This window comes from Campylobacter sp. MIT 99-7217, assembly GCF_006864365.1.
GTDB lineage: Bacteria > Campylobacterota > Campylobacteria > Campylobacterales > Campylobacteraceae > Campylobacter_D.
Map to the genome: position 1 here is coordinate 226,547 of NZ_QHLJ01000001.1, position 115,343 is coordinate 341,889.

Below are 115,343 nucleotides of genomic sequence, written 5' to 3' on the forward strand. Positions count from 1 at the left end.
GCATTTTTTCAGTGAAAATAAAAGCCTTATTTTAAACGATATTTTAAAAGGTAGAGGGCAATTTGCTAGTGAGTGGTTTTTAGTGATTTTAAGGCTTAAGAATTTAGAAAATATAAAATGGATTTTAAAGCCTATTAACGAGGTAATTAATTTTTATGATGGCGAAGTTATTTTTACTCAAAATGGAAATTTAAAAATAGGCAGAGTAACTATGCAAAGAAAGGGCGGAGATAATGGTAGGAAAAGTGCTACCATGTTACAATTTAAAATTAATCCTTGCGAGTTATTTAAGGATTAAAATTTAACTTAAATGTTTTTTATTAAGATAAAAAGTAAGGTAAAAATGAAATTTAAGCTTAAAATCAAAGAAAATAAATGAAAACACATTTTTCTAAACTAGGTTTTGTTTTAGCTGTGGCTGGTGGGGCTGTGGGGCTTGGCAATGCATGGAAATTCCCTACGCTTACCGCACAAAATGGAGGCTTTGCTTTCGTGCTTTTGTATTTGTTTTTTACCCTAAGCATAGGGCTTAGCATATTTTTAGCTGAACTTGCTATGGGAAGATTAAGCAGAAGTGATCTAGCTAGTGCCTATGAAAGCCTTGCGATAAGGGGCAAAAAGCAGTGGAAATTTGCAGGCATTTTTATGCTAGGAGGCATTTTCGTGCTTTCTTTTTATCTTATGATCATGGGCTGGGTGCTAAAATACACGATTTTTAGCCTTTTTTATTTGCCAAAAAGCCTCGAAGAAGCAGGGACAAATTTTAACCTGCTCATCAGCCAAGAGCTTAGCCTTTCCGTGTTTTTTTATCTCATTTCTTTTTTTCTCACGCTTTTTGTGGTTTCAAAGGGCATTATCAAGGGCATTGAAAGGCTAAATCTCATCATCATGCCAAGCCTTTTTCTCATGCTTTTATCAATGCTTATTTTTTGTCTTTTCTTTGAAAAGGGCTTTGGCGAAGCTTTTTCTTATCTTTTTAGTCCAAATTTGGCTCATTTTAAGCTTACTTCTGTGCTAGAAGCTTTGGGGCTTAGTCTTTTTACGCTTTGTCTTGGCATCGGTTGTATCGTTACTTACTCGGCTGCTCTTGATAAAAAGACAAATTTCATCAAAAGCTCGCTTTTTGTGGTTTTTATCAATATCATCATTTCTTTGATGATGGGACTTATCGTTTTTACCTTTATCTTTGAATTTGACGCAAACCCTGCCACACAAGGTGCCGGGCTTGTCTTTGTCGCACTTACTAGCCTTTTTACTCATTTTGGAATTTTTGGGAATTTTTTGGCAAGCTATTTTTTCTTAGCACTTTTTTTTGCAGGCATAACCTCGGCTGTATCGATGATAGAACCACTTGTTTTTTATTTTATAAATCATCTTAAAATTTCACGCAAAAAAGCTCTTTTTTATCTAGGAAGCCTTGTTTTGGTGCTCGGAATGCTTTGTATCTTATCTTTAAATGCCGATTTTGCCAGGTCTTTAAGCTTCTTTCATCTTAGCTTTTTTGAACTGCTTGATAAGCTTGCTTCAAATATCTTACTTCCCTTAGGAGCTCTTGCAAGTGCCATTTTTGTGGGCTTTTTTGTAAAAAAACAAAGCCTTTACAAGCTTTTTTCTAAATTTATGAGTAAAAGAATTTTTGAGCTTTGGTATTTTTGTTTGAGATTTATAGCACCTTTGATGATTGTGGTGGTTATGTTTTATTTATTTGCTTAAATGAGTTTTTTAAAATCGGTATTTTTTAAAAAAATAATGTATTTTTTACTCAGTATTAAAAAAAAACTAGATACAATGTATTTTTGAAAAGGATGCGATATGGCTAAAAAATTTATCGATGTTATGGATACGAGCTTTAGGGACGGCTTTCAGTCTGTTTATGGGGCTAGGGTTTTGATGCAAGATTTTTTCCCAGCTGTTGAGGCTGCTAAGGAAGCTGGTATCACGCATTTTGAATTTGGCGGTGGGGCGAGGTTTCAAAGCCTTTATTTTTATCTTAATGAAGACGCTTTTTTGATGATGGATAAATTCCGTGAGCTTGTGGGCAAAGAAGCAAATCTTCAAACCCTAGCAAGAGGCGTAAATACCGTCATGCTAGATACGGGAAGTAGGGAGCTTATCGATCTTCATGCAAAGCTTTTTGCTAAGCATGGCACAACGACGATTCGAAATTTTGACGCACTCAATGATGTAAATAATCTTAAATTTAGTGGCGAATGTATCACAAAACACGGCTTAAAGCATGAAGTAACCATTACTTTAATGGACTTGCCGCAAGGCTGTAGTGGTGCTCATGATGTAGCCTTTTACGAAAAGAGCTTGAAAGAGATTTTAGCTGCTGAAATACCTTTTTCTAGCATTTGTTTTAAAGACGCCAGCGGGACTTCAAATCCAAATAAAATTTATGAAACCATAAAAATGGCAAGAAAACTTCTGCCTCAAAGCACGCACATCAGGCTTCATACTCATGAAACAGCAGGTGTTAGTGTAGCTTGCTATTTGGCTGCCTTGGAAGCTGGCGTTGATGGTATCGATCTTGCTGCAAGTCCTGTAAGTGGGGGTACTTCTCAGCCTGATATTTTAACCATGCTTCATGCAGTGAAAGGCAAAAATTACGATCTAGGCGGACTTGATCCTGAAAAAATCCTCATTTATGAAGAGGTCTTAAATGAGTGCTTGAAAGATTATTTTTTGCCACCTGAAGCAACGCAGGTAAGCCCATTAATACCTTTCTCGCCAATGCCAGGCGGTGCATTAACTGCTAATACCCAAATGATGAGAGATAACAATATCTTAGATAAATTCCCACAAGTCATCAAAGCTATGCGTGAAGTCGTGGAAAAAGGAGGCTTTGGCACTTCTGTAACTCCGGTTTCGCAGTTTTATTTTCAACAAGCCTTTAACAATGTTATGTTTGGCAAATGGAAAAAAATCGCCGAAGGATATGGAAAAATGGTCTTAGGCTATTTTGGAAAAACTCCTGTTAAGCCTGATGAAGAAGTGATAAAACTTGCAAGCAAGCAACTCAATCTTGAGCCTACAAGTGAATTAGCCATCGATCTAGCCGATAAAGATGAGAAAAAATCTCTTGAATTTACCAAAAAACTCCTTGAGCAAGAGGGTATAGAAACGAGCGAGGAGAATATTTTTATCGCTGCTGCTTGCAAAGAAAAGGGCATAGCCTTTTTAAAAGGCGAGGCTAAGGTAAATGTAAGAAAGCTAAGCACCATGCCAAAACCAAATGCTAACTTGGCTGATGAAAACAAATTTACCGTTTCAGTTAATGGCAACAAATACCATGTAGAAGTTGCCGCCGGCTTTGATAAAAGCGTGAATATCAAAAGCGTGAGCAAGGTAAATGCTGATGAGAGCCAAACAGCTCCTGCAAGTGATGAGAGTGCTGATGGGATCAAGGCTAGCATTTCAGGCAGTGTTTTTAAGATCAAGGTTAAAGAAGGAGAAAGTGTTAAGGCAGGGCAGGTTGTTTTCGTGCTTGAGGCTATGAAAATGGAGATTGAAGTGAGTGCGCCAAAAGATGGCACGATCAAGACACTTTGCGTAAAAACAGGCGACAGCGTGAGCGAAGGTCAAAATTTAGCTATTTATTAAGGAAAGAAAATGAAAGATATTGAAAAATTAGGCTTAGAAAATATCAAAGAAATTTTTTATAATCTAAGCTATGAAGAGCTTTTTAAGCATGAAGTGCAGAACAAAGAAGGCGAGCTAGCTAGCAATGATACTTTTTGCGTAGATACAGGCATTTTTACAGGAAGAAGCCCTAAGGATAAATACTTTGTGCAAAGAGATCCTTCTCAAAAGTTTATTTCATGGGGCAAGATAAATCACCCTATCAACGAAGAGCTTTTTAACAAGCTCTTAGCCAAGGCGAAAAAACAGCTTAGTAATAGTGAAATTTATATCCAAGATGCTTTTTGTGGATCGTCTTTAAAAAGTAGAAAGGCTGTGCGTTTTGTAACGCAGGTTGCTTGGCAGGCACATTTTGTTAAAAATATGTTCATTCGTCCAAAAAAAGAAGAGCTTGAAAGCTTTACACCTGATTTTGTAGTATATAATGCTTGTAAATGCGTGAATGAAGATTACAAAAAAGACGGCTTAAATTCCGAAGTTTTCGTGATCTTTGATGTGGAAAATAATATAGGCGTTATAGGTGGAACTTGGTATGGCGGAGAGATGAAAAAGGGCATTTTTTCGATGATGAATTATTGGTTAGCTCTTGAAAACAAATTCCCTATGCACTGCTCGGCAAATGTCGGCGAAAAAGGCGATACGGCTTTGTTTTTCGGTCTTAGTGGCACGGGAAAAACCACGCTTTCAACTGATCCAAAAAGAAAGCTTATCGGCGATGATGAGCATGGCTGGGACGATGATGGTGTGTTTAATTTTGAGGGCGGTTGCTATGCAAAGGTTATTAATCTCAGTGCTGAAAATGAGCCTGAAATTTACGCAGCCATTAAACGCAACGCACTTTTAGAAAATGTCGTTTTAAGAGCTGATAAAAGTGTGGATTATAAAGATGCTAGTAAGACTGAAAATACACGCGTTTCTTATCCTATCGAGCATATTGTAAATCACGAGCCAAGTCTAAAAGCAGGACACCCAAAAAATATCATCTTTTTAACAGCTGATGCTTTTGGCGTTTTGCCTCCTGTAAGCAAGCTTAGTAAAGAACAAGCGATGTATTATTTTTTAAGCGGTTATACGGCTAAGGTCGCAGGAACTGAAAGGGGCATAACAGAGCCTCAAGCTACTTTTTCAGCGTGCTTTGGTGAGCCTTTTATGCCACTTCACCCTACCGTTTATGCAAGACTTTTGGGCGAGAAAATCGACAAACATCAAGCAAGCGTTTATCTAGTCAATACCGGCTGGAGCGGTGGTGCTTACGGCGTGGGTAAAAGAATGAGCATAAAAGCAACTAGAACTTGCATTAATGCTATACTTGATGGGAGCATTAAAGAATGCGAATTTGAAAATTTTGAGATTTTTAATCTAGCCATTCCTAAGGCTTTAAGTGGGGTTGAAACCTCGCTTTTAAATCCTATCAACACTTGGCAAAGTAAGGAAGAATATCTCAAAACAAGGGACAAGCTCGCAAAAATGTTTGTTGAAAATTTCAAACGCTACGAAGATGTGAAAGAGGGTGTTGAATACTCTAAATTTGGTCCTATGTTTTAAGGTTTTTCATGAAAAATGAAATGTGGTCGGGTCGTTTTGACGAAGCAAGTAATGAGCTTTTAAAGGAATTTAACGCAAGCTTGGGCTTTGATAAAACGCTTTTTAAAGAAGACATTGAGGGTTCATTAGCTCATAGTGCCATGCTTTTTGCTTGCAAAATCATCACTGAAGAGGAATTTAAAGCCATACAAAGGGGTTTAGAGCAGGTAAAAGCTGAGATTGAAAGGGGCGAATTTGTTTTTGATATCGCTGATGAGGATATTCATATGGCGGTGGAAAAAAGGCTTAGCCAGATCATAGGTGCTGAGATAGGTGGCAGGCTTCACACGGCAAGGAGCAGGAACGATCAGGTGGCGACTGATTTTAAACTTTTTGTAAGAAAACAAAACCTAAATTTGCAAAATTTGCTTAAGGAGCTTATCAAGACCTTACTTATTCATGCTAAGGCTCATAAAACGACCATTATGCCAAGTTTTACTCATCTTCAGCACGCTCAGCCCATAAGCTTTTCTTTTTATATCCTAACTTATGCTTTTATGTTTGAAAGGGATATCAAAAGGCTTAGAGCAAGCTTTGAAAGGGCTGATTTTAGTCCGCTTGGAAGCTGTGCTTGTGCTGGAACGAGCTATGATACAAACAGGGCTTTAAGTGCGAAAGAACTTGGCTTTAAAAATGTCTGCGCAAATGCCATGGACGGCGTGAGTGATAGAGACTTTGCTCTTGATATGCTTTATGATATTGCCGTGATTTTTACGCACACTTCAAGGCTTTGTGAGGAACTTATACTTTTTTCAAGCACAGAGTTTAAATTTATCCAGCTAAGTGATAGTTTCTCAACAGGCAGTTCCATCATGCCACAAAAGAAAAATCCCGATGTAGCCGAGCTTATAAGAGGAAAAACCGGGCGCGTTTATGGGAATTTAATCGCACTTTTTACCACGATGAAAGCTTTGCCACTAGCCTATAATAAGGACATGCAAGAAGATAAAGAAGGGCTTTTTGATAGCGTAAAAACGGCAAATGAAAGCCTCATCATCTTAAATGCTATGTTAAAAGAACTTAAGATCAATGCCAAAAATATGCTTCAATCTTGTAAAAAAGGGCATTTACTTGCGACTGATTTGGCGGATTTTTTGGTGCGTGAAAAAAATATCCCTTTTAGAAAGGCTCATTTTATCGTGGGCGAACTTGTCGCAAGGGCTGAAAAAGAGGGCATTGATATATGCGAGATCAAGGATTTAAGTGCTTATAATCCTATCTTTGATGAAAGTGCGATGAAATTTTTAGACTTTACGCATTCTTTAAATTTAAAGCAAAGCGAGGGTTCAAGCTCGGTTAAAAGCGTAGAAAAGCAAATCGCACTTTTAGAAAAATTCTTAGAAGATAACTAGAACTCAAAGAAAAGGATTGATATGGATTATTTTATATTAGCGTTTAGAAAATATTTGGTGCAGTTTTTGAGTAACTTTATCCCAAGCAGAAAATTAGCAAGAAAATTTAGGCAAAAATTTTTAAGAACTGAGTATCATATTTTTCTTGATCAAGTGGATAGTTTTATCCCAAAGGCTGTACTTGAAAATATGAACAAATACGATAATAAATACTTTTATAATGAAAATTTAGCTCATGGGGGGGGGGGGATTGCTCTCATAAGGGATATTTTGATTTTGATGAGAGTGCCAAAAAAGCTAACTCCCCTCGTAATCCTTGGGCTTTTATAAGAGTAAAAAACGAAGCCATTACTTTAAAATCATCTTTAGAAAGCATTTTACCTGCCATTCAAAGAGGGATTATCACTTATAATGATTGCAGTGATGAGAGTGAAGAGCTTATCCTAGACTTTGTCAAAAAGTATCCAAGCTTTAAAGCTTACAAATACCCTTATGAAGTTCAAATTCAAAATCCACAAAATGAAGAAAATAAATTAAGCAAGTATTATAATTTTGCCTTAGATAAAATCCCTAAAAATGAATGGCTTATTAAAATCGATGTCGATCATGTTTATGATGCGAAAAGACTTTTTAAAAGCTTTTATCTCGCGCAAAAAACCTATGATGTGGTTTTTGTGTCAAGGATAAATGTTTTGGTAAAGGGTAACAAAGTTTTCATAGGAACTCTTCCTAGGGAAGAGGGTGGATTTTATATCCATGGTGTTGATCATTGGCTTGTTTATAATAGAAATTTAAATTTTATAGATTGGTTTCCGCCAAACTCAGAGCTTTATTATGAGATCTTAAAGAGTCCAAAGCTTTGTAGGCGCTTTTATACTGAGCTTAATAACTATCATTTTGCCTATCTTAAGGACTATAGAAGAGCTTATATAGATGAAGTGATTAAAGATGGTTTTTCTCTTGATAAGGTAAAGAAAATAAGCCCACCCGTAGGCACAAAGATAAATTTAGAAATGCTTGATGAGGAAAAAATCCTAGAAATTTATGATAGTTTCAATTTCAAAGGCACAACTAAGCCTTAAACCAAGTAAAATAAAGTAAAAATAAAGCAAAAAATGATATAATTAAACCGCAGATTATTTTGGAAAGTCTTAAGTAGGGATACGCAAGCCGAACTGACTTTCAAGAAAGAGGAGAAAATGAAAAAAATTCTGTTTTTAACTTTTGCTTTGGTGGGTGTAGCTCTTGCTGCTCCTGAGGGTGCTCCTGTAGAGGTTGAGTCTATAAATGTTTGGATTAAGGCATTTTCTGTCTTAGCAGCAGGACTTGGTCTTGGTGTGGCAGCTCTTGGTGGTGCTATTGGTATGGGACATACAGCTGCAGCAACTATAGCTGGAACAGCTAGAAATCCGGGTCTTGGCGGTAAGCTTATGACAACGATGTTCATTGCTTTGGCGATGATTGAAGCACAAGTTATTTATGCCCTTGTTATCGCTTTGATCGCTCTTTATGCAAATCCTTTCATCGTTTTTGCGTAATTGATGATATAAATGAAGCCCTTTTAGGGCTTTTGTGCGGTTATGGTGGAATTGGTAGACACGCCATCTTGAGGGGGTGGTGCGCCTTGCGTGTGCGAGTTCAAATCTCGCTAACCGCACCATTTTTATTTATTTTTGCTTCTTTTTTGCATTATTATCCTGCTTTAAAGTAAATTTTTAGACTTATTTTGTTTTTTTAAATTTATATACTAAACTAAGAAAATTTTAAAAAATCATTTCTTTAAAACTTGTTTAAGTTTGAGTAAATTTGCAATGAGAAATTCCTTTTTTGCGAGTTTTGATTGGGTTTTAAGCTCGTATTCACTTTGGGTAAAAAGTGTAAAAATTTCTTTGTATTGCTTGAGATTTAAAGAAAAGGCTTGATTTTGCAAACTTTTGCCAACTTGAGGCGGTGGAGCATAGCCTAAAAGTTCTTTAAGATCAACTTTGCCATAAATTTTCGCATAAAGAAAGATCTTAAAAAGGCGATAAAAGCTTGATCCTAAAGAATTTAACAAGGCTATTTCGTTAAAATTATCTAAAATTTTTTCTAAGTCTTCTTTTAGATCTTTGCCTGATAAAAGCTTTTCAAAAAACTCATCAAAGCCCATTATGCTTAAAGAAAAACAATATTTTTCTATGCTTGCTTGATCGATTTTTAAACCTTGAAATTTGTTCAGCTCACTTGCTGCAAGGTATAAATTTTCATCAAAGGTGCTAAAAAGCGTGTATAAGGCTGTATCGCTTACTTCGATATCAAGTTGTGAGGCTTTGATCCGTAAAAGTTCAGTGGCTTCTCTTGAGTTTGAAATTTTAAAAAATCTCGCAAAATTATTTTCAAAAATTTTCTCAAGCTCATTTTGTTTTGAACCCTCATCATAAAGTTCTAAAAGTAAAAAATTATCCTTATGATTTTTACATAGCTCAACCAAGGCTTTAAGCTCTTTTGTGCTTGGTTTTTTAAAAAGCCTTAGTTCAAGAAGTTTTTTCTCGCTAAACAAAGAAGAACTACTAAGATAATCACTAGCCCTTTTAAAATCATACTCTTCAAAATAAACCTTCAAGCTCTCATCAGCCCCATATCTTTTTTTGATGATTTGTGCGAAAAGTTCGGTTTGAAAATTATCCGCTCCATAAAGTGCGAAAAAATTTGGAAAATAACTTCCTTTGAGTAAATTTTGCAAATCCTTTTTATACATTAGCTAGGCTCTTTTTCGTCTAAATTTTTTATAATTTTACCAAAAATTTTTGCCATGATTATATCCACATCAGTGATTTGCACCAAAACATTTTGCAATAAATTTGTCTCATGATCATAAAGTATGATTTCAGCACCCTTTATCTCATCATCAAGTTTAGCGATATTGATATTTGTGTTTTCGCTGATATAGGCTCTAAAAGTTTTGCCGATATTTAGTTTTGCCCAGCGTGCAAATTTCCTATCCATAAAGTCCCAAGCCACTTTATCAGCTTCTCTTTCTAAAACGCTTAGGCTTTCGCAAGTGCTTTGTATATTTAAAAGTAAGTATTCAAATTTCTTTTGATCATTGCTACATTTTGCCTTTAAAAGTCTGTGTAAAATGAGATCAGAATACCTGCGAATAGGGCTTGTAAAGTGGGTATATCTTTCAAATCCTAGCCCAAAATGTCCTTGATTAATGCTTGAGTACTCAGCCTTTTTTTGAGCTTTTATGATGAGTTTATCTACTTCAGATCGTATGCCAAGCTCTTGTGCTAGGGCTTGAATGTCTCTTATAAGCTCGGTAAGTTTTGGCTTATCTTTTACATCAATACCAAGGCTTGAAAGCTCATCTAAGAGTTTGGAGATCTTTTTTTGATCAGCACTAAGATGATTTCTAAAAATGCCCACCTCATTGATAAGCCTTGCTGCTGCTTTATTTGCTAAAAGCATACAATCTTCTATTAAATTATGTGCATCAGTATCGCCCTCATAATGCGTTGTAAGTAGGCGGTTTTGTTCATCAAGACTCATTCTTAATTCTTCAGTTTTAAACTCAAAGGCATTTTTGAGCCTTTTTTTTCTAAGCTCACGCGTGATATGAAAAAGAGGGTAAAGATAGGAAAGATCCTTTAAATCAGGCTTTTGGATTAAAATTGCATCAACTTCATCATAATTAAATCTTCTTTTAGAATTGATCAAGGCTTCAAAAAGTTCTTCTTTTATGACCTCTAAATTTTCATCTAAGCTGATTTTAACGCAATACGCCAGCCTATCGACATTTGGCTTTAAAGAGCAGATATTTTCGCTCAAAGCTCTTGGAAGCATAGGGATAGCCTTGTGAGGAAAATAAATAGAAAAGCCCCTAGCTCTAGCCTCCTTATCAATAGCCCCATAAGCAAAGACATATTCGCTTACATCAGCTATGGCTACATAAATAGCTCTTGATTTTTCATCATAAAAGATCGCATCATCAAAATCTTTTGCGTCTATGGGATCTATGGTGCAAAAGCTTAAATGCCTTAAATCAAGCCTGTTTTCATACATGCTTGCATCGACAAAGTCTCCATTTGCAAGGGATTCTTTAATGCAAGAATCATTAAATTCGCTATTTTTATTAAACAAGGCAAGAGAAATTTTTTCATCAATAAAATCATCATCAATATGTCCTAAAACCTCTATGATTTCAAGATCTTGGTTGCGTATTTTTAGGATAGTTCCAAGTGGTAAGGCTTTTAGGGATTTTTGCGAGGCTTTCAGGGCTTGACTTAAGCCTGTTTTTATGTTCATTCCAAGCACAGCCTCGCCGTATTTTTTTGTGATGACAAGAGAAGTTTCATTAGCTCTTTGTAAAATTAAAATAACCTTAGCACTTGCTCTTTTTTTCTTGAGGGGCAAAAGCTTACAAACAACTATATCTGCATAGTTTGCACCTTTTAAATCCTTGCTTTCTATACGCAAGTCTTTTGTGAAAGATTCATCAAAGCACCTTAAAAAGCCTGTTCCCTTGCTTGAAATATCAAGTTGTCCAAATACAAAGCCATTATTAAGATAAAATTTATTTTTATGTTCCGTGATAATGTTGTTTGCGTGCAGTTCTCTTAAAACTTGCTTGAGTTCATTAGTGATTTTTGAGCTTGAAACTCCATAACTCAAGCTTTTTAAAAATTCTTTCATTGTAAAAACTTTAGTATTCTATTTTGCAAGCATAATTTTACACAAAATAATGTAAAAAAGTTTTAAAATTTTCGTTATAATCTTTGAATTATTTTTAAATTTAAAAGTGGGTATTTGTTGAAAAGATACATGAAAAGTTGGTTTTTTTGGGTTCTTTTGCTGGGCATTGTTGCTGGCATTGCTTTAAGTTTTTTTATACCCACTCAAAAAATCAATCTTGAAGTGCAAAATTCTTTTATACCTGAAAAAAACACAACTTTAGAGCAAAATCATACTCAAACTACTATAAAAAAGGGCTTGTTTGCTGATTATGAAGAAGGACAAATTCAAACACATACAGAAGAAATTGTTGAAAACAATACTTCAATCAAAGAGCTTAATATAAGCAAAATCATAGAATTTAATCTCAGCAAAGATCAAATCTTTGATCATCAAAGTTTGTATTTTAAAGCTCCAAATTATTTTCAATTTGACCTTAAAGACTATAAAAAAACAGAGCAAAACTCAAGTAAAAAAGATGAAAATTTAAGCACACCGACAAATTTGGATTTAAACACGACAAAAAAGCCTCTTGTAAAAACAAAGCACAAGGGGGCAAAGCTTGCTATTATCATCGATGATATGGCAAGTGCTACTCAGGTAAGAAATTTAAAAAACACCAAGCTTAAGCTCATTCCTTCTTTTTTTCCAAGGGATAAAAACCACCCACTAACGCCTCAGTATGCAAAGGAATTTAAGTTTTTTATGGTGCATTTACCTCTTGCTGCGTTTAATTTTAAAAATGAAGAAACCCAAACTCTAAGCCCACAAGATACACAAGAGCGTATTGATGAAAAGATAGCAGAAATTTACAAGGATTTTGAAAATTTAAAATTTATAAACAATCACACAGGAAGCCTTTTTACAAGTGATGAAGAGGCTATGAGAAAGCTTTTTAGAGCCTTTGAAAGATATGGATTTGTTTTTGTTGATTCTGTTACCATAGGAAAGAGTAAAGGAGAAAAGATCTCTAAAGAATTTGGACAAATTCCTATCAAAAGAGACATTTTTCTTGATAATCAAGATAGCGTCGCATATATCAAAAAACAACTTCAAAAAGCCGTTCATCTTGCGCAAAAAAAAGGCTTTGCTATTGCCATAGGACACCCAAGAAAAAACACCTTTAAAGCCCTTGTTGAAAGTAAGGATTTGCTTGAAAGTGTCGAGCTTGTGTATTTGAATGAAATTTATAAAGAACAATGATTTTATCTTCTTTGCCTAAGGAATTTCTTGAGCTTTCAAAGCCTGTGAAAAAGCTTTTTTATAAAGGAAATTTAAGCCTGCTTGAGCAACCAAAAGTAGCGATTATTGGCTCAAGAAAAATGAGTGTTTATACTAAAAATTTGGTCTTAGAGCTTAGCTTTTTACTTAAAGAAATTGGGGTTTGTGTGGTGAGTGGTGGAGCTATTGGGGTTGATATTTGTGCTGCAAAGGGAGCTTTTCCAAGTACCATAGCCATTTTTGCTAATGGTCTTGATCAAATTTATCCAAAAAGCAATGAACACTTGATCAAGCAAATTTACGAACATGCCTTAGCATTGAGCGAAAACGAGCCTAAGTATTTGCCTCAAAGATATGATTTTTTACTTCGAAATAGACTTATCATCGCTTTAAGTAAAGCTGTTGTCGTGGCTCAAGCTGATCTTCAAAGTGGTTCTTTACAAAGTGCAAATTTAGCCTTAAAGCTTAACAAACCTTTGTTTGTTTTGCCTCAAAGACTTGATGAAAGCAAGGGGACAAATTTGCTTTTAGCACAAAATAAAGCAAGGCTCATTCATGATCTAAAAGATTTTGCTCTTTGCTTTGGAGAGTTGAAAAAAAGAGAAGAAGATGATGAGGTGCTTGAGTTTTGTAAAAAAGGCGTAAGCTTAGATGAGGCTTTGGATAAATTTGGAGAGCGAGTTTATGAGTATGAGCTTTTAGGAAAGATAGAAATAAATGGCGTTTTTATCAGGGTGCTTGTATGAATGCCTTAGGTCTTGATGTGGGTTTAAAACGCATAGGCGTAGCACTTTGCATAAATGAAAGCATAGTCATGCCCTTAGAAGCTGTGCTTAGAAAAAACAGAAAACAAGCAGCTAGCGAGCTTAAAGCCTTGCTTAAAGAGCATGAAATTTCAAAGCTTATCGTAGGGCTTCCAAAGGGTGGTTCAAGCGAGGAGGAAATGAGCAAACGCATAAGGCATTTTATCAGCTTGCTTGATTTTGAAAAAGAGCTTGTTTTTGTTGATGAGAGCTTTACAAGCAAGGAAGCCTCCAAGCTTCAAAGAGCAAATTCAAGAAAAAAAGATGGCAAACTAGATAGTCTTGCAGCTTTCTTAATGCTAAAGGATTATTTTGGCATTATTTGATCTTAAGGTGTATTTGAAACAAATTTATCCTGATGAGCATGAAAGCGTGCTTGCAAGTTTTGAAAAGCCAAAGGACATTTGTATTTTTTTAAATACCTTAAAAACAGATGATAAATGCCTTGAATACGAGCTTTCAAAAGAGCATATTCCCTTCGAAAGACTTGATGAATTTACCTATAGGATAAAAGGCGAGTACAAATCAAAGCTAAGTTTTTCAAAAGCCTTTTTAGAGCATTTGTTTTATATACAAAATTATTCTTCTTATTTGTGTGCTAAAGCTCTTAATGCAAAGCCTTATGAAAGCGTGCTTGATATGTGTGCAGCTCCTGGTGGAAAAAGCATAAATTTAGCTAATTTCATGCAAAATAAAGGCTATTTAGCCTGTGTTGAGGCAAGTAAAGATCGTTTTTTTACCCTACAAAAAATACTTAAAAACTATGGCGTTTTAAATTTTAAGTGCTTTTTAAAAGATGCTAAGCTTATAGGCAAGCTTTGTCCCTTGAAATTTGATAAAATTTTACTTGATGCACCCTGTTCAACCTTTGCAAAAATGGGACTTTATGTTCAAAAAAGCCAAAAAGAGCTTAAAATGCTCAGTATTTTACAAAAAAAGCTTTTGCACTCAGCACTAAAAGCCTTAAAGGTTAATGGCGAGCTTGTGTATAGCACTTGCACCTTTTTAAAAGAAGAAAATGAAGAAGTGATCAAAAATGCTTTGAAAAGTGAGTTTAAACTTAAGCTTTTAGAACTTAACTTAGAGGGCGTTAATGCTAAAAATGCCTTTGCTGATGAATTTGATGAGCTCAAAAAAGCAAAAAGAATTTTACCTGATACTTTTTGTGACGGCTTTTTTGTAGCAAAACTAAAAAAACTTTCATAATTTTCTTAAGAGCTTTCAAGTACTATTTTATCTTTATTTCTTATAATAACAAGAAAAATTATCATAAATATTAAGGATATTTTCAGTATTTTTAAAGCTTTATAAAAATATAATTTTAAGATTATGATATTAGTTATTTTAACTAAATATAATCATAAATTTATGCTACAAGAAAGGAAAATAGATGAAAAAACAAAGACTTCTCATGTGTTCTGCTTTGCTTTTATCAAATTTAGCCTTAGCTCAAGAAGCACATAAGTTGGAAAATGTTGTCATTTCAGCAACAGGTTTTGAGCAAAATGCAGATAGCAACCTGCGAAATGTTATCGTTATAGATAAGGATAGGCTTCAAAATAAGGGTTATACCTCTTTAAGCGATGCACTTTCAAGGGTGGCTGGGATTAGTTTTGTGGATTTTGGACTCGGTAAAAATATAGACCTAAGAGGGCAGGGCGATAAGGCAAATGTTGCTGTGAAGGTCATGGTCGATGGCAAGCCTATCAATGTGCTTGATAATTCTCATGGTGTAACCCCGCTTGATTATGTAAATTTAGAAAATGTTGAACGCATAGAGATCATTCCCGGTGGTGGTGCTGTGCTTTATGGAAACGGCACACGGGGGGGGGGCAATCAATATCATTACAAAGTCCTCTAAACAATCAAACGCTTCTTTAGCTCTTAAAGGCAACACTTACGGAGGTGGTGCTTTGGGAGGCGATATACTTGCAGATATATCCCATCAATTTAATGATATCTTTTCTCTAAGTTTAAATTTTGACGGCTTTAACCGCGATGGTTATAGAGATGAGGATAATCAAAAAGGCTTTTATGGTGCTTCTAAATTTAGATTTGACCTTAATGATGATAGTGATTTAACTTTCGGGTTTAATTATTTTCAAAGCTTAAACTACACTACAGGCTATCTTACAAGGCAGCAGTTTAGGGATAATCCTAGACAAAAAGGATCAGATATAGCAAAGACTAAGATCACACGCCCAGAAGTAAGCCTTGCTTATAATAAAAATTTTAATGATAGTTTTGAATTTGCTACAGAAGTTTATTATCAAAAACAAAAAATTGAATATATCAAAAATATCTTAGCCACAGCAGGAACGACTAATGGGACAGATCAAACAGGTAGTGGTTTTGAGGATAGTTTAACAGGTTTTAAACTTAAGGGCAAATATAATTATATGGACGATTCTTACTTGGTGCTTGGTTATGATTTTGGTTACCATGAAGCAAAAAGAAATAGTAAGGTTTCTTATAGTGTCCCTAGAGTAATCCCTTATCATAGAATGACAACAAATATGGATATGAAAAAGCAAAGTCATTCTGTTTATGCACTAGATTCTCAAAAGATCAATGATGTATTTTATATCAGTGCAGGAGGGCGTTATGAATATGCTAATTATAAAACCGATAGAACCTACAGAAATGAAATGGCTATGGCTTTTCCAAGACCTGGATATCCAAAAGATGAGTTATTTCCTTTTAACACAGGCTCAAAAAATACGAGTAATTTTGCATTAGAGCTTACTCCAACAGCAAGGTATTCAGATACAGGCACAGTTTATATCAAATATGAAAGAGGCTTTATCTCTCCAACCCCAGCTCAGTTTGTAAATCGTGGCAATACAGGTGCTAATGCACAAAACTATCAAAAAATTTGTAATGGAGATCCTTACTGCGTGGCTGATTTGGATAGTGAAATTTATGATACTTATGAAGCTGGAATGAGTGATTATTTGTTTGGTTTTTATGGCATTGATTTGGCGGTATTTTATACTCAAACTAAGGACGAAATCGCTTATTTGGGCGATCCGCACAGTGATAGCGGGGCTTGGTGGAAGTATTATAATATAGATAAAACTCGTCGTGTAGGCGTTGATCTTAGTTTGCGTCAAGACATACTTGATGATTTAAGTTTTTATCAAAATTTTAATTTTGTGGATGCTAAAATCACAGGTGGCGTAAATGATGGCAAAATCCTTCCTTTAGTGTCTAAATTTAAGTTTGTTGCTGGGGTGAATTATGAAGTATTTGAGGGCTTTAATACCTTTGCTGATTTTACTTATTTTTCAAGAAGCAAAGATCAAGGCGAGCCTGTAAATCAAAATGCAACAGGTAAATTTGTCAATAGCACTTGGATAAAAGAATACTACCTTACTGATTTGGGTATAAACTATACTTATAAAGATCTTAAGATTATAGGGGGTATTAAAAATCTTTTTGATAAAAAATACTATACTTATAGAGATAAATCAGCCAACTCAGGTCTAGGCGCTTACACTCCGGGTGATGGCAGAAACTACTATGTGGAGTTTAAATACAAATTTTAAAACTCACTGACTTCTAAACTGAAATTTATACTTTTAAACAAGCCTTCAGGGGCTTGTTTTGATATAAATTTAAGATATTTAGAAATTTAAAAATTTAAGCCCAAATTTAAGCATTTAATTTCAAAGCCTAAGAACTTCAAATTTAAAATTTGAGTTTAATTTAAAGCTTTTATAGGCGTTTAGTTTTCTTGTGTTTTGACAATACCCTGATTTTCTAGCCAAAAGCCCCACTTAAATAAGCCTTTGTTTTTTCTTCTTTTGGATCTTCAAAAAAGCTTTTGCTTTCGCCAAATTCCACAAGCTCGCCAAGATGAAAAAAGGCTGTGTAATCAGCCACCCTTTTTCCTTGCTGCATATTATGCGTTACCATAAGCATAGAAAGGTTATGACTAAGCTCTTTGATCAGTTCTTCAATCACAGCACTTGATATAGGATCAAGAGCTGAGGTTGGCTCATCTAAGAGCAAGAGTTTAGGCTTTATAGCTAAAGCTCTTGCTATACAAAGCCTTTGTTGTTGTCCTCCTGAAAGAGCTAGGGCATTTTGCTTGAGCTTGTCCTTAACCTCCTCAAAAAGTCCCACCTTTTGCAAGCAATCCACAACCAAGGCTTCTTCTTCGTCCTTATGCTTTATCATGCCGTGAAGCTTTGGAGCATAGGAGATATTTTCATAAATGCTTTTTACAAAGACATTAGGTTGTTGAAAAACCATGCCTACATCTTTGCGAAGTTCGACAGGATCAACAAGCTTAACATCTTTTCCAGCAACTTCTACTATGCCACTTATCTTAGCGATCTTATCATTCATACGGTTAAAACACCTTAAAAATGTGGATTTTCCACACCCTGAAGCACCTATTAAGGCAGTGATTTTGTTTTTTGCAATTTGCATATTTATATCAAAAAGGGCTTGTTTTTTGCCATAAAATAAATTTAAATTGACAACTTTTGCTACCATTGTTGTTTTCCTTGAAAATATTTTCTTAAAAAAATAGCGACTAAATTTAGCACGCTTAAAAGGGCTAAAAGCACTAAAATACCAGCTGCTGCTCTTTCTAAAAAGGCTCTTTCTGGCATAGAAGCCCAGTTATAAATCAAAGCTGGTAAAACCGTGGTTGGCTCGCTTATATTTGAGGCTATATCAGGGATAAAGGCTATCATGCCTATTAGCATCAAAGGAGCGGTCTCTCCAATAGCTTGAGCTAGAGCTAGGATAGAACCTGTCATGATCATAGGCATAGCCAAAGGCAAAACTATGCCTTTTACCATTTGCCATTTTGTAAAGCCAAGTGCTAAGGCTGCATTTTTCATATGCACATCAACGCTTTTTAAGGCTGCCTTTGTGGCTACGATGATGATAGGAAGGCTCATCAAAGCTAGGGTCAGTCCTCCAACAAGAGCTGATGAGCGAGGCATGCCAAAGAAATTTATAAACAAAGCAAGCCCTAAAAGCCCAAAGATAATGCTAGGAATGCCGGCTAAATTATTGATACACACTTCTATAGTGTGGGTGAGTAAATTTTGCCTTGCAAATTCTTCCAAATAAATAGCAGCAGCCACTCCTATAGGAACAGCCACAAGCATACAAATAAACATGCAAAGTAAAGTACCAACCACAGAGGCTAAAACCCCAGCTTTTTCAGGGGCTGTTTTGGAATCGCCTAAAAGAAAGAAATTAGCATTAAAACGCTCTTTAATTTTATTTTCTTGAATAAGCGTATCAATGATGGCTACTTCTTCATCACTTAAGCGGTTAAATTTTTCTTTTGTGTATTGATCGACTTCAGCATTTGCTAAAAGCCAAGTAGGCTCTTTAATGCCCTCAGCTCTTAATAATCTTCTTTCAGCCCTTGAAAGTAGGTTAATAACGCTTTGGTTGGTATCTTTACCTACAAAAATATAGGTTTGTTTAAAGGCTGGAAAACCAAGATAAAAAATACTAGCCATAAATACTAGTAAAAAAGCGAGATTGATATAAAGTCCCATTTTACAAAAAAGGCGGAATTTTTTCGAGGATTTTTTTCTTTCTTTTAAATTTTTCATAAACTTTTAACCTTGTGAAATCTGTTGATAAGATAAACGCTAAACATATTGATGATAAGCGTGATGATGAAAAGAAAAAGCCCCAAAGAAAAAGCACTAAGTGCTAAGGAGCTATCAAAGGCTTGATCGCCTTGCAAGGCTTGGACTATATGAACGGTTACTGTGGTCATATCTTCTAAAAAATTAAAGCTTAAATTTGGTCTTAAAGAAGCAGCCATAACAACTATCATGGTCTCGCCTAAGGCTCTTGAAAGTCCTAATAAACAAGCTGCTATAATGCCTGGCATTGCCTCAGGCAAGATCACTGCAAAGATCACTTCTTTTTTTGTCATGCCCAAGGCATAAGCGCCGTTTATCCTTTTTTCACTTACTGCTTCTATGCAGTCTTGCGACAAAGAAGCTACGATAGGAACTATCATTATACCCATGATAAAGCCAGCTCCTAGGGCACTTTGATAACTTGCTTCTAAGCCAAGAGCCTTGAAGCTATAAACGATAAGTGGGGCTATAACTATGACAGCAAAAAAGCCAAAAACAACGGTTGGAATGCCAGCTATTATTTCAAGTATAGGCTTAAGATAGTTTTTAGACTTTTTGCTTGCATACACGCCTAAATAAATAGCACACATTATGCCAAGCGGCAAGGCTGTTAGCATAGCAATGAGCGAGATATAAAAAGTACCCCAAAAAAGAGAAGCTGCTCCAAAAACTCCATGCCCTGTAGTGCCATCAAGGCTCACAAAGGCTGCATCAGCTGCCCACTGGCTTGAAAATAAAAAGGTAAAAAGGCTTTCTTTTTGAAAGAATTTCAAGGCCTCAACTAAGATCGTAAGCATGATAGCAAAGCTTACTATCACGCTTACAAAGGCACAAAAAAAAAGACTAAATTTAATAAGCTTTTCTTTTATCAAAATATTTTTCCTGCTTTCACTAAATTTTCATCAAGTTTATTTGCTTTTTGAATGTGTTCTTGAGTAGTCTTTAAAAGAGTTTTATCAAGAGGGACTAAACCTATTCTTTCAAGCTCACCACCACTTGCAGCCAAATCATCGCTCATGTAAAGTTTGGCAAATTTAAGGGCATCTTGGTTTTTGGTATTGACATAGATATAAAGACTTCTTGAAAGCTCATATTTTAAGCTTGAAATATTTGCTTCGCTTGCTTCTATGTTATCGATCTTTGCAGCATTGATTTTATCTTTATTGCTTGCTAAAAAGCCATATCCAAAAAGTCCAAAGGCTTCTTTATCGGCTACTAATTTTGAAACGATCAAATTATCATTTTCCCCACTTGGTATATAGGCTGCATCTTGGCGAATGGTTTTGTATTTGCCAGCTTGTTCGCCATATTCTTTAAATTTACTTGAAACCTTGCTTAAAACCAGCTCTTCTATGCTATCTCTTGTGCCTGAGCTTGAGGGTGGTCCATAAATTACGATTTTGCGATTTGGCAAGTTTTTATCTATATCACTCCATTTTTTATAAGGGTTTTCTACGAGCTTGCCATTTTGTGGGATTTGCTTTGCTAAGGCTAGGAAAAGTTGTTCAAGGCTGATACTTAAGGGAGCATTAGTTTTATTTTGTGCTAAAACTATGCCATCATAACCTATCATTACGCCTACTATGTCTTTAACGCCGTTTTTTTGACACACTTCAAATTCGCTTGATTTTATCGTTCTTGAAGCATTTGAAATATCTGTTTTGCCCTCGCAAAAAACCTTAAAACCTCCTCCCGTGCCTATGCTTTCAACAACAGGGGTTCTGCTTTTATAAATGGCTGCGTATTCTTCTGCTACAAAGCTAGTGAAAGGATAAACCGTTGATGAACCAGCTATTTTTAAATCAGCAGCACTTAAAAGAGCTGAAGATAAAACCGAAGCCAAGATAATCTTTTTCATTTTTTCTCCTTTTGAAAAGATAGCATAAGTTTAGGATATTTTGGAAACTTTTTGGAAACATTATGAACTTTAGCAAAAAAAGTGTGTAAAAAATAAACGAAAATTAAATATCTACGCTCAAAAAGTATCATTTTCATCTCATAAACCTAGCTTACATAAAAGTTGGTGCGTCATTTGAAAAGAGGATTAAATCCCCATTTTTAGTATGTTGTGCTAAAATATCAACTAAGGTTTCTTTATTTTCTACAATGATTTTTTCTATATGTAAATACTTTTTAAATACAGCAAGATTTACACTTGCTGTGATGATAGCAAGATCAAAACATTCATTTATAAGCTCGCAAAGCTTGATATTTTGCTCTTCATTTACTTCTATGATACCAGGACTTACTAAAACTCTTCTTCCCTTGTATGTTTTGCAAAGTTTGTAACTTTCGCTCATGCCGTTAAAATTGCCATTAAAGCCATCATCAATGATGAGTTTTGGCTCTTTGGAAATGATTTGCAAGCGGTGTTCAACAGGCTTTATTTTTTGAGTGTAGTTTTGTAGCTTTTCAAGGCTTATGCCCAAAAAATTTGCCACAAGGATACAAGCACAAAGATTTTGCGCGTTAAAACTGCCAAGTAAATTAGCCTTAAATTCAAATTCTTGCTCATGAATTTGTAGCTTAAAGCTAAGTCCTTCAAGGCTTGAATGAACGCTTTTTAAAGCCTTATCATAGATGAGAATTTGCTCCGTTTCGTTCATTTTAGTGCTAGAATGCAAAAAAGCTTTTTTCAAACGATTTGTTTGCAAGGCTTCAAGCTTGGTTTGGCGGATCGCTTCCTTGCTTTTAAAATACTCCAAATGCGCCTCGCCGATTTCGCCAACTATGCAAAGCTGAGGGTTTAAAAGCTCTGTGATTTCTAAGATATCGCCTTTTTGTCTTGCTCCTGCTTCAGCTATGTAAATTTGAGTGCTTTCATCTAAATTTTCATTGATATCAGCTGTTATGCCAAGGAGGGTATTTACTGATCTTGGGGTTTTATGCACCTTAAAATCCTCTTTTAAAAGCTCATAAAGGAAGTTTTTAATGCTGGTTTTTCCAAAGCTAGCTGTGATTAAGATAATGGTAAGATCTTTTAAATTACTAAGTTTTTTCCTAGCCTTTTTGATATAAAAAATATTAGCAAGAATGCTATAAATTTTAAGAAAAATCAGTGAAAAAATAAGAGGCAAGGGCGAAAAAAGGCTGATAAAAATAGTAAGCAAATAAAATTTCAAATCATCATTAAGTAAAAGAGCAATAGAAATTAAGAAATAGGGCGGAATGGCTATAAATTTGCATGCAGAAAAAACAAGGCTAAAAAAAAGCAAAAAAGCGAAAAAGACCTTAACTTTTGTTGTAAAAACAAGCTTTTTATCAAGCCTTTTATGCCAAAAAAAGAGCATAGGAGCTTGAATCAAAAACAAAAAGCCAAGGTAAAAATAAGAGGGCAAAAACAAAAGCGCTAAAAAGGGCAAAAGTAAAAAATACACATGCCACAAGGGCTTGGAAAAATGAAAAAATACTCTATTTAGCTTATAAGAATACCACTGCAAGGCTGTGATGAGATAAAAGCCAAGGCAAAAATTAATGAGAAAAATATAAATAAATTGTAAAAAAAAGCTAAGTGTCAAAGTAACAATCATCTAAATCCTCGTCGTAAGTTCATCAATAAAATCAATATTTTCTTTATTTAGGAAAAAAAAGTGATCTCCTTTTAGTGCGTAAAAACTACTATTTTTAATCAAAGAGTGGATTTTTTCCCCACTTTTTAAAGGCGTAGCCTTATCATCAATGCCCCAAAAAATAAGGGTTTTTATCTTAAGCCTTGCAAAATAAGAGCAAAAATCCTCACCCACAACGCTTTTAAAGGTTTCATACATTAATGGACTTAAATTTATGGCGTCTTTACTTGCAAAAAATTTATAAAAACGAGAAAAACCAAGACCTTTTAAAAGCTTAAAAAGCTTGATTTTAAGCCTGATAGAAAGCCTTTTTTGCCAAAGTATGCCAGCTGAAGAAAGCAAGATAATGGCTTTAGGGCTTTTTTCTTGCTCTAAAGCTAGGATGGTGCAAATTTTTCCTCCAAAAGAATGCCCCATCAAAAGCTCAGGGCTAAAATCTTTTTCTTTTAAAAAAGAGCTTAAAATTTGAGCATAATCAAGGCTATTTAAGACAAGTGGGGCATTTGAGCCTCCAAAGCCACAAAGATCGATATAAAGGTGTTTGTATTCTTTAAAGCTATCCTTAAAAGCAGTTTTCATTAGCTCTTTATTTGCTCCCCAACCATGCAAGATGAGCAAAATGGGCTTTTTGTCTAAATTTAGCAGTTCATAACTAAGAGTGAAATTTTCGTTTTTATAGTTGATACTTGTTTGTGCCATTTGATCACTTTTGATTTTTTTGATAGATGGATTCTAAAAGTTTCATTGCATCATAAAGCTTTTCGTATTCTTTTACGCTTAACATGACAGCTTCAAATTTGTTATTTTTTAAGATCACGACCTTTTTATCCTTGGTGCTGACTTGATTAAGTATGGTGCTAAAATTTCTGACAAGCTCAGTAGCAGTAAAAATTTCATCTTGGCTAAAAGAGAGCATTTTTCCTTCTTAAATACATAAAATTATATGTAAAATTTAGCGTATTTTTTCTTAAAAAATTATAATTTTCCTTTCTGTCCGTTGATAGAGTGTAAAAAGGCGTAATCAATATTGACCTTTTTTTCTTTCTTTAAGTCCTGAGCCAGTCTTTCTACAACCAAAGAAAAGTCATCAAATAAATAATTTGCCAAGGAGCCCGGATTTGGGTTAATTTCATTGATATAAACCTCATTATCCAAAACAAAAAAATCACATCTTATCAAAGCACCTTTAAAAAGGGGATTATAAATTTTTTTGAAAGCATCTTTGAGTTTTTCTTTTAAACTCTCATCAAGCACAGCTTCTTTGGCTTCGCTATTTCCTGAAAAGCTGAGGTATTTTTGTTCAAAGTCCAAAAGCTCTTTTTTCTTCGGCTCTTCTATGATAGAAAAGCAAAACTCATCTTTAAACATACAACCTGCAAGATTGTATTCTTTTATGTCCTTGATAAAATCTTCAACAACAATCTCATCATCAAATTCAAAGCCCACATCAAGAGCGTAAGAAAGCTCCTCTTTATTTTTTACAACACTAATGCCTATACTAGAGCCAAGTCTAGCTGGCTTAAGGATACATGGAAAAGCAAGGTCTTGCTCCAAGCTTTTTTTATCATACTTTTTTAAAAGCTTATAAGCTAAGGTTTTTACGCCTACTTTTTGTGCGTAAAGTTTGGTAAGCTCTTTGTTATAGCTTAGCACACTTGCTTCAAGTCTTGGTCCTATGTAAGAAAGCTCGAAAAACTCAAGCAAGGCTGCTATTTTACCATCTTCTCCGTCCTTGCCATGTATGAGGTTGATGATGATATCAGCCTCAAGCTTTTTTTCTCCAAATAAGCCTTTTTCAAAAAAGCCTCCCTTAGCTAGAAAAAGTTTTTTTTCTTTTAAAAAGGCTTTTGAGCTAAAAGTCTTTGCATTCATTTTATCATTATCAATGAGATAAAAATTTCTATCTTTATCACAAAAAATAAAAAGCATATTTGATCTTAAAACCTTTTTTAACACAATGGCACTAACTATACTGATCTCATGTTCATAAGAATTTGCACCAAAAAGTATCGCATAAGTCATATATTTTCCTTAAGAGAGTTTTTTAAGAGCTTCTTTGATAAGATCGCTTGTGTTTTCATGAGTGCAGTCTTTTAAAACTTGCAAGATCTTATCTTGTTTAAAGCCGAGTGTAAGTAGGGCTTGCATGGCTTTAGACTTGTTTTCATCGATATTTTCTAAGTTAATCTTCTTATCACTAAGTTCAACAAGAATCCTTTTAGCAACTTTCACGCCAATACCAGCAACCTTTTTAAAAGCACTTTCATCGCCCAAATTTAAAGCTTTATAAAAAGAATTAACATCAAGAGTAGAGCAAACAGCCATGGCTGTACTTGCCCCTATGCCATTAACTTTTAGAAGTAGCTCAAACATTTGTTGCTCGTTTTTTTCCAAAAAGCCGTAAAGTTTTTGTGAGTCTTCTTTGATGATTTGAGTCGTAAAAAGTTCTATTTTTGCACCTTTTTCTATCTTTGTGCTACAAAATAAAGAAACAAACACCCCATAACTAAGCCCAGAGCTTGTTTTAATGATGACAAAGGTAGGTTCTTTTTGAGTAACTATCCCCTCAATAGCATAAATCACTGAATGTCCTTTTCATCAAATTCGTTTGATTTTTGAAGTTTGATCTCATCATCTTCATTTTTTACAAGAGAAAAACATTTGATTTGTTCATCTTTTTGTGTGGAGTAAGAAAGCTCACTTTTGGGATAGGCTAGCTTAAATTTAACCTCATTTAAATCACTCCAAACCCCGTCTTTGTTGATAATCTTTGCATTAAGTATCTCAAGTCCTATGCCTTGCAGTTTATCATGAATTTCTTGCTTTTTGTTTTGCAAGTTTTGATTTTCATCTTGAAGGCTTTTTAGCTCATCTTGATAGCTTTGAAATTTCTTGATCATTTGAGTGTAGTTTGGAGGTATGGTTTGATTTTGTTCTTGCATGCGTTGTATTTTTTTGTTTAAGATCTCTATACCCTCGCTACTTGAGTTGATAACCTGTTCTAAAGAATTGATTAAAGCAGGTATAGCTTTTTGTCTTTGGGCTATTTCTTCTAGTTGTTTTTCTGACTCATCATCTTGAACTATGCTTTGGGCAAGAAATTTATTATTATTGCCAGAACAACGATCAATGACGACAAGCTGGGTAAATTCAGTTGTATTGTTGCTATTAAGATCGTTGATATAAGCTTTTTCAGCCTTGATATTTCCACCAAGGGCTTTTTTTGTCCTTAAAATCTTAACTTGAACCTGTCCATTTTCTAAAATATCAAAATCCGCCTCTTCGCCTTCTAAATATCCTCTGTGAGTGCTTATGTGAGAATTTTTTGCATAAATTTTACTTTTAGTGTGCGTGCTTCCTATGAGTTTTAAATTTGTAGCTTTTAAAGTTGTGTTTTGTGCTACGCTTCCGTTAATGTTGAGATTTTCACACTCTATCAAAACCCCTGAATTTACAGCTTCTTCCATGCTTGAAGTATTAATGATATTAATAGTTACATTTTTATCTAGGCCCGCGTAAATAAAGCCATTGCTTTTAAAATTAACAGAGCTAAAATCAAGCGTATTAGCAATATCAAATTTATGATTTTCCTCAAGTACAAAGCCCTTTTTTTTGGCAAAATACTCTATCTTTTCTTCACTTTCTTTAGCCTCTAAATTTTCTGTGCAGGAGTATTCTATCTTGTGATTTTCTAAAGTGGCTTCGTTTGTGATAAAATTTAGATTAAGCCCTCTGCCGTTTTGAGCAAGTTTTTCTTTGATCAAGGTTAAAACAAGCTCGTTTTCATCAACACCCACGATAGAAATTTGATTGATTGGAGTGCCTGTTTTTTCAGCCATTGTGTGCTTATAAGTAAGATAAAGTTTTTCATTTTCAGGAGGTGTTGGCAAAACACCTTTAGCTACGATGATACTTACTTGCTCTTCTTTTGCACCTTGTTCTTTTAAGGACTTCACGAGACTTAGCACTTGTTGTTTAAAATCAAACACGCGAACACCGATAAATAAGGATTTTTTGAGCATTTTTTTATAAATATTTTGTAAAATATCCATACCCAAATACTCATCAATGACCAAATTTTTTACCTGCAAAAGTGCTTTAAGCTCCGTGTGGTCTTCATTAACGACAAGTTCGATATGCTTGCTGTTTTTGGCGTAATTGTTATTTTTTTTATAAATTTGAATTTTATATTCTTGTTTGATTTTTAAGTTAGGGTTCAAGAAAAAAGCGTTATCTTCAAAGATATTGAGTTCTTTTTCGCTGATTTTTTTCCACTCTACATCATCATTTGTATAAGATGTAGAAAATCCAAGTATCATGAAATCAAGGTTTTTAGCCTCTATAGCATGATTTGTAGCTACTTTTTTTAGCTCTTCATAGGGATTTTCAGTAAGAGTAGTGATCTTAATATCGCTCATTCAACTTCTTTTAAAAAATATTTTGATTATAGTAGCTTAAGCTTGCTATTAAAAAGCTTAAATTAAGGCAACAAATTTCATTTTTCGCAAATTTAGCTTTATGCTTTATGAAAAAAATTAAGTATTTTTTTGATAAAATCTCAACTTTTAATCACAATTCAAGAAAAAATATGGCTCTAAATTTTAAAAACCTCGTTTTCAAAAATTTTCTCATCAATGCCTTGGGGATTTTATTTTCCCGAATTTTAGGGCTTGTTAGGGATTTGCTGATCGCCTTTTTTTTAGGAGCCGGACTTTATAGTGATATTTTTTTTGTTGCTTTAAAAATGCCTGCTTTTTTCCGCCGTATATTTGCTGAGGGAGCATTTACTCAAAGCTTTTTGCCAAATTTCACCAAGGCTAAAAAAAAGGGTGCATTTTGCGTGAGTGTGCTTTGGCAATTTAGCCTTGCAGTGCTTTTGCTTTGCCTTTTAGTAAGCTTTTTTTCAAGCTTTTTTACTAAAATTTTTGCACTTGGCTTTAATGCTGAGACTATAGCCCTTGCAGCACCTTTGGTGGCTATAAATTTTTGGTATTTATTTTTTATCTTTTTGGTTACCTTTCTTGCCTCGCTTTTAAATTATAAACAAAAATTTTTCATTTCTTCTTTCTCGGCAGCTTTGTTTAACCTAGCTATCATCATTGCAGCCTTTTTTGTCAAACAAGATGAGCCTTTAAAAACGCTTTATTATTTTTCTTATGCCACCGTTTTAAGCGGTCTTGCTCAGCTCATTTGGCATCTTTTAGCCCTTAAAAATAACCAAACCATCAAAGCCATGTACCTTAGCATAAAGCTTAAACGCACCAAAACAAGGCTTGAGGGCTTTTATACGAATTTTTTTCACGGCGTTTTAGGCTCTTCAGCCACGCAAATTTCAACCCTGCTTGATACAGCCATTGCGAGTTTTTTGCTCAGTGGTAGCATTTCTTATCTTTATTATGCAAACCGCGTATTTCAGCTACCACTAGCCCTTTTTGCCATAGCTTTAACTCAGGTGAGCTTTCCTAAAATTCTAAGACATTTGAAAAGTGGGCAAGAAAATTTAGCCCTAAATTTTTTACAAAAAGCATTTGCAAGCTTAAGCATGCTTTTGATCGCTTCAAGCATAGTTGGAGCTGTTTTTGCAAAAGAAATTTGCGAACTTTTGTTTGAAAGAGGAAATTTCAATGCCCAGGATACCAAGATAACAGCCTTTGTGTTGATCGCTTATCTTGTGGGACTTTTGCCTTTTGGCTTGCAAAAGCTTTTTTCTTTGTGGCTTTATGCTAAATTTAAGCAAAAAATCGCCGCCATAATCGCCTTTAAAGCCTTGCTTATCAATCTTGTTTTTGCTATATTTTTCGTTTTTATCATCAAAGATGAGGAGCTAAAAGTGCTTGCTGTGGCATTTTCAAGCTCTTTAAGTGGCTTTTATTTATTTTTTGCTAATATTAAAGAATTTGGTTTTAAAAACTTTTTTGCTTTGATTTCTTTGAAATTTAGCCTTTTGGCTTGTTTATTTTTGGCATTTTTTGGCTTTGTTTTGTTTGAGTTTAAGGGCAAGATTGTTAGCTTTTTGATATGGATATATCAGTGTTTGAAAGGATTTTTATGAATTTATTTGATAGCGTTTTGAAAGAAAAAGTAAAGCTTGATAAAAAAAATGTTAATATTTATCTTTGCGGTCCAACCGTCTATGATGACGCACATTTAGGGCATGCAAGAAGTAGCATTTGCTTTGATTTGCTTCGCAGAACGCTTTTAGCTTTGGGCTTTGAGGTAAAATTTGCAAGAAATTACACAGATATTGATGATAAGCTTCTTAAAAAAATGAGCCAAACAGGGCAAAGTTTGGAGCAAATCGCTGAGTTTTATATTGATTCTTATGAGGCGGATATGAGGGCTTTAAATGTGCTTGAGCCAAATTTTAAGCCAAGGGCAACGCATTTTATCAAAGAAATGATAGAGCTTATTTTAGAGCTTGAAAAGGGCGGTTTTACCTATGTTTTAAAAGATGGAATATATCTTGATACCTCAAAAGATGAGGGGTATTTTAGCCTTTCAAAAAGAAGCTTGGGAGAGAATTTAAGCCGTTTAGAATTTAATGAAGGTAGAAAAAATGAAAGTGATTTTGTGCTTTGGAAATTTGATGAAAATTTTTATGAAGCACCTTTTGGCAAGGGAAGACCGGGCTGGCATACTGAGTGCGTGGCGATGATAGAAACGCTTTTTAAAGATGGGCTTGATATACATTGCGGGGGCATTGATCTGCTCTTTCCACATCATGAAAATGAAGCTTCTCAGCATCGTTGTGCTTGTGATAAAAATTTAGCCTCTATTTGGCTTCATAATGGCTTTGTGCGAATCGAGGGCGAAAAGATGAGCAAAAGCCTAAATAATAGCTTTTTTGTCAAAGACGCTTTGAGGGATTTTTGCGGGGAGGCTTTGAGATTTTATCTTTTAAATTCGCATTATAGGGCACATTTTAATTTTTCCTTGCAGGATTTAAAGGCTGCTTCTAAAAGGCTTGATAAGCTTTATAGGCTTAAAAAAAGGCTAAATTTACAAAGCTTTAAAGATTTTGATGAGGGCTTGCAAAATGAGTTTAAAACTAAGCTTGCCCAAAGCTTGCTTGAGGCTTTGAGCGATGATTTAAATATCTCAGTGGCTTTAAGCTTGGTTGATGAGTTCGTGGCTCATGCAAATTTAGCTCTTGATGAAAACAAAGCACAGATCAAAGAGCTTGAAGAAAGCCTAAAAGAGCTTGCTTTGATACTTGGTTTTGGTTTTTTAGATCCTCATGAGTATTTTAATTTTGGCATTGATGAGGCTTTTAAAAAAGAAATTGAAGAGCAAATCAAGCTTAGAGACGAGGCAAAAAAGGCGAAAAATTATGCTTTAGCTGATGAAATAAGAGCAAATTTAGCAAAGAAAAATATCATCTTAATGGACACAGCCGAAGGCGTTTTGTGGGAGAAAAATAATGAGTAAAACAAAAACAATGAGTTTAAAAGAAGTTTTGATTCGTTTTGCACCCTTTTATAAAGAATATAAATTTTATTTTGCTATCTCCATCGTAGGAATGCTTCTAGCAGCAGCTGGAACGGCACTTTCTGCATGGATGATAGAGCCTATCTTAGATAAAATTTTTGTTGCAAAAGACATAACCTTGCTTTATTATACGCCTTTTTTGGTGGTGATCGTGTATGTTGTAAAAAGTAGTGGGATTTATTTGCAAAGTTATTATATTTCTTTCATTGGAACGGATATTTTAAGAAAATTAAGAGAAGAGGTTTTAAGAAATATCATCTATCTTGATATGAAATTTTTTCAAAGATACAGAAGCGGAGAGCTTATAAGTCGTTGCACAAATGATATTGGGGCTTTACAAAGTATAGTTTCAAGCATTATCCCTGAGTTTTTTAGAGAGCTTATTTATGCTGTGGGGCTTTTAGGCGTCGTGATTTATCAAAGTCCAAAGCTTGCTTTTTTTGCCCTTATTGTGATACCAGCAGCTGCCTATCCTTTGGTTTTGTTTGCTAAAAAGCTTAAAAAACTAGGCGTAAAAACTCAGGAAAAAAATTCAGACCTTACCTCAAGGCTCAATGAAATTTTTTCAAATATAGAGTTGATCAAATCAAATAATTCTCAAGAAATGGAAATGAACAAATTTAAAAAAGAAAATCAAGAATTTTGTAATTTTTCTTTAAAGAATGCAAGAATAGATGCACTTATCAGTCCTTTAATGGAAATAATGGGCTCTTTTGGTGTTGTGATTGTCATCATTGTAGGTGGAAAAGAAGTTATTGACGGAAGTATGAGTACAGGTGCATTTTTTAGCTTTTTAACAGCCTTGTTTTTGATTTATAGACCTATTAAAAAGCTTTCATCTTTGTATGGGAGATTGCAAGGTGCAATCGCAGCAAGTGAGAGAACTTTTTATCTTTTAGATCTAAGATCAGAGCTTAAAGGTGGGGATAAAAAACTTGAAAACATAGAAAAAATAGCTTTCAAAGATGTTTGCTTTGCTTATGATGAGCAAAGGCAGACTTTAAAAAATGTTAATTTTGAATTTAAAAGAGGAGAGATTTTAGCTCTTGCAGGACCAAGTGGAGGCGGAAAAAGCTCTATTATAGCCTTGCTGATGTATTTTTTTGACAAGAAATCTGGGCAAATTTTATTCAATGATGATGATATAAGCACTTATAATACAAATTCTTTGCGTCAAAAAATTGCTCTTGTAACTCAAAATATTTATCTTTTTAATGATACCATAGCAAATAATATAGCTTATAGTGAAGAATTTAGTGAAGAAAGGGTAATAAAAGCCTTAAAAGATGCAAATGCTTATGAGTTTGTTGAGCAAATGGGTGGAATGAATGCTATGATCTTAGAACATGGCAAAAACTTAAGCGGTGGTCAAAAGCAACGCATAGCTATAGCAAGAGCACTTTATAAAAATCCTGATTTGCTTATCTTTGATGAGGCGACTTCAGCCCTTGATAATGAAAGTGAAAAAGCCATAGTTAAAATCATGGAAAATTTAAAAAAAGATAAGCTCGTTTTGGTGATTGCTCACCGTTTAAGTACGATTGAAAATGCTGATTGTATTGTTATGATTGATAAGGGAGAGATTATAGGTATGGGTAGCGATAAGCACCTACTTCAAACTTGTGAGCTTTATAAGAAATTTAAGCAAAAAAGTATGGAAAAAAATGAAGAATAAAGCTAATTTTACTTTTTTTAGCTAAAATTGTATAAAAATTAAGGATTAAAATGAATTATCAACTCATCAAGCCACTGCTTTTCAAGCTTGATCCTGAATTTGCTCATAGTTTAGCTGAGTATTTTTTAAAAACCCTAGATTTTACTTTTCCGTCCGCCTTGTCTTTGTTTGCTCAAGATTGCATTATCAATGATGAGAGATTGGAACAAGAGCTTTTGGGGCTTAAATTTAGCAATCCAGTAGGCATTGCAGGCGGTTTTGATAAAAATGCTACCATGATTCGTCCTTTGGCTACGCTTGGTTTTGGTTTTTTGGAATTTGGAACTTTCACTCCAAAAGCTCAAGCTGGTAATGATAAGCCTCGCTTGTTTCGCCTAGTTAAGCAAGAAAGCTTGCAAAATGCTATGGGTTTTAACAACGCCGGCTCTGCTAGGATAGCTCAAAATTTAAGCAGGCTTTATCCTTTTGTGCTTCCACTTGGTGCAAATATAGGCAAAAACAAAACTACGCCAAATGAAGAGGCTTTGAAGGATTATTTTATCTTGCTGAAAGAATTTGATAAGCTGTGTGATTATTTTATCATCAACATTTCTTCGCCAAATACTAAGAATTTAAGAGCCTTGCAAAATGATGAGTTTTTAAAAGAGCTTTTAAGCGAAGCAAAAAGGCTTACTTCTAAGCCTATCTTGATAAAAATCGCTCCTGATATGAGCGTAAAAGACGCACTTAAACTTTGTGAAAATGCTATTTTACATAAGGCTTCAGGCTTTATCATAGCAAATACAAGCACGGATTATTCTTTACTTGATAATAACCGCACCTTTGGAGGCATAAGTGGCAAGCTTATACAAGAAAAAAGCAGGACTTTTTTTAAGGCTTTAGCAAAAGAACTTTTTGGTAAAACCTTGCTCATTTCAAGTGGGGGCATTGATAGTGCTAAGGAAGCTTATGAACGCATTAAAGATGGGGCAAGCTTAGTTCAAATTTATACAGGTTTTATTTTTAAAGGTCCATCACTTGCAAAAGATATCAACGAGGGACTTTTAGAGTTTATGCAAAAAGATAAGATAAAAGATATTAGCGAATTAATAGGAGTAAATATAAAATGATAGCTTATGAAAAAAAGGTTTTAAAAAATAAATTTGAGGTCTATGCCTTTCCTGTAAATAAGGGTAGCGAGGTAATAAGCGTTGATATTTTTTACAAGGTTGGTTCAAGAAATGAAGTAATGGGAAAAAGCGGTATAGCTCACATGCTAGAGCATTTAAATTTCAAAAGTACAAAGAATTTAAAAGCAGGCGAATTTGATGAGATCGTAAAGGGCTTTGGCGGGGTGGATAATGCCAGCACTGGTTTTGACTACACTCATTATTTTATCAAATGCTCTAAATCAAGCCTAGATAAAGCCTTGTGGCTTTTTGCTGAGCTTATGTCTAATTTAAACTTAAAAGATGAGGAGTTTCAGCCTGAACGCCAAGTAGTGCTTGAAGAAAGGCGTTGGCGAACTGATAATAATCCCCTAGGATATTTATATTTTAGACTTTTTAATCATGCCTTTATGTATCATTCTTATCATTGGACGCCTATTGGTTTTTATAAGGACATTGAAAATTGGAGCATAGAGGACATTAGGGATTTTCATTCAAGATTTTATCAGCCTAAAAATGCTTTTTTAATGGTAAGTGGCGATATCGATAAAGACGAGGTTTTTAAGCTAGCTAGCAAGCATTTTGAGGGCATTAAAAATACAAAAAGCATTCCAAAACTTCACACCAAAGAACCAAAGCAAGACGGGGCTAAAAGATTAGAGCTTTTTAAGCAAAGTGATACGCAAATTTTAGCCCTTGGCTTTAAAATTCCAAATTTCAAACACAAAGATATACCAGCACTGAATGCTTTAAGCGAGCTTTTAGGATCTGGCAAAAGTTCTTTGATGAGTGAAATTTTGGTTGATAAACTTGGGCTTATCAATGATTTTTACGCCTTTGTAAATGATAGTATTGATGAGAATTTATTTATTTTTGTTTGTGTTTGTAATGTTGGCATAAGGGCTGAGCTTGTGGAAAAAGAGCTTTTAAAGATACTTGAAAATCTAAAAAAAGGTAAAATCTCAAAACAAAGCCTAGAAAAGATCAAAAACAATGTAAAAAGCGATTTTATCTTTTCCTTAAACACCGCAAGTAGCGTGGCAAATATCTATGGCTCTTATCTTGCTAAGGGGGATTTAAAACCGCTTTTAAATTATCAAGAAAATATCGAAAAACTAGAGCTTAAAGACCTGCAAGAATGTGCAAAAAAGTATTTTGTAGCTAAAAATTCAACCACGATTATCTTGAGAAAGGAGTAAATCATGGATTCAAAAATCATCATCGGTGCAATGACAGCTTTAATCACGCCTTTTAAAGACGGCAAGCTTGATGAACAAACCTATCATAAGCTCATTAAAAGGCAGATTAAAAATGGCATTGACGCTGTCGTGCCTGTTGGGACCACAGGAGAAAGTGCTACGCTTACGCACGAAGAACACAGACTTTGCATAGAAATCGCCCTTGATGCGTGCAAAGGCACAAGCACAAAGGTTTTAGCAGGCGCTGGAAGTAATGCAACGCATGAGGCTGTGGATTTGGCTAAATTTGCCGAGAAAAATAATGCCGATGGGATTTTAAGTGTTACGCCTTATTATAACAAGCCTACCCAAGAGGGGCTTTATCAGCACTATAAAGCCATTGCAAATAGCGTTGAAATTCCACTTTTGCTTTATAATGTCCCAGGACGCACAGGCTGTGAGATAGCTACTGATACGGCTATAAGGCTTTTTAGGGATTGTGAAAATATTTATGGGGTCAAAGAAGCAAGCGGAAATATCGATAGATGTGTGGATTTGCTAGCTCATGAGCCAAGAATGATTTTGATTAGTGGTGATGATGCGATTAATTATCCTATACTTTCAAATGGCGGAAAGGGCGTGATTTCTGTTACTTCAAATTTACTTCCAGATATGACAGCAAAGCTTACTCATCTAGCCTTAGATGAAAAATACAAAGAAGCTAAGGCGATCAATGATGAACTTTATAATATCAATAAGATTCTTTTTTGCGAAAGCAATCCTATCCCTATAAAAGCGGCGATGTATCTTTGCAACTTACTAGAAAGTTTAGAATACCGCTTACCTTTGGTTGTTCCAAGCAAAGAAACGATGAAAAAACTTGAAAATATTTTAGCACAATATTCAGTCGTGGGATTTTAGTATTTTGAAATTAAATCGTTTTTTTTGGCAGTATGTACTTGGGGCTTTATTTGCGGTTTGGGTGCTTATTTCTTACACTCCTTATGTAAATTTGGGCGCAAATTTAATCCGCACCTTTGGTGTTTTGTGTGTTATTGTTGGCGTGATAGGGCGAATTTATGCCACCGTTTTTATAGGAGGCATGAAAAATGAGGGCGTTAATGGGACGAAGTTTATTGATTATGGTGCTTATAGCTTGTGTCGCAATCCTTTATATCTTTTTTCTTTTATCGCTCTTATAGGACTTTTAGCTTTGAAAGCACAAATCGTGCTTATTCTTATAGGCATAGTGCTTTATTTGTGGATATATCATTACACTATACTTGCAGAAGAAAAATTTTTGGCTTCTAAATTTGGAGCAAGTTATGAGCAGTTTTTGAAAAATACTTCAAGATTTTTTCCAAAATTTAAGGGCTTTTTCTATCCTGAAACTATCATCGTTAAGCCAGCTTTTTTGCATAAGGAGTTAAAAAGGGCTGTGAATTGGTTTATAGCTGTTTTAGTGCTTTTGTTGATAGAACTTTTGCATGCTTATGAGTTTTTGCCAAATTTATATACGCTTTATTGAGTTAAAATAAGTAGAAATTTACTAAAAATAAATTACAATAACAAAAATATAAAGGAAGATTATGAACGATTATTTTAAAGGAAAAACCCTAGTTATCAGTGGTGGAACGCGTGGTATTGGTAGGGCTATCGTGTATGAGTTTGCTAAGGTGGGTGTGAATATTGCTTTTACTTATAATTCAAATGCACAAATTGCTGATGAGATGATAAAGGATTTAGAGGCTAATTATAAAATCAAAGCTCGTGCTTATGAGTTTAACATACTTGAGCCAGAAACTTACAAGGAGCTTTTTGAAAAGATCGATGCTGATTTTGATAGGGTTGATTTTTTCATTTCAAATGCTATCATTTCAGGGCGTGCAGTGGTTGGCGGATACACTAAATTTATGAAGCTTAAGCCTCGTGGGATAAACAATATCTTTACCGCTACCGTAAATGCCTTTGTGGTCGGCGCTCAAGAAGCAGCTAAAAGAATGGAAAAAGTAGGTGGTGGAAGCATTATTTCTATCTCATCAACAGGAAATTTAGTTCATATCGAAAACTACGCAGGACATGGCACAGCAAAAGCAGCCGTTGAAGCTATGGCAAGATATGCAGCTACTGAGCTTGGCGATAAAAATATAAGAGTAAATGTCGTTAGTGGAGGACCTATTGAAACTGACGCACTAAGAGCCTTTACAAACTACGAAGAAGTAAAGCAAGCAACCATAAATTTAAGCCCACTTAACCGCATGGGACAGCCTGAGGATTTGGCTGGTGCTTGTTTGTTCTTATGCTCTGATAAAGCAAGCTGGGTTGCAGGACACACCTTTATCGTTGATGGTGGCACGACTTTTAAGTAAGCTTTAAAAGCTAGTCATTTTTGATGAACCAGCCAAGCATGGTGCAAAGCATAGCCAGAAACAAAACGATAAAATTGTTTAGATTTAAATTTGCAATGAGGGTTAAGTTTGTAAGGCTTAGCATAAAGCAAATAGCTCCGCTATAAATGCAAAGCTTGCTCATCAAGCCACTTTCAACTGCTCTTTTGCAAGGGCAGATTTTATAAATTTTTTTAGGAACTCTTTTTTGCTCCTCATCAAGTTTTGCTTTTTTGGAAAATTTAAGTCCAAGTAAGGCAAAAAAGATGATCAGGGCAAGATAGATGATCAAAACTCTAAAAAGCTCATCAAAAAGCATTTTTATCCTATATAGTTGATCCAAGCAGGGATATTTGCTTGCTCTTGTTTTAGGCTCGTTTTATCCCCATGTCCACATAAAAGTTCATAGTCTTTTGTGTAAGTTAAGACCTTTTGTAAGCTTTGTTTCATCGCCTTACCATCAGAGTAAGGAAAGTCCCACCTGCCTATGCTTTGTTTAAATAAAAAATCCCCACTAAACATTAAATTTTCTCCAACAAGTTCTATCATACAACAACCTGGAGTGTGTCCGGGAAAGAAATGAAATTTAAATTTCATTCCAGAAATTTCAAGTTCATTTTCATCTTCTATCAAAATATCAGCCTTACTAGGTGTATGTCCCATGTGAAAGGGATCTTCTAGCATAAATTCATCTTCTTTTCTTATATAAATGGGAATTTGATAGAAGTCTTTAAGCTTTGCATTGTCCCAAACATGATCAAAATGACCATGTGTATTTAAGATAGCTTTAGGATCTTGTACATTTTTTTGCACAAAATCAAAGGCATTAAAACCCGGATCAATGATAAAATCGCCCTTATCGCTTTTTATGATATAGCAATTTGTTGCGTAGTCCCCACAAGCTTGGCTAAGAATTTGCATTTTTTATTTTCCTTGAATGAAAAATTAATTATAATTATATACTAAATTCGTAGGAACAAGAATGAATTATGAAATTTTAGAAAAAAAAATCTTAAATTTTATCATACAAAAGGTTCAAAATGCTCATGCGAAGGGCGTTATTTTTGGGCTAAGTGGGGGCATTGACTCTGCTTTGGTGGCAAGTCTTTGTGTAAGGGCTTTAAAGCAAGATTGCTTTGCTCTTTTAATGCCTACTGATCTTTCTGATTCAAACAATCTAAAAGATGCGATCAAACTTTGTGAAAGCTTAAATTTAAAGCATAAGATCATCAATATACAAGAAATTTTAGATACTTTTATCAAACAAAGTCAAACGCCTGATAAGCTTCGTATAGGAAATTTAGCAGCTAGAGTGCGTATGAGCTTGCTTTATGATTATTCAGCCTTGCTTAAATTTTTGGTTGTCGGCACTTCAAATAAAAGTGAATTGCTTTTAGGTTATGGGACGATTTATGGGGATTTAGCCTGTGCTTTTAACCCCATAGGCTCTTTATATAAGAGTGAAATTTTTGAATTTGCTAGCTTTTTAAATTTGCCTAAGGAATTTATACAAAAAGCTCCAAGTGCTGATCTTTGGGAAGGACAAAGTGATGAAAAAGAGCTTGGCTTTACTTATGCAAGGATTGACGAGGTTTTAAAAGCCTTTGAAGTAGGCGATACAAGGTTTTTGCAAGATGCTGATCAAAAGCTAGTTGCTATGATAGAAAAAAGAATGAAAGCTAACGAGTTTAAAAGAAAAATGCCAGAAATTTTAAATTTAAAAGAGTTTTGATGAGTTTTTTGGATCGGTATTTTTTTAAGCCAAATTTCTTTTTAAAACTTCTTGCTTTTTTGCTTTTGCCCTTAAGCTTGATATATTTGTTTATAGCTGTTTTAAATACAAAATTTAGAAAAAAGCTTGATTTTGGCATGCCTATTATCAGTGTTGGGAATTTAAGCTTTTCAGGAAATGGAAAAACCCCACTTTGTAAGGCTATAGCAAATAGCTTTGAAGCTGAGTATGCACCCATTTTTATAGTGCTTCGAGGCTATAAAAGAAAAAGCAAGGGCTTGCTTGTTGTTAAAAATGAGGGGCAAATTCTTTGCAATGTCTTGCAAAGTGGCGATGAGGCTATGGAGTATGCTTTTGAAAAAAGTATAAGTGGGGTTATCGTGAGCGAAGATAGAGCTAAGGGCATACAAAAAGCCAAAGAAAGCGGTGCAAAGCTCATCTTGCTTGATGATGCCTTTTCTAAATTTCATATCAAAAAATTTGATATTTTGCTTGAAAGTAAGATCAAGCCTTATTTTAATTTTGTTCTGCCAAGCGGAGCGTATCGCTTGCCTTTAAGTTATGCAAAAAAGGCTGATTTTGTGGCACTTGAGGGCAAGGATTTTTTTAGAACTTCTTTTGTAAAAGAAAATCCAAAAGCCATTTTGGTTACAGCCATAGCAAAGCCTTTTAGGCTTTATGAACATTTTATCAAGGCTAGGGCTTGTTATTTTTTTAAAGATCACTATGAGTTTAAAAAAGAAGAGCTTGAAAAGCTCCTTAAAAAACATAATTGTGATACCTTAATGCTTACTTTCAAAGACTTTGTAAAGGTAAAGGACTTTGGTTTTAAATGCGATATCATAGAGCTTCAAATATTTTTAGATGAAAATTTTGAGATGAAAATAAAAGACTACATAAGGGGTTTTTACAATGAAATTAGTTAGCACAAGAGCAAAAGGCGAAGAAGCAAGCTTCAAAGAAGCCTTGCTTAGCCCAAGCACTAAAGACGGAGGGCTTTTTGCTCCTCTTGTTTTGCCAAAATTTAATGGCTATGAGTTAAAAGATCTAAGTTATGAAAATTTTGCTTTAAAGCTCATACAAAGCTTTGAATTTGGCGAAGATGAGGCTATAAAAAGAGCTTTAAAAACTTATCAATGCTTTGATAATGAAGCTTGTCCTATAGAGCTTACCAAAATAAGCCAAAAGCTTTTTATCAACGAGCTTTATCATGGACCTACAAGAGCTTTTAAGGATATGGCTTTACAGCCTTTTGGAGTGCTTTTGCAAGAATTTGCGCAAGGGAAAAATTTTTTGATTATGTGTGCTACGAGCGGGGATACAGGACCTGCGACCTTGAAAAGCTTTGAAAATTTAGAGCATATAAGGGTGGTTTGTATATATCCAAGCTCTGGCACGAGTAGGGTTCAAGCTCTACAAATGCAAAGTTTAAATCATAATAATCTCAAAGTTTTTGCTATCAATGGAAATTTTGACGATGCACAAAATACGCTTAAAACTCTGCTTTTAGATAAAGGCTTTAAAGAGGCTTTAAAGAGGCTTGATATAGAGCTTTCGGCTGCAAATTCTGTAAATTTTGGACGCATTTTGTTTCAAATCATTTATCATTATTATGCTTGCGTGAAGATAGGCGAAAATGTTGATATTATCGTTCCAAGTGGAAATTTTGGCGATGCTTTAGGGGCGTATTATGCTAAAAAAATGGGTGCAAAGATAGATAAGATCAAGATCGCTTCAAATGAAAACAATATCCTTACTGATTTTTTCACAAAAGGAGAATACGATCTTAGGGGAAGAGTGCTTAAAAAAACCCTATCTCCTGCTATGGATATACTCATTTCTTCAAATATAGAAAGATTGCTTTTTGATAAATTTAAGGATACTCGCACCAAAGAACTTTATGAGCAGCTAAAAACGCAGAAGTTTTTTAAACTTAGCCCTAATGAACTTGAGCTTTTGCAAGAAGATTTTGAGGCTGATTTTTGCACAGATGAGCAGTGCTTAAATTTCATCGATGAATTTTCAAAAACAATGCTTATTGATCCGCACACAGCAACTTGTTTGAAGCTTTTGGATAGGCAAAAAACAGCCATTATCACAGCAACGGCTGAATGGACGAAATTTACCCCAAGCATGTATGAGGCTTTGTATCATGAAAAATGCCTTGATGAAAAGGCTGCTATCATCGATATAGCCGAGAGATTTTCAGCAGGTGTTAAGATGAGTATCTTAGATCTTTTTGACGCAGATATAAAACAGGATAAGATTTATGAAGCAAAAAGCTTAAAAAATGAAATTTTAGAATGGATAAAACAATGATCATCATACCAGCAAGATTAAAATCAACTAGATTTCCAAATAAAATTCTTTGTGAGATAAAAAACATGCCTATGTTTATAGCCACAGCAAAACAGGTTGAGGGCATAGATGAAATTTGCATAGCTGTAGATGATGAAGAGGTTTTAAAAATAGCCTTAAAATATGGCTTCAAGGCTATTTTGACAAGTAAGGATCACAAAAGCGGCACAGATAGGATCAATGAAGCTTGCATAAAGCTTGGCTTAAAAGATGATGAAGTGATCATCAATGTTCAAGCTGATGAACCTTTTATAGAGCGTGAAAATATCGCTAAATTTAAGGAATTTGCAAGTAAATGCCTAAAAGAGGAAGCCTTTATGGCAAGTTGTTTTAAAAAAACAAATTCTAAAGAAGCACAAGATAGTAACTTAGTAAAGGTAGTTACTGATAAATACGGCTTTGCCTTGTATTTTTCAAGGAGTAAAATTCCTTTTGAACGCGAAGCTTTTAAGGAGGATTTTAAGGCACATTTAGGAATTTACGCATACAGCGTAGCAAATCTTAAAGAGTTTTGTTCCTTTCAAAGCTCAAATTTAGAAAATGCCGAAAAGCTTGAGCAGTTAAGGGCTCTTGAAAATGGCAAAAAGATAAAAATGCTTGAAATTTCTTCTCAAAGCATAGGTATAGATAGTAGGGAAGATTATGAAAGAGCTTTGAGCTTTCTTAAAGGTATGGGATAAATTTCATTATGCAAGATAAAATGTTTTCATTTTTTCACTTTTTTGAAAAAATATCTTTTAAAATGTGTAAAATTAAGCTTGGTTTTAAAATATGAGGCTATAATTATGTCTCGTGGTTGTTTTTATCTAGTTTCTAGCTTAAAAATGCCATAGATTTATTTCAAAAAAAAGGAAAAACATGAAAAAGCTTTTAACAAGCGCAGTTGTAGCTTCTAGCTTATTTAGTGGCGTAGCTTTTGCTGAAACAGATGGCATTTTTGCTGGTGTTAATTTTGCTTATGGCACTTTAAAGATAGATGATAACTCAGATGATCGTAACGCTTATCGCTATGGTATCGTTGGTGGTTATAAACAATTCTTCACTGAAGAATTTGGTGCAAGATATTATGTCAATATCGACACAGGTACAAAATACACAAATGGTAACACAGGTCCTGGTGGTGCTCAAGTTACAAGATTTGATATCGGTGTAAATGCTGATGCTCTTTACAACTTCTTAAAAAGTGGTGATATGGAGTATGGTGTATTTGCTGGTTTAAGCCTTGATTATGCAAATAACAAACAAAAATTCAAAGGTGGAGATGCAAGCGCAAATGGACTTGATCTTGGTGTCAATTTTGGTTTAAGAGCTATTTATGCTGAAGCTCACGGTGTAGAACTTACTTCAAGATTTGGTTTTGTAGGACCTGAATTTGATGGTGGTGCAAAAGCAACAACTCCTTACTCAGTAGGACTTCGCTATACTTTTAGTTTCTAAGAGATACTAAGGCTTGAGAAAACTCCTTAAAAAGCTTGGGTTTTTATGACCCAAGTTTTTGAGCTTTCATTTAATTTGTATTTTAACTTTTATAAAATTTTCCCTTTGTCTTGCTTAATGTATTTTGGTTTTATTTTATCTAAGATACTCCTTTTAAAATATCATGAAAATATGCGTATGATACTAAAATTTTTATGATTATTTTGGTTTTTAAATGGCTAAAATATCATTAAAAATTTATTTCAAGTTTAGCTTAAATTTATGCCAAGATAAAAGATTTATTGAAATTCTATGTATTTTTCAAAGCCTATGCTTTCTTGAGGAGGATTACCTAAGTTGCTTTCTAGGTGTTTAGCAACCTGATCTTCATAAGTAGCCATGAGTTTTTGAAATTCCTCTTTTTTCTTGCCCTTAAGCTCTGATTTTGTTATCCTAACGACTGAGAGAGGATTTATAGCTTGGTTATTAAGATAAAGACCAAAGTGTAAATGTGGTCCTGTACTCATTCCCGTTGAGCCAACATAGGCTATAGTTTGTCCTTGAGATACACTTTGTCCTTTTTTGATCTTTGCAAAGCGACTAAGGTGTGCATAAAGGGTTTTATATCCTGAAGAATGCTGAATTTCAACCACTTTTCCATATCCACCCTTAACGCCAACAAAAGAAACCGTGCCTTTTCCAGCACTAACAACAGGAGTGCCCGTTTTTGCAGCATAATCAACGCCCAAATGTGCTCTATAACGCTTTAAAATAGGGTGATATCTAGCCCTTGTAAAATACGAACTTATCCTTGTAAATTTCACAGGGGTTACGAGCAAGAAGGATTCGATTTCTTTTCCGTCTTTGTTAAAATACGCATCATTAAATAAAAATACCTTGCGTGGTTTTTTGTTGATCTCTACGCTTGCCATTTTGATAATGATATCGCCAAATCTTTCCCCCATTCTTTCCTTTCTTTCATAAAGCAAGGTTACTCTATCCCCTTTTTGCATAGCTTTAAAATCAACACTTCCTCCAAAAGCATTTCGCATAGCCCTTGCTAGAGGCGTGCTTTTGCTTACCCTTTCTATATCTTGATATGCAGAACTTTCTATGTTTAAGCTTAGGATTCTAGTTTGCGTTTGATAAGAAACAGGGATCAGACTTAGAGTGTATTTATCTTTCATATCTTTATAGATATGAATTTGCAAATCAGAGCCGTTGATAGGGATCAAAACTTGTTCAATGTCTTCATTATCACCCCATAAAATTTGAAATTTCACACCCTCTTTTATCTCGCTTGCAAGCTCTTTATCTTGAGCATCAAGTTCATAATAAAGCGACAAAGGCAAGCTGTTATTTTCTAGAAATTTTAAAAAAAACTCATTTTTTGCCCATTCTCTTTCTTCTAACTTCGAAGCACCAAATAAACTTAAACTAAGTAAAATCAAAAGTGAAATTGTTTTTATCATGATTCATTTTTCCAAAAAATTTAAAATAAAACACAATTTTACTTTATTTTACTTACAATTTTGTAACAAAAATACATTATAATCTAAGTTTTTAGTTATGGTTAAGGAGAAAGCTTGCGTAAGATTTTGTTGTGTTGTTTATTTGCAAGTAGTGTTTTTGCCTTTGTTGGGATTAAAAGTCCTGTTGTGAAGGTCGATGAAAAAAACTTTGCTTATATCCAAGATAATGAAAGCTTGCAAGTGGGATACTTGGGCGTCATCGTGCAAGGTTTTGAAAGCTCAAGAATTATCCTTGCAAGAGTTAAACTTGTCAGCAAAGAAGATGGTTTAGCAAAACTTGAACTAAGAAAATTTGAAATGCTTGATCAAAAAGCTTTGCCTCAAATTTCAAGTTCTGTTCAGGTTGGCGATGAGGTGTGGATGCCTTATTTATATGATAGAGCCTTGCTTATAGCACCAAATGAAGAAGTTTATGAAAGAGTTCTTGCTCAATATCCTCAAATTTATTTTTTGCACCCAGATATTTTAGCTGCTTATATGATCAAAGAATTTAAGCTTAGTCCCAAAAAAGAAGATTTTATACGCATTTGTAATGAAAATGCTTTAGGTATAGTTGCTTTTGCTTTGAAAGAAGAGTTGATTTTTTTAAATTGCAATGATTTTACTCTTTTATCAAAAGAGGAATTTCAAGGCGAGGCGATAGAAGTTCAAACGCCGTTTTATTCTAGGATAAGTGGCTTTAAAAAGAATTTCTTTAACTTCTTTGAAAGAAAGGTAAAGGATTATTACAAGTATTATAGCGATATGGTGGGTTTAAATGATACAAAATAATCATCAACAATACTTCATAAAGCTTTTAGGCGAAGAAAATGCCTATTTTGACGAGGCTCACAAAAGAGCTTATAGTTATGATGCAACAAGAAAACATTATTTGCCAGATGGTGTTCTTTTTCCTCGTGATGAACAAGATGTGAGTGATATTTTAAGATACTGCAACGAACATAAGATCATCATTGTTCCTCGCGGAGCAGGCTCAGGCTTTACCGGTGGAAGCTTAGCAGCAAATGGAGGTTTGGTTTTAAGCTTTGAAAAGCATATGAATAAAATTTTAGAAATCGATCTTGAAAATTTGGTTGCTGTGGTGCAACCGGGCGTGATTAATGCTCATTTACAAAAAGAACTTGCTTTAAAAAATCTTTTCTATCCACCTGATCCTGCAAGTATGGACTTTTCAAGTATAGGCGGAAATGTAAGCGAAAATGCTGGCGGTATGAAAGCAGCAAAATATGGTATCACAAAAGACTATGTTATGGCTTTAAGGGCGGTTTTGCCAAATGGAGATATTATAAGAGCTGGCAAACGCACGGTTAAAGATGTAGCTGGTTACAATCTCGTAGGCACTCTTATAGCTTCTGAGGGAAGTTTGGCTGTATTAACTCAAATCACGCTTAAACTCATAGCCTTGCCAAAATACAAAAAAACAGCTATGGGGATCTTTCCAAGCGTTGAGGCTGCGATGAATGCTGTATATCAAACCTTAGCTAAGGGAGTTACTCCTGTTTCTATGGAGTTTTTGGATAATCTTAGCATAAGAGCTGTAGAGGAGAAATTTCACAAGGGTTTGCCTATAGAAGCAGGAGCGATTTTAATCGCTGATGTTGATGGCAATGTAAAAGAAAGCTTGGAAGCTGATTTGGCTGTTTTGAAAGAAAATTTTTTAGAAGCTGGAGCAAGTGAGTTTAAAATCGCTCAAAACGAAGAAGAAGCTGCTGATATATGGTTTGCAAGACGCAATGCTTCGCAAAGTATCAATGTTTATGGCACTTTAAAGCTTAATGAAGATATCACAGTGCCTCGCTCAAAACTTCCTAAACTTCTTCAAGGTATCAATGAAATTTCTCAAAAATATGGTTTTAAAATACCTTGTTTTGGTCATACAGGCGATGGCAATGTGCATACTAATGTCATGGTTGTGGATAAAAATGATGAAGAGCAGGTAAAAAGGGGACATGAGGCGATCACAGAGGTTTTTAAGCTTGCTATTTCTTTGGACGGCACTTTAAGTGGGGAGCATGGTATAGGACTGAGTAAAGCACCTTTTATGCACCTAGCCTTTAGTGAAGCTGAGCTTAATCTTATGCGTTCTATCAAAAAGGCTTTTGATCCAAATAATATCTTAAATCCTTTTAAAATGGGACTTTAATTTTTAAGGACTAGGATATGTTAGGAACAAAAAAAACTATTTTTATCGCTTGGTTTTTTCTTATCTTAGCCATAGTTGCCGAGGTAATAGGAACAAGCTTTTTGAAGATGAGCGAGGCTTGGGGAGAGTTTCTAGCACTTGGTATTATGGCATTTTTTATCGCTGTGTCGTATTTTTTCATGGGACTTGCTATAAAGAAAATTCAAGTGGGCATTGCTTATGCAGTTTGGGAGCTTTTAGGGGTCATTCTTATCCTTGCTGTGAGTTTTGTCATCTTTCATGAAAGATTGAGCAATACACAAATTTTAGGGATTTTTCTTGCTCTTGTGGGTATAGTGATGATTAATTTTGGAGAGAAAAAAGAATGATCTATCTTGGTTTTATTGTAGCTTCAGCCTTTTTGGATATATTAGCAAATTTATTTTTGAAAAAATCAAATGGATTTGAGAGTAAATTTTGGGGATTTGTTGCTATTGTTTTAGCTATTTTAGCCTTTGTTTTATTGTATTTTTCTTTAGAATATGTGCCTTTGAGTATAGCGTATTCGACTTGGGGTGCTGTTGGGATCATAGGAACTTGTCTTGGTGGGTGGATTTTTTATAAAGAAAAACTCAATTTTATAGGCATTTTAGGCATTATTGTAGTTATTACAGCTGTTATTTTACTAAATCTTTAGCTTATAAAAAACTTGCCTCAACTCTTCTGTTTTTAAAATTTTGGCTTTTGTTTAAGGGTTTTGTTTTTCCATAAGAGTTAAGATACATGACCTGACATTGTCTCATGAGTTCGCTAGCAACTGTGGCAGAGCGTTCAAGTCCAAGTAAGAAATTGTATTCATCATTGCCAAAATCATCAGTATGTCCGTCAAAAATAGCCCTTTGAACCACATAGCCACTAATATCCCTTTTAAGATTTATACGAAGTAAAAAGCTATTTTTGATATTTTCCATATTATAAGTGTTAAATTTAAACCATAAAGGCCGAAGTTTAACGCCATTTTTAAGGGTAGCTTTTTTCTCAAGCAAGCTTTCATTATACAAAACAAGCTTATTTGTGCTAAAATCAACAAATAAAGAATAATTCAAATACCCAGCCCTTTCGCGTAGGGTAAAGAGTATATTTTTAAGGCTTTGAGTTTGAGTCTTGCTTAAATTTGCACCATTTTGCACATAGACCTTAAATCTTTTTGTGCTGAAATTTTGTAAGATCGTAGCATTTTGCATAGCCTTATTAAGCTCTTGCTTTACATTACTTGTATCAAGACTTACTTCTTTGCTTGCTTTTGGTGTTTCTTGCTTTTTTTGCACATTTTGTTTTGCCACTTGAGCGGGCTTTTTATTTTCGGTTACCGAAGTTTTTTGGATCGCAGTTTGATTTGCTTCTTGGGGCGTATTTTCAACAAGATGTATATCCTTTGGCGAACTTTGAGTGAAAAGATAATATAAAAAACCAGCTAAGATAACAAGAACAAGTCCTAATACTATCGCAAGTTTACCTGATTTCATGATTTCACCCCATTTTCTTCGAAAGAATTTAAGATATTATACTAAAAACATTTAAAATTTAAGTAATTTTTCCTTATAATTTCACTTTTAAATTTCAAGGAAACATATGCCACTTTCAAAACTCAATGAAGAACAACTCAGTGCTGCAACAGCTAAATTTGGGCATAATCTCATCATAGCAAGTGCAGGCACAGGAAAAACTTCAACCATAGTAGCACGCATAGCCTATCTTTTAAAACAAGGCATTAGCCCTGAAAAAATAATGCTTTTAACCTTTACCAACAAGGCTAGCAAGGAAATGATTTCAAGGCTTGAGCGTTATTTTGACAAGAGTATCACTTCAAAAATTTTAGCAGGCACTTTTCATTCAAGTGCGTATCATTTGTTAAGGGAATTTGATAAACATATCATTTTAAAGCCAAGAAGTGAGCTAAGATTGCTACTTAAAAGTATCTTTGAAAGAAGATCTTTTCATCATCTAAGTGACATAAAGCCCTATATGCCAAGCTATCTTTATGATGTGTATTCTTTGTTTCAAAACAAGGTTCAAGATGAAGAATTTATCTCTTGGTTTTCTAAATTTAACCAAGAACAAAGCGTTTATGCTGAAATTTATGATGATATTTTAAAAGAATATGAAGAAGAAAAAAGGCGTTTTTCTTATGTGGATTTTAATGACTTGCTTTTGGAATTAAAAAAGCTTTTAAAGACGCATAGGAAAGAATTTGATGAAATTTTAGTTGATGAGTATCAAGATACAAATCCCTTGCAAGGCAGTTTAATCGATGCTTTTAAAAGTAAGAGTTTATTTTGCGTGGGGGATTATGATCAAAGTATTTATGCTTTTAATGGAGCTGATATAGGCATTATAGGCGGTTTTAAGGATAGGTTTAAAGATGCAAATATCTTTGCTTTAAATAAAAATTATCGCTCTTCAAAAAGCATTTTGGCTTTAGCAAATAAGGTGATTTTAAATAACGAAAGATTATATCCAAAAGAACTTGTAGTAACAAGACAAGGAGAGTTTAAAGCTCCTACGCTTTTAGTCTTTGACGAGCTTTTTGAGCAGTATCAGCATATTGCTAATATGATACTTGTAAGCGGGATTGCTCATGAACAAATTGCTGTTATTTTTAGAAACAACTCAAGTGCTGATGGTATGGAGATTGCTTTAAGAGAACAAGGCATTGCAAGTGCTAGAAAGGGTAGTGGTAGCTTTTTTGAAAGCCTTGAAGTGCGTGTTTTTTGTGCCTTTTTAAGTCTTGCTTTAAATCCAAAAGATATCATGGCTTTTATACATTTGCTAGAGTATTCAAAAGGCGTTGGAAGCGTTCTTGCAAAAGAAATTTTTGATGGTTTTTTAAAGCTTGGAGCAAATCTCTTGCAAGGCTTTTTAAGCCCAGATAAAAGCGTAAATTTACAAAAAACAAGCAAAAAAAGCTTTGAGCTTGGTTTGTTCGATGATATAGAGCTTTTAGCTGATACAAAAAGATTTTCCTTACAAAGCGAATTTAACGATCACCCTATCTTGTCCTTGCCAAAGATCAATGAAAATTGTGCGAAAAATTTAGAGCAAATTTATTTTTTCTTGAAAAAAAGCAAGGATTGCAAAAGCTCAGCCCAACTTGTTTCTTTGGTTTTGGAAAATGAATTTTTTAAGCAAATTTGTGATTTTTTAGCGAACAAAAGAGCCACAAACAAAGCAGGGCAGGTTGATTTGCTTAGAAAAAATGAAATTTTAGAAAAAATAGCCCTTAAAATGGAAGTTCTAAAAGAGCTTAGCAAAACTTATGTGGATACTTATAAGTATTTTAATTTCCTTACTCTTGGTTCAAGTGAAATGAGCAATGCAAAGGGTGTAAATTTACTCAGCATTCATGCAAGCAAGGGGCTTGAGTTTGAGCTTGTTTTTGTGGTCGATCTTGCTCAAAACCGCTTTCCAAATGCCAAGCTTATGGCTATGGGAGGAAGCTTAGAAGAAGAACGCAGGCTTTTTTATGTCGCTGTAACTAGGGCAAGGGATATACTTTATCTCAGTTATGCAAGATATGATAAGCTTAAAAAGACCCATTATCAACCCTCATGCTTTTTGATAGAAGCAGGGCTTTGCAAGGAGAGTGGTTCAAAGGTAGCTAAATAAAATAGATATTATTTATCTTTTATTGTAAATAAGATTTAAGATTTATTAGGTTATAATTTTAAATGCTTGAAAGCAAAATTATTAATCAAAAAGGATAAAACTATGAGTTCAGTTACTTTTAAAGGAAATCCGGTTCAGTTGAGTGGTAAAACTCTATCTGTAGGTGATACAGTTGAAGAAATCACTCTAAAAGCACAAGATCTAAGTGATATAGTTATAGGCGCTAAGGGCAAAACTCAAATTCTTTTGCCTATGCCAAGTCTTGATACTCCTGCTTGTGCTACAGAAGCAAGGGATTTTAACAAAAAAGTTGCTTCATATCCAAATGTTGAAGTTGTTGTAGTAAGTCTTGATCTTCCTTTTGCTATGGGTAGATTTTGCTCTACTGAGGGTATTGAAAATCTTAAAGTTGCCAGCGATTTTGTTTCTAGAGAATTTGGAGAAAAATATGGCGTTTTGATGAAAGATGGACCTCTTAAGGGACTTTATGCTCGTGCTGTTTTCATCGTTAAAGACGGAAAAGTTACTTATAAAGAACTTGTAAGTGAAGTTACAGAGCTTCCAAATATGCAAGCGATCGACCAATTTTTTGCTGGTTGAGCTTGCAATTAAGGACTAAGGTTTAGTCAAATTTACTCAAGGAGCTTACCCTTGCTCCTTATCTTTTATCTTCTTAGATATGGGACATATACCCAAAGGACAGGCTTGTTTTCCTGTCCAAACTCGAATCGGACAAACACCAAAAAAGCCTGTTAAAAGTGGTATAAAACCAATCAATCCCCACCAAGAAGCATAGTAAAGCCCAGCTATAAATATAAGCATGGCTAGTATTATCCTTATAGAGCGTTCTAAGATACTCATACAATCTCCTTTTTTTAAATTTATAAAAGTATAGCCTAAATTTAGAAAAAATTTGCTGATGAGTTTATGAGATAAAATCATTTTAAGCTATTTTGGTAATGAAAAAATATCTTGTATTTTAAAATTTCTAAGGAAATTTTTATGAATGATAGCAAAAAGGGCGTTTTAAAAAGATTTTGATTTAAAATGAGTTTTTACATTTACTTTAAAAGCTAAATTTATCTTCATTTGGTTTTAAAAAAATCACACTTATTCATTTAGAAAAAAGCGTCATTTTAAGATTTTAAAAACTAGGTAAAGCTAGCTAATAAAATCAAAGCTAAATTTTACAGCTTTGTATATTGAGCCCAAAGCCTTCAAGGGCTATAAATTCTTTATCGCAACCCCTGCTTAAAAGCTTAACATTTTCTATACCTAAAAATCTTAAAATTTGAGCACCTATACCATAGTCTTTAAACTGAGTTTGCCTCATCTTTTCTCCTTGCAAAAAGACAAGCACGCCGCCATTTTTATCCAAAAACTCAATTTGTTTTAAAAGCTCGTTGAATTTATCAGAAGTAAGCAAGTCAAAATCACTTCCACTTGTGTGAAATTTGACATTTTCACTTTTTTTAACCTCGCCAAAGCAAAAAACGATATGTTCTAAGCTTCTATGATCTTCAAAGATAAATTTATGAGCCTTAAAGCCTGCTATGTTGCATTCTTGTTTATCTTTGAGAGTGATTAAGCTTTCATGTTTTAAGCGATATTCGATGATATCAGAAACGGCTATCATATTAAGATCAAATTTCTTACAAAACTCTAAAAGATCGGCACGCCTAGCCATATCTCCATTTTCTTTCACTATCTCGCAGATCACGCAAGCTTCTTTAAGTCCAGCCAAACGACACAAATCAACAGTTCCTTCAGTATGTCCCGTGCGTTCTAGCACACCACCATTTTTAGCAATGAGTGGATTGATATGACCCGGACGCACAAAATCACTAGCCTTAGCCTTTTCATCGGCAAAAAGCCTTATCGTCATATTTCTTTCATAAGCACTTACTCCTGTACTTGCGTTTTTAGCATCTACTGTTATAGTAAAGGCTGTGGCATGGTTTGCTGTGTTTTTTGGAACCATTAAAGGAAGTTCAAAATGCTTAGCGATTTGTTCACTTAAAGCTACGCAAACAACACCCCTTGCATGAGTGATCATAAAATTAACCTTGTCTTGATCGCTAAATTCAGCCGCAAAGATCACATCTCCTTCATTTTCTCTATCTTCAGCATCAACCATAACGAGCATTTTTCCATTTTTTAAATCCTCTATCGCTTGTTCTATACTCACAAAAGCCATATGAAACCTTTTTAATTTTGATTAATTTTATCCAAAATTGAAATTATACAAGATTTTCTTGACAAATTAGTTAAAATTTACTATAATCTTACTTTATTTTTCGCTGGGGTATAGCCAAGCGGTAAGGCAACAGGTTTTGGTCCTGTCATTCAGGGGTTCGAATCCCTTTACCCCATCCACTTTCATCTTACTTTTTGACTCATCGCGAAGTAGAGCAGTGGTTAGCTCGTCGGGCTCATAACCCGAAGGTCGGGAGTTCAAATCTCCCCTTCGCAACCAAGTTTTAAAAGGACATAAAATATAGGAAGGTATTATGTTTGCTTATCGTTGTGCTTGTCCTTATATAAAAAAACTTACCCAAAAATTTCTTTCCAGCTCCTTTGTTTTAGGCTTACAAAGCGTTGATTAGCCCCTTAATATTGCTTTAATATTAAGGATTTAAATATCCTTAAATCAAATTCATTTTTAAGGATAAATGATGTCAAAATTATTCATCAAGGCAAGCCCTGCTCGCCTTTTTATCAAATGTGCCTTACCAAGTATAGTGAGCATGGCTTTTATATCTTTTTACTATGTTATTGATGGAATTTTCATAGGCAAATACCTAGGAAGCGACGCTTTAGCAGCCTTTGGGCTTATCATTCCCTTTGTGGTGATGTCCTTTGCACTTGCTGATATGATAGCACTTGGCTCAGCTGTGCAAATTTCATTCAAACTCTCGCTTGGCAAAATCAAGCTTGCAAGAGGAATTTTTACAAGCTGTATTGTTTTGATCTTTGCCATTTCTTGCGTGGTGGGGCTTTTGGAGTTTTTTCTAGCCCCTTTTCTCATCGCAAATCTTGATACCAGCGATGAGATAAAGGCACTTTGTAAGGAAAGTATGCAAATTTTTGCCATTTTTGCACCCTTTACTATGCTTTCTTTTGCACTTGATAATTACCTAAGAATTTGTGCTAAAAACTCCTATGCGATGATGATAAATATCCTCATAGCACTTTGTAATATCTTTTTTGATTATCTTTTCATAGTCGAGCTTGAGCTTGGCTTAAAAGGTGCTGCACTTGCTACTTGCTTGGGGCTTATGATAGGCGGTATTTTGGGGATAGCGCCGTTTTTATTTTCTAAGCTTGAGCTTAAATTTACGGGGCTTTTTTTGCCTAAAAAACTGCTTAAAAATATCATTTTTAACGGAAGTAGCGAATTTTTTAACAATGTTTCAGGCTCTTTATATGCCGTGTTTGCAAATCTTGTTTTACTTGAGCTTGCCGGTGCAAAAGCCGTGGCAGCCTTTTCGCTCATTTCTTATATCGATAACTTTATAAACGCCCTTATCATAGCCATAGGCGATGGCTTGCAAGCAGCTTTAAGCTTTAATTATGCTAGAAAAAATCTTGCTCGCCTAAAAGCCATCATCAAAATGATGTTTTTTATCGCTTCTATCTTGTGCGTGGTGGCTGTGATCATGCTTACAAATTTTAGCGAATTTTTCGTGAGTTTTTTCGTGATGAAAGAAGATAGCGAGTTTTTGAAATTTAGTGCCTTTGCTTTGCTACTTTTTGCTTTTAATTATCTTTTTTCTTGGTTTAATGTCCTTACAGGCTCGATTTTAACAGCCTTTAATCAACCAAAATACTCGCTCATCTTAAGCTCTTTGCAAAATCTCATTATCCCACTTTGCTTTTTACTACTTTTGCCCTTGTTTTTAAGCGTAAATGGCGTTTGGCTAGCTCCTTTGATGAGCGAAATTTGCGTGCTTTTCTTGGCGATATTTTTGCTTAGAAAAATACTCAAATTTTAAGTTTTAGATCAGCCCTTTCGCACCTGAGTAATGCTTTTGCCTCCAAGTCCGTAGTTATCAGTATCTATCTCATCGATGATAACCACGGTTGAAGCCTTATTTTTTCCTAAAACCTTAGCTAAAAGCTCGGTTACTCCCTTGATCAACTCTTCTTTTTGAGCCGTGGTTGGCTCGCCATTTTCCTTAGTGATACGGATATTTACAAAGGGCATAAAAACTCCTTAAATTTAAGTCAAGTAAATTTTACTTTTTTATAGTTAATTTTCATAAATTTAGATATTTTAGTTAGGTTAAAGTTCTTTTATCTTGTCGCAGTTTAAGAGTATAGAAAGGTAAATTTTTAACTAAGAATTTGAAGTGGCGCGATCCCACTTCAAATTTAAAAGCAAGGGCTTACATCATTCCGCCCATACCTCCCATACCTCCCATACCGCTCATATCAGGCATAGCAGGTTTATCTTCTTTAATCTCGCTAATTGTAGCCTCTGTGGTTAAAAGCATGCTAGCAACGCTAACCGCGTTTAAAAGAGCTATTCTTTCAACCTTAACAGGATCAATGATACCAGCTGCAAACATATCTACATATTCGCCTTTTGCAGCATCAAAGCCTTGATTGTCATCTTTTGAGCTTTCAACGCTATTGACCACAACACCAGCGTCAAAGCCTGCATTATCAGCGATTTGTCTTAAAGGCGCTTTTAAAGCTCTTTCAACAATGCCAGCTCCTATAGCTTCATCGCCTTTTAGATCAAGTTTGATTTTTGATTTTGCTTTGATAAGTGCAGCACCGCCGCCTATTACTATACCTTCTTCAACAGCAGCTTTTGTGGCACTTAGTGCATCATCAACCCTATCTTTTTTCTCTTTCATCTCAGTTTCAGTAGCAGCACCTACTTTTATAAGAGCAACGCCACCGCTAAGCTTAGCAAGTCTTTCTTGGAGTTTTTCTCTATCATAATCACTTGTTGTTTCGGCAATTTGTGCTTTGATTTGATTAACCCTTGCGTCGATATTTGTCTTTTCGCCAGCACCATTTACTATAGTGGTATTATCTTTGTCGATAATAACGCTTGATGCCTGTCCTAGATCTTGCAAAGTCGCACTTTCAAGGGTTCTTCCAAGCTCTTCAGCGATCACTTCGCCCCCTGTTAAAATAGCTATATCTTCAAGCATAGCCTTGCGTCTATCGCCAAAGCCGGGAGCTTTTACAGCTGAGATATTTAAAACACCTCTTAATTTATTTACAACCAAGGTAGCCAAGGCTTCACCCTCGATATCTTCAGCGATGATTAAAAGTGGCTTGCCTGTTTTTTGAATTTGCTCTAAGATAGGAAGTAAATCTTTTAAACTTGTGATTTTTTTATCAAATAGCAGGATATAAGGGCTTGAAAGCTCCACGATCATCTTATCTGCATTTGTGATGAAATAAGGGCTTAAATAGCCTCTGTCAAATTGCATACCCTCGACCACATTAAGCTCATCATTGATAGACTTCGCTTCTTCAACGGTTATAACGCCGTCTTTTCCAACTCTTTCCATAGCATCAGCGATTAATGAGCCGATTTTTTCATCTGAATTTGCTGAGATAGTCGCAACTTGGGCGATTTCTTTTTTATCTTTTACTTCTCTTGAAAGTTTTTTAAGCTCAGCTATAATAGCCTCGCAAGCCTTATCCATACCTCTTTTAACCTCGATAGGATTTGCTCCTGCTGTGATATTTCTTAAACCTTCTTTAAAGATAGCGTGAGCTAAAACAGTCGCTGTTGTTGTGCCATCGCCTGCTTGATCAGCTGTTTTGCTCGCTACTTCTCTAACTAAGGCTGCACCCATATTTTCAAGATTATCCTTAAGTTCAACCTCTTTTGCAACGCTAACGCCATCTTTTGTGATACTAGGAGCGCCAAAGCTTTTTTGTATCAAAACATTGCGTCCTCTTGGTCCCATAGTAACTTTTACTGCGTCGTTAAGCTTTTTAACGCCCTCGTAAAGTTTGTTTCTTGCTTCATCTGAAAAAATAATTTCTTTTGCCATTTTTTATCCTTTTTTAAATTTATTTTACTATACCTAAAATATCATCGATACTTAATACCAAATATTCCTCATCACCAAGTTTTACCTCAGTTCCGCCGTATTTGGCAAAAAGCACCTTATCGCCATTTTGTACTTCGCTTAGCTCTTTACTTACGGCGACAATTTCTCCTCTTAAAGGTTTTTCTTTAGCATTATCTGGTATAATAATGCCAGAAGCTGTTGTATTAGTTTCTTCCACGCGTTTAACCAAAACGCGTTTTCCCAAAGGTTGAAAATTCATTGTTTTCCTTTCTTTTGTGATAAATTTAGCACTCTTTATTTTTGAGTGATAAAATTATAACAAAGAAAAATGAATTTTGTCAAGACCTTGAGCAAAGAAATTAATAAAACTTTAGTTAGTTTGACTAAAGTTTTATTAATTTTTACATGAAAGGTTAAGATAATGAAGAAATTTCTTTATATCGTCTTGGGTATCATCGTTGTTGCTTTGATCGCCCTTTATGTTGTTTTATTCACCTCCTTTGGTAATAAAATTGTCGCTTCTATCATAGAAGATAAGATAAAAACAAGCACAGGCTTAGATGCAAATTTAACCAAATTTGAGCTAAGATTTTCAAGCCTTGATATAGGTCTTGATATAGCAAATATGGCTCAATTTAAAGTTGAAGGAAACTTGAGTTTATTTCGCTTAGGTTTTGATTTGGATTACTTACTTAGTGTTAATAAAGACTATGTCAAACAAATGAATTTAAATTTGGATAAAAATCTTAATTTTAAAGGCGAGGTAGCCGGAAAAGCAAGTGATTTCAATGCAAGCGGAGCTGGCGAGCTTTTTGGATCAAATGTAAGCTTAAATGCAAGATTACTTGATTACTCTCCTTTAGAATTAAAGCTTAATGCTAATGGCATAAAGATAGAAGAAATTTTAACTTTTTTAGCACAGCCAAACTATATGAATGGGGTGCTTAATGTCAATGCAGATATTAAGGCAAAGGATCTTAAGCCTAATGGAAATGCACTCATAAATCTTTATACAAGCTCTATCAACTATGCTCAAATTAAAAAGGATTTTAATCTCACCTTACCAGCTAAATCAGAGCCTATCGCTCAAATTTCAGTTGATGTAAATGATCAAGATATACATGCAAAAACTGAAGTGGCTAATGCTTATCTAACCTTAAAACTTCCAAACACACATTATAATCTTAGCGATCAAAAGCTAGAAAGTGATTTAAGCTTAGATATACTTAACTTAGCTCAGCTTGATAGCATACTTCAAAGTAAGACAAAAGGAAGTTTAAATTTAAATGCAAACGCAAAGCTTACAGGCAGTGTTCTTGATAGTGTGAATGCAAAACTTACCGGTCAAAAAGTAAGCCTTTTAGATCTTCCAGCAAGTAGCTTGCTTTTAAATGCTAAGGCAGCTCAAAGTGGAACAAAAATCGCTTATGAGGCTGATTTTAGCTCAGCTTGGGCAAAGATTTCTAAACTTCAAGGCTCTTATGATCTATCAAATTCAAATTTAATAGCTGATTTGAAGGCTAGTGTTGATGATTTATCTCAGTTTAAAAGCATAGCAGGGCAAGAGCTTAAGGGACAAGTAAGCCTTGATGCAAAGGCTGAACTTAATGGCAGTGAGATTAAAGACTTGCAAGTAAATGCTGATGTAGCTGGGGGCAAAATCACAGCAAGCTCTAATGGCAAAGCACTTGATGTAAATATCAATGCTCTTGATCTTACTAAAGTCTTTGTTTTAGCTGGACAAGCAAGTTATGTCAATGGTTTGCTTAATGCAAAGGCTCATTTAAGTTCGCTTGATTTTGCTAAGCTTAATGGAAACTACGAGCTTAAATCTAGTGGAACTTTTAATGAAAGAACCCTTAGTAAAATGCTTGAAAAAAACTTCCCTGCAAATACAAAATACGATCTTGATCTTAGTGGAACGCTTAAGGATTCTGTGGTGGATTTTAATCTCATCTTAAAAAGCGGTTTGGCAAATCTTGATTATTTTAAAGGAAGTTTTGATATCAATCAAATAAAACTTAGTTCAAATTTCAGTCTTGATGCTTATGATTTTTCAAAATTAGGCTTTTTGGCTGATAGAAAGCTTAGCGGAAAGTCTAAATTTAATGGAAATTTAAATTTTGCCAACAGCCAAGCTGATGCTACGATCAAAAGCGATAATCTTTTCCAAGGAAAGCTTAATGCTAGCCTTAAAAACAATGTCTTTAACGCGGACTTAAATGGAGTTGATTTTTCAAGTCTTATGCTTGGGCTTGATTTGCCTGATTATTATAATGCAAAGGCAAATGTGAAACTTGATTATAATCTCTTAAGTCAAAGCGGAAATGCAAATGCAAGCTTAAACAATGGAAAACTTAAAAAAGTAGGCATAGTTAATACCATAAGCACGCTTACAAAAAGTGATTTTACAAATGATGTGTTCCATACAGCAAATGCAAATGCAAAGCTTGGTAAAAACAAGGTTGATCTTGATGTAAATCTTGTTTCAAATCGTGTTAAAGTAGATATACAAAAAGGCGTGATCAATACCGCAAACTCAACCCTTGATCTGCCTTTAACCTTAGGAGTTGATAAGGCAAATTTCAAAGCAAAAATCACCGGCAAAATCGATAGTCCAAGTGTCAATATAGACTTAGGAAGTGCCGTAAAAGCCGGAGTTGATAAGCTTTTACAAAATGAAAAGATAAAAGAAAAGGGTGCAAAAGAACTTAATAAACTCTTAGATAAACTTTTCTAAATTTGGGCGAGCTAACTCGCCCTTAAAAACTAATACCTAAACACAAAGCTACCGATAAAGGTTCTTCCTCTAGCTTGGTTATTAAAGCCTGCTCCTGAACCATCGCTAAAGATATTGCTTGCTGAGGAGTTATAAGTATTAAGAGCATCAACATAGTTTTTATCAAATAAATTTTGCACCTCAAATTTGAGGCTAAGATTTTTAATCGGATCAAAAATCATATATAAATCAACTATAGTAGGGATATTTGGCAGATCTTGTGTAAGAATTTTATCGAAGTTTTCTATGGTTGGATTGTAGTTTGGATCATAAAGTTCTTGATCTGAAGTAGGATCTATTCTCTTGCTCTTGCCTGTGTATTTGATAAGACCTCCTAGGGTAAATTTTTCATGAAAAAGTCTTGTTCCAATGTCTAAGGTCGCATAATCTTGTGGAAGTTCTGAAAACTGAGCCTGTCCATAGCCCATACCTGCAGCAAGTATAGAGGATAAGAAGCCTTTTGATGAGAATAACTAAGCTTTGAGTAAAATACACGCACATCGTAGTTAAGTTCAGCTTCAATTCCTTTAAATTCAGCCTCGCCGTTTATATAAGGAGAAAAACTAATCCCTAGACCTAGACCACCATTATAGATATAATCACTTATCTTTGTGCGGTAGTAAAGGGCTTTAAAGCCAAAATGATCATCATCAAATAAAAGACTTCTTGAAAAGCTATTAAAGCCTGCTTGATAAGTTTTTGCAGTTTCTGGCTTTAAAAAGACATTGACATTTGGTGTTCCACCACCTGAGAAAAATTGCTCTTGGACATTGATCATTCTACTTGTTTTTGCATAGCTTGCAAAGGGTGTAAAAAGTTCATGAAATTCTAAAGCAAGCATAAGAGAGTAGTTGAAATTTGTATCTTTTTTCTCGAGGCGTTTGATTTTATAATTGTTCCTATCTCTATCATAATAATCCCCGCAAAATTGCCTACTATTGCATAAACCCACATTTCCACCAAGCTTTGCGTGCGTTAAATTTAAATTGGCGTCAAAAGAAAATATATCATAAATAAAAGTATTGTTAAGATAGGCACTGCTAAGCTCTTGTTCTCCTGCTGGTAAAAAGGAAATGGCTGCTTGCATATCTATACCATATCCTCCAAGATTTGGAGTATCTTGCTTGCGTATAAAAATCCTTTCATATTTGTTTTTAGAATAATTTGCCCCAAAATTTATACTTAAATTTGACTTTTCATTTATATTAAATACGCTTGTATTGCTTAGATCAAGAGTAAGGTATTTATTATGAGAGGCAACTTTTTTAAAATCCCTTCCAAGATTATAATCAGGACCTCCTCCGCTAATCCAAGTAAAACTATCATCAAATTCTTGCCTTGTTTCATTGTATGCCATAAGCAATTTTGTATCTACAAAATGAGACTGAGGATTTAACCTATAACTTATTTGATAAGAATCAGCATTAATATCTCTTCCTGAAAGATAAGTATCATATCTTCTATAACTTGTGTTGATAAAATTAACATTATCAGGAGAAACTTCAAATTTTAAAAGATGAGAACTTGGCTTTTGGCTTAGCTGTTGCGTGGCTAAGGGAATAGCTTGAAAGTTTTGATTATCCTCGCTGATTTTTATCCCACCTCCTGTTTTATAATCCTGAGAAATTTTCTTCCCACTATAAGCATACATAGCACTCATAAAGCCATTATTGTCATTATAAGCTTTACCTGCTACAGCACCCATATAAGAAGGTCCTATGGCATTGCTACCATAAGAATATTTAGCCAAAATTCCAAAAGGTTTACCATCTAGGATAATATCATCAGCACCTATAGTTCTAAGATTTGCCGAACCCATAAGAGCGTTTGAGCCTGTATTTGCATTAAAAGTTCCTCTTTGCATATCAATGCCCACGATAAAATTTTGATCTATCAAAGCTCCAAAGGCTGAAGTTCCTGTATCGCCACTTCCATGTTGGTTTGTCCCATTTCCAGCCATGGCACTTGTGCCATAAAAGGTTTGTGCTACACCATCAACCATGGTATTTACTCTTCCAAGTCCTGTTGTTCCTTGTATGTTTATAGATACTGTGCCTTGGGATTGATCTACTTGTGTGTAAGAACCGGGTATGCTTCTTATGATATTATCAAGGCTTTGTGTGCTCGTATTTACACCCTCTTTACTTGTGATAGCTCCTGCTTTTTGTGCATCGCTTAAAGTCGCTGTAACGTTTGTGGCTTCGAGTCTATGAGCTTTTGAAGAATTTAAAGAGCTGTTTTGTTCTAAATTTTGAGCAAGTAAGAAGGAATTTTTTAAGTTATAATTAAGTTTAAGATCTTCTCTCTCTCTCTCTCTCTCTCTTGCTTGCTCATTTGCAAATGTAAGGCAAGAAAGCAAAAGATACAAGCTTAATTTTGATTTATTTGGCATTTCTAACTCCTTAAAAAATTTAAAAGCTTTATCATACAAAATATATCTTTAAATTTAAATAAAACGATTTAAATTATCATTAATTTATTTTTTTGAAAATTTTTCTTGGGAATTTAAGCTTAAATTTAAGCAAAATTCTTGTAAATTCAGTTAAAAAATACCATAATTTCAAATACAATTTTTTCATCTTGCGAGGTAAAAATGAGCCAATACACACACCTTCATCTTCATACTGAGTATTCTTTACTTGATGGAGCAAATAAGATAGAAGAACTTGCAAAAACACTCAAAGAACAAGGTGCTACAAGTGTAGCCATGAGTGATCATGGTAATATGTTTGGGGCTATTGATTTTTATAAAACTATGAAAAAATACGGCATTAAGCCCATCATAGGACTTGAGGCGTATTTGCATAATGCAGATGAGCTTAATGATAAAAGCTCAAGACAGAGATTTCATCTTTGTTTATTTGCTAAAAATGAAGTAGGATATCAAAATTTGATGTATCTTAGCTCCCAAAGCTTTATACATGGGCTTTATTACTATCCAAGGATCAATAAAAAGCTTCTTAAAGAGCATAGCGAGGGGTTAATTTGTAGCTCTGCTTGTTTACAAGGAGAGATTAATTGGCATTTAAATACCAAAAATGAAAAAAATATCAGATTTGGAGCTAAGGGCTATGAGGCGGCAAAAGAGGTAGCACTTTGGTATAAAGAAGTTTTTAAAGATGATTTTTATCTTGAGATCATGAGGCATGGTATAGGCGATCAACTTTTTATCGATGATCAGATACTTCGTCTTGCAAAAGAACTTGATATAAAAGTCATCGCCACAAATGATACACACTATACCTTTAAAGATAGAGCCTCTGCTCATGAAGCTTTTATGTGTATATCTATGGGTGTAAAGCTTGATGATCCAAACAGACTAAGACATAGCGTGCATGAGTTTTATGTAAAAAGTCCAGCCCAGATGAGCGAGCTTTTTGCTGATATACCAGAAGCCATAGAAAATACTCAAGAAATAGCTAATAAATGCAACCTAGAAATCAAACTAGGCGATGCAACTCCTCCAAATTTTAAATTTACAAGAGAATATGCAGCCACTCATAACATAGCCTTGCCTCAAAAAGATGAGGAATTTAGCTTTCAAAATGATGACATAGTTTTTGAAACACTTTGTAGGAAAGGACTTGATGAAAGGCTTAAATTTATCGATGAGAGCAAACATGAAGAGTATAAGCAAAGATTAGAAACTGAAATACAAATCATCAAGGATATGAAATTTTCAGGCTATATGCTCATCGTTCATGATTTTATCAAAGTGGCTAAGGATAGAGGTATTCCTGTTGGTCCTGGAAGAGGTTCTGCTGCTGGAAGTTTGGTATCTTACTGCCTTAAAATCACCGATCTTGATCCCTTGCCTTACAACCTGCTTTTTGAGCGTTTTTTAAATCCAGAACGCGTTTCTATGCCTGATATTGATGTGGATTTTTGTCAGGATAGGCGTGATGAGGTGATTGATTATGTGATTGAAAAATATGGTTTTGATAAGGTCGCACAGGTGATCACCTTTGGAAAACTTCTCGCAAAAGGCGTTATACGAGATGTAGCAAGGGTTTGTGATATGAGTATCCAAGATGCTGATGAGCTTGCAAAGCTTATCCCTGAGGAGCTTAAGATCACCCTTGAAGATGCTTACAAAAAAGAGCCAAAAATAGCAGAATTTATCCAAAGACACCCCAAAGGCGAGGAGGTTTGGAAATACGCCCTTGCTCTTGAGGGACTTAACCGCCATGCAGGTGTTCATGCAGCCGGTCTTGTGATCTCAAACGAATCTTTATGGAAAAAAACCCCTCTTTTTCGTCCTTCAAAAAATGATGAAAAACATTTGGTAACGCAGTATTCTAAGGATTTTTTAGAAGATGTGGATTTGATCAAATTTGACTTTTTGGGCTTAAAAACGCTCACTGTGATCGACAATGCCATTAAGCTTATTAAAAGAAGATATGAAAAAGATATTGTTTGGGAAAATATTGATTTTAATGATAAAAAAACTTATAAAACCATACAAAGTGGCAATACCTTAGGCATATTTCAAATAGAATCAAGTGGTATGCAAACACTTAATGCAAGGCTTAAACCTGAGGGCTTTGAAGATTTGATCGCTGTTTTAGCACTTTACCGCCCAGGTCCTATGGAATCAGGTATGCTTGATGATTTTATCGACAGAAAGCATGGGATTAAGCAGATAGAATATCCCTTTGATAGTCTAAAAGCAGTGCTTGAGCCAACTTATGGTGTTATCGTTTATCAAGAACAAGTTATGCAAATCGTGCAAATTATCGGTGGCTTTAGTTTGGGTGGTGCTGATGTGGTGCGTCGTGCTATGGGTAAAAAAGATCCTCAAAAAATGAAGCAACTCAAAAGCGAATTTGCTGATGGAGCGCAAAAGCAAGGCTATGATCGCAGCAAAGCTGAGGATTTATGGGAACTTATCGTTAAATTTGCGGGCTATGGTTTTAACAAATCCCACTCAGCAGCCTATGCTCTCATAGCCTTTCAAACAGCGTATTTAAAGACTTATTATCCAAGTGAATTTATGGCTGCTTTACTTACTAGCGAACAAAACAAGGTGGAAAAGGTCGCTCAGTATATAGAAGAAATGAAAAGAATGAAAATTAAGCTTTTACCGCCAAATATCAACAAAGCTATGGGCGAATTTAGTGCTATGAAGCTTAAAAATGGGGAAGAGGCTATTTTATATGGACTTGGAGCGATTAAAAGTGTGGGAATGCCTGCTATTGCAAATCTTATCAGCGTAAGACCTGAAGGAGGTTTTAAGGATATTGATGATTTTATGGGTAGGATTGATCCTGCTAAAATCAATAAAAGAACCATGGAAAGCCTTATCAAAGTTGGAGCTTTTGATGAATATGGCTTAAGTAGAAAATGCTTGATTGATAATCTTCCCTTACTTTGCGAAAGTTCAAGAAAGGTCGCTGAAGTTAAAAGAAATGCTGAAAATTCTTTATTTGGAGTAGAAGAGGTTGCTGGAGATATAAAAACTGCTATTAAGATCACAAAAGAAGAATATGATAGCTTAGAAAAACTCTCTTATGAAAAAGAAATTTTAGGGATTTATCTTTCTGCTCACCCACTTGATGAGTATCTTGAAGATATCGAAAAGATTAATTATAAAAAAAGTATAGAATTTGAAGATTTGAAACCAGGAGGAGGACGGATCGTTAGTGTTGGTAAAATAGAGGATTTTAAGGCAATGATGAGTAAAAATGGCAAACGATATGCAAAAATGCAAATCATGGATCTTTACTCTTCTTTTGATGTTGTGGCTTTTGAAAGCAGTGTCAATCAGCTTGAAGAAATTTTTAATGATGCCCAAAAGAAAAATAGCCCCTTTGCTTTCGAGCTTCATTATACAAAATTAGATGGCGATTTTTCTCTGAGAGTGATAAAAGTGATGAATTTAGAAGAGGCTAAGGAAAAAAATCTTAATGCTCATAAAACATTTAAGAATTTTGGCTCAAACAAGCAAGAAGATTACACAAAACAAGCAAGTGCTTTTGAAGAAGAGATTATCGAGCTTGATCTAAGCAAGCTTAATAGGGAAGTTATTTATGAAATTTATGAGCTAGCAAGCTCATCTCATGATCCAAGCAACCAAAAGAACAAAAAACTTGTTTTAAGGGTTCTTACTTTGGGATCTTGTTTGCTTTATCATACGGATTTTATCATTTCTAAGGAGCAAAGTGATCAGATAAAAGAAAAATTTGCTATTTGATAGGATTTTGATGAGAAAGATAAATTATAAAGATATACTTAATCTAAGAAAAACAGCAAGTGATCCAAAAAGACTTATCATGCTTTTACTTGCTGTGGTTTTTGCCTTTTTGCTTAATTCTTTTGTTTTAGATGATAATATTATAAAAGGCAAGGTTGTTCGTGTGATAGATGGCGATACCATAGAACTTTTAGACTTTGCCAATGAAAAATATAGGATACGATTTTTTGGTATAGACGCTCCTGAGTCCAAGCAGGATTTTGGAAATAAATCCAAAGACTATCTTGCTTCTTTGATCGCGGGAAAAGAGGTTCAAGTCATCAAAAAAAGCAAGGATAAATACGGCAGGATAGTTGGTATAGTCGAATTTAACGGACAAGACATTAACAAAGCTATGGTTGCTAATGGCTATGCTTGGGCGTATAGTTATTATACTGATGCTTATGTACAAGATCAAAAAAATGCCAAAAGCTCAAAACTTGGACTTTGGAAAAGCAAGAATCCTATAGAGCCATATGAGTGGAGAAAACACAATCGCAAGGAAAAAGAATGAAAAAGATCATTTTTACTTTACTAATAGCACTAGGTTTTAACGCCTGTTTTGTAAATGAAAGAGGTATATCAAATAGATTTTATGATGATTGTAAGCCTTATTATGATGCAAGTGGGACCTATCATGAGGACTGCCCTAAAAACTGGATAGATCTTCCTCTAGCTCCTAAGTAGCAAGATTTTTGAGCATAGCTTGAGCCATAGCTGCTTCCATATTTGGCTTTTGCTCTTCTTTTTCTTCTTCTTGAGGTTTAGTGTTGGTTGAAGGTGGTCGTTTGAGCCTAAAGATATGATCATCAGTAACTACTATTTGTATGCTTGATTCAAAAATTTTGATTTCATTGACATGACCTACTACCTTAACTTCTCTTTTTTTAGAATTTTCATCAAACAAGGCTTGTGCTTCGAGGATTAAAATATCTCCTAATTTTAAAGGAGAATAAAAATTATTCTTTGAACCTATAAGCATAGAATATTCTTTATTTACAGCAGCTTGCGCGACATAGCTTGCAGCACAAAAAATAAAAGAATCATGTATCAAGCCAAGTTCATCAGAAACCATTTCATTTGAGGTGATTAAAACGCTTTTTGCGTGATTTTTAGAAAGTTCGATAATAGTTCCTGTTAAAGAAGTATCAACCTCTGGGCAGGTTAAAAGCTCAGCCTTAATGCGGGCGGCATCTTCTTGGCTGATAAATTGCTCAAGCTGGGCATATTCGTCAAAAGAAATACTTTTCATTATTAAGCCTTTAATTTAACATAAATTCGCTTTGGTGCTTCATAGCCCTCGCAAGTGAAATTTTTATCCTTAGTATCAAGAAAATCCTCTAAGGAAAATCCCTCGCTAAAGGCTGTTTTTCTTTGCTCAAAACTATCAGTTTGCTTAAGAGCTAAAATTTCAAATTCTTTAAATCCTGCTCTTTCACACCAATTTCTTAAACCTAGTATCGACGGAATGAAAAAAATATTTGATATTTTTGAGTAAGTTTTTCGAGGAATTAAGGCAATTTCTCTTTCATCTTCTATATACATGGTATCTAAAAAGACTATGCCACCTTTATTTAAACTCATTTTTAAATTTTTTAACATTTTTATAGGATCACTTCTGTGATAAAGCACACCAAGACAAAAAATCACATCAAATTTAAGTTTATATAAAGGTAAATCCTCTACACCCAAAGCCTCAAATTCTATTTTGCTTTTTATCAGGGTATTTAAAAGATGAAACTGCAAAAAAGGACGCAAGCAAGGATCAAAGCCTACAAGCTTAGCAGGGCTAAACTCAAGCATTTTAAACATATAGTATCCATTATTACACCCTACATCAGCGACTATTTTATCCTTGATTTCGTGCATAAAGGGTTTTAGAAGATTAAATTTCACAAAGCTTTGCCACTCTGCGTCGATAAATAACTCATTGATCTTAAAAGGACCCTTCCTCCAAGGCTTAAGATCAAGCACTAGCTCTTTGATCTTTTCATCTAAGTTTTTATCGCAATTTATATTTATGCAGTCTAAAAGCTCATAAGAGCTTGTAAAATCAAGATCTTGCAAGGCTTTAATCTTTTCAAATTCTTTACTTTGCAAAAATTTATCTTTCAAATTTGACATTTTGATACTTTATCTTAAAACTAAGAGCAAAGTGTAGCTTAAAAAACTTTTTAAAGTGCTTAATGATTTAAAATAAAAAGTATTTTTAAAATTTGCTTTAAATTTCATAGTTTTAATGACAAATGTAGATTTTATTAGCTTTAAATGGCTTTCGCATGAGACTTCAGCCCTGATAACAGGGCTTTAAGCTTTTTTGTCCTTGCTTTTGCAAAGATGAGCTAAAAAACACTGCTCGCATAAAGGATTTTTAGCCTTACAGGTGTAGCGTCCAAAAAGCACCATGGCTTGATGAAGATAGTTAAGATTGTCCTTAAAAATGCGTGTAAGATCTTCTTCTGTGGCTTCAGGCGTTTTTGCCTTGCTAAGATCAAGGCGGTGAGCGACACGAAAAACATGTGTATCAACAGCCATGAAATTTGCCCCACACCATTCTATCAAAACAACATGAGCTGTTTTTTGTCCCACTCCGGCTAAGGATTTTAGATCCTTTTCATTTAGCGGAATTTCGCCCCCAAAGTCCTCACAAACTGCCTTAGCCATTTTGATGAGATTTGTGGCTTTGTTATTAAAAAAAGAACAGCTTTGAATATAGCTTTTAAGGGAATTTAGCCTTGCATTTGCTAGATCTTTTATACTTGGATAGGCTTTGAAAAGCTCAGGCGTGATCAAATTTACTCTTTTATCGGTGCATTGTGCTGATAACATTACGCAAACTATGAGTTCATAGAGGTTTGAAAACTTAAGCTCAGTAACGGGCTTGTCAAAATGGCTTAAAAATAAGTGTTTAATTTCTAAATTTCTTTTCATTTTTTTATTTTAGTTAATTAGCCTTAACGAAACTTCGTTATAATTTGCCAAATTTATCAATATAAAAGGAAAAATGATGAAAAAAATGTCTTTAGTTCTTGCTGGTTTATTGAGTGCAGTAAGCTTAAATGCAGCTGTTGTTGCAACGATGAATGGTAAAAATGTTACAGATACTGAGATCAGCGAAGCTTTTGCTCCTGTTTTGCGTGGTCAAAACTTTAAAGATCTTACAGCTGATCAAAAACAAGAGCTTATTTTAAGATATATGGGAGCAAAGCTTATAGCAGAAGATGCTAAAAAACAAAATTTAGAAAAAGATCCTTTATATGCTAAAGCTTTGGAAAATGCTAAAGAACAAATTTTAATGCAAATTTATCAAGAAAAGATTTTTAATTCTATAAAAGTTGATGAGTCGAAAATTAAGGCTTTTTATGAACAAAATAAAGCTAAATTTATTCGTCCTGCAGGAGTAAAGGCAAGACATATTTTAGTAAAAACTGAAAAAGAAGCAAGAGATGTGATCGCTGAGCTTAAAGGCTTAAAAGGTAATGCTTTAACTGAAAAATTCGCTCAACTTGCAGCAGCTAAGTCAATCGATGGATCAGCCAGACAGGGTGGCGATCTTGGTTGGTTTGGCACAGAAGATATGGTAAAGCCTTTTAGTGATGCAGCTTTTTCTCTAAAAAATGGAACAATCACTCAAAATCCTATAAAAACAGAATTTGGTTATCATGTTATCCTTAAAGAAGATTCGCAAGCTAAAAAACAACTAAGCTACAATGATGTAAAAGCTGATCTTATCAATCAAGCTAAGGCTCAAGAAGCTGGTGCAAAACTAAATGAAAAAGTTCAAGAACTTCTTAAAAATGCAAAAGTTGAGATAAAATAATGGGCGTTTTAAGCATAGTAAAAGCAGGCGTAGTAAGCGGTGAAGAGCTAAATAAGCTCTACGCTTATGCCAAAAGCGAAGGCTTTGCGATACCTGCTGTGAATGTGGTCGGTACAAATTCTATCAATGCGGTTTTAGAAAGTGCTAAAAAGGTTAATTCGCCTGTTATCATTCAGTTTTCAAATGGTGGGGCGAAATTTTATGCAGGGAAAAACTGTGAAAATGCTGAAGTTTTAGGAGCGATAAGCGGTGCAAAGCATGTGCATACTTTGGCTAAGGCTTATAATGTGCCTGTGATTTTACATACCGATCATGCCGCAAGAAAGCTTTTGCCTTGGATCGATGCTTTGATCTTAGCAAATGCTGAGCATAAAAAGATAAGCGGACAAGCCCTTTTTAGCTCTCACATGCTTGATCTTAGTGAGGAAAGCTTGGAAGAAAATTTAAGCACTTGCGAAATTTATCTTAAAAAGCTTAGCGAACTTGGGATTTGTCTTGAGCTTGAGCTTGGTTGCACGGGTGGTGAAGAAGATGGCGTGGATAATACAAGCATTGACAATGCCAAACTTTACACTCAGCCTGAAGATGTAGCCCTTGCTTATGAAAGATTGATGAAAATCAGTGATAAATTTTCAGTTGCCGCAAGTTTTGGAAATGTGCATGGTGTTTATAAGCCCGGAAATGTGAGCTTGCAGCCTGAAATTCTTAAAAATTCACAAAAATTTGTTAAAGATAAATTTAAGCTTAATGATGAAAAACCTATAAATTTTGTTTTTCATGGTGGAAGCGGAAGCGAGCTAAAAGATATCAAAGATGCTGTGAGTTATGGCGTCATTAAAATGAATATCGACACAGACACGCAATGGGCATTTTGGGACGGCGTTCGTGGCTATGAAGCTAAAAATAAGGCTTATTTACAAGGACAAATTGGCAATCCTGAGGGCGATGACAAGCCAAATAAAAAATACTATGATCCTCGTGTGTGGCTTAGAGCAGGCGAAGAAAGCATGATAAAAAGACTTGAGATCGCTTTTGAGAATTTAAACTGCGTGGGAAGAAATTAAATATTTTATAGGATAAAAAATGCAAAATGAAAATAAAGAAATTGCTGAATTGATTTTACCTGAAATCAAGGAACGCAAGGGCTTTTTAGTTTATGTAAAAATCGTTTTTATCCCTATACTTTTATATATTTTTGTATTACTTGGATATTTGGGGCAACTTGATTTAAGGGTTGAAAGTCATACTCTTTTTATGATGGGGATCATACTTTTCATCGCTTTAATTTTTGCAAGACATAATGCAGAATATGCCTCAAATATCTTCGAACAACAAAAAAATGAATTTAAGCAAGCTCTTAAAAAATATATTATGAAAAACTTTCTTACTATAGGCAATGAAACAAAATGTAATGCAAGTTTTGATGAGTTTGCTTATAGTTATATCAAGGGTGCAAGAAATGAGAATTTTGCCTCCATAGCTACAAGTATCTTTCCAATGCTTGGAATTTTAGGAACTTTTGTGAGTATTGCTATTTCTATGCCTGATTTTAGTTCTAATGATAGTCTTATGCTAGAACAAGAAATTTCACAGCTTTTAGGTGGTGTGGCAACAGCTTTTTATGTTTCTATTTATGGGATATTCTTAGCTTTATGGTGGATGTTTTTTGAAAAATTTGGCAAGAGCAAAATTCAAAGATTGATAACAAGACAAAAAATTTCAACAAGTGGCTTTTTTTGGACTAAGGAAGAGATGGATCATAAATACTTATCCTTAAGCTTGAAGCATTTTGAAAAAATCGGTGTGATTTTTGATCAGGTAAGTAATGAGGATTTTTTCAAAGAGCTTGATTATAGTATAGAGCGTAAATTTGGACTTTTTCAAGAAATGCTTAGTGTTGAAGAAAAATCAATAAAACTTAGTAGCGAGCATATCAAGCAGACTATGAGCGAACTAACTAGAGCTCATAGGACTCAAAAAGATTTAAGCAAGGTTTATCTTGAAATGACTAATGCCATAGGTTTGCTTAATCAAAATCTAAGAGATATAAGCACGAGAATGAGCGAACAATACAACCGCTTGCTTGATGTAAGTAACGAAAAAACCCAGCATCTTGACAGAACCCTAAGTAGTCTTGATGAGCGTATAGATGTCTTTAAGCGAAGTTTTGAGCATTATCAAAATTCTATGCTTGAAAATCAAGAAAAAGTCTTTATTGGTTTTAAAAATAGTCTTTTGCAAGGCATGAGAGAATTTAAAGATGTTTATGAAGAAGAACGCAATATTGATGACAAAATAGCGATGATGAGTCAAATGAAAGCTGAAATTCAAGAAATAGATCAAGAAGCAAGTGGGGTTATCGCTAAACTTTCAAAAGAGGATAATTCTTTAGCGAAAAATGAAATATAAAAATAATCCAGAAAAAAACGATAATTTTTACATTGTTTATGCTGACTTGATGGCTGGGCTTTTGTTTGTTTTTTTGCTTATCATTGGTGCTGTCGTGATCAAATACACTTTTGCTCAAGATGATCTTAAGCAAAGTAAAGAAAGCCTTGCTAGACAAAGTAAGAGTCTAGAGGAAAGCAAACAAGAGCTTAGAGATAAAGAAAAGATACTTTATGAACTAGGTTTAAGATTGAGTGCTACTTCTAATGAGCTTTTGAGTATGAATGAGCAAAAGAAAATGCTTGAAGCTAATGTAAGTTCTTATCAAGAACTTAGTAAAAATTTAAGTCAAAATTTAGATGATAGAGATAAACAAATGCTCATTTTACTTGCACAATTAAGTGCAAAAGAAGAAGAAGTGGATATCTTGAATCAAAAATATGAAAATATCAGGATCAAGATCGAAAATTTAGAGTCTTTACGATCAAGAATGATTGAGCAATTAAAACTAAATCTTGAAGCAAATGTAAGCATAGATTCTAGAACAGGGGCGATTTCTTTGCCGTCTGAAGTGCTTTTTGATAGAGGCTCTTTTGTTTTAAAAGAGGAAGCAAAAGAAAATTTAAGACAGATTTTAAATCAATACCTAAGTGCGATTTTAAATAATAATGAAATTTTATCAAATATAGAAAATATCACTATTGAAGGGCATACAGATTCAGATGGTTCTTATATGTATAATTTGGATTTGTCCCAAAAAAGAGCCTATGAGGTGATGAGTTTTATCTATTCTTTTTATAAAGATCCAAAACTTCAAAAATATTTGCTTGCAAGTGGGAGAAGTTTCTCAGATCCTATTTTAATCGGCGGAAAAGAAAATAAAGAAAGAAGTCGTCGCATAGAGATCAAATTTAATATCTCAAATGAGGCAACGATCAAAGAAGCCTTGCAATTATTTAATGAAAATAAGTAAGATAGATCCCTTTTGTCTTCTTGGCTTTGATTTTTTTGTTAAAAGAGATGATTTAATCAGCGAGCAAATTAACGGCAACAAAGCACGCAAGCTTGCCTTTTATCTTAAACAAAACTATCCTTCAAATCAGCGTTTTATAAGCTTTGGAGGTTCTCAAAGTAATGCTTTGGTTGCTCTAAGTGCTTTTACTTTTCAAAGAGCTTATAAGCTTATTTTTGTTTGTGAAAAAATTTCATCTTTTTTAAAGCAAAATCCGTGTGCAAACTACGCACAAGCTCTTAAAAATAAGGCTTGGATCTTAGAAAATTTAGACTTTGAAAGCTCTAAACAAATGGCTTTAAATTTATGTAAAAAAGGAGACATTTTTATCCCTCAAGGTTTTGCTTGTAAGGAAGCCGAGCTTGGATACAAGGAGCTTGCAAATGAAATTTTATCTCAAGAAAAGGCTTTAGGGCTTAAATTTGACATTTTTTTACCCTCAGGCACAGGAACTTCAGCACTTTTTCTAGCAAAAAATTTAAGAAATCATCAAATTTATACTTGTGCTTGCGTGGGCGATGAGGAGTATTTGAGGACACAAATAAAAGAACTTGATCCGCAATTTGATTTTTCAAATTTGTGTATTTTAAATTTGCCCAAAAAATTTCACTTTGCTAAGCCTTATAAAGAGCTTTTTGAAATTTATAAAGAAGCTAAAAATGCGGGGCTTGAGTTTGATTTGCTTTATGATAGTGTGGGCTTGCTTTGCGTTTTGGCTCATCAAAAAGGCTTTAAAAAGCCTCTTTTATACATACATCAAGGCGGAGTAGCTGGCAATGAAAGCATGCTTCAAAGATATAAATTTGAAAAAAATTTGTTATAATGTTTCAATCTATTTTAAAGGATTTTTATGCGTAAGGTATTGATTTTTGGGTGTTTTATAATTCTTTTTTTTACAGCTTGTGAAAAAAGAGAAAATACCAAGCTAGATGAAAAAGAAGTAGGGCAGGAACAAAATATAAGCCAAAATGAAGAGCAAGAAAGAGGGCATACTTTTAATTATTTGAAATTTCAAAGCAAGGATAATATCTACATTAGTTTACAAGGTGGTTGTAAGGAGCTTGAAGAGATTAAAGCTCTGCCTAGCAATGCTCATATTTTATGTCCTAAGTTAAGCCTTGAAATGCTAGATGATAATAAAAATCCAAGATATAAAAAGCTCAGCGGTGCAAAGGTTTTTTTAGATGAGGATAAAAAACATGTATTTGAGTTTGAGGATAAGGATTTTATTTATACCTTAAATGTAAAACAAATCACAGCCCTACACAAAAAAAGTCAAACTGCACTTTCTCAAGATTTGGAGTTAAATGCTGATATTCAGATCGATGCTTTAACACAAGAAGAAAATAAAAATTTCACAGATGATATCTTTTATTTTAGCCAAGATGATGAAAATTTTGCTTATTATGATGATAGCTCTAAGCTGAGTTTTAAGCCTATTAAATTTAGTCAGACCTATGTTTTAACTCCTGAATTATTTGAATTTTATGAAAATGATGATAAAAAGTGGTTTAGTCGTTTTTATCAATATGCATTTGATGAACATGATGGAGTATATTCAGATTATAACATGTTTTTAAAACGGAATGAGGAAGGCTTTAGCTGGTGTATTCAAGATACCAAAGATCAAGGTTGTTTTTTTATCCAAAGGATTAAAGAGCTTGAAAATGGACTTGTGTTTGAGTTTGCTGATTCTTACTTAGGGCAATTTAATGGAGGCTTTTTGGTAGAATCCTTTTTAGATGAGGATAAAAGTGTGATTTATAGCTGGAAGTTTTATTTTCAAGATATTTTGGGGATATATTTTAATGATGATTTTTTTGAGGACAGCAACGGGTTAAATTTCATAGAAAGAGAAAGTTTTATTTATCCTAAGTCTAGTGATGATCTTGATGCAGTGGTTTTAAAAAAGACAAAGATTTTTAACGAGATCTTAAGACTTTCTGGCTTTTGTGCTAGTGGCAATACACAGCATGAGGGATATGATGAAATTTGTCAAGTGGAGGAGCTAGATGAGGATTAGAGTGTATTATGAGGATACTGATGCAGGTGGGGTTGTTTATCATAGTAATTATTTGAAATTTTGCGAGCGAGCAAGAAGCGAGCTTTTTTTTGGCAAAGAGCCTAATATCTTTGATAAGGATAAGGGGCATTTTTTGCTTGCAAAGGCAAATTGTAACTTTTTAAAGCCTGCCGTGCTTGGAGATATGCTTGAACTTAGACATGAGCTTTTAGAATTTAAGCACGCTAGTCTTATTTTGCGTCAAGAAATTTACAAAGAGGAGACTAAAATATTTTCAGCTGATTTTACCTTAGTTTATGTGCAAAGTTTAAAACCAGCTGTGATAAGCGATGAGATAAAAGAGCTTTTCTTAAATGCTTTTAAAACTCCTCAAAGCTAAAATCTAGAGCTTTCATTAAATTTACATTATAGATGACTTGAGAGTTTTTGATATTTTCTTTAAAAATTCTTGAAGCCTTTGGATTTAAAAGCTTGGTGTAAAAATAATCAAGTCCAACACTAGTTGCATAAGCTACCCAGTTATAATCGATGCTTTGCAAAAACATCTCGTTGATATAAGATAGATTTTTATCCTTGTTTGAAATAGAATTTGCAATAATCATTTTCCTTCTATCATTGGCTTGAGTAAGCTTAAGTATGGTTGGATTATAGCCTATTTGAGTAAGCAAGATTGCATGAGGGTGCATTTCATTGGCTCTAAGCTGAGAAGCAAGGATAGAACTTGTTACTATAGGTGTGTTTAAAAAGACACTTGCGTTACTTAAAGAGCCTTGAGAGCGGATAAGTCTTGCGAAATTTACCTTTTCTCCAGTTGTGTTGTATGCTCTTACACTACCTTCTTGGCTTAATTCTTTTACCCTTCTTTCTAGATTACTTGAAAGAGCAGAATTATCAGAAAATATTGCTATATTTGAGTTTGATTGCTCTAAGAGCTTTTTGATCTGCTCATCATAGTCTATCCTTCCAAAGTATATATTTGAAGATGTGATTTGTGTATCATTTTTGTGCAGGGTTGGTATAAAAACAACGATATCACTAGGCATATTTTTAGCTATAAAATTCCCACCTTTTAGGGTTGTAGCAGCGATAACGAAGCCAAAATTTTGCTCATCAATTTCTTGAATAGCTTTCATAAGGGAAGAGTTTTCTTCATTTTGCGTTAAAAAGACCTTTATATCAAGTTTAGCATTTTGTCTAAAAATATAAGCAAAACTCGAGTTAATAACTGTATTTGAGTATCCTTTGATCACTTTTTGAGGGATAATAATAGCAATTTTATCATAAGTTCTTTTAGAGCTTGAACTCGCATTTAAATCTGTTATCTTTGCAGAAGTTTTAGTGCCAATATTTAAAGAACAACCAGCAATATATAAACACAGTGCAATAAGAAAAAATATATGTTTCATAATAATCCTTTTATTTTTTGTAAATCAGCAAGAAAATCTTGCTTAAAACTTGGATTTTTAGCTATGAAATCCAAATCAAAAGTACTCATTATCCAAGAGTTTTTATAAGAAAAAAGCTCTCCTCTTAATAAGGAAAAATCCTTAAAACCCAAGCATTCAAAGGAATTTTGTCCCAAGATGAGTACAACCTTAGGGCAAAGTAAATAAAACTCATTGAACCAGTAGGGTAAACATTGTTTCAAAGCAAAATCATCATTTTTATTTGCACTAAAACATTTTAAAACATAGCTCATATAATATTCTTCTTCATGCAAGAAGAGGCTTTCTTTAAGCATTGTTTTTAAATTCAAGCCCTTATTTGAGTTTAAAATCACTCCACTATCATTTTCGCTTTTTGAGATGAAACTATCTACTATCATGAGCTTGCAAGGTTTTTTCATCTTATCAAGAACGCTACATTTTCGTTTTTTAGACAAGGTGCAAAGACTGCAATTTGCAATTTGAGCTTTCAACTGATAAAAATCAAGATCTTCATTTTGAAAGCTTAAATGACTATCTATAAACTCATAACCAAAAGCTTTAAGATAATATAAACCTCTAATTTTACTCATTCTTTGCTTAAAATATCTAAATTTTCTCCGTCCAAACGATAAGTTCTCCAAATTTTGCTCATATTTTCAGCATTTAATCTTTCATAAAAGCCTATACCCAAATCATTTGAATGAAGACAAACCCATTCTAATCTCTTAAGCTTTTTTTCTTTACAAATTTGAGCTAAATATCTAAAAACAGCTTTTGCAAAGCCTTTTTTACGGAAATTTTCTCTTATATAAAGATCTTCTAGATAAAGTCCTCCATGCCCTAAAAAAGAAGAAAAGGTGTAAAAATAAATAGCATAACCTACGGCTTCGCCTTTGTATGTAAGTAAAAGAGCTTTTGCAAATTTATTTTCAAAAAGATTTTCTTCATAATCTTGCTTGCTTGCACTTAAAACATCTTCCATTTCCTCATAAATAGCTAGCTCTCTTACCATTTCAAGCATTTTTGGTAAATCTTTTTTTTCAAGTTCTTGAATAACAAATTCTTGCATAGTCTTTCCTTATAAAAATAAAGATATTTTCATAAACCTAAGTTAGAAATTTAGCGAAAATAAATAAAATTTACACTTAAGTTAAAAGCAATTTTAAGTAAAATTGAGCTAAAATAAGCATTTTATTTTACAAAATTTATACATTTAAGAAAGGAATAGAAAATGAAAAGAACTTTTCAACCTCATAATACACCTAAAAAACGCACACACGGCTTTCGTGTTCGTATGAAAAGCAAAAATGGTCGCAAAGTCATCAATGCAAGAAGAGCTAAAGGAAGAAAAAGATTAGCCGTATAAAAAGCATTTGCGATGAAAAGGATTTTTCAAAGCTTTATAAACAGGGCAAAAGATGGTATTGCGAGGGCATAAATGTGATATTTTTGGAAGCAAATGAACTTAAAATGTCTGTTATAGCCAGCAAAAAAGTGGGTCGTGCAGTAGATAGAAATAGAGCTAAACGCCTTATGAGAGAGGCTTTTTTTAAGGTTGAAAATCTTATAACTCGTGGTTATTATGTTTTGATTGCTAAGAATGATATTTTAGATTTAGATTTTTGTCAGCTTGAAAAAAATTTAAAATGGGGCTTGAGGAGACTTAAATGCCTAGCTTGATGATTAGGATATATCAAAAATTTATCAGTCCGCTAAAACCTGCTTGTTGTCGCTTTTATCCAAGTTGTTCTGAGTATGCCCTATGGCAGTTTCAAAGGAATAATTTTTTTCTCGCATTTATTTTGAGTTTTTATAGGATATTGCGTTGCAATCCCTACAATAAAGGTGGCTTTGATTATCCTAAAATTTACAAAAAAATACAGATAGACAAAGCAAATTTAAAGGCATCTCAATTTTTAAAAATTAGTTTTTTTTATATCCCATGTGGAAAAAATCAGTTTTATCTTGTGAAAAAATTAAAGGAAAATCGTGAATAATCAAAATAATCCAAACCAACAAAAACGCATTATCTTAGCTGTGGCTTTGAGTTTTTTGTTTTTTATTGTGTATAGTGAGTTTTTTGTCGCAAAAGTAGATCCTCACGATCATAACTCAAGCACAAATACAAGCGTGCAAAATCCAGCCCCAAATGTAAATTTAAGCACTAATACCCCAGCAGTAAATGAAGCTCCTATACAAGAAAAACCACAAAGTAAGGTTATTTCTACTATAGAAAGTGAGTATTTTAAAGCACAATTTGATGAGTTTGGACGCATTGCAAGCTTTAAGCTCAAGGGAAATAAATTTAAAGATGAAAAGAATGAAGCCTTGGAGCTTATAAGCTCTAAGACAAGACCTCTTGAAATCCGCTTTAGTAATCCTAGTTTAAACAATCTAGCTTTTTCAAATGCCTACACAGCTTCTGAGGAAAGCCTAAATATAACAAATAACGAAAGCGTAAAGCTTATTTTAACACAAAATTTAGGAGATCTCACTCTTGAAAAGATTGTAACCTTTTATGAAAAAGGCAATTATGATCTTGAGGTAAAATTAAGTGAAGCACACCCTTATTTTATCAGCACAGGTTCTCGCCCTGAAAGCGCTAAGGAAAGTTATGTTGTGCGTGGAGCTTTGTTGGTAAAAGAAGACGAAACCATAGAAACTTTCGAGGATAAAGATGTAAGTTCTCAAACAAGTTCAAAAGCTACTATAATTTCAGCTTTTGACGCTTATTATGCTTCTTTGTTTTATGATTTTGATAAGCCTTTAGATGCTGTGATTACCGATGCCGGAGAGGGTTATCCTTTGGCTTTTGCTCAGGCAAATGGAGATTTTAAAGCAAAAGGTTATATAGGGGCTAAGGAACATAGTATCTTAAAAACCATTGATAAGAGGCTCATTTTAGCTGTAGAGTATGGTTGGTTTACTTTTATTGCTAAGCCTGTGTATTCTTTTTTAGAATTTTTACATGATTATATAGGAAATTGGGGTTGGAGTATAGTTGCGTTAACTTTAATTATTCGAGTGATCTTATTCCCTCTTACTTATCGTTCCATGATTTCTATGAACAAATTAAAAGATTTAGCACCAAAAATGAAAGAATTAAGAGAACGCTACAAAGGCGATCCACAAAAAATGAATGTTCATATGATGGAGCTTTATAAAAAACATGGGGCAAATCCTTTTTCAGGTTGCTTACCTATACTGCTTCAAATTCCAATCTTTTTTGCAATTTATAGGGTTTTACTTAATGCTGTTGAGCTTAAAGGAGCTGCCTGGGCTTTGTGGATATATGATTTATCTGTATTAGATCCTTACTATGTGCTTCCTATCTTAATGGGTGCAACGATGTTTTTACAACAGCTTATTACCCCTATGGCTATACAAGATCCAACTCAAGCAAAGATTATGAAATTTTTACCTGTGATCTTTACTTTCTTTTTCTTATGGTTTCCAGCTGGGCTTACCCTTTATTGGTGCGTTAATAATCTTTGCTCGCTCTTACAGCAATGGGTAGTAAATAAACTTTTTGCGAAAGAACATCATAAAAAAGAAGTGGAAAAAGAACATGTTGATTGAAGAAAAAGATTTACAAAGTGCTTTAACTAAGGCAGCACAAGAATTAAACTGTTCTGTTGTTGATCTGGAGTATGAGCTTGTTCAAAGACCAAGTAGGGGATTTTTAGGTTTTTTTCAAAAAAATGCTATCATTGAAGCAAGAGCTAAGAAAAAAGCTCATAAATATGATGAAAAAAAATCACACAAAAAGAAAGAAAATTTTAAGTCTGAAAAAAAACATAGAGAAGCAAAACATCATTTTGAACACAAACAAACTCAAGAAAATCAGCCTTCTTTAAGTAAGGAAAAAGCTCCGCTTAAAGCCCCAGAATATAAGGTCAAAAATGAGGCGATTTTTGATGATTTTCACAAAGAAAGCAAGGAAAAGTATAAAATCGAAGATTGTATAGATGAGATTAGCCTTGATCTTAAAAATTTACTCAATTCAATAGGACTTGATATAGAAGTAAGTGAGGTTAGTATTTATGATAAAGATTGTGTTTATATCAAGCTTGACGGTGCTGATGCAGCTTTGCTCATAGGTAAAGAAGCTTATCGCTATAAGGCACTTTCTTATTTGCTTCATAATTGGATCAATTCAAAATACAAATTCTTAGTCCGCCTTGAAATCGCTGAGTTTTTAAAAAATCAAGAACAAGGCATGGAGCTTTATCTCAAAAATATCATAGAAAAGGTAGAGCATACAGGCAAGGCTCAAACCAAGCATTTAGACGGAGTTTTAGTTAAAATAGCCCTTGAAAAACTTAGACAAAGATTTCCAAACAAATATGTAGGTATCAGACAAAATGCAGATCAAAGATTTGTCGTTGTAAATGACTTCTTTAAGAAAGATGAATGATACTATAACAGCCCTAGCTACGGCAAATGCTCAAGGAGCGATAAATATAGTAAGAATGAGCGGTTCAAAGGCTTTACAAATCGCTCTTAAGCTTTGTAAAAAAAAAGAACTTGTGCCAAGATATGCACATTTGTGTAAAATTTATGCTAGCGATGAAAGTTTGATTGATGAGTGTATAGTTATTTATTTTAAAGCTCCTTTTTCTTTCACGGGTGAGGATATTGTAGAGTTTCAAACGCATGGAGGCTATATCTTAGCTTCTTTAATGCTTGAAGAATTACAAAAGCAAGGTGTGCGTCTTGCAAATGCTGGCGAGTTTAGCAAAAGAGCTTATTTAAATGGCAAGATGAATCTTTTAAAAGCCTCAAACATAGCCTCCTTAATCAATGCAAAATCCCAAAGCCAAGCCAAGCTTATAGCTAGAAATTTAGAGGGTAAATTAGGCGAGTTTTTGGAAAAAATAAGGCTTGATCTTGTAAAAACCCTAGCCTTTGTTGAAACGAGCATTGATTATGCAGATGATGATTTGCCAAGTGATTTATTTATGCAAATTCAAAATATGTGTGAGCAAAATGCAAAGGATCTTAAAAAAATAGCTGAAATTTCACTTTCAAAAAAGGCTCTTTTGCAAGGCTATAAAATCGCTATCATAGGTAAGCCAAATGTTGGCAAAAGCTCGCTTTTAAACGCCTTTTTAAACTATGAAAGAGCCATAGTTTCAAATGAGGCTGGCACAACCAGAGACACCATAGAAGAAAATTTACAAATCGGCTCTCATTTGCTAAAGATCATCGATACAGCAGGCATTAGAAAGGGTCTTGATGAGATCGAAAAAAAAGGCATAGAGCTTTCAAAAAAGGCTATTGATGAAGCAGATATTATCATAGCTCTTTTTGACGGCTCACGTAAAAAAGATAAAGAAGACGAAGAGCTTATAAGCTTAATCAAAGAAAAAGGTAAGGATAAAAAGATCTTTTGGCTTTTAAATAAAAGCGATTTAAGGCAAGAATTTAAAGAAGAAGGAGACTTTTTAAAGCTAAGCGTTCAAAAGGATATAAGCAAGCTTTTAAAAGCACTTAAAGCCTATCTTGATACAAATGAAAGTGTGGATTTTATCTTACCAAATTTAGAGCTTGTCCATGCTTTCATAAGGGCTAGCGAGGCTATATTTAGAGCTAGGGATTTATTAAGTGAGCAAAATTTAGAACTCTTTGCTTTTGAGCTAAATTTAGCCCTTAAGGAGCTTGAAAAATTTACTCATAGTTTTGAACAAGATGAGCTAATGGACGCTATTTTTAGCTCCTTTTGCCTAGGTAAATAAATTTAAAGGATAAAAATGGACAAAGAGCTTATAAAAGCACACAAAATCAGCGATGAAGAATATGAGCAAATCTTAAAAATTCTCGGTCGTGAGCCAAATTTATTAGAACTTGGCGTGATTTCAGCGATGTGGAGCGAACATTGTTCTTATAAATCAAGCAAGAAATATCTTAAAAATTTTCCTACTAAGGCTGATTGGGTGATACAAGGACCTGGCGAAAATGCTGGTGTTATAGATATTGGCGGAGGTTATGCGGCTGTTTTTAAGGTAGAAAGTCATAATCACCCAAGCTTCATCGAACCCTTTGCCGGTGCAGCAACAGGGGTTGGCGGTATAATGCGTGATGTTTTTACCATGGGTGCAAGAGTGGTTGCAGGGCTAAATTCACTTAAATTTGGAAGCTTAAAAGGCACTCATGCAAAACATCAAAAATACCTTGTAAAAGGCGTTGTGGGTGGAATTTCTCATTATGGAAATTGTATGGGAGTGCCTACCATTGGCGGTGAGGTCGCTTTTGATGAGTGTTTTAATGGCAATATCCTTGTAAATGCCTTTGCTCTTGGAATTTGTCCTATAAAAGATATTTTTTACGCTAAGGCTGAGGGCGTTGGAAATCCTGTCATTTATGTAGGCTCAAAGACAGGCAAAGACGGGCTTGGCGGTGCTGTTATGGCAAGTGATAGCTTTACGCAGGCAAGCAAAAGTTTGCGTCCAACGGTGCAAATTGGCGATCCTTTCAGCGAAAAGCTTTTAATGGAAGCTTGTTTAGAGCTTTTTAAAACGGATTTTATAGTGGGAATTCAAGATATGGGAGCAGCTGGGCTTACTTCAAGCTCTTTTGAAATGGCTGGCAAAAGCGGTAGCGGAATGAAGCTTTATCTTGATAAAACGCCGATGAGAGAAGAGGGCATGAATGCTTACGAGCTTATGCTTAGCGAGTCTCAAGAAAGAATGTTAATTTGTGCTAAAAAGGGTTGTGAAAATGAAGTTATCAAGATCTTTGAAAAATGGGGGCTTGATTGTGCGGTTATAGGCGAGGTTACTGATAGTGGAAAAATGGAGCTTTTCTGGGAAAACGAACTTGTGGGGCTAATTCCTATCGCACCTTTAAGCGACAAAGCACCTGTTTTAGACCGCGAGCTTAAAAAGCCTGCTTATCTTGATGAGATAAAAACTTATAAATTTGAGCTCAAAATGCCTGCAAAAGAGCTTTTCAAACAGCTTTTAAGTAATGAAAATGCAAATGACAAAGCCTTTATTTACGATCAGTTTGATTCTAGCGTGCAAACAAATACGATGAAAGCTGATGGCAAGCTTGGTGCAAGCGTGATTCGCGTGAAAGAAAATAATGCAGCCGTGGCTATGACTGTGGAGTGCAACTCGAGGCTAAATTTTATCGATCCTAAAATAGGTGCTATTTTAAATGTCGCTAATTCAGGCAGAAAAGTAGCTTGCACCGGAGCAAAACCGCTTTCAATTAGCGATTGTTTAAATTACGGAAGCCCTTTAAATGCTGAAGTGATGTGGCAGTTTGCAAAGGGTTGCGAGGGTATAAAAGAAGCTTGCAAAGCCTTAAATACACCTGTTGTAAGTGGCAATGTCTCGCTTTATAATGAAACTGAGGGCACAAGCATTTATCCAAGCCCTACTATCGTTTGCGTAGGCGTTTTAAAAGAGGCTTCAAAATGCCTAAAATCAAGCTTTAAAGCAAATACAAGCCTTTATCTTTTAGGCAAGACTTATGGCGAATTTGCCGGATCTTTAGCGATGAAAGTGCAAGATAGCAAGGTAGCAGGCGTTTTGAAAGATTTTGATTATGAAGCAGAATTAAAACTTTGGAACTTTTTGTATGAGGCAAACCAAAAGGGCATTTTAGCTTGTGCAAATAGCGTTGGCGTGGGCGGTTTGGCTATAAGTTTGGCTAAAATGTGTGCGATTTCAAATGTTGGTGTGAGTTTAAAAAGTGGCTTTGATGATGAGGCTTTGCTTTTTGATGAGAGTGCGAGCAGGGCTATTGTTGGGGTAAATGATGAACAGGCTTTTGAAGCTTTGGCGGCTGAGTTTAAGCTTGAATTTACAAGGCTTGGACAAAGTGTCGCTGAACTAAATTTTGTGCTTGATAACATAAATTTAAGCTTAAATGAGCTTAAAAAGCTTTATTTTGAAAGTTTTGAGGAGCAAATTCAATGATTTTTATCCTTCTGCTCGTAGCCATAGGCGTTTTTTACTGGTATTATAAAACTTGGGGCAAGCAGGATTTTTTAGGCTCTTTTGGGCGTGGTGCTAAGGGCTTTGCCAAAGGTTTTGCAAGTGGGGTTATGGAAGAAAGGCTTGATGAGTTTAAAAGAAAGATGAATTACTATGTCATCGCACTTTTAGCCAAGATCGCCAAAAGCGATGGCAGGGTAAGCGAACAAGAAGCGGATATGATCAGCCAAATTTTAGACGCTAATGCCAAAGATACACGCGAGCGAGAGTTTTTAAAGGCAAGTTTTAACGAGCATAAAGAAAATTTAAGCGATGCTTTATATGTGGCAAGGGAATTTATAAAAGAGGTTCCACTTCCTTTAAGTGAGCGTTTTAATGTGCTTCGTGTGCTTGTTTTTATGGCTTTGATTGACGGGGATTTTAGTGCTAAAAAGCAAGGAATTTTAGAAGAAATTTCCAAGGCTTTTGGCATTTCAAATCAAGAGCTAAACGCCTTTATAAAAGAGCTTCAAGGCATGCAAAGTAAAACTTCTAGGCAAATGGGGCTTGATGAGGCATTTTCTTTGCTTGAGCTTGATAAAAATGCTGATTTAAACGCTGTGAAAAAAAGCTACCGCTTGCTTGCTAAAAAGTATCACCCTGACATATTAAACGCAAATAATGTAAGCGAAGCTGAGCTTAAAAAAGGTGTTGAGAACTTTCAAAAGATAAATGAGGCTTATGAGCTGATTAAAAAGCATTTAGAAAGGAAAAATTAATGAAAAAAAGAGCCTTGCTAAGCGTTAGCGATAAGGATGGCGTTGTCAAGTTTGCAAAAGAGCTTAGAGCTTTAAATTTCGAGCTTTTATCAACGGGAGGTACTTATAAACTCCTTAAAGAAAATGCTCTTGAGGTTACAGAAGTAAGTGAATTTACGCAAAGTCCTGAGCTTTTTGAGGGGCGAGTAAAGACCTTGCATCCTAAAATTCACGGCGCGATTTTGCATAAAAGAGAAGACGAAAAGCATGTTAAAGAAGCAAGGCAAAATGATATTTCTAGCATTGATTTGCTTTGTGTGAATTTATATCCTTTTAAAAAGACTACGATTTTAAGCGATGATTTTGATGAAATCGTTGAAAATATCGACATAGGCGGACCTGCGATGATTAGAAGTGCGGCAAAAAACTATAAAAGCGTGCTTGTGGTGTGCGATCTTTTGGACTATAAAAGCGTGATTGAGGCTATAAAAGAGGGCAAAGATGATGAGAGCTTTCGCTTAAATTTGATGATAAAAGCCTATGAGCATACGGCAAATTATGATAGTTTCATAGCAAATTATATGAACGAACGCTTTAAGGGCGGTTTTGGCGAGTTTAAATTCATCGCTGGGCGTAAGGTCATGGATACAAAATACGGAGAAAACCCTCATCAAAAGGGTGCTTTGTATGAATTTGATGATTTTTTCAGCAACAATTTCAAAGCCCTAAAAGGAGAAGCAAGCTTTAACAACCTAACAGACATCAACGCAGCACTAAATTTAGCCTCAGCCTTTGATGAAGCACCTTGCGTGGCTATTATAAAGCATGGCAATGCTTGCGGTTTTGCCTTGAAAGAAAGCTTGCTTGAAAGCTACACAGAGGCTTTAAAATGTGATAGCGTAAGTGCTTATGGAGGAGTAGTTGCGATAAATGGGTGCTTAGATGAGGCTTTGGCTTTGAAAATAAATGAAATTTATGTAGAAGTCATCATCGCTGCAAATGTAGCGCCTGAGGCTTTAAAGGTGTTTGAGAGCAAGAAACGCATTAAAATTTTTACCCAAGAAAGTCCTTCTTTGAAACGCTCTTTTGATAAGTATGATTTTAAGCATATCGATGGGGGTTTTGTGTATCAAAATAGCGATGAAGTAGGTGAAAACGAGCTTAAAAATGCAAAATGCGTGAGTGAGAAAAAGGCTAGTGAGAAGGAATTTGAGGATATGAAAATCGCCCTTAAAATCGCAGCTTTTACCAAGTCAAACAATGTGGTCTATGTTAAAAACAAAGCCCTAGTAGCCATAGGCATGGGAATGACAAGCAGGATAGATGCAAGCAAGGCTGCCATAGCTAAGGCTAAGGATATGGGGCTTGATCTAAGAGGCTGCGTTTTGGCAAGTGAGGCTTTTTTTCCTTTTAGAGATAGCATAGATGAAGCAGCTAAAATAGGCGTTAAAGCTATAGTTCAGCCAGGAGGCAGTATAAGAGATGATGAGGTGATAAGAGCTGCAAATGAAGCTAAAATAGCACTTTATTTTACAGGCATAAGGCATTTTTTGCATTAAGAAAATGCCTTTCTTGCAAGCTACTTTTAAAAAGTAAATTTAGGCTTTAAGGGTAGCTTGGTTTTGTGATATTTTTGTTTTGATATCTTATAATTTTTCTTGTTTTATAAGTAAGGATCTAAGCAAAAAAGCTTAAATCCTTGCGATCATTTTTTTACCGGGCAGTTTTGATAAAATTTTTTCTCGGTATCCGGAAGCATAGCTTGGGTAAAAAATGCATCTGATTTTTGTTTTGTAGAATATTTTTGTAAAATTTCGTCTTTCATAGCGTAGCCCTCAATAGCTCTTTTAATATCGCTTTGCAAAAGAGGGGTGATCGTTTTTGGATCATGCATAAGATCAAGGGCTATCGAATAAGCTAGAGTAAATTGTATGTTCCATTTTAAATCTTCGACATTCATACATTTGTCTCCATCTACTTTTGAAAACAAATCATCAACCTTTTTTATAAAAGCACAAGCATATAAGGCTGTTTTTTCGCAAGTTTTATCAAATTTATTTGTATCTTTAAAGAATTCATTAGGTGGGCGACTTGATCGTTTTTTCAAAGAATTCTTGCTCAGCAGATAAAGCTTTTGTAGTTTGCGTAGCTTGAGCGTTTGAAAGTCCATTACTTAGCCATATGGGTGCTTGTATTTTAAAAAACTCATCAGGTTTTTGCTTGAGAAGCTTAAGCTTGTATTTGTCATTTTTTTTAAAATCAGCATAAAGAAAACCTTCAAGGAAATCTCTTTGGAGGTTTTTCATGTATTCATCATCAGCATAAGCAGAGAGGACTTTTTTATTGTGTAATAAATCTACAGCTAAAAAAGAACTCATAAAGCCTACATACGAGTTTGTAAGTTTTTCTTGGTTATATTTACTTCTATCTCCTACATTTTTGTTAAAAAGATCATCAGCTTGACAAGCATATAAGTTGATGATCTTACCACTTTTACAATCCTCAATCATCCGTTTTATATCAAGCTTATCAGCCTTTGCAAAGCTTAGGCAAAGCAAGCTTAAAACTAAAGCCATAAATACTTTTTGAACTTTTTTCATATTTTCTCCTTTAAATTTAAAATCATCTCAGATAGTTTCCATAGTTCATATAGTCCATGAATTGTTCATGTTGTTTTTGCTGTTGTTGCAAGCCTTTGGCTTGGTTGTTGAGCTGTTGCTGTTGGATCGAAAGTTGTTGCTGCTGGATTGAGAGCTGTTGGTTTTGAAAATTTTCTTGATTTTGTAGCTGTTTTACTTGTAGGGCAAACTGCATATCCTTTTCAAGCCCGGGAACATCTGGTCTTCTTAAGGTTATATGCACTCCATTTGGATATTTTGTCATGTCTGAGCCTAGGTAATTATCAAATTTTGCCTTAGCTCCACTAAACCAAACAGCCTCGCAAGGCTCAGTATAAGGACTTTCCTCTAAAGCCTTTTTATCGTAGTAGGCGATATAAGGTGAGTAGCCTTTATGAAATCCACCACAAACTATGCTTGCACCTTGTGGATTTGTATCATAGGTAACAGAGTAGGAGTTATCAAAACCAAAAAAAGCACATGCCGTAAAAGCAAGCGGACAGCTTAAAGCTACAAATAAATGTTTCATTTTGTTCCTTCTTTAAAAAAATAATTTTTGAATTTATCCTATAGGATATATTCAAAAGCATTATATCTTTGTAAAGTTTAAAAAATAATTAATCCCATAGGATAAATTTAAATGAGAGTAAATTTTAGCAACGCAAGCGATGAGGAGATTTTAAGCTTTCACAAGAGCTTATCTCGTAAAATCCGCCAAATTCGAGAGAAAAAAGGAATTTCTCAACTTGATCTTGCTCTTGATATAGGCATTAAAAGTGTTGCGTTTTATTCTAACTGCGAGAACAACCGCTACGGCAAGCATTTTAACTTAGAGCATATCTATAAAATTTGCAAAAGTTTGGAGATCAAGATACAAGATCTTTTTGAATGAGTTTTTAAAGTATTTTTAAGCCAAAATATAAAATTTATGAAAAGTTTTGTGTGTTTGTGTTAAATTTAGATACAATGGCATATGATTTTTTAAAGGGAAAGAATGTTTCATAAAATAGGCTTTAAGATTACAGTGGCTATGGTATTTGTTTTATTGATAAGTTTTTTGATTATGCAAGTTATCTTATACAATGATTTTAAAAATACAAGCACAAAGATGAGCATACAAAATCTTCAAACCGTTTCAGCCTCGGTTTTTCAAACCCTAAGAGTATCTATGAATTTTGGCGAAGCTGAAAAAATCGATGAGGCTATACATAATGCAAGAATGATCGATGGCATAGAAGATATAGGACTTTATCCCTCTAAGGACACCATAGAGCTTTTTGAGATGAAAGATCCTCAAATTTCAAGTGAAAAAATCATACTTGATCAGTTTTCAAACCCACAAATTATGTCTTTGGATTTTCAAAAAGATGATAAAAACTATATCAGGCTTATCCGTCCTTTGATCGCTGATGAAAGTTGTGTGATGTGTCATGCAAATGCTAAAGTTGGCGATGTGATCGGTGTTATGGATATTTATAACAGCCTTGAGGGTATAGAAAAGGACTTAAATAAAGCCAGCAAGTCTTATATCATCATCTTTAGTATAGCTTTGATCCTCACAGTTTTGGTTGTGATCTTTATGCTTAAGATAGTTGTGGGCAATCCTATACTCGAGCTTTTAAAACACGCCAAAGAGCTTGCTAGTGGAAATGGAAATTTAAAAGATAGAATTCATATCAAAGGTAAAAGTGAGATAGCCCAAGCTTGTTTTTATATCAATGAATTTATAGAAAAGATACAAAAAGCCATAGCACTTACAGGACAAAATTCAAAAAAAGTTGATCAACAAAGTAAACTTTTAAATGAAAATGCCGTAAATTTAAGCCAAATCACAAGTAAAAACAAGTCTAAAACAGACGAGGCTTTTTCTTTAAGCAAAGAAACCAAAGATGATCTTAACGAGGTTTCAGAACTTTCTTTTCAGGCAAATGAAGCCAATGATCGCTCTTATAAACTTCTTAATGCTATGATTGAAGCCTTATATGAAGTTACTTCTAAGCTCGAGCAAAGCGCTCAAAATGAAAATGACTTGGCTAAAAAAGTAGAACGCATGCAAACGCAAGCAAATGATATACAAAAAGCTTCTTCGATGATGAATGATATCGCTGAAAAGACGAATTTACTTTCTTTAAATGCAGGGATCGAAGCAGCTAGGGCAGGGGAGCATGGAAGAGGCTTTTCTGTCATCGCTGAAGATGTAAGAGTGCTTGCTCAAACAAGTGAAGAATCCCTCGTTCATATCGCAAATATCACTAAAGAGCTTTTAAGATCGATCAATGATATTTCTACAATCATGCAAAACAATGCTTCAAGTATCAATGCCCTAAGTCAGCAAGCTAATACCCTAGCTAGCGAAGCTAACGAGGTAAAATCGTGTAATCTTCACGCTAAAGAGCTTGTTTCTTCTTGTGTAGAAAAGATTAAAAATACACAAGAGCATATAGGAAATTTACTTGAGAGTATGAAGCAAAGCGTGAGTATCAGTAGTCAAAATGAAGAAATTTCCAAAGCCTTACTTCAGGTTGCTGATGAGTTAAAGATAGTATGTCATAATCTCGAGGAAGAATTAGAGCAATTTCAAATTTAAAGGAAAAATATGAAAAAAATGATGAGTAGTTTAGTTCTTGCTGGTTTTTTTATTGCTTGCTCAAATGAAACAAGCGTAAATGAGCTTGCTGATAATAATTTTAGCGTGGAAAATATCATCTTAAATGGTAGACAAATGCAACTTGGAGCAAATGAAATGGGCGAGGGTGCTGTGATGAATTTTGAAAAGGATAAATTTACAGGCTTTGTGGGTTGTAACCGCTTTTTTGGCTCTTATGAATTTAAAAATGGGACATTAAGCTTTAAAGATGACACAGCTTCAACTAAAATGCTTTGTGATCCTAGAATATCAGAAGTTGAAGATGGTTTGCTTGTTAATTTAAAGGGAGATTTTAGCTTAGAAAAAAATGCTAATGATTTTGTATTAAAAAACGAAAATATAAGCATTTTCTTAAAAAAATAAAATGATTTACACTCTACCTTAGGTAAGTATCTAACCTTAATTTTAGTATTGTCAAATTATTGATTTTATTTTATAATTTCAAGATATTTTACCTAAGGAGAAGAGTATGGATAAAGAAAAAATCTTAGAAATTTTTAATCGCCGTTATGCTTGCAAGCTTTTTGATGAAAAAAAGGCTATTAGCGATGATGATTTTCGTGTGATTTTAGAGGCTGGAAGACTTAGTCCAAGTAGTTTTGGTTTTGAGCCTTGGGAATTTGTTGTCCTTGAAAATAAAAGCGACTCACAAAAGGCTTTGAGAAAGAAGCTTCACCCATTTTGCTGGGGCGGACAAAAGGCTTTAGAGGGTGCTAGTCATTATCTTATCATCTTAGCAAGAAAAAGAGCTGATTTGCTTATCAATAGTGCTTATCTTAGAGATATGATGGTTGATGTGCAAAAGCTTCCTGCTGAGGTTGTGCAAATAAAATCTAAATTTTTTAGTGATTTTCAAGAGCAGTTTGATCTTCATGAAAATGACCGTGCTTTGTTTGATTGGGCTTGCAAACAAGCTTATATCGCACTTGGCAATATGATGAGCGTAGCAACTGCTTTGGGTGCTGATTCTTGTGCGATCGAGGGCTTTGATATGAAAGCTGTAAATGAACTTTTAGCTAAAGAGAGTGTTTTTGATCCTGCTCATTTTGGCGTTGCTGTGATGTGCGGTTTTGGCTATAAAGGAGAAGATAAATACGCAGGTGCAACCAAAAGCAGACGCAAATTTGAAGAAGTGATTAGGTTTATTCCGTGATACGCGTTGTGGCGAGGGTTTGGCTCAAACCCTCAAAATTTCAAGATTTTGTAGCAGTTGCTAAAGAACTTGTTGAAAAAAGTAGGCAGGAACAAGGTTGCATTGCTTATGATTTGGTAAAAAAGGACGAGAGTATGCTTTGTTTTATAGAAGCTTGGCAGGATCAAAAAGCTCTTACACTTCATACACAAACCAAGCATTACATAAAAGCAAAGCAAGCCTTTTCTTCGCTTGTTAGTAAAAATGAGCTTGAAATCTTTACGCCACTAGATGAGACTTGAAAATTTGATACTTAGAACGGCTTTGAGTTGATTTTTTTCCATATTTAAGCTTAAATTTGAAAGCTCAAAAATGAAATTTGAGTTTTGAACGCTTTGGAGAAAAAGTAAAAGCTGATGAAAATGAGTAAAAAATTCTAGCTTCAAGGTGTAGTGTTTGAAATGAGCTGTGCTAAAAGATTCGCTTTTTATGTTCTCAAAGATGATTTTTTCTTTGTTAGCTAGTTTATAAATTTCATCTAGGTATTCTTTTTCACTCTTTTGAAATCGTTGTAAATTTATATCAAGTTCTTTTAAATTTTCATCTTGAGTAAAATCATTTTCAAAGCTTATAAGCTCTTCACTTCTCAAATCCTCGTTGATTTCTAAGCCTTTAGCTAAAAAAAGTGCAAGAAAAATACCCAAAAGTAAGCTAATGATAAAAAGATAAAGCTTTTCTCTAAAATTCCTTTGATTGAGCCAAAAATTGATCCTATCTTTCATCTTTAAACTCCAAAAATAGCTCCAAAGATCCCTCATCTTGCTTTTTATCTTTTAAGATAAAATAAGCGTTTGAATAAATTTGCACGCTAAAACGCTCAAAAGCAGGGCTTTTATCAGCACTGATGATGAGATTTTTATTTTCTATATTTAAAGAGTTAATCTTTGTTTTATTTTGAGCAAGTGCTAGGGAAAGTTTTTCAAGAATTTCAAGCATAAAGGAAGGATTTAAATGCTTGCTTAATTCTTTGGTAAGCTCTTCTTTTTGCTCAAGCATAAAAGCTTGTTCTTCCTTGAGTTTTTGGGTATTTTCTTGATGAAGTTTGTTTTTACTTATGTTATGTTTATAAGTATCTTCTTTGAGCTTAAAATCCACAAAATCATACAAAGGATAAGCAATACTAAGCACAAAGGCAAGGCTAAAAACTAAGAGGAGCTGATTAAAAAACTTACTTTGTGTAAAAATAAAGTTTTTGTTAAAATTTATATCTTTATTTTGTTCCTTACTTGCTAAAAAAAGTAAATTTGACATGGTTTGTTTGTTGATATAAGAGCTTTTAAGTGCGAAATTGTCTTGCAATAATGCTAAAAGATCCTTATATTCTTCATCAAAAAATACAAAAATTTCCTCACTTTTATATTTTTGCATGAGTTCTTTAAGCTCTAGGCTTTGAAGATCGGCTAAAAAAGTCTTATCATCAAATTTGTTTTTATCTTTGAGTAGATTTTGTGTATATTTGGGGATATTTTTGCAAATTTTTAGGATATTATCCTCAAAAATAGCCATGAAAGAATATGATTTTTCAAAATACAAAACGCAGAAATTTCCACTTTCATCGGTATTTAATGCCTTAAGATATGAAAAACATAAAATTTCACTTGTGATAAAGTCATATTCTTTATCCAAATCATCATATTCGCAAAGAAAAACATGGGCTGTATTTTTATCTTTTAAAAAAGCTAGCTCATAAGAAAATATATCCTTTAAACCAAGCTCTAAACAAGCTTGCTTGAGAAAAAACTCTTCTAAATTTTGCTCATCGCTAAAAGCAATTTGCACATAATGAAGCTTATCAAAGTCAAGAAATTTAGCTCTTATATCCTTTTTGAAGCTAATCTTCATCTAAAACGCTTTTCAAAAAATTCTCATCTTTTTGCCAAGCCTTTTTAACTTGCACAAAAAGCCTTAGCATAACCTTTTTTTCGGCTAATTTTTCTATTTTTTTTCTTGCATTTTTGCCTATGCGTTTAAGACTTAAGCCGTCTTTTCCTATGAGCATGGCTTTGTGCGAGGGCGTGTCTGTGATCAAATTTGCTTCTATAAAAAGGGCGTTTGGAGTGTCTTTTATACTTTTTATCGCGCTTTCAACGCAGTAAGGAAGCTCCTCGCTCACGCTTTCAAAAACAGCTTCTAAGATAAAATCCTTATAAATTTCTTTTTCGCTACTTGGGGTTAAAAAGCTTGGATCATAAAAATAAGCATGTTCTTCTAAATGCTTTACCACTTCATCAAGCAGTGTTTTTTTATAGGTTTTTTGCTTAGCAGAAAAGGGAATGATAGCCTTAAAATGCTCGCTAAATTTAGCATACTCGCTAAGCTTTTTAAGCAAGGCTTCATTTTTGACCAAATCAACCTTATTTAAAACAAGCAAATGAGGCACTTTAGGCTCTAAGCTCAAAAACTCTTCATAGTCTTTTAGCTCATCAAAAACGCTTACTACAAAAAGAATCAAATCGCAATCATTTATAGACTTAAGAGCCGAGTTTATCAGCATTTGATTAAGAAGCTTGTCGCTTTTATGAAGTCCCGGGGTGTCTGTGATGATGATTTGATCATCATTATGCATGATGATGGCTTTGATTTTACGCCTAGTGGCGTTTTGTTTGTGAGAAACAAGGGTGATTTTAGCATCTAAAAGAGCGTTTATAATGCTACTTTTGCCAGCATTTGTCCGCCCTATGATGCTTACAAAACCACTTTTCACAAAATATACCTTGCCAAATCCTTATTCTCTACTATATCGCCTAATTTTTCTTGCACCATTTCCTTGCTTACAACAAAGCTTTGTCCAGCATAAGAATCAGCCTCAAAGCTTAAATCCTCAAGTAATTTTTCTATCACGGTGTGAAGTCTTCTAGCGCCTATATCTTGCATTTCTTCATTTGCTTTTGAGGCGATTTTAGCTATTTCTTTTATAGCCTCATCATCAAATTTAAGTTCCACGCTTTCTGTTTTTAAAAGCTCGGTGTATTGTTTTAAAAGCGAGTTTTTAGGGCGTGTTAAGATCTCATATAAAGCCTTATCATCAAGGCTATCAAGCTCGACACGCAAAGGAAAACGCCCTTGAAGCTCAGGGATCAAATCGCTTGGCTTGCTAAGATGAAAAGCTCCAGCTGCGATAAAAAGGATATGATCGGTTTTGACATTGCCAATTTTTGTTTGCACCACGCTTCCTTCAACGATAGGAAGCAAGTCCCTTTGCACGCCTTCTTTGCTTGGATCTTGGCGGCTTGAGTTACCACTTGACACAGCGACTTTGTCAATCTCATCGATAAAGATAATGCCCTCATTTTCCACTCTTTTCAAGGCTTCGCCTTTAATGCTCTCAAGATCAAGGATTTTTTCACTTGCTTCGCTTGATAAAGCATTTTTAGCATCTTTTATCTTAAGTTCTTTTTTAACCTTTTTACTGCCCACGCCAATAACTTTGACTATATCTTGCATAGCACCCATTTCAGGCGGTAAATTTGGATTAGTATCAAACATATTTTGAGAAATTTCAAGCTCGATCATACTTTCATCTAAATCGCCTTTTCTAAGCTTTTCACGCATTTTTTCAAGGCTGTTTTTGTATTCGTTTTGTTTTTCATCGCTAACGCCCTTTGGTAAAGGGGGCAAAAGCTTTTCTAAGATCTTATTTTCTATATATTCATCGATTTTATCTTGATTTTTATCTTGTTGTTCTTTTTTGATTAAATTCATAGCAGCATTTGCAAGATCTCTTACCATGCTTTCAACATCACGCCCAACAAAGCCAACTTCAGTGTATTTGCTCGCCTCAACCTTAACAAAAGGAAAGCCCATCATCTTAGCCAAACGCCTTGCGATTTCTGTTTTACCAACGCCGGTTGAGCCTATCATCAGGATATTTTTTGGCATGATATCATCTTGAATTTCAGGTGCAAGCTTCATTCTGCGGTAGCGATTTCTTAAAGCTATGGCGATGATTTTCTTAGCATTTTTTTGTCCGATCACATAATCATCTAAAAATTTTACAATCTCTTTTGGGGTTAAATTCATTCTTTTGTATCCTCGATCACGAAAGTTTTTATATTTGTATTCGTATAAATGCAAATTTCGCCAGCTATCATGAGGCTATCTTTAACTAAAATTTCTTCATCTAAATTTGTGTGCTTTGCCAAGGCTCTAGCCGCACTTAGGGCAAAATTTCCCCCACTTCCAATGGCTGCTATTTGCCCATCTTCAGGCTCTACCACATCGCCTGTTCCAGAAAGCAAGAAAATATGCTCCCTATCAAGTACCAACATCATAGCTTCAAGTTTTCTAAGATATTTGTCCTTACGCCATTCTTTTGAAAAATCAATGGCAGCTTTGAGCAAATCGCCTTTCGAGCTTGAAAGCAAGTTTTCAAACATATCAAAGAGATTAAAAGCATCAGCCGTGCTTCCTGCAAAGCCTGCTAAGACCTTGCCATTATTTAACTTTCTTATCTTAACAGCATTGCCCTTAAGCACGGTTTGTCCAAAGCTTACCTGACCATCTCCGCCGATAACTGATTTATTTTTACCCTTATAAGCTAGAATCGTCGTTGCGTGAAACATCACTCAGCCTTTATGTCGATTTTAAATTGAGCGTGAATGCTGTGTCCTAATTTTACGCTTACTTCATGTATCCCGATATTTTTTAAGGTCTCGCATTCCAAGCTTTTTTTATCGATTTCTAAATTTGCTTGGGTTTTTAAAGCTTGAGCGATTTCATCTTTTGTAACGCCACCAAACAAACTTCCATTCGCACCCACAGGCTTTAGGATAACAAGAGTGATTTTAGAAAGCTCATCTTTAAGTTTTTCTAAATTTGCAAGCTCAAAACGCAGATTTTCAGCCTCTTTTTTCTTATCGCTTTCATATTTTCTTAAAACCTCGGTTGTGGCAGCCTTTGCAAAGCCCTTGCCGATGAGAAAATTTTGCCCATATCCATCTTTTACTTCTTTTACTTCTCCAGCCTTTCCCAAGCCTTTGACATCTTTTATAAGTAATACTTTCATTTTTTGCCTTAATTATTTAAATTTACGCCCATTTTTCCCTGCTATGATAAGACGCAAGGCATTAAGCTTGATAAAGCCCTCAGCGTCTTTTTGATTATAAACCTCATCTTCTTCAAAGGTTGAAAAAGCGGTGTTAAACAAGCTATCATTTGCACTTTCTCTGCCTCTAACTATAACATTTCCTTTGTAAAGCTCTAGTTTAACCTTGCCATTTACATGCTTTTGTGATTCATCAATCAAGGCTTGAAGCATTAACCTTTCAGGCGAGAACCAAAAGCCATTATAAATCATAGAAGCGTATTTTGGCATAAGCTCATCTTTTAAATGAGCTGCTTCTCTGTCAAGAGTAATGCTTTCAATAGCTCTATGAGCTTTTAGAAGTATGCTTCCGCCCGGTGTTTCATAACAACCCCTGCTTTTCATACCTACAAAGCGGTTTTCCACCAAATCAAGCCTACCTATACCATGCTTTGCACCAAATTCGTTAAGCTTAGCTAAAAGCCCAGCTGGACTTAGCTTTTCGCCATTTATAGCAACTAAATCTCCTTTTTGAAATTCAAGCTCTATAAACTCACTTTCATTTGAAGCTTCTTTTAAGCTTTTGCTCCAGCGCCACATATCTTCTTCTGGAGCCTTGGCAGGATCTTCTAAAACAAGACCTTCATAAGAAATGTGAAGTAAATTTGCGTCCATTGAGTAGGGAGATTTGCCCTTTTTCTTTGAAATATCAATGCCGTGTTTTTCAGCATAAGCTAAAAGCTTTTCGCGGCTGTTTAAATCCCATTCGCGCCAAGGAGCAATGATCTTAAAGTCCGGATTAAAGGCCAAGTAGCCAAGCTCAAAACGCACCTGATCATTGCCCTTGCCTGTGGCTCCGTGACTTAGGGCATCAGCTCCTGTTTGTAGGGCAATTTGAGCCTGAGTTTTGGCAATCAAAGGTCTTGCTATGCTTGTGCCTAGCAAATACTCACCCTCATACAAGGCATTTGCTCTAAACATAGGAAAAACAAAGTCCCTTACAAACTCATCTTTTAAATCCTTGATAAAGATATTTTCTTCTTTTATGCCAAGGGCTAGGGCTTTTTTGCGAGCTGGCTCAAGCTCTTCTCCTTGTCCTATATCAGCCGTAAAGGTAACAACCTCGCATTTGTATTCATCTTGAAGCCATTTTAAAATAATGCTTGTATCAAGTCCGCCAGAATAAGCTAAAACTACTTTTTTGATCTCTTCTTTCACTGCACTTTCCTTATTTTTATCAAATTAAGTCGTGATTATAGCTAAATTTTACTAAAATAAGGCTTTGAAAATAAAAATTTACGAGTTTAAGAATTTAAGGTTTTTGTTGATGAAATGCAAAAATAAGCAAATTATGTTCCAAAAGATAAATTTTTTGATGAATTATTGTCTTTTTTTGCTAAAATTGCATTTATGAGAGTAGATAAATTTTTAAATGCAGTAAATATCACAAAAAGAAGGGCTATTGCTGAGGATATGTGTAAAAGTGGTGTTGTTTTTATCAACGAAAGGCTTGCAAAACCAAGCAAAGAAGTCAAAATCAACGATATCATAAGGCTTAAACTTCATACCAAAGAAGAAATTTACAAGGTTTTAGCCTTGCCTACTCTTAAAAATATCCCCAAAGATAAAAAAGATGACTTTGTTCAAAAACTTGAAAACAAGGATCAAGATGAGTAAGACCAGAGAAATTGTATTAAGTCTTGATGAACTTGATGAACTTTGCAAGCTTTTGCCAAATGAGGGTGTTATTTTGTTACAAGGGGATTTAGCAAGTGGAAAAACAAGTTTAGTTCAAGCCTTTGCTAAATTTAAGGGCATAAAAGAAGAGCCAAGTTCCCCAACTTTTTCGGTTATGCAAAGCTATGAAAATGAAAATGGCTTCAAGCTTTTTCATTATGATATTTATCAAAATGGCTTTAAAGCTCTTTTAGAAAATGGACTTTTTGAGAATTTTTTTGAAAAGGGTTTGCATTTAGTAGAGTGGGGCGATGAAAAGCTTTATGAGTATTTAAAGAATTTTGGCATAGAGGCTAAAAAAATTCAAATTTCAAATTTAAAAGATAAAAGAAAGTATCAAATTTATGAGTAAATTACAAGCGATCAATCTACAAAAAATCATCAAAAAAACAAAAATCATACAAAATATTTCTTTAGAGATCAGTAGCAACGAAGTTGTGGGGCTTTTAGGACCAAATGGAGCTGGAAAAACCACGACTTTTTATATGATATGTGGGCTTATACCTCCAAGCTCTGGTCAGGTTATGCTTGATGATGAGGATATTACAAAACTTCCTTTAAACAAAAGAGCAAAGATAGGCATAGGCTATTTGCCTCAAGAAAGTAGCGTGTTTAAAGATTTAAGCGTTGAGGATAATTTGCTTTTAGCCGCACAAATTCTTTACAAAGATAAAAAAGTTTTAGAAGAAAAGGTTGAAAAAATGCTCGAGCTTTTAAGCATAGAGCCTATACGAATGCGAAAAGGCTTAAGCCTTAGTGGTGGAGAGCGTAGGCGTTGTGAGATTGCTAGAAGCTTGATGTGCGATCCTAAATTTTTGCTTTTAGATGAACCCTTTGCTGGGGTTGATCCTATAGCAGTGGCTGAAATTCAAAGGCTTATTGCTGATCTTAAAAAGCTTGGTATAGGTGTTTTAATCACTGATCATAATGTTAGAGAAACACTCGCAATTTGTGATAGAACTTATGTTATAAGGGCTGGAAGTTTGCTTGCAAGTGGCACGGCAAGTGAAATTTCTCATAATGAAGATGTAAGAAAATATTACTTAGGAGCGGAGTTTAAACTCTTTGAATAATGCTTAAACAAAAGATAAATCAAGCCACCAAAACCAAACTGAGCCAAACACTAAGAACATGGCTTCCTATATTGCAAGTAGGTATTGAAGATCTTAAGGAAAGCCTAAATGAAATGATAAAGGATAATCCCTTTGCAAGCGTGAGCGAAAACAAGGCTACAAGAAGTGATGGAAAAAAAAGCTTTGATCATTTTTATAAAAATTCAGTCAGTGATACGCTTGAGGCTTTAAGTCTTTCTAAAAAAAGTGTTTATGAGCTTTTGGAAGAGCAAATTATACCTCCACTTTTTCCCACTGCAAAATCTCAAGAAATTGCTTTAAAGATCATAGAATGCTTAAATAACGAGGGATATTTTGAATACGATGAAGAGCTTTTAAAGGATTTTAGCAAAGAAGAGGTTGAACGCATAAGACAAAGATTTAAATTCCTTGATCCTGTCGGTGTTGGAGCTTTAAATTTCAAAGAAGCCTTACTTTTTTCTTTGGAAAATGAGCAAGATTTAGATGAAGAACTTGATGAGTTTTGTAGGTTTTTGATCACTGATTTTGACAATATCAAAGACTATGTTAAAGAACCTTTATATAAGCAAGCTTTGGCTGTGATCAAGAAATTTAGCACCCCGCCTTTTTTGGAGTATTTTGAAGATAGTAGGGCTATTGTTCCTGATATTTTTATTTATAGAGAAGATGGAGAGATTAAAATCAAGATCAATGATGAGTATTATCCTGAAATTCATATCGAAACGGATAATTTAGAACATGAGTTTTTAAGTTCTTATATCAAAGAGGCAAAAAATCTTATCGACGCTTTAGAAATGAGAAAAGCAACGCTTTATAAAGTAGGGCTTATGATCATAGAGCATCAGTATGATTTTTTTGTGGGCAAGGAAATAAAGCCTATGAAGCTTAGCGACTTGGCTGAGGATTTGCAAAGAAATTCAAGCACTATTTCAAGGGCTATTGCAAATAAATATCTTAGCTTTGAAGGAGGGCTTGTTCCTTTAAAAAACTTTTTTACAACTGCTGTTGATGATGAGGGAGAAACCTCAAATGCAACGATTAAAGAATATATCACTGAACTTATCAAAAAAGAAGATCGTAAAAAGCCTTTAAGTGATGAAAAGCTTTTGCAACTTGCTCAAAAAGAGTTTTCAAGTATGCAAATAGGAAGACGCACCATAGCTAAATACCGCATTCAACTTGGTATAGCAAGCTCAAGTGATAGAAAAAAGCTTTATGAGCTTTCTTGAGCCTTTTTCTCATAAAATGCGATGATTTTATAATGAAGCCATAAAGAAAAAACCATAATGCACGAGCCTAAAATAAGGCGTTTGTATTCAAAATCAATATGCCAAAACACTGCATTTACTAAAATGGCAGCAGGGATTAAAGCATTATGCATGAGCGCTAGCACACCGCTATCTACCTTTGTAGCACCCTTATTGTATAAAAAATACCCAAGCCCAGAAGCAATGAAACCAAGATAAAGCAAAATCCCCCAAGAAAAAGCACTTTTTGGTAAATTTGAGCTATCGCCAAGCAGTAAAAAAGCAGGCAAGGTGATCAAAACAGCTCCTAAGTGAAAATAGCCAAAAATTTGCCTTTGCTGAGTGATATTTTCTCTTTCAAGCAAGAGCTTATAGAGGCTTTGTCCGGCTCCAAAGCTTAAATTTGCCATTTGTATGAGAAAAAAGCCAAATAAAAAATGAGAGCTTAGTTCGCTAAATTTGATGATGACAGCTCCAAGCGTGCAAATTCCTATACTTACAAAATAAAGCGGTCTAAATCTTTTTGAACAAATATCATAAACAAGGGCTATATAAAAGGGCGTAAAGATCGTAAAAAGTGCGATTTCACTCACGCTAAGATAGGCAAAAGAATGATAATAAAACAAATACATAATGCCAATTTGCATCGCACCTATGCCCATGAGCTTGAGTTTGAGGCTAAATTTACAACCAAAATTTAAAAAGGGCAAAAAGACTAAAAAAGCCAAAAATACACGCATAAAGGCTGCAAAAAAGCTGTCCATTTGCCCGCTTATATAATATCCTATCAAAGGAAAGGAAAATGCCCATATAAAAGTAGCGATAATGAGATAAAACATTTGAAATAGTCTAAATTTTAGCTCATAAGGGCTTTATGCTCGACCATAATGCAAGCATTTTGAACGAAATTTAATCCGTCTTTTTTAGCCCTTAAAGCCACTTCATCATTTATAATGCCAAGTTGCAACCAAAGATTTTTAATGCCTTTTTTTAAAACGCTTTCATAAATTTCACTTGCAAACTCGCCCTTTCTAAAAAGCACTACGGTATCGATATTATCTTTGATTTCTTCTAAACTTCTATAAACCCTTCGTCCTAAAATTTCATCAAATTTAGGATACACAGGATAAATCACAAAGCCTTTTTCTTGCAAATACTTGCTCACATAGTGGCTTGGCTTACTCTCATCAGGGCTAAGCCCTATAACAGCTATATTTTTAGCGGTTTTTAGTATAGTTTCTTTCATTTGTTACTCCTTTATTGTGTTATTTTTCTTAAAAATACCCCACATTCAAGATGTGGAGTAAGGGCAAATTGATCAAAAAGTGCGAATTTAGCGATTTTGTGGCTTTTGCTAAGAGTTTTTAAATTTTCTTTAAGGCTTTGGGGATTGCAAGAAATATAGACGATATTTTCATATCTGCTTGCCAGCCTTAAAACCTGCTCATCAAGTCCGATTCTAGGGGGATCAACTAGGATATGAGAAAAATCAAACTCATCTAAATTTAAATGCTTCAAACGCTTAAATTCTCGCTTTTTTTCTAAAGCTTCACAAAGTTCAGCACTTGAAAGCCTTGCAAAATTGATATTTGAAATAGAATTTAACTCGCAGTTTTTAAGTGCAAAGCGTATGTTTTCTTTTGAAATTTCAGTTGCTAAAACCTTGTTAAAATGCCTTGCTAAGGGCAGGGTAAAATTGCCGTATCCGCAGTAAAGTTCGAGCAAATCAGCCTTTTTATCCTCTTTAATGCCTTGCAAAACCCATGAAATCATTTTTTCATTGATAAAGGTATTTGGCTGGATAAAACAATCATTATTAAACTCATAGAAGAAAAAATCCCCTAAAATTTCAAGCTCTTGAAGCAAATTTTCCTTACCAAAAACAAGCTTTTTGCCACGACTTCTAGCGATAAGATTAAGGTTTAAATTTTTGCTTAAATTTGCTAAATCCTTGCTTATCAAATCGACATTTTTATGATAAAGCAAGGTAACACTAAGTTCTTTTTTAGTGGCTAAAAACTCCACGCCAAAGAGCTTTTCTTTTAAATTTGTATTTTCATTTAGGGGCTTTAAAAGCCTTTTCATCAAGTCATTGATCTTAATATCTGCAAATTCCAAGCTTTCAAGGCAGTATTTTTTCTTTGTATTTTTATCAAACATTGCATAATTAAGATTTTTTTCATCATGATAAAAGCTAAGTTCAGCCCTTGTTCTAAAGTGTTTTAAAGGCGAAGCAAAGCATTCAAATTCGCCTTTAAAAAAGGGTGTGAAAAGCTCTTTTGCGAGGCTAATTTTATCTTTAAATTCAAGCAAATTTAGGTTCAACTTTTTTTCCGATCAATCTTAACAAAATGGCAATTAAAACAAAATTTAAAGGCAGGGTTATCCAAACACTAAGTCCCAAAGCTACCGGCACATAGCCTGCAAAAAGCGAGATCGCACAAATAAACAAAGCATAAGGGATTTGCGTTCTTACATGCTCCATATGATCGCATTTTGCACTCATTGAAGAAAGGATAACATTATCAGAAATTGGCGAGCAGTGGTTTCCAAAAATAGCCCCTGTTAAAACGCAGCTAATGTTAATCACCATGTATTCATGAAGTGCGTTTGTATCAAATCCATTAAGCTTTCCTATCTCAAAGGCAAGTGGCACGGCAAGTGGCATTAAAATGCCCATTGTTCCATAGCTTGTCCCAATGGCAAAAGAAATAGCTGAAGCAAAGGCAAAAATGGTCGCTGGCAAGACAAACTCAGGCACTCTTTCAGCCAAAAGCGAGGTGATAAAAAGCGAAGTTCCAAGCTCTTTAACTATGCTTGATAAGGACCAAGCAAAAAGGAGCAAAACGATAGTAAAAATCATCGTTTTCCACCCATAAATCCAAGTCTCAACCGCTTCTTTGATACCAAAAATTTTACGCCTTACACCCATAAAAATCGCCACAATAGCCGCAAATAGAGCCGCTTGAAAAAGCACTACCGAAGAATCAGCACTCCCAAAGGCTGATCTTATGGCTTCAAAAGAAAGAGGGCTTGCAAGGGCAAGCTCTTTTTCTGCACCCTCAAGCATGCTAAATCCGTTAAAATAGAAGCCAAGTATGGCTAAGATGATGAGTGTGAATATAGGGATTATCGCATCTATGGCACGGATTTTGATATTTTCTTTTGGGGCTAAAAACTGATCCTCAAGCTCGGCAGTGTCCAAATCTCCACTTTTTAAGATAGGAGCAACCTGTCCTGTGCTTCTTGCACGCACTTCAGCCTTATACATAGAGCCAAACTCACGCCCCATTATCGCTGTCATCACAACAAAAAAGAGCATGAAGATGTTGTAAAAGCGGTAAGGTATGGTTTCAACGAAGATCCCAAAGGCTGAGATATTGTCAATGCCTATGTTTGCGTAGGCTGTTTTGATCAAAGAAACCTCAAGTCCTATCCAAGTAGAAATCACGGCAATGCCAGCCACAGGTGCAGCGGTCGAGTCTATAATAAAAGCAAATTTTTCTCTTGAAATTTTAAATTTATCCGCCAAAGGACGCATTATGGGACCCACGATAAGTAAATTTGCGTAATCATCAAAAAAGATCAAAAGTCCTAAAAACCAAGTGTTGATTTGGGCTGAAAGGGCTGATTTTGCTCTTTTTGCAAAGCTTAGAGCAATAGCCTTTGCTCCGCCCATCTTTGTGATCAAGGCTACAAGTCCGCCTATGCAAAGAATTTGCAAGATAATGCCCGCATTCACGCTATCTGCCATAGAATGAAGCATGTAAGAAATGATTTTTGAAAAGCTCTCAACAGCGGTATCATAGATATTTAAAAGTCCTATGGTGGTGGCGTTTAGGATATTTTTTGAAAGGGCTAGCAAAAAAGTGCCACTTAAAACGCCCATAAAAAGCGATAAAATCACATCTTTAGTGATAAAGGCTAGCACGATAGCTACAAGTGGGGGTATAAGCGTGAAAGCACCGAAAAGCTCGGCATTTTCTCCGGGCGTGTTAGCAAAGGAAAAAAGAGGCACAATCAAAAGAAATAAAAATCTCATCTAAAACCCTTAAACCTTGAAATTTAAGGCTTTTAAAGCTAAATTTCAAGGCGTTTTTAAAATTTAATTAAGCTTAAATTATATAAAAATTTTGCTTTTAAAATTTTAAAATTCATATAAAATAAAGCTTAAAATCTTTCTATATAAAAATTATCCCAGCTTTGAGTTACAGGCATAAGCTCAAGCTCGTTTATGTTGATATGTTCAGGCAGTGCTAGTATAGAGCAAATGACCTCTGCAATATCCTCAGCACTTAAAAATTTGGTGTTTTCATAAACCAAATCAGCTTTTTGCTTATCGCCTTTAAAGCGAACCTCGCTAAATTCGGTCTTGCAAAGTCCGGGAGCTATATTTGTTACCTTGATATTTGAGCCTCTTAGATCATTTCTTAAAGCTAAGGAAAACTGCCTTACAAAGGCCTTTGTCCCACAATACACATTACCACCCGGATAAGGATAGCGTCCGGCTACTGAGCCAAGATTAAAGATATTTGCACTTTTTTGCTTTCTTAAAAGCGGTATAATGGCCCTTGCCACATACAAAAAGCCCTTGATATTTGTATCTACCATGCTTTCTATATCCTCAAGGCTAAGCTCATCAAATTTTTGCACCCCAAGGGCAAGCCCTGCGTTATTGATCAAAACGCTTATATTTTTAAAATCCTCTGGTAAATTTTCTACAGCCTTAAAAATGCCTTCTTTATCTCTTACATCAAGATTTAGGCTATAAATTTGATCCTTAAACTCAGCCTCCAAAGCCTCAAGCCTTTCTTTTCTTCTTGCAAGGGCTATGATCTTAAAGTCTTTTTTGGCCAAAGCCTTAGCACAGGCTAGCCCAAAGCCAGAACTTGCCCCTGTGATGAAAGCAGTTTTCATTTTGTATCCTTTTAAATTTGGTTTTTGTAATAATTTTATTTGCTAATTATACTTAATGACATTATATTTAAAAAACTTGATATAAGGCTTAGCCTTTGAGAGCTAAAATTAGCATTTTATTGAGCACAGAATGAAGAAAACTTAGGTCATCTTAGTATAGAGGCTATGCTTAAAACCAGCACAGAAGCGGCTTAAACTTTGTGAATTTCATAGCTTTAAAGCTCTATGATTTCAATCTCTTCTTTACTTAATCAAAGCCTATATACTAAATCAACTCGGCACTATGGAGTTTTTTCGTGCGGTTTTTTGAAGAGAAAAAAGAACTAAGGTTATAAGTATAGTATAAGATATATTTAATGTTATCAAGCTTGGATCAGTTAAGCTTTTATCACTCTCATTTGCGATTTTTCCTATCAAAGGATGGATCATATCAGGTCGTTTTATGAGTATTATAAAAAATCCTATATATGAGATAATAAGTATTATATATCTACCAAAAAATAAAGATTTGGTATAAATTAAACAAATATACAAACTAATAAATAAGGTATTTACGAGTAAAGAATATCCAAATTCTTTATTCAGATTTAATAAAAATCCAATAATTATTCCTAATGAACAATAAAAAATGTAAGAAATAAAGAATATAAGAATTAAATCTTTTATTAAATACGATAAATCTTGCCTCAAGATCTTCACAAGCTTTATGAAATTTTCTTTTATCAAACACCATAAATTTTGCCCCAAGCTCTTCACAAGCTTTATAGAACCTTCTTTTTTAAGGATTTTTGCTAGATATTTTCTAGTCATAAGACACAAAGAATTCAAAAATTCTACATTTTTATATACTATCAAAATACCGCCAAGAATTATAAAAATAAAAGCTCCTATATCGATATAGGGCTGAAAATTATCAAAAAATTTAGATAAAGTTAAAGTCTCTTTTGTATCCTTTATCTTATTGTCGTGAAGCCAAACAAAACCTTGAAAAAATAAAGCATACAAGCTAATTAACAATATAAGATTATTAAAAACCTTTAAAAGGTCTGTATGATGATCGCATAATTTTCTATAAAATCCTAAGAGTAGATAATCTACAAAATCTCGAAATCTTAAAGTATTTTTTTCCACATCTTTCATGTTTTTTACATCTTTACCCTTTTTGTCCCAATTGCATCTAAGTTCTAGCTCCTTACAATAAAGCTCATATTTATGGAAATTTGAAGCATCTAAAAGATTGTTATCTTTTATCAAAGTATTTTTAAAAGTCCTAAAAGAATCCCTAAAATCATTAACAAATTTTTCTAAGGCTTTTTTCTCTTTTTCTTCTTTATTGTTGTTAAAATTTTCGTATTCTTGGTAAGTTTTTTCCTCTAAGTCATCAAAGGTAAAATTTAAATTTGTGTTGATCAGATTTAAATTTTTTTTAAATATTGCTTGGGTAAAATTTGGAATTTTTTCAAATTTTACCCCATAAAAATTAGCAGTTTTTTCAAATTTACATTCTTGAAAATTAACATAATATTCAAAATGAGAGTTATTAAAATATACATTATCTTTAAAATAAGACATTTTAAAACTAACTCTATTTTCAAAATTAAAATTCATTAAATTTACTATGTTATCAACTTCACAAAAATCAAACACAAAATTTGCCATAAATTTTATATTTTTACTGGAGTTATGTTTGTTAAAATCTTCAAAAATACATTTTTGAAATTTTATATCTCCTTGTATATTTGAATTTATTGTTACTCCTTTCAATTTACATTGACTAATATTTAATTCTTTTATATGATTTATCTTGCCACTAAATATCATATAATCAATAGTACAATCCAATATATTTAATTTTTCAAAATATGTATTTTCAAGATTAAATTCCAAACCATCTTCAATGTTGCTTTGAAATGTGACTGTTTTGTTAAAAATAATATCTGAAAAATTAAAATGCTTATTTTTTATTGGCTCGTTAAATATAATAAAAATTTCTTCATTAACAATAATTTTATCTTCGTATTCTATTACTGTTGTGAAATTCTTATCATCTGCTAAATTACTTAAAAACATTGAAAAATCGTTTGTATGGTTCCCATTATTTAAATGCATTATAAAATTATTTATTTCTATAGCCATTATTTTCCTTCTATAATTTTCATCTCATCATCTGTTAAATTATATAATTTATAAACTAAAAAATCAATTTTCCTTTCTAGCTCTTGGGTATTTGCTTTTTTATCTTTTTCTTTTAAATTTAAAAGTTCACCCACTAAGCTTACAAGCTCATCAGCTCTTTTTTGGTTTTTAGCATTTATCTTTGGGATAGGGATTTTTAAGAGATTATTTGTTTTAAGCTCCCCTTCTATTCCTCCTCCCATATAAAAAGAACGCATAGCAAAATAAATCAAGCGTGAGTTTAAAAGTCCTGTAAGATACTTCATATCCCTTTCTTTGCCTGTGATGATATTTGCTGGAGCTGGGGCGAAAAAGCCCTTTTCTTCATAGGCAAAGCAAGGCTCTTTTGCCATTATGCAAGGATAGACGATCTTACCCTCATAAAGAGGGCTTTGTAAATTTTCAAAAGAAAGAAAGCTTGATATTTTATGATAAATACTATCAAGAATTTCAGCTCTCTCTCTCTCTCTCTCTCTCTCTCTGTAAAGCTTTCTTCTATCAAGGCTCTTTCTTCTTCATTTAGATCATAAAGTTTATACACCAAATCATCAAGCTTTCTTTCAAGCTCTCTTGTCTCAGTCTTAGCATCCTTTCTTTTAAGCTCTAAAATTTCACTTGCTAGTTTTTCTATATTTTCTAGCATAGGTTTTTGGATATTTTGGATTATAGGTAATCTTTCAACAAAAATTTTACTCATTTCATACCCACTTGCCCCAAGTGTCGCACCAATTTGCTTAAAATACCAAAAATTTAGCTTCGAATTTAACATAGCACTAAGATAAAGTAATCTATCTTGATTTATTTCATTTTGAGTAAGGATAAAGCATTTTTGATTGGTAAAAAAGCCCTCCTTATCCAAAACAGCCACAAATTCTTTTGCCATATTTGGATAAACGAGCTTTTCCCTTGCAAAGTCCTTATAATAGGCTATATTATCCTGAGTTTCAAACCACTTATTGCTTGTTTTCTTTCTCGCATTATTACCTTCATTATCGACATTTTTTTCTCCACTTTGTTCTAGCCTTTTACCAAAACTTGCAAGATAATTTTTCAAGGCTGGATAATCTTCTATGTCAAGTTTAAGAGCTGGAAAAGTCCCAATTATCCACAGCCCAGCCCATTCATAGCTATATCTTTTTATATCCCTACCTCTTAAAATAGGCTTTATGAGCTTACTTGTCCTCTTTCTTTCACTAAGCCCAGCTATCAAAGAAGCCTCGCTATCATCACAAGAGCTTAAAATTTGCTCTTTTTTAGCTGTATCTATGATAAAGGCTTCATTATAGCCTGTTTTAATGCCGTAATTTATGCTTATATCCCACTGCTTAAGCGGAGTGCCTAGCCTTTCTATCTTAGCCTTGAGCTTTGCTATATCATTAGTGCTAAAGATAAAGCCCTGCTTAGAAAGGCTAGTTTGTTCTAAGAGCTTAAATTCTTTTAAAGCACCAAGTTTAAATTCGCAGTTTTGCAAGGCTTGTAAATTAGGTGCTAGGTATTTAAAAGAGCTTTTCTTAGCCTTTTGCTTTAAAAGGCTTAAGATACTTGTATCAACAGTGGCACTATCAAAGATCTTTATGCCATTTAGATCGGTGTATTCTAAAAAGGTGGTATTTTTAAGTAAAAACTCCCTTAAAGCCTCGCCGTAATTTGCCCTGGTGTATTTATTTGAAGTGATAAAGCTTAAAATGCCCTTATCCTTTAAAAGATTAAAGCCAAGTTCGTAAAAATAAGTGTAAATATCGCTTGTGCCTTTATAAACCTTATAAGCTTTTAATAAAGGCTTTAGTTCTTTAAGCTCTTCTTGTCTTATGTAAGGAGGATTTGCTACTATAAGATCAAAGCCTAGGAAATTGCCATTTTCATCAAGGACCTCGGGGAATTCAAAACGCCATTCAAGAGCGTCTTTAAATTTTTCCCCACTTAGTTCATAATCAATCTTAGCTCTCATAGCTTTGATCTTGTAAGAAGAATCAATGGCTTCTTTTTGCTCTTTTTCGGAAAGCTCTTTTTCAAATTCAAACAAAACCCCATCTACGCCTATATTTAATCCACTAATTAACTCAAGTAAGCTTTTATCATCAAGTTCAAAAGTTCCAAATTTTTCTCTATGCTCATTAATAGCCTTTTGAAGCTTTTTTGTTTCTTTGGGATTTTTAAGCTCAAGTTTAAAAACTGCTTTAATGTCCTTTATTTTTGCTCTAAGTTCTTCTTTGCTTGTTTTATGAAGGGCTTGGTCTGGATTTTTATAATCTTTGACAAGATCTTTATATTTTTGCACTTGAAATTTAATATTATTGTTTGTAAATTTATCATCAAGCTTAAATCTTGACACCAAAGAATTGCCACATTTTATATTTATGTCTATATTTGGCAAGCTCTTAAGAGAGTGAAAGTCTAAATTTGCTAGATCCTCATAAAAGCTATTTTTAAGTAGTTCTATCCAAAGGCGAAGCTTGGTAATCTCGCATGAGTTTGCATTGATATCCACACCGAAAAGATTATTTTCTATAATGCTTTGTTTTAGATAAAAAAGTTCTTTTTGTATGAGCTGAGTTTCATTTTCGCTACTTGGACGCTGGTATTCTACAAGCTCTTCATTTTGATTTTTAATGATAAGCTCTTCATTTATGGCTTTTATGCTGAACTTTCTTTCAAGTAAATTAAGCCTGCTATAAATTTCAAGCATAGCATTAAGAGCTGAGACCAAAAAATGCCCACTGCCAACAGCTGGATCGCAGATTTTAATGCCTTTTAAAAGCTCTTTAAACTCCTTTTTAAGCCTTGTTTTATCCTCGCTCTTTTTTAAGCTTCTATAAAGAGCCTCGTCAAGCTCATCTAAATCTTTTGCTTCAAATTTATATTTTTCATTAAATTTAGCTAGAACCACCCTTTGTAAGCCTTGCTCACACATATAAGAAGTGATAAAGCCCGGAGTATAAAAACTGCCATCCTTATAGCCATTTAGCTTTTCAAAGACAAGCCCTAAGACGCTTGAGCTAATCAATTCTTTGTGTGCAAAAAGCTCTTTTTCATCTGTAAAACCATAATCAAAGCTATCCAAAAAGTCAAATAAATACTCTAAAAAATCAACTTTTCCGCTTTTTGCCTTTAAATTTTTATCTTTAAGATTTGTTTTTTCATAATAATTTAGGCTTAGTTTATTTTTAAGGCTTGAGATTTCAAGCAAGTTTTTCTCGCATTCTTGCTTTTCAAATAAAGAAGAATTTAAATAAGGCAGATATGCAAAAATAGAAGCTTTATTTCTGCTTTCATAATCTTTGGCTAAAATTTCAAAAAAAAGCTCATTTAAATCATCAAAGTCTTTAATCTTTTGAGTGTTTAAAAACTTAAGGCTTTCATCTTTGTTAAAACGCACTAAATTGGTTTCAATAAGCTTTAAAAATAAAATGCGGTTAAGCCACAAGATAATAAGGCTCATCGCATTTTCAAAGTCCTTATTTACAGGGCTTAAATTTGAAGAGATATTATAAAATAAGGTCCCTTGTCGCTCTTTACTTTCCTTGCTTTCTTTGATGATAATCTTACCCTTTTCCTTGCTCTCACAAAGCCCTAAGATATATAAAAGCTCATTGTAGAAGTTTAAATTTAAGACATTGGCATCGTTTGGATTAAACTCATCAAATAAGAAATCTTTGTGAAAAACCTTAAAATAAGGCTTTAAAGCTTGAGGCCTTGTAAGAAGCTCTTTTTGAATATCCTTTTTAAAAAGGGGCTTAAAATCAATAAAAAGTGCTTTTATAGTGGGCTCTACAAATAAATCATTTTTTCTAAATTTAAAATCTGCCTTATACTGAGCTGAGTTTAAAATTTTCTCACTTTCTTTATAAAACTCATCTGTGTTTGCCTTAAAAAGAGAACTTGGATCTTGAAAGGCTTTAAAAAGCTTTTTATAATACTTGCTTTCTTCAAAAAGCCTTTTAAACTCTAAGGCTTCAAAGATATAAAAGCTATAAAAATCAGTGATAATGATAAATTTAAGGCTGGTATTGCCTGCTTCTCTTAAACGAAGATAATATAAAATGCTTTCGTGCAAGGCTTTGCGCTTTATATCATCTTGAGTGATGAACTCTTTACTATCAGCTTTTTTAGCCTCTATAAAAACTTCGATATTAGCAGTATTTACAGGGCAATCCTCTTTAAAAAGGGCTAAATCAAGCTCGCTTTTGCCACTTTGCTTAAATTTAATATTTGTTTTAAAGCTTAGAGCCTTTAAAAAAGGAACTAGGGCATTAGCAACTAAGGAGTCTTCGTTTTGATCTTGTAAATTTGTAAGATTTTCTTTATAGCTTTTTAAAGCCTTGCAAAAGGCGTGAAATTCTTTTTGCTCTAAGGCTTTTTTGTAATAATAAGGATTTAAAAAATCCCTTTCGTTCAAACAAAGGAGCGTCATTGGTGTGCCTTTAAGTTTATTGAAATTTTAGTAAGCGTTTAAAAATAAGTGTTTTGAATTTGAAATTTAAGCCCTCATTCCAAACTTCCCTCATAAAATAAATTCTCATTTTCCTTAAGTCCAAGACTTTTTAGATACTGAGCATTTTCTTTTTTGCCAGCTGCTAGGGCAAAGTCAAGTGCGTTAAAACCAAGATCATCAACACGCTTTATATCAGCTCCTTTAGCCACTAAAAGCTTTAAAATTTCAGTATCGCTAAAGCTTGCGGCGTGCATGAGGACATTTTTTGAAGTATGCTCTAAGGCACAAAGTGTGATATAGTAAGGCGTGCTATCTCCAACATTCGCACTTAAGGCTAGCTTTTCGTTTTTGTTGATATAAAAGGCATTAACATTTGCTCCTTTTGAAATGAGAAGCTCGCTAACTTGCTTGAGGTTAAATTCTACGGCATAAAATAGGGGTGTTTTTCCAAAGGAATTAGCATAATTAACATTTGCACCCTGTTCTAAAAGAAATTTTGTATTTTCAAGACTAAAAAGTGCGTAAAATAAGGCACTTTCATAACCCTCATCAATCTTTGCTCCAAAATTTAAAAGCTCTTTGATAATGCTTAGGTTTACATTGTTTAAAAGTCCAGCTCTTAAAGCGAGGCTGAGTTCAGTACTATCAGGAGTGTTAGCGTAAATATAGTTTCTTAAGGCACTAAGGCTGTTGCGAGTAACCACTCTTTGAATTTCACTTAGACTTTTAAAAATTTTTGTCTCTCCAACAGCCCATAAAAAGAACTCGTTTAGGGCATTTTCGGTATAAGTTTTAGCATCTTTAGAGCTTAGTTTAAGCTCTTTTTGAAAGAATGCATTTAAAGGTGCTTTGGCTTTTTCGTATTCGTTATAAAAATCCTTATAAAGCTTGAAATTTCCAACGCTTTGATAAGCCCAATACTCAAAATAATCCTGCAAAGCCTTTAAATTTTCTCTTTTTTCAAAATTTGTTTTTTCAATGGAAATTTTGGCTAATTTTAGCTTGAAATTTTGTAAATTTGAAAGATAGTGAATACCGGCACAAGCACTATTTGAGCCACGAATTTCATTAGCAAGCTTAAAAAGTGCTTGAGTGCTTTTTTGATTTGCTAAGGATTTTTGACATTTGTTAGCAGCTTCTAAAATTTCTTTATTTACAGGCGTGTTTTTGTTTTGCAATAAAAACTCGCATTCATCAGCCTTACAAAAAAATATAAATAAACATAAAAGCCATATTTTTTTCAATTTTTATCCTTAGCTTATAAAGATTTATTATTCTTCAAGTTCAAAATCTTTGATCTCGTTGAAATTTAGATACTTGTAAATATTTGCCTTATTTTCATCGCTGATCTTATCTTTTACGATTTGCAAATACTCATCAGTACTTGGCAAACGCCCTAAAATAGCACAAACTGCACCAAGCTCGGCACTACCAAGATAAACTTGAGCGCCCATTCCCATTCTGTTATCAAAATTTCTTGTCGAGGTTGAAAAGACTATGGCTCCGTCATTTACGCGTGCTTGATTTCCCATGCAAAGCGAACAGCCCGGAACTTCTATCCTAGCGCCAGCAGCACCAAATACGCTGTAATAACCCTCGCTTGTAAGCTGAGCCTTGTCCATTTTTGTCGGTGGCACTACCCAAAGTCTTGTTTTAAGCATGCCTTTGTTTTTCAAAATTTCGCCTAAGGCTCTATAATGACCGATGTTTGTCATACAAGAGCCAACAAAAACTTCATCGATGTGTTTTGCTCTTTTAGGATCAGCTAAAATTTCGCTTAAGGTTGCCACATCATCAGGATCATTTGGGCAAGCTAGGATAGGCTCTTTGATTTCATTTAGGTTGATATCTAGCACATAGGCGTATTTTGCGTCCTTATCGGCTTTTAAAAGGGTAGGGTTTTCAAGCCATTTTCTCATTTTTTCAGCCCTTCTTTCAAGGGTGGCTTTGTTTTCATAGCCTGCTTTTACCATAGCTTCGATAAGAGTGATATTTGATTTGATGTATTCACTCACACTTTCAATGCTTAAATCAACACTACAAGCAGCCGCACTTCTTTCAGCGCTCGCATCGCTTAGCTCAAAAGCTTGCTCGACTTTTAAATTTGGCAAGCCCTCTATCTCTAGGATTTTGCCTGCGAAGATATTTTTTTTGTTTTTCTTTTCGACTGTGAGTTGTCCATCTTTGATCGCATAATAAGGGATAGCATTAACAAGATCTCTTAGGGTAACTCCTGGTTGAAGCTCGCCACTAAAACGCACTAAAACGCTTTCAGGCACATTTAAAGGCATAGAGCCTGTTACTGCTGCAAAGGCGACAAGCCCACTGCCTGCTGGAAAAGAAATGCCGATAGGAAAACGAGTATGCGAATCCCCGCCTGTACCAACCGTATCAGGCAAAACAAAGCGGTTAAGCCATGAGTGAATGACTCCATCGCCCGGCTTTAAGCTTACACCGCCTCTGCTTGTCATGAAATTTGGCAGGGTTTTGTGTAAATTTGAATCACTTACCTTAGGATAAGCAGCAGTATGACAAAAGCTTTGCATAACAAAATCAGCATTAAAACCAAGCGAAGCAAGCTCTTTGATCTCATCTCTAGTCATAGGTCCTGTGGTATCTTGAGAGCCAACTGTTAGCGTAAGTGGCTCTATATACATGCCAGCTCTAACTCCCTCAACGCCACAGGCTCGTCCTAGCATTTTTTGAGACAAAGTATAGCCACCGCTGCTTGTTTCTGGTTGTTTTGGTTTGATAAAGATATTTTCATGTCCAAGCCCTAAAACTTCTCTAGCCTTAGCACAAAGCCCACGACCTATGATAAGAGGAATTCTTCCTCCTGCTCTAACTTCGTCTAAAATGGTGTTTGGAGAGAGGTTAAATTTAGCGATTTCTTCGCCGTTTTTGATGATCTTTCCCTCATAAGGGTGGATTTCAAACTCATCGCCCATTTCAAGCTTGCTTACATCGCAAACTATAGGCAAAGCACCACTATCTTGAGCTGTGTTAAAAAATATCGGTGCTATGGTCGCTCCCATAACAATACCACCGCTGTGTTTGTTTGGAACACCTTTGATTTCTTTGCCTAAGTGCCATTGTATAGAATTTATAGCTGATTTTCTACTTGAGCCTGTTCCTACGACATCGCCTACATATACGACCTCACGACCGCTTTTCTTAAGCTCTTTGATCTTTTCTAAAGATCCTGCTTGACGCACCTTAAGCATAGCATTTGCATGCAAGGGTATATCACTTCTTGTAAAAGCATCACCGGCTGGGCTTAAATCATCGGTATTTGTTTCACCAGCTACCTTAAAAACCACGCATTTAATGACTTCAGGGAGTTTTTCTTTTTTCTCAAACCACTCAGCCTCTGCCCAGCTTTGCAAAACTTCTTTTGCGTGAGCATTGCTCTTGCTAAGTTCGGCGATGATATTGAAATTATCATGCACGAAAATGATATTTTTAAGCACATTGGCTGCGTCTTTTGCTATGCTTTCATCTTTTAAAGCGTCGATTAAAACCTTGACATTATAACCGCCAAGCATGGTTTCTAGCATTTTCAACGCTCTTTGTTTGTCTATACATGGAGAATTTATCTTGCCCTTTAAAATGCTATCTAAAAACTCGCATTTAACCAAGGCTGCATCATCAACGCCCGGACTCACGCGATTTTCAAGTAAAAAGGCTAAATTTTCATCTTTTTCTTTACTCAAAAGCTCGCAAAGTTCTTTGGTTTGCTCTGCATTTAATGGAAGTGGAGGAATACCTAAACTTTCTCGTTCTGCTTTTAACTTTTCATATTCTTGCATGAAACTCATTTTCTAACTCCTTTTAATTTATTTGTTATAATTGTAGCAATAAAAAGGAAAAAATATGTTTAAATTGTATTATTTATGTGAGTTTTCTTATATTTTGTTAAAAAGTGATACACAAGCACTTATTAGTGCTGAATTTTGCGAAAAAAAGCAAGAAGAAGAAAATTCTTGTGAATTGTTAGAAAAGGCTTTTTATCAGCTTGATATGTATTTTAAAAGACAGCTTTTTGAGTTTAAACTTCCTTTAAAAGAGCAAGGAAATGGCTTTGAAGCAAAGGTTTATAAGGCACTATGTGAAATTCCTTATGGAAAAACGGCAACTTATAAAGAAATCGCTCTTAAAATAGGGCATAAAAATGCCTTTAGGGCAGTGGGCAATGCAAATTCTAAAAATCAATTACCTATTTTTGTGCCTTGTCATAGAGTGGTTGGGGTTAATTCGCTTGGAGGTTATACAAGTGCTTTAAAAAACTCACTTGACATAAAAAGGTATCTTTTAAGACTTGAGGGAATAAAACTTTAAAATCCTAGCTTGTGCTAGGATTGTGTTTAGAATTCGTAAAGAATTTCAAGTTGGATAGTATTTTTACTCATATCTACGCTTCCGGGCATATCATTTTTGTGAGTAAGATTTGAGTACCAAGCATTAAAGCTTAGATTTTTATTATAATTATAAGTTAATTCACCAACAAGCTCTCTTTTTTTGCCTCCACCTTGTTCATAACCATTAGTAGTTCCAATTTTAGTTCCTCCAAAGATGTATTGAGCGCCTAGTCTGATATTTCCCGGAAAAGTATATCCAGCACCCATATAAGCAAAGGT

110 protein-coding genes, 3 tRNA genes and 4 pseudogenes (2 of these 117 running past the window's edge) are annotated in these 115,343 nt (G+C 34.4%); 67 read left to right on the plus strand and 50 right to left on the minus strand.

Annotated elements, in window-relative coordinates; all coding sequences use genetic code 11:
- The 9 genes and pseudogenes from DMB92_RS09470 to DMB92_RS01250 all read left to right on the plus strand — a co-directional run.
- On the plus strand, positions 1-298 hold the 3' portion of the coding sequence (locus tag DMB92_RS09470) for a hypothetical protein (protein WP_312845138.1). It extends 35 nt beyond the left edge of the window; 298 of the gene's 333 nt are visible here — the last part of the coding sequence; its start codon lies off the left edge, out of view; the stop codon is at positions 296-298.
- 77 nt (positions 299-375) lie between these two features.
- Positions 376-1,713: a sodium-dependent transporter gene (locus tag DMB92_RS01215; RefSeq protein WP_142681218.1), complete on the plus strand. Its 1,338-nt coding sequence runs from the start codon at positions 376-378 to the stop codon at positions 1,711-1,713.
- Positions 1,714-1,812: 99 nt separating this feature from the next.
- Positions 1,813-3,603, plus strand: a complete 1,791-nt coding sequence (locus DMB92_RS01220) for a biotin/lipoyl-containing protein (RefSeq protein ID WP_142681219.1) — start codon at positions 1,813-1,815, stop codon at positions 3,601-3,603.
- A gap of 9 nt (positions 3,604-3,612) precedes the next feature.
- On the plus strand, positions 3,613-5,187 hold the full coding sequence (gene pckA, locus DMB92_RS01225; RefSeq protein WP_142681220.1) for a phosphoenolpyruvate carboxykinase (ATP): 1,575 nt from the start codon (positions 3,613-3,615) through the stop codon (positions 5,185-5,187).
- An 8-nt stretch (positions 5,188-5,195) separates the two neighbouring features.
- A complete protein-coding gene (gene argH, locus DMB92_RS01230) occupies positions 5,196-6,578 on the plus strand; it encodes an argininosuccinate lyase (RefSeq protein WP_142681221.1) in 1,383 nt (460 codons plus the stop codon).
- A gap of 21 nt (positions 6,579-6,599) precedes the next feature.
- Entirely contained in the window at positions 6,600-6,908 is a 309-nt protein-coding gene (locus DMB92_RS01235) for a hypothetical protein (protein ID WP_142681222.1), read from the plus strand.
- Positions 6,893-7,660, plus strand: a pseudogene (locus DMB92_RS09115) (hypothetical protein); the annotation flags it as partial. The gene DMB92_RS01235 and the pseudogene DMB92_RS09115, both read left to right, overlap by 16 nt.
- A gap of 117 nt (positions 7,661-7,777) precedes the next feature.
- Positions 7,778-8,116, plus strand: coding sequence for a F0F1 ATP synthase subunit C (locus DMB92_RS01245; RefSeq protein ID WP_142681224.1), 339 nt, complete (start codon positions 7,778-7,780; stop codon positions 8,114-8,116).
- Between the two features lie 36 nt (positions 8,117-8,152).
- Positions 8,153-8,238, plus strand: a tRNA-Leu gene (locus tag DMB92_RS01250).
- Between the two features lie 111 nt (positions 8,239-8,349).
- On the opposite strand, the gene DMB92_RS01255 is transcribed toward DMB92_RS01250, so the two are convergent.
- Both DMB92_RS01255 and DMB92_RS01260 read right to left on the minus strand, forming a co-directional pair.
- The gene (locus tag DMB92_RS01255; RefSeq protein ID WP_142681225.1) at positions 8,350-9,315 is read right to left on the minus strand and encodes a DNA polymerase III subunit delta; all 966 of its coding nucleotides are present in this window, start codon (positions 9,313-9,315) and stop codon (positions 8,350-8,352) included.
- Complete coding sequence (locus DMB92_RS01260; RefSeq protein ID WP_142681226.1) at positions 9,315-11,252, minus strand: RNB domain-containing ribonuclease; 1,938 nt, start codon at positions 11,250-11,252, stop codon at positions 9,315-9,317. The genes DMB92_RS01255 and DMB92_RS01260 overlap by 1 nt, the downstream gene beginning before the upstream one ends.
- 129 nt (positions 11,253-11,381) lie before the next feature.
- Here DMB92_RS01260 and DMB92_RS01265 point away from each other — a divergent pair, with 129 nt between their 5' ends.
- The 5 genes and pseudogenes from DMB92_RS01265 to DMB92_RS01285 all read left to right on the plus strand — a co-directional run bounded on the left by DMB92_RS01265 (position 11,382) and on the right by DMB92_RS01285 (position 16,863).
- Positions 11,382-12,494 (plus strand): divergent polysaccharide deacetylase family protein, encoded by a 1,113-nt coding sequence (locus DMB92_RS01265; RefSeq protein WP_142681227.1) that lies wholly within the window; start codon positions 11,382-11,384, stop codon positions 12,492-12,494.
- Positions 12,491-13,258, plus strand: coding sequence for a DNA-processing protein DprA (locus DMB92_RS01270; protein WP_142681228.1), 768 nt, complete (start codon positions 12,491-12,493; stop codon positions 13,256-13,258). Before DMB92_RS01265 ends, DMB92_RS01270 begins: the two co-directional genes overlap by 4 nt.
- Positions 13,255-13,641 (plus strand): Holliday junction resolvase RuvX, encoded by a 387-nt coding sequence (gene ruvX / locus DMB92_RS01275; protein ID WP_142681229.1) that lies wholly within the window; start codon positions 13,255-13,257, stop codon positions 13,639-13,641. Before DMB92_RS01270 ends, ruvX begins: the two co-directional genes overlap by 4 nt.
- Entirely contained in the window at positions 13,628-14,521 is an 894-nt protein-coding gene (locus tag DMB92_RS01280; protein ID WP_409513379.1) for an RsmB/NOP family class I SAM-dependent RNA methyltransferase, read from the plus strand. The genes ruvX and DMB92_RS01280 overlap by 14 nt, the downstream gene beginning before the upstream one ends.
- A 184-nt stretch (positions 14,522-14,705) precedes the next feature.
- Positions 14,706-16,863, plus strand: a pseudogene (locus DMB92_RS01285) (TonB-dependent receptor).
- A gap of 214 nt (positions 16,864-17,077) precedes the next feature.
- Here the strand turns inward: DMB92_RS01285 and pstB are convergent.
- The 10 genes from pstB to DMB92_RS01335 form a co-directional block, all read right to left on the minus strand.
- Positions 17,078-17,818 carry a phosphate ABC transporter ATP-binding protein PstB gene (pstB, locus tag DMB92_RS01290; protein ID WP_142681231.1) on the minus strand — a complete coding sequence of 247 codons (741 nt, stop codon included), beginning with the start codon at positions 17,816-17,818 and terminating at the stop codon, positions 17,078-17,080.
- Positions 17,812-18,903 carry a phosphate ABC transporter permease PstA gene (gene pstA, locus DMB92_RS01295; protein WP_142681232.1) on the minus strand — a complete coding sequence of 364 codons (1,092 nt, stop codon included), beginning with the start codon at positions 18,901-18,903 and terminating at the stop codon, positions 17,812-17,814. Before pstA ends, pstB begins: the two co-directional genes overlap by 7 nt.
- Entirely contained in the window at positions 18,900-19,814 is a 915-nt protein-coding gene (gene pstC / locus DMB92_RS01300; RefSeq protein WP_142681233.1) for a phosphate ABC transporter permease subunit PstC, read from the minus strand. Before pstC ends, pstA begins: the two co-directional genes overlap by 4 nt.
- A complete protein-coding gene (locus tag DMB92_RS01305; protein WP_142681234.1) occupies positions 19,811-20,800 on the minus strand; it encodes a substrate-binding domain-containing protein in 990 nt (329 codons plus the stop codon). The genes pstC and DMB92_RS01305 overlap by 4 nt, the downstream gene beginning before the upstream one ends.
- A gap of 151 nt (positions 20,801-20,951) precedes the next feature.
- Positions 20,952-22,472, minus strand: a complete 1,521-nt coding sequence (locus tag DMB92_RS01310; RefSeq protein ID WP_142681235.1) for a UDP-N-acetylmuramoyl-tripeptide--D-alanyl-D-alanine ligase — start codon at positions 22,470-22,472, stop codon at positions 20,952-20,954.
- Positions 22,473-23,210, minus strand: coding sequence for an alpha/beta fold hydrolase (locus tag DMB92_RS01315; RefSeq protein WP_142681236.1), 738 nt, complete (start codon positions 23,208-23,210; stop codon positions 22,473-22,475).
- A gap of 4 nt (positions 23,211-23,214) precedes the next feature.
- The gene (locus tag DMB92_RS01320; RefSeq protein ID WP_142681237.1) at positions 23,215-23,427 is read right to left on the minus strand and encodes a type II toxin-antitoxin system Phd/YefM family antitoxin; all 213 of its coding nucleotides are present in this window, start codon (positions 23,425-23,427) and stop codon (positions 23,215-23,217) included.
- Positions 23,428-23,486: 59 nt separating this feature from the next.
- On the minus strand, positions 23,487-24,533 hold the full coding sequence (locus DMB92_RS01325) for a D-alanine--D-alanine ligase (RefSeq protein WP_142681238.1): 1,047 nt from the start codon (positions 24,531-24,533) through the stop codon (positions 23,487-23,489).
- Between the two features lie 9 nt (positions 24,534-24,542).
- The gene (gene ruvA / locus DMB92_RS01330; protein ID WP_142681239.1) at positions 24,543-25,094 is read right to left on the minus strand and encodes a Holliday junction branch migration protein RuvA; all 552 of its coding nucleotides are present in this window, start codon (positions 25,092-25,094) and stop codon (positions 24,543-24,545) included.
- Positions 25,091-26,929, minus strand: a complete 1,839-nt coding sequence (locus DMB92_RS01335; protein ID WP_142681240.1) for a DUF342 domain-containing protein — start codon at positions 26,927-26,929, stop codon at positions 25,091-25,093. The genes ruvA and DMB92_RS01335 overlap by 4 nt, the downstream gene beginning before the upstream one ends.
- A 170-nt stretch (positions 26,930-27,099) precedes the next feature.
- Here DMB92_RS01335 and murJ point away from each other — a divergent pair, with 170 nt between their 5' ends.
- The 8 genes from murJ to DMB92_RS01375 all read left to right on the plus strand — a co-directional run bounded on the left by murJ (position 27,100) and on the right by DMB92_RS01375 (position 36,369).
- Positions 27,100-28,563 carry a murein biosynthesis integral membrane protein MurJ gene (murJ, locus tag DMB92_RS01340; RefSeq protein WP_142681241.1) on the plus strand — a complete coding sequence of 488 codons (1,464 nt, stop codon included), beginning with the start codon at positions 27,100-27,102 and terminating at the stop codon, positions 28,561-28,563.
- Positions 28,560-29,939 carry a cysteine--tRNA ligase gene (gene cysS / locus DMB92_RS01345; protein ID WP_142681242.1) on the plus strand — a complete coding sequence of 460 codons (1,380 nt, stop codon included), beginning with the start codon at positions 28,560-28,562 and terminating at the stop codon, positions 29,937-29,939. The genes murJ and cysS overlap by 4 nt, the downstream gene beginning before the upstream one ends.
- Positions 29,932-31,674, plus strand: coding sequence for an ABC transporter ATP-binding protein (locus DMB92_RS01350; protein ID WP_260604711.1), 1,743 nt, complete (start codon positions 29,932-29,934; stop codon positions 31,672-31,674). Before cysS ends, DMB92_RS01350 begins: the two co-directional genes overlap by 8 nt.
- 50 nt (positions 31,675-31,724) lie before the next feature.
- On the plus strand, positions 31,725-32,783 hold the full coding sequence (locus tag DMB92_RS01355; RefSeq protein WP_142681243.1) for a quinone-dependent dihydroorotate dehydrogenase: 1,059 nt from the start codon (positions 31,725-31,727) through the stop codon (positions 32,781-32,783).
- A complete protein-coding gene (locus DMB92_RS01360; RefSeq protein WP_142681244.1) occupies positions 32,780-34,021 on the plus strand; it encodes a M16 family metallopeptidase in 1,242 nt (413 codons plus the stop codon). The genes DMB92_RS01355 and DMB92_RS01360 overlap by 4 nt, the downstream gene beginning before the upstream one ends.
- A gap of 3 nt (positions 34,022-34,024) precedes the next feature.
- The gene (gene dapA / locus DMB92_RS01365; protein WP_142681245.1) at positions 34,025-34,921 is read left to right on the plus strand and encodes a 4-hydroxy-tetrahydrodipicolinate synthase; all 897 of its coding nucleotides are present in this window, start codon (positions 34,025-34,027) and stop codon (positions 34,919-34,921) included.
- Positions 34,922-34,925: 4 nt separating this feature from the next.
- On the plus strand, positions 34,926-35,528 hold the full coding sequence (locus tag DMB92_RS01370) for an isoprenylcysteine carboxylmethyltransferase family protein (protein ID WP_185900142.1): 603 nt from the start codon (positions 34,926-34,928) through the stop codon (positions 35,526-35,528).
- A 61-nt stretch (positions 35,529-35,589) separates the two neighbouring features.
- The gene (locus DMB92_RS01375; protein WP_142681247.1) at positions 35,590-36,369 is read left to right on the plus strand and encodes an enoyl-ACP reductase; all 780 of its coding nucleotides are present in this window, start codon (positions 35,590-35,592) and stop codon (positions 36,367-36,369) included.
- 10 nt (positions 36,370-36,379) lie between these two features.
- On the opposite strand, the gene DMB92_RS01380 is transcribed toward DMB92_RS01375, so the two are convergent.
- Complete coding sequence (locus DMB92_RS01380; protein ID WP_142681248.1) at positions 36,380-36,706, minus strand: hypothetical protein; 327 nt, start codon at positions 36,704-36,706, stop codon at positions 36,380-36,382.
- A 2-nt stretch (positions 36,707-36,708) separates the two neighbouring features.
- Positions 36,709-37,308: an MBL fold metallo-hydrolase gene (locus DMB92_RS01385; protein WP_142681249.1), complete on the minus strand. Its 600-nt coding sequence runs from the start codon at positions 37,306-37,308 to the stop codon at positions 36,709-36,711.
- 61 nt (positions 37,309-37,369) lie between these two features.
- On the opposite strand from DMB92_RS01385, the gene DMB92_RS01390 reads away from it, so the two are divergent.
- The 5 genes from DMB92_RS01390 (at position 37,370) to DMB92_RS01410 (ending at position 41,914) form a co-directional block, all read left to right on the plus strand.
- On the plus strand, positions 37,370-38,119 hold the full coding sequence (locus DMB92_RS01390) for an NAD+ synthase (protein ID WP_142681250.1): 750 nt from the start codon (positions 37,370-37,372) through the stop codon (positions 38,117-38,119).
- Positions 38,119-39,045 carry a tetraacyldisaccharide 4'-kinase gene (locus tag DMB92_RS01395; protein WP_142681251.1) on the plus strand — a complete coding sequence of 309 codons (927 nt, stop codon included), beginning with the start codon at positions 38,119-38,121 and terminating at the stop codon, positions 39,043-39,045. Before DMB92_RS01390 ends, DMB92_RS01395 begins: the two co-directional genes overlap by 1 nt.
- The gene (thrC, locus tag DMB92_RS01400) at positions 39,032-40,438 is read left to right on the plus strand and encodes a threonine synthase (RefSeq protein ID WP_142681252.1); all 1,407 of its coding nucleotides are present in this window, start codon (positions 39,032-39,034) and stop codon (positions 40,436-40,438) included. Before DMB92_RS01395 ends, thrC begins: the two co-directional genes overlap by 14 nt.
- Entirely contained in the window at positions 40,435-41,157 is a 723-nt protein-coding gene (gene kdsB, locus DMB92_RS01405) for a 3-deoxy-manno-octulosonate cytidylyltransferase (protein WP_142681350.1), read from the plus strand. Before thrC ends, kdsB begins: the two co-directional genes overlap by 4 nt.
- A gap of 178 nt (positions 41,158-41,335) precedes the next feature.
- Positions 41,336-41,914 carry an outer membrane beta-barrel protein gene (locus tag DMB92_RS01410; protein ID WP_142681253.1) on the plus strand — a complete coding sequence of 193 codons (579 nt, stop codon included), beginning with the start codon at positions 41,336-41,338 and terminating at the stop codon, positions 41,912-41,914.
- 278 nt (positions 41,915-42,192) lie between these two features.
- Here the strand turns inward: DMB92_RS01410 and DMB92_RS01415 are convergent, their stop codons facing one another.
- On the minus strand, positions 42,193-43,362 hold the full coding sequence (locus DMB92_RS01415) for a peptidoglycan DD-metalloendopeptidase family protein (protein WP_409513381.1): 1,170 nt from the start codon (positions 43,360-43,362) through the stop codon (positions 42,193-42,195).
- Between the two features lie 117 nt (positions 43,363-43,479).
- Here DMB92_RS01415 and DMB92_RS01420 point away from each other — a divergent pair, with 117 nt between their 5' ends.
- Genes DMB92_RS01420 through DMB92_RS01435 form a run of 4 tightly spaced genes read left to right on the plus strand, consistent with a single transcriptional unit; the run spans position 43,480 to position 46,244 of the window.
- A complete protein-coding gene (locus DMB92_RS01420; protein ID WP_142681255.1) occupies positions 43,480-44,196 on the plus strand; it encodes a plasminogen-binding N-terminal domain-containing protein in 717 nt (238 codons plus the stop codon).
- Positions 44,183-45,568: an FAD-linked oxidase C-terminal domain-containing protein gene (locus DMB92_RS01425; protein WP_409513380.1), complete on the plus strand. Its 1,386-nt coding sequence runs from the start codon at positions 44,183-44,185 to the stop codon at positions 45,566-45,568. The genes DMB92_RS01420 and DMB92_RS01425 overlap by 14 nt, the downstream gene beginning before the upstream one ends.
- A gap of 17 nt (positions 45,569-45,585) precedes the next feature.
- Positions 45,586-45,936 carry a DMT family transporter gene (locus DMB92_RS01430; RefSeq protein WP_142681256.1) on the plus strand — a complete coding sequence of 117 codons (351 nt, stop codon included), beginning with the start codon at positions 45,586-45,588 and terminating at the stop codon, positions 45,934-45,936.
- Positions 45,936-46,244, plus strand: coding sequence for a multidrug efflux SMR transporter (locus DMB92_RS01435; protein ID WP_142681352.1), 309 nt, complete (start codon positions 45,936-45,938; stop codon positions 46,242-46,244). Before DMB92_RS01430 ends, DMB92_RS01435 begins: the two co-directional genes overlap by 1 nt.
- 1 nt (position 46,245) lies before the next feature.
- Here the strand turns inward: DMB92_RS01435 and DMB92_RS01440 are convergent, their stop codons facing one another.
- Positions 46,246-47,073, minus strand: coding sequence for a hypothetical protein (locus DMB92_RS01440; RefSeq protein ID WP_142681257.1), 828 nt, complete (start codon positions 47,071-47,073; stop codon positions 46,246-46,248).
- A gap of 106 nt (positions 47,074-47,179) precedes the next feature.
- Here DMB92_RS01440 and DMB92_RS01445 point away from each other — a divergent pair, with 106 nt between their 5' ends.
- Positions 47,180-49,213, plus strand: coding sequence for an ATP-dependent helicase (locus tag DMB92_RS01445; RefSeq protein WP_142681258.1), 2,034 nt, complete (start codon positions 47,180-47,182; stop codon positions 49,211-49,213).
- 102 nt (positions 49,214-49,315) lie between these two features.
- On the plus strand, positions 49,316-49,813 hold the full coding sequence (tpx, locus tag DMB92_RS01450; protein WP_142681259.1) for a thiol peroxidase: 498 nt from the start codon (positions 49,316-49,318) through the stop codon (positions 49,811-49,813).
- 45 nt (positions 49,814-49,858) lie between these two features.
- Here tpx and DMB92_RS01455 read toward each other — a convergent pair whose 3' ends face one another.
- Both DMB92_RS01455 and DMB92_RS01460 read right to left on the minus strand, forming a co-directional pair.
- Positions 49,859-50,074: a DUF2892 domain-containing protein gene (locus tag DMB92_RS01455; protein ID WP_142681260.1), complete on the minus strand. Its 216-nt coding sequence runs from the start codon at positions 50,072-50,074 to the stop codon at positions 49,859-49,861.
- Positions 50,075-50,393: 319 nt separating this feature from the next.
- Complete coding sequence (locus DMB92_RS01460; protein WP_142681261.1) at positions 50,394-51,410, minus strand: bifunctional 3,4-dihydroxy-2-butanone 4-phosphate synthase/GTP cyclohydrolase II; 1,017 nt, start codon at positions 51,408-51,410, stop codon at positions 50,394-50,396.
- A 104-nt stretch (positions 51,411-51,514) separates the two neighbouring features.
- Between DMB92_RS01460 and DMB92_RS01465 the strand changes: the two genes are divergently transcribed.
- The 3 genes from DMB92_RS01465 to DMB92_RS01475 all read left to right on the plus strand — a co-directional run bounded on the left by DMB92_RS01465 (position 51,515) and on the right by DMB92_RS01475 (position 53,208).
- Positions 51,515-51,589, plus strand: a tRNA-Gln gene (locus DMB92_RS01465).
- A gap of 24 nt (positions 51,590-51,613) precedes the next feature.
- Positions 51,614-51,689: transfer RNA gene (locus tag DMB92_RS01470), tRNA-Met, on the plus strand.
- A gap of 199 nt (positions 51,690-51,888) precedes the next feature.
- Entirely contained in the window at positions 51,889-53,208 is a 1,320-nt protein-coding gene (locus DMB92_RS01475; protein ID WP_142681262.1) for an MATE family efflux transporter, read from the plus strand.
- An 8-nt stretch (positions 53,209-53,216) separates the two neighbouring features.
- On the opposite strand, the gene DMB92_RS01480 is transcribed toward DMB92_RS01475, so the two are convergent.
- The 3 genes from DMB92_RS01480 to groES form a co-directional block, all read right to left on the minus strand.
- Positions 53,217-53,420 carry a 2-hydroxymuconate tautomerase family protein gene (locus DMB92_RS01480; protein ID WP_142681263.1) on the minus strand — a complete coding sequence of 68 codons (204 nt, stop codon included), beginning with the start codon at positions 53,418-53,420 and terminating at the stop codon, positions 53,217-53,219.
- A 181-nt stretch (positions 53,421-53,601) separates the two neighbouring features.
- Positions 53,602-55,239, minus strand: a complete 1,638-nt coding sequence (gene groL / locus DMB92_RS01485) for a chaperonin GroEL (protein ID WP_142681264.1) — start codon at positions 55,237-55,239, stop codon at positions 53,602-53,604.
- Positions 55,240-55,258: 19 nt separating this feature from the next.
- Complete coding sequence (gene groES, locus DMB92_RS01490; protein ID WP_142681265.1) at positions 55,259-55,519, minus strand: co-chaperone GroES; 261 nt, start codon at positions 55,517-55,519, stop codon at positions 55,259-55,261.
- A gap of 162 nt (positions 55,520-55,681) precedes the next feature.
- On the opposite strand from groES, the gene DMB92_RS01495 reads away from it, so the two are divergent.
- Positions 55,682-58,000, plus strand: a complete 2,319-nt coding sequence (locus tag DMB92_RS01495; RefSeq protein ID WP_142681266.1) for a hypothetical protein — start codon at positions 55,682-55,684, stop codon at positions 57,998-58,000.
- 29 nt (positions 58,001-58,029) lie between these two features.
- Here the strand turns inward: DMB92_RS01495 and DMB92_RS01500 are convergent, their stop codons facing one another.
- Both DMB92_RS01500 and DMB92_RS01505 read right to left on the minus strand, forming a co-directional pair.
- Positions 58,030-58,467, minus strand: coding sequence for a TonB-dependent receptor (locus DMB92_RS01500; RefSeq protein WP_142681267.1), 438 nt, complete (start codon positions 58,465-58,467; stop codon positions 58,030-58,032).
- Positions 58,413-60,431, minus strand: a complete 2,019-nt coding sequence (locus DMB92_RS01505; RefSeq protein WP_142681268.1) for a TonB-dependent receptor domain-containing protein — start codon at positions 60,429-60,431, stop codon at positions 58,413-58,415. Before DMB92_RS01505 ends, DMB92_RS01500 begins: the two co-directional genes overlap by 55 nt.
- Positions 60,432-60,632: 201 nt before the next feature.
- Here DMB92_RS01505 and dnaE point away from each other — a divergent pair, with 201 nt between their 5' ends.
- The 3 genes from dnaE to DMB92_RS09120 are packed head-to-tail and all read left to right on the plus strand — an operon-like array spanning position 60,633 to position 64,958.
- Positions 60,633-64,232 (plus strand): DNA polymerase III subunit alpha, encoded by a 3,600-nt coding sequence (gene dnaE, locus DMB92_RS01510; protein WP_142681269.1) that lies wholly within the window; start codon positions 60,633-60,635, stop codon positions 64,230-64,232.
- A gap of 10 nt (positions 64,233-64,242) precedes the next feature.
- Positions 64,243-64,785 carry a thermonuclease family protein gene (locus DMB92_RS01515; RefSeq protein ID WP_142681270.1) on the plus strand — a complete coding sequence of 181 codons (543 nt, stop codon included), beginning with the start codon at positions 64,243-64,245 and terminating at the stop codon, positions 64,783-64,785.
- The gene (locus tag DMB92_RS09120) at positions 64,782-64,958 is read left to right on the plus strand and encodes a hypothetical protein (RefSeq protein ID WP_185900143.1); all 177 of its coding nucleotides are present in this window, start codon (positions 64,782-64,784) and stop codon (positions 64,956-64,958) included. The genes DMB92_RS01515 and DMB92_RS09120 overlap by 4 nt, the downstream gene beginning before the upstream one ends.
- On the opposite strand, the gene DMB92_RS01520 is transcribed toward DMB92_RS09120, so the two are convergent.
- The 3 genes from DMB92_RS01520 to nth form a co-directional block, all read right to left on the minus strand.
- Positions 64,951-65,526, minus strand: a complete 576-nt coding sequence (locus tag DMB92_RS01520; protein ID WP_260604718.1) for a hypothetical protein — start codon at positions 65,524-65,526, stop codon at positions 64,951-64,953. The two genes, DMB92_RS09120 and DMB92_RS01520, sit on opposite strands and share 8 nt — an antisense overlap.
- Entirely contained in the window at positions 65,526-66,395 is an 870-nt protein-coding gene (gene cmoB, locus DMB92_RS01525; protein ID WP_142681272.1) for a tRNA 5-methoxyuridine(34)/uridine 5-oxyacetic acid(34) synthase CmoB, read from the minus strand. The genes DMB92_RS01520 and cmoB overlap by 1 nt, the downstream gene beginning before the upstream one ends.
- Positions 66,396-66,578: 183 nt before the next feature.
- On the minus strand, positions 66,579-67,202 hold the full coding sequence (nth, locus tag DMB92_RS01530) for an endonuclease III (protein WP_142681273.1): 624 nt from the start codon (positions 67,200-67,202) through the stop codon (positions 66,579-66,581).
- 76 nt (positions 67,203-67,278) lie between these two features.
- Between nth and DMB92_RS01535 the strand changes: the two genes are divergently transcribed.
- The 7 genes from DMB92_RS01535 to DMB92_RS01565 are packed head-to-tail and all read left to right on the plus strand — an operon-like array spanning position 67,279 to position 73,893.
- Entirely contained in the window at positions 67,279-68,091 is an 813-nt protein-coding gene (locus tag DMB92_RS01535) for a peptidylprolyl isomerase (protein WP_142681274.1), read from the plus strand.
- Positions 68,091-69,155, plus strand: coding sequence for a class II fructose-bisphosphate aldolase (gene fbaA / locus DMB92_RS01540; RefSeq protein WP_142681275.1), 1,065 nt, complete (start codon positions 68,091-68,093; stop codon positions 69,153-69,155). Before DMB92_RS01535 ends, fbaA begins: the two co-directional genes overlap by 1 nt.
- 19 nt (positions 69,156-69,174) lie before the next feature.
- Positions 69,175-70,500 carry a MotA/TolQ/ExbB proton channel family protein gene (locus DMB92_RS01545; protein WP_142681276.1) on the plus strand — a complete coding sequence of 442 codons (1,326 nt, stop codon included), beginning with the start codon at positions 69,175-69,177 and terminating at the stop codon, positions 70,498-70,500.
- Positions 70,490-71,452 (plus strand): OmpA family protein, encoded by a 963-nt coding sequence (locus DMB92_RS01550; RefSeq protein ID WP_142681277.1) that lies wholly within the window; start codon positions 70,490-70,492, stop codon positions 71,450-71,452. Before DMB92_RS01545 ends, DMB92_RS01550 begins: the two co-directional genes overlap by 11 nt.
- The gene (locus DMB92_RS01555; RefSeq protein WP_142681278.1) at positions 71,439-72,314 is read left to right on the plus strand and encodes a 1-aminocyclopropane-1-carboxylate deaminase/D-cysteine desulfhydrase; all 876 of its coding nucleotides are present in this window, start codon (positions 71,439-71,441) and stop codon (positions 72,312-72,314) included. Before DMB92_RS01550 ends, DMB92_RS01555 begins: the two co-directional genes overlap by 14 nt.
- A 27-nt stretch (positions 72,315-72,341) precedes the next feature.
- Positions 72,342-73,514 carry a hypothetical protein gene (locus DMB92_RS01560; RefSeq protein ID WP_142681279.1) on the plus strand — a complete coding sequence of 391 codons (1,173 nt, stop codon included), beginning with the start codon at positions 72,342-72,344 and terminating at the stop codon, positions 73,512-73,514.
- Positions 73,504-73,893 carry a YbgC/FadM family acyl-CoA thioesterase gene (locus tag DMB92_RS01565; RefSeq protein WP_142681280.1) on the plus strand — a complete coding sequence of 130 codons (390 nt, stop codon included), beginning with the start codon at positions 73,504-73,506 and terminating at the stop codon, positions 73,891-73,893. The genes DMB92_RS01560 and DMB92_RS01565 overlap by 11 nt, the downstream gene beginning before the upstream one ends.
- Here the strand turns inward: DMB92_RS01565 and DMB92_RS01570 are convergent.
- The 3 genes from DMB92_RS01570 to DMB92_RS01580 are packed head-to-tail and all read right to left on the minus strand — an operon-like array spanning position 73,874 to position 76,010.
- Positions 73,874-74,920: a hypothetical protein gene (locus tag DMB92_RS01570; protein ID WP_142681281.1), complete on the minus strand. Its 1,047-nt coding sequence runs from the start codon at positions 74,918-74,920 to the stop codon at positions 73,874-73,876. The genes DMB92_RS01565 and DMB92_RS01570 overlap by 20 nt on opposite strands.
- On the minus strand, positions 74,917-75,531 hold the full coding sequence (locus DMB92_RS01575; RefSeq protein WP_142681282.1) for a uracil-DNA glycosylase family protein: 615 nt from the start codon (positions 75,529-75,531) through the stop codon (positions 74,917-74,919). The genes DMB92_RS01570 and DMB92_RS01575 overlap by 4 nt, the downstream gene beginning before the upstream one ends.
- Positions 75,528-76,010 (minus strand): GNAT family N-acetyltransferase, encoded by a 483-nt coding sequence (locus tag DMB92_RS01580; RefSeq protein ID WP_142681283.1) that lies wholly within the window; start codon positions 76,008-76,010, stop codon positions 75,528-75,530. The genes DMB92_RS01575 and DMB92_RS01580 overlap by 4 nt, the downstream gene beginning before the upstream one ends.
- A gap of 162 nt (positions 76,011-76,172) precedes the next feature.
- On the opposite strand from DMB92_RS01580, the gene rpmH reads away from it, so the two are divergent.
- Genes rpmH through purH form a run of 9 tightly spaced genes read left to right on the plus strand, consistent with a single transcriptional unit; the run spans position 76,173 to position 85,183 of the window.
- Positions 76,173-76,307 carry a 50S ribosomal protein L34 gene (gene rpmH / locus DMB92_RS01585; protein WP_142681284.1) on the plus strand — a complete coding sequence of 45 codons (135 nt, stop codon included), beginning with the start codon at positions 76,173-76,175 and terminating at the stop codon, positions 76,305-76,307.
- Positions 76,295-76,621 carry a ribonuclease P protein component gene (gene rnpA / locus DMB92_RS01590; protein ID WP_312845139.1) on the plus strand — a complete coding sequence of 109 codons (327 nt, stop codon included), beginning with the start codon at positions 76,295-76,297 and terminating at the stop codon, positions 76,619-76,621. Before rpmH ends, rnpA begins: the two co-directional genes overlap by 13 nt.
- Entirely contained in the window at positions 76,609-76,938 is a 330-nt protein-coding gene (gene yidD, locus DMB92_RS01595) for a membrane protein insertion efficiency factor YidD (RefSeq protein ID WP_142681286.1), read from the plus strand. Before rnpA ends, yidD begins: the two co-directional genes overlap by 13 nt.
- Positions 76,931-78,520, plus strand: a complete 1,590-nt coding sequence (gene yidC / locus DMB92_RS01600) for a membrane protein insertase YidC (protein ID WP_142681287.1) — start codon at positions 76,931-76,933, stop codon at positions 78,518-78,520. The genes yidD and yidC overlap by 8 nt, the downstream gene beginning before the upstream one ends.
- Complete coding sequence (locus DMB92_RS01605) at positions 78,510-79,358, plus strand: Jag N-terminal domain-containing protein (protein WP_142681288.1); 849 nt, start codon at positions 78,510-78,512, stop codon at positions 79,356-79,358. Before yidC ends, DMB92_RS01605 begins: the two co-directional genes overlap by 11 nt.
- The gene (mnmE, locus tag DMB92_RS01610) at positions 79,351-80,679 is read left to right on the plus strand and encodes a tRNA uridine-5-carboxymethylaminomethyl(34) synthesis GTPase MnmE (RefSeq protein WP_142681353.1); all 1,329 of its coding nucleotides are present in this window, start codon (positions 79,351-79,353) and stop codon (positions 80,677-80,679) included. Before DMB92_RS01605 ends, mnmE begins: the two co-directional genes overlap by 8 nt.
- 15 nt (positions 80,680-80,694) lie before the next feature.
- Positions 80,695-82,869: a phosphoribosylformylglycinamidine synthase subunit PurL gene (gene purL / locus DMB92_RS01615; RefSeq protein ID WP_142681289.1), complete on the plus strand. Its 2,175-nt coding sequence runs from the start codon at positions 80,695-80,697 to the stop codon at positions 82,867-82,869.
- Entirely contained in the window at positions 82,866-83,645 is a 780-nt protein-coding gene (locus DMB92_RS01620) for a TerB family tellurite resistance protein (protein WP_142681290.1), read from the plus strand. The genes purL and DMB92_RS01620 overlap by 4 nt, the downstream gene beginning before the upstream one ends.
- Positions 83,645-85,183 (plus strand): bifunctional phosphoribosylaminoimidazolecarboxamide formyltransferase/IMP cyclohydrolase, encoded by a 1,539-nt coding sequence (purH, locus tag DMB92_RS01625; protein ID WP_142681291.1) that lies wholly within the window; start codon positions 83,645-83,647, stop codon positions 85,181-85,183. The genes DMB92_RS01620 and purH overlap by 1 nt, the downstream gene beginning before the upstream one ends.
- Before the next feature lie 146 nt (positions 85,184-85,329).
- On the opposite strand, the gene DMB92_RS01630 is transcribed toward purH, so the two are convergent.
- Genes DMB92_RS01630 through DMB92_RS01640 form a run of 3 tightly spaced genes read right to left on the minus strand, consistent with a single transcriptional unit; the run spans position 85,330 to position 86,771 of the window.
- A complete protein-coding gene (locus DMB92_RS01630) occupies positions 85,330-85,731 on the minus strand; it encodes a hypothetical protein (protein WP_142681292.1) in 402 nt (133 codons plus the stop codon).
- Complete coding sequence (locus DMB92_RS01635) at positions 85,703-86,224, minus strand: hypothetical protein (RefSeq protein ID WP_142681293.1); 522 nt, start codon at positions 86,222-86,224, stop codon at positions 85,703-85,705. The genes DMB92_RS01630 and DMB92_RS01635 overlap by 29 nt, the downstream gene beginning before the upstream one ends.
- Before the next feature lie 22 nt (positions 86,225-86,246).
- Positions 86,247-86,771: a hypothetical protein gene (locus tag DMB92_RS01640; protein ID WP_142681294.1), complete on the minus strand. Its 525-nt coding sequence runs from the start codon at positions 86,769-86,771 to the stop codon at positions 86,247-86,249.
- A gap of 111 nt (positions 86,772-86,882) precedes the next feature.
- Here DMB92_RS01640 and DMB92_RS01645 point away from each other — a divergent pair, with 111 nt between their 5' ends.
- The 6 genes and pseudogenes from DMB92_RS01645 to DMB92_RS01665 all read left to right on the plus strand — a co-directional run bounded on the left by DMB92_RS01645 (position 86,883) and on the right by DMB92_RS01665 (position 90,323).
- A complete protein-coding gene (locus DMB92_RS01645) occupies positions 86,883-87,134 on the plus strand; it encodes a helix-turn-helix transcriptional regulator (RefSeq protein WP_142681295.1) in 252 nt (83 codons plus the stop codon).
- Positions 87,135-87,821: 687 nt separating this feature from the next.
- Positions 87,822-87,971, plus strand: a pseudogene (locus DMB92_RS09500) (HAMP domain-containing protein); the annotation flags it as partial.
- A gap of 99 nt (positions 87,972-88,070) precedes the next feature.
- Entirely contained in the window at positions 88,071-88,829 is a 759-nt protein-coding gene (locus DMB92_RS09505) for a methyl-accepting chemotaxis protein (protein WP_409513382.1), read from the plus strand.
- 9 nt (positions 88,830-88,838) lie between these two features.
- A complete protein-coding gene (locus tag DMB92_RS01655) occupies positions 88,839-89,252 on the plus strand; it encodes an META domain-containing protein (RefSeq protein ID WP_142681297.1) in 414 nt (137 codons plus the stop codon).
- Positions 89,253-89,358: 106 nt separating this feature from the next.
- Complete coding sequence (locus tag DMB92_RS01660) at positions 89,359-90,042, plus strand: NAD(P)H-dependent oxidoreductase (protein ID WP_142681298.1); 684 nt, start codon at positions 89,359-89,361, stop codon at positions 90,040-90,042.
- Entirely contained in the window at positions 90,039-90,323 is a 285-nt protein-coding gene (locus DMB92_RS01665) for a putative quinol monooxygenase (protein WP_142681299.1), read from the plus strand. Before DMB92_RS01660 ends, DMB92_RS01665 begins: the two co-directional genes overlap by 4 nt.
- On the opposite strand, the gene DMB92_RS01670 is transcribed toward DMB92_RS01665, so the two are convergent.
- Genes DMB92_RS01670 through DMB92_RS01700 form a run of 7 tightly spaced genes read right to left on the minus strand, consistent with a single transcriptional unit; the run spans position 90,309 to position 96,322 of the window.
- Positions 90,309-90,803, minus strand: a complete 495-nt coding sequence (locus DMB92_RS01670; RefSeq protein ID WP_142681300.1) for a hypothetical protein — start codon at positions 90,801-90,803, stop codon at positions 90,309-90,311. The two genes, DMB92_RS01665 and DMB92_RS01670, sit on opposite strands and share 15 nt — an antisense overlap.
- Positions 90,793-91,923 (minus strand): hypothetical protein, encoded by a 1,131-nt coding sequence (locus DMB92_RS01675; RefSeq protein ID WP_142681301.1) that lies wholly within the window; start codon positions 91,921-91,923, stop codon positions 90,793-90,795. Before DMB92_RS01675 ends, DMB92_RS01670 begins: the two co-directional genes overlap by 11 nt.
- Positions 91,913-92,785, minus strand: coding sequence for a GTPase Era (gene era / locus DMB92_RS01680; protein WP_142681302.1), 873 nt, complete (start codon positions 92,783-92,785; stop codon positions 91,913-91,915). The genes DMB92_RS01675 and era overlap by 11 nt, the downstream gene beginning before the upstream one ends.
- On the minus strand, positions 92,782-94,101 hold the full coding sequence (gene hslU / locus DMB92_RS01685) for an HslU--HslV peptidase ATPase subunit (protein ID WP_142681303.1): 1,320 nt from the start codon (positions 94,099-94,101) through the stop codon (positions 92,782-92,784). The genes era and hslU overlap by 4 nt, the downstream gene beginning before the upstream one ends.
- The gene (hslV, locus tag DMB92_RS01690) at positions 94,098-94,643 is read right to left on the minus strand and encodes an ATP-dependent protease subunit HslV (protein ID WP_142681304.1); all 546 of its coding nucleotides are present in this window, start codon (positions 94,641-94,643) and stop codon (positions 94,098-94,100) included. The genes hslU and hslV overlap by 4 nt, the downstream gene beginning before the upstream one ends.
- The gene (gene rplI / locus DMB92_RS01695) at positions 94,643-95,086 is read right to left on the minus strand and encodes a 50S ribosomal protein L9 (protein WP_142681305.1); all 444 of its coding nucleotides are present in this window, start codon (positions 95,084-95,086) and stop codon (positions 94,643-94,645) included. The genes hslV and rplI overlap by 1 nt, the downstream gene beginning before the upstream one ends.
- A 12-nt stretch (positions 95,087-95,098) precedes the next feature.
- Positions 95,099-96,322 (minus strand): argininosuccinate synthase, encoded by a 1,224-nt coding sequence (locus DMB92_RS01700; protein WP_142681306.1) that lies wholly within the window; start codon positions 96,320-96,322, stop codon positions 95,099-95,101.
- A 192-nt stretch (positions 96,323-96,514) separates the two neighbouring features.
- Between DMB92_RS01700 and DMB92_RS01705 the strand changes: the two genes are divergently transcribed.
- Genes DMB92_RS01705 through DMB92_RS01720 form a run of 4 tightly spaced genes read left to right on the plus strand, consistent with a single transcriptional unit; the run spans position 96,515 to position 99,164 of the window.
- Entirely contained in the window at positions 96,515-96,781 is a 267-nt protein-coding gene (locus DMB92_RS01705; protein ID WP_142681307.1) for an RNA-binding S4 domain-containing protein, read from the plus strand.
- Entirely contained in the window at positions 96,774-97,193 is a 420-nt protein-coding gene (gene tsaE / locus DMB92_RS01710) for a tRNA (adenosine(37)-N6)-threonylcarbamoyltransferase complex ATPase subunit type 1 TsaE (protein WP_142681308.1), read from the plus strand. Before DMB92_RS01705 ends, tsaE begins: the two co-directional genes overlap by 8 nt.
- Positions 97,186-97,914, plus strand: coding sequence for an LPS export ABC transporter ATP-binding protein (gene lptB / locus DMB92_RS01715; RefSeq protein ID WP_142681309.1), 729 nt, complete (start codon positions 97,186-97,188; stop codon positions 97,912-97,914). Before tsaE ends, lptB begins: the two co-directional genes overlap by 8 nt.
- Positions 97,914-99,164, plus strand: a complete 1,251-nt coding sequence (locus DMB92_RS01720; RefSeq protein ID WP_142681310.1) for an RNA polymerase factor sigma-54 — start codon at positions 97,914-97,916, stop codon at positions 99,162-99,164. The genes lptB and DMB92_RS01720 overlap by 1 nt, the downstream gene beginning before the upstream one ends.
- On the opposite strand, the gene DMB92_RS01725 is transcribed toward DMB92_RS01720, so the two are convergent.
- The 10 genes and pseudogenes from DMB92_RS01725 to DMB92_RS01770 form a co-directional block, all read right to left on the minus strand.
- Positions 99,149-100,021 carry an EamA family transporter gene (locus DMB92_RS01725; RefSeq protein WP_142681311.1) on the minus strand — a complete coding sequence of 291 codons (873 nt, stop codon included), beginning with the start codon at positions 100,019-100,021 and terminating at the stop codon, positions 99,149-99,151. The two genes, DMB92_RS01720 and DMB92_RS01725, sit on opposite strands and share 16 nt — an antisense overlap.
- A 17-nt stretch (positions 100,022-100,038) precedes the next feature.
- Positions 100,039-100,428 (minus strand): CoA-binding protein, encoded by a 390-nt coding sequence (locus DMB92_RS01730; protein WP_142681312.1) that lies wholly within the window; start codon positions 100,426-100,428, stop codon positions 100,039-100,041.
- 11 nt (positions 100,429-100,439) lie between these two features.
- Complete coding sequence (trmA, locus tag DMB92_RS01735) at positions 100,440-101,507, minus strand: tRNA (uridine(54)-C5)-methyltransferase TrmA (RefSeq protein ID WP_142681313.1); 1,068 nt, start codon at positions 101,505-101,507, stop codon at positions 100,440-100,442.
- Positions 101,488-103,224 carry a Na+/H+ antiporter NhaC family protein gene (locus DMB92_RS01740; protein WP_142681314.1) on the minus strand — a complete coding sequence of 579 codons (1,737 nt, stop codon included), beginning with the start codon at positions 103,222-103,224 and terminating at the stop codon, positions 101,488-101,490. The genes trmA and DMB92_RS01740 overlap by 20 nt, the downstream gene beginning before the upstream one ends.
- Positions 103,225-103,352: 128 nt before the next feature.
- Positions 103,353-104,099: an SDR family NAD(P)-dependent oxidoreductase gene (locus DMB92_RS01745; protein ID WP_142681315.1), complete on the minus strand. Its 747-nt coding sequence runs from the start codon at positions 104,097-104,099 to the stop codon at positions 103,353-103,355.
- 270 nt (positions 104,100-104,369) lie between these two features.
- The gene (locus DMB92_RS01750) at positions 104,370-106,235 is read right to left on the minus strand and encodes a pentapeptide repeat-containing protein (RefSeq protein ID WP_221886240.1); all 1,866 of its coding nucleotides are present in this window, start codon (positions 106,233-106,235) and stop codon (positions 104,370-104,372) included.
- Positions 106,235-106,648 (minus strand): annotated as a pseudogene (locus DMB92_RS01755) (TaqI-like C-terminal specificity domain-containing protein); the annotation flags it as partial. The pseudogene DMB92_RS01755 and the gene DMB92_RS01750, both read right to left, overlap by 1 nt.
- A complete protein-coding gene (locus tag DMB92_RS01760; RefSeq protein WP_142681317.1) occupies positions 106,627-110,685 on the minus strand; it encodes an Eco57I restriction-modification methylase domain-containing protein in 4,059 nt (1,352 codons plus the stop codon). The pseudogene DMB92_RS01755 and the gene DMB92_RS01760, both read right to left, overlap by 22 nt.
- Positions 110,686-110,759: 74 nt before the next feature.
- A complete protein-coding gene (locus DMB92_RS01765) occupies positions 110,760-111,950 on the minus strand; it encodes an ankyrin repeat domain-containing protein (RefSeq protein ID WP_142681318.1) in 1,191 nt (396 codons plus the stop codon).
- Positions 111,951-111,977: 27 nt separating this feature from the next.
- The gene (locus DMB92_RS01770) at positions 111,978-114,524 is read right to left on the minus strand and encodes a bifunctional aconitate hydratase 2/2-methylisocitrate dehydratase (protein ID WP_142681319.1); all 2,547 of its coding nucleotides are present in this window, start codon (positions 114,522-114,524) and stop codon (positions 111,978-111,980) included.
- A gap of 55 nt (positions 114,525-114,579) precedes the next feature.
- Between DMB92_RS01770 and DMB92_RS01775 the strand changes: the two genes are divergently transcribed.
- Positions 114,580-115,044, plus strand: coding sequence for a methylated-DNA--[protein]-cysteine S-methyltransferase (locus DMB92_RS01775; RefSeq protein WP_142681320.1), 465 nt, complete (start codon positions 114,580-114,582; stop codon positions 115,042-115,044).
- A 26-nt stretch (positions 115,045-115,070) separates the two neighbouring features.
- Here the strand turns inward: DMB92_RS01775 and DMB92_RS01780 are convergent, their stop codons facing one another.
- Positions 115,071-115,343 carry the 3' portion of a major outer membrane protein gene (locus DMB92_RS01780; protein WP_142681321.1) on the minus strand. The gene runs 1,050 nt beyond the window's last position, so the window shows 273 of its 1,323 coding nt (coding positions 1,051-1,323); its start codon lies off the right edge, out of view; the stop codon is at positions 115,071-115,073.

Coding starts and splice junctions, on each gene's coding strand:
- nth (WP_142681273.1), bottom strand. CDS start 67,202: ATGAAAAGAAATTTAGAAATTAAACACTTATTTTTAAGCCATTTTGAC.
- DMB92_RS01220 (WP_142681219.1), top strand. CDS start 1,813: ATGGCTAAAAAATTTATCGATGTTATGGATACGAGCTTTAGGGACGGC.
- DMB92_RS01360 (WP_142681244.1), top strand. CDS start 32,780: ATGATAGCTTATGAAAAAAAGGTTTTAAAAAATAAATTTGAGGTCTAT.
- yidD (WP_142681286.1), top strand. CDS start 76,609: ATGCCTAGCTTGATGATTAGGATATATCAAAAATTTATCAGTCCGCTA.
- DMB92_RS01560 (WP_142681279.1), top strand. CDS start 72,342: ATGCGTAAGGTATTGATTTTTGGGTGTTTTATAATTCTTTTTTTTACA.
- cysS (WP_142681242.1), top strand. CDS start 28,560: ATGAATTTATTTGATAGCGTTTTGAAAGAAAAAGTAAAGCTTGATAAA.
- DMB92_RS01445 (WP_142681258.1), top strand. CDS start 47,180: ATGCCACTTTCAAAACTCAATGAAGAACAACTCAGTGCTGCAACAGCT.
- DMB92_RS01740 (WP_142681314.1), bottom strand. CDS start 103,224: ATGAGATTTTTATTTCTTTTGATTGTGCCTCTTTTTTCCTTTGCTAAC.
- purH (WP_142681291.1), top strand. CDS start 83,645: ATGAAAAAAAGAGCCTTGCTAAGCGTTAGCGATAAGGATGGCGTTGTC.
- DMB92_RS01675 (WP_142681301.1), bottom strand. CDS start 91,923: ATGAAGATTAGCTTCAAAAAGGATATAAGAGCTAAATTTCTTGACTTT.
- DMB92_RS01620 (WP_142681290.1), top strand. CDS start 82,866: ATGATTTTTATCCTTCTGCTCGTAGCCATAGGCGTTTTTTACTGGTAT.
- DMB92_RS01460 (WP_142681261.1), bottom strand. CDS start 51,410: ATGGCTTTTGTGAGTATAGAACAAGCGATAGAGGATTTAAAAAATGGA.
- DMB92_RS01325 (WP_142681238.1), bottom strand. CDS start 24,533: ATGACTTATGCGATACTTTTTGGTGCAAATTCTTATGAACATGAGATC.
- DMB92_RS01645 (WP_142681295.1), top strand. CDS start 86,883: ATGAGAGTAAATTTTAGCAACGCAAGCGATGAGGAGATTTTAAGCTTT.
- DMB92_RS01265 (WP_142681227.1), top strand. CDS start 11,382: ATGAAAAGTTGGTTTTTTTGGGTTCTTTTGCTGGGCATTGTTGCTGGC.
- DMB92_RS01565 (WP_142681280.1), top strand. CDS start 73,504: ATGAGGATTAGAGTGTATTATGAGGATACTGATGCAGGTGGGGTTGTT.
- DMB92_RS01640 (WP_142681294.1), bottom strand. CDS start 86,771: ATGAAACATTTATTTGTAGCTTTAAGCTGTCCGCTTGCTTTTACGGCA.
- fbaA (WP_142681275.1), top strand. CDS start 68,091: ATGGGCGTTTTAAGCATAGTAAAAGCAGGCGTAGTAAGCGGTGAAGAG.
- DMB92_RS01730 (WP_142681312.1), bottom strand. CDS start 100,428: ATGAAAGAAACTATACTAAAAACCGCTAAAAATATAGCTGTTATAGGG.
- DMB92_RS01760 (WP_142681317.1), bottom strand. CDS start 110,685: ATGACGCTCCTTTGTTTGAACGAAAGGGATTTTTTAAATCCTTATTAT.
- DMB92_RS01480 (WP_142681263.1), bottom strand. CDS start 53,420: ATGCCCTTTGTAAATATCCGTATCACTAAGGAAAATGGCGAGCCAACC.
- DMB92_RS01750 (WP_221886240.1), bottom strand. CDS start 106,235: ATGGCTATAGAAATAAATAATTTTATAATGCATTTAAATAATGGGAAC.
- tsaE (WP_142681308.1), top strand. CDS start 96,774: ATGAGTAAGACCAGAGAAATTGTATTAAGTCTTGATGAACTTGATGAA.
- kdsB (WP_142681350.1), top strand. CDS start 40,435: ATGATCATCATACCAGCAAGATTAAAATCAACTAGATTTCCAAATAAA.
- DMB92_RS01235 (WP_142681222.1), top strand. CDS start 6,600: ATGGATTATTTTATATTAGCGTTTAGAAAATATTTGGTGCAGTTTTTG.
- DMB92_RS01475 (WP_142681262.1), top strand. CDS start 51,889: ATGTCAAAATTATTCATCAAGGCAAGCCCTGCTCGCCTTTTTATCAAA.
- purL (WP_142681289.1), top strand. CDS start 80,695: ATGGACAAAGAGCTTATAAAAGCACACAAAATCAGCGATGAAGAATAT.
- DMB92_RS01670 (WP_142681300.1), bottom strand. CDS start 90,803: ATGAAAGATAGGATCAATTTTTGGCTCAATCAAAGGAATTTTAGAGAA.
- DMB92_RS01375 (WP_142681247.1), top strand. CDS start 35,590: ATGAACGATTATTTTAAAGGAAAAACCCTAGTTATCAGTGGTGGAACG.
- DMB92_RS01725 (WP_142681311.1), bottom strand. CDS start 100,021: ATGTTTTATCTCATTATCGCTACTTTTATATGGGCATTTTCCTTTCCT.
- DMB92_RS09120 (WP_185900143.1), top strand. CDS start 64,782: ATGAAAAAGATCATTTTTACTTTACTAATAGCACTAGGTTTTAACGCC.
- DMB92_RS01655 (WP_142681297.1), top strand. CDS start 88,839: ATGAAAAAAATGATGAGTAGTTTAGTTCTTGCTGGTTTTTTTATTGCT.
- pckA (WP_142681220.1), top strand. CDS start 3,613: ATGAAAGATATTGAAAAATTAGGCTTAGAAAATATCAAAGAAATTTTT.
- DMB92_RS01260 (WP_142681226.1), bottom strand. CDS start 11,252: ATGAAAGAATTTTTAAAAAGCTTGAGTTATGGAGTTTCAAGCTCAAAA.
- DMB92_RS01705 (WP_142681307.1), top strand. CDS start 96,515: ATGAGAGTAGATAAATTTTTAAATGCAGTAAATATCACAAAAAGAAGG.
- cmoB (WP_142681272.1), bottom strand. CDS start 66,395: ATGTCAAATTTGAAAGATAAATTTTTGCAAAGTAAAGAATTTGAAAAG.
- DMB92_RS01255 (WP_142681225.1), bottom strand. CDS start 9,315: ATGTATAAAAAGGATTTGCAAAATTTACTCAAAGGAAGTTATTTTCCA.
- DMB92_RS01535 (WP_142681274.1), top strand. CDS start 67,279: ATGAAAAAAATGTCTTTAGTTCTTGCTGGTTTATTGAGTGCAGTAAGC.
- DMB92_RS01545 (WP_142681276.1), top strand. CDS start 69,175: ATGCAAAATGAAAATAAAGAAATTGCTGAATTGATTTTACCTGAAATC.
- groL (WP_142681264.1), bottom strand. CDS start 55,239: ATGGCAAAAGAAATTATTTTTTCAGATGAAGCAAGAAACAAACTTTAC.
- DMB92_RS01270 (WP_142681228.1), top strand. CDS start 12,491: ATGATTTTATCTTCTTTGCCTAAGGAATTTCTTGAGCTTTCAAAGCCT.
- tpx (WP_142681259.1), top strand. CDS start 49,316: ATGAGTTCAGTTACTTTTAAAGGAAATCCGGTTCAGTTGAGTGGTAAA.
- DMB92_RS01500 (WP_142681267.1), bottom strand. CDS start 58,467: ATGGGCTATGGACAGGCTCAGTTTTCAGAACTTCCACAAGATTATGCG.
- DMB92_RS01410 (WP_142681253.1), top strand. CDS start 41,336: ATGAAAAAGCTTTTAACAAGCGCAGTTGTAGCTTCTAGCTTATTTAGT.
- hslU (WP_142681303.1), bottom strand. CDS start 94,101: ATGAATTTAACCCCAAAAGAGATTGTAAAATTTTTAGATGATTATGTG.
- argH (WP_142681221.1), top strand. CDS start 5,196: ATGAAAAATGAAATGTGGTCGGGTCGTTTTGACGAAGCAAGTAATGAG.
- DMB92_RS01440 (WP_142681257.1), bottom strand. CDS start 47,073: ATGAAATCAGGTAAACTTGCGATAGTATTAGGACTTGTTCTTGTTATC.
- DMB92_RS01515 (WP_142681270.1), top strand. CDS start 64,243: ATGAGAAAGATAAATTATAAAGATATACTTAATCTAAGAAAAACAGCA.
- DMB92_RS01355 (WP_142681243.1), top strand. CDS start 31,725: ATGAATTATCAACTCATCAAGCCACTGCTTTTCAAGCTTGATCCTGAA.
- DMB92_RS01315 (WP_142681236.1), bottom strand. CDS start 23,210: ATGGCACAAACAAGTATCAACTATAAAAACGAAAATTTCACTCTTAGT.
- groES (WP_142681265.1), bottom strand. CDS start 55,519: ATGAATTTTCAACCTTTGGGAAAACGCGTTTTGGTTAAACGCGTGGAA.
- DMB92_RS01575 (WP_142681282.1), bottom strand. CDS start 75,531: ATGAGTAAAATTAGAGGTTTATATTATCTTAAAGCTTTTGGTTATGAG.
- DMB92_RS01635 (WP_142681293.1), bottom strand. CDS start 86,224: ATGAAAAAAGTTCAAAAAGTATTTATGGCTTTAGTTTTAAGCTTGCTT.
- DMB92_RS01215 (WP_142681218.1), top strand. CDS start 376: ATGAAAACACATTTTTCTAAACTAGGTTTTGTTTTAGCTGTGGCTGGT.
- murJ (WP_142681241.1), top strand. CDS start 27,100: ATGGCTCTAAATTTTAAAAACCTCGTTTTCAAAAATTTTCTCATCAAT.
- DMB92_RS01350 (WP_260604711.1), top strand. CDS start 29,932: ATGAGTAAAACAAAAACAATGAGTTTAAAAGAAGTTTTGATTCGTTTT.
- DMB92_RS01775 (WP_142681320.1), top strand. CDS start 114,580: ATGTTTAAATTGTATTATTTATGTGAGTTTTCTTATATTTTGTTAAAA.
- hslV (WP_142681304.1), bottom strand. CDS start 94,643: ATGTTTCACGCAACGACGATTCTAGCTTATAAGGGTAAAAATAAATCA.
- DMB92_RS01455 (WP_142681260.1), bottom strand. CDS start 50,074: ATGAGTATCTTAGAACGCTCTATAAGGATAATACTAGCCATGCTTATA.
- DMB92_RS01310 (WP_142681235.1), bottom strand. CDS start 22,472: ATGATTGTTACTTTGACACTTAGCTTTTTTTTACAATTTATTTATATT.
- dapA (WP_142681245.1), top strand. CDS start 34,025: ATGGATTCAAAAATCATCATCGGTGCAATGACAGCTTTAATCACGCCT.
- mnmE (WP_142681353.1), top strand. CDS start 79,351: ATGAATGATACTATAACAGCCCTAGCTACGGCAAATGCTCAAGGAGCG.
- DMB92_RS01495 (WP_142681266.1), top strand. CDS start 55,682: ATGAAGAAATTTCTTTATATCGTCTTGGGTATCATCGTTGTTGCTTTG.
- DMB92_RS01550 (WP_142681277.1), top strand. CDS start 70,490: ATGAAATATAAAAATAATCCAGAAAAAAACGATAATTTTTACATTGTT.
- rpmH (WP_142681284.1), top strand. CDS start 76,173: ATGAAAAGAACTTTTCAACCTCATAATACACCTAAAAAACGCACACAC.
- pstA (WP_142681232.1), bottom strand. CDS start 18,903: ATGAAAAATTTAAAAGAAAGAAAAAAATCCTCGAAAAAATTCCGCCTT.
- DMB92_RS01335 (WP_142681240.1), bottom strand. CDS start 26,929: ATGAGCGATATTAAGATCACTACTCTTACTGAAAATCCCTATGAAGAG.
- DMB92_RS01580 (WP_142681283.1), bottom strand. CDS start 76,010: ATGCAAGAATTTGTTATTCAAGAACTTGAAAAAAAAGATTTACCAAAA.
- DMB92_RS01385 (WP_142681249.1), bottom strand. CDS start 37,308: ATGCAAATTCTTAGCCAAGCTTGTGGGGACTACGCAACAAATTGCTAT.
- thrC (WP_142681252.1), top strand. CDS start 39,032: ATGAAATTAGTTAGCACAAGAGCAAAAGGCGAAGAAGCAAGCTTCAAA.
- DMB92_RS01720 (WP_142681310.1), top strand. CDS start 97,914: ATGCTTAAACAAAAGATAAATCAAGCCACCAAAACCAAACTGAGCCAA.
- DMB92_RS01245 (WP_142681224.1), top strand. CDS start 7,778: ATGAAAAAAATTCTGTTTTTAACTTTTGCTTTGGTGGGTGTAGCTCTT.
- DMB92_RS01555 (WP_142681278.1), top strand. CDS start 71,439: ATGAAAATAAGTAAGATAGATCCCTTTTGTCTTCTTGGCTTTGATTTT.
- rplI (WP_142681305.1), bottom strand. CDS start 95,086: ATGAAAGTATTACTTATAAAAGATGTCAAAGGCTTGGGAAAGGCTGGA.
- lptB (WP_142681309.1), top strand. CDS start 97,186: ATGAGTAAATTACAAGCGATCAATCTACAAAAAATCATCAAAAAAACA.
- DMB92_RS01505 (WP_142681268.1), bottom strand. CDS start 60,431: ATGCCAAATAAATCAAAATTAAGCTTGTATCTTTTGCTTTCTTGCCTT.
- DMB92_RS01395 (WP_142681251.1), top strand. CDS start 38,119: ATGAGTTTTTTGGATCGGTATTTTTTTAAGCCAAATTTCTTTTTAAAA.
- DMB92_RS01390 (WP_142681250.1), top strand. CDS start 37,370: ATGAATTATGAAATTTTAGAAAAAAAAATCTTAAATTTTATCATACAA.
- DMB92_RS01745 (WP_142681315.1), bottom strand. CDS start 104,099: ATGAAAACTGCTTTCATCACAGGGGCAAGTTCTGGCTTTGGGCTAGCC.
- DMB92_RS01605 (WP_142681288.1), top strand. CDS start 78,510: ATGTTGATTGAAGAAAAAGATTTACAAAGTGCTTTAACTAAGGCAGCA.
- DMB92_RS01570 (WP_142681281.1), bottom strand. CDS start 74,920: ATGAAACATATATTTTTTCTTATTGCACTGTGTTTATATATTGCTGGT.
- DMB92_RS01320 (WP_142681237.1), bottom strand. CDS start 23,427: ATGCTCTCTTTTAGCCAAGATGAAATTTTTACTGCTACTGAGCTTGTC.
- DMB92_RS01770 (WP_142681319.1), bottom strand. CDS start 114,524: ATGAGTTTCATGCAAGAATATGAAAAGTTAAAAGCAGAACGAGAAAGT.
- DMB92_RS01380 (WP_142681248.1), bottom strand. CDS start 36,706: ATGCTTTTTGATGAGCTTTTTAGAGTTTTGATCATCTATCTTGCCCTG.
- DMB92_RS01430 (WP_142681256.1), top strand. CDS start 45,586: ATGTTAGGAACAAAAAAAACTATTTTTATCGCTTGGTTTTTTCTTATC.
- DMB92_RS01305 (WP_142681234.1), bottom strand. CDS start 20,800: ATGAAAAAGATTATCTTGGCTTCGGTTTTATCTTCAGCTCTTTTAAGT.
- ruvX (WP_142681229.1), top strand. CDS start 13,255: ATGAATGCCTTAGGTCTTGATGTGGGTTTAAAACGCATAGGCGTAGCA.
- DMB92_RS01660 (WP_142681298.1), top strand. CDS start 89,359: ATGGATAAAGAAAAAATCTTAGAAATTTTTAATCGCCGTTATGCTTGC.
- DMB92_RS01425 (WP_409513380.1), top strand. CDS start 44,183: ATGATACAAAATAATCATCAACAATACTTCATAAAGCTTTTAGGCGAA.
- dnaE (WP_142681269.1), top strand. CDS start 60,633: ATGAGCCAATACACACACCTTCATCTTCATACTGAGTATTCTTTACTT.
- pstB (WP_142681231.1), bottom strand. CDS start 17,818: ATGGTAGCAAAAGTTGTCAATTTAAATTTATTTTATGGCAAAAAACAA.